The organism is uncultured Sphingomonas sp. (assembly GCF_964021865.1).
Lineage (GTDB): Bacteria > Pseudomonadota > Alphaproteobacteria > Sphingomonadales > Sphingomonadaceae > Sphingomonas.
The window spans coordinates 1-91,541 of record NZ_CAXIAM010000005.1 but is presented as its reverse complement, the minus strand read 5'-3'; the positions used below and the strand labels follow the sequence as shown (position 1 = coordinate 91,541).

At 67.9% G+C, this 91,541-nt stretch carries 94 protein-coding genes and 1 tRNA gene; 41 read left to right on the top strand and 54 right to left on the bottom strand.

The features are described 5' to 3' along the window. Nucleotides 1-270: 270 nt before the first annotated feature. Both AADI75_RS02725 and AADI75_RS02720 read right to left on the bottom strand, forming a co-directional pair. Complete coding sequence (locus tag AADI75_RS02725; protein ID WP_341207514.1) at nt 271-1,266, bottom strand: Gfo/Idh/MocA family oxidoreductase; 996 nt, start codon at nt 1,264-1,266, stop codon at nt 271-273. A gap of 80 nt (nt 1,267-1,346) precedes the next feature. Continuing rightward, the gene (locus AADI75_RS02720) at nt 1,347-2,300 is read right to left on the bottom strand and encodes a zinc-binding dehydrogenase (protein WP_341207513.1); all 954 of its coding nucleotides are present in this window, start codon (nt 2,298-2,300) and stop codon (nt 1,347-1,349) included. 38 nt (nt 2,301-2,338) lie between these two features. Here AADI75_RS02720 and AADI75_RS02715 point away from each other — a divergent pair, with 38 nt between their 5' ends. Next, nucleotides 2,339-2,848: a DUF1003 domain-containing protein gene (locus AADI75_RS02715; protein WP_341207512.1), complete on the top strand. Its 510-nt coding sequence runs from the start codon at nt 2,339-2,341 to the stop codon at nt 2,846-2,848. Here the strand turns inward: AADI75_RS02715 and AADI75_RS02710 are convergent. Then, complete coding sequence (locus AADI75_RS02710; protein WP_341207511.1) at nt 2,823-3,740, bottom strand: glycosyl hydrolase; 918 nt, start codon at nt 3,738-3,740, stop codon at nt 2,823-2,825. The genes AADI75_RS02715 and AADI75_RS02710 overlap by 26 nt on opposite strands. Further along, entirely contained in the window at nt 3,737-4,525 is a 789-nt protein-coding gene (locus AADI75_RS02705) for a TIGR04290 family methyltransferase (protein ID WP_341207510.1), read from the bottom strand. Before AADI75_RS02705 ends, AADI75_RS02710 begins: the two co-directional genes overlap by 4 nt. 119 nt (nt 4,526-4,644) lie before the next feature. Here AADI75_RS02705 and AADI75_RS02700 point away from each other — a divergent pair, with 119 nt between their 5' ends. Together AADI75_RS02700 and AADI75_RS02695 are read left to right on the top strand one after the other, a co-directional pair. Beyond that, a complete protein-coding gene (locus AADI75_RS02700; protein WP_341207509.1) occupies nt 4,645-5,556 on the top strand; it encodes a glycosyltransferase family 9 protein in 912 nt (303 codons plus the stop codon). Beyond that, nucleotides 5,513-5,911, top strand: coding sequence for a DUF6165 family protein (locus AADI75_RS02695; RefSeq protein ID WP_341207508.1), 399 nt, complete (start codon nt 5,513-5,515; stop codon nt 5,909-5,911). Before AADI75_RS02700 ends, AADI75_RS02695 begins: the two co-directional genes overlap by 44 nt. Before the next feature lie 133 nt (nt 5,912-6,044). Here AADI75_RS02695 and AADI75_RS02690 read toward each other — a convergent pair whose 3' ends face one another. After that, nucleotides 6,045-6,626, bottom strand: a complete 582-nt coding sequence (locus tag AADI75_RS02690) for a histidine phosphatase family protein (RefSeq protein ID WP_341207507.1) — start codon at nt 6,624-6,626, stop codon at nt 6,045-6,047. A gap of 164 nt (nt 6,627-6,790) precedes the next feature. On the opposite strand from AADI75_RS02690, the gene AADI75_RS02685 reads away from it, so the two are divergent. The 7 genes from AADI75_RS02685 to AADI75_RS02655 all read left to right on the top strand — a co-directional run bounded on the left by AADI75_RS02685 (nt 6,791) and on the right by AADI75_RS02655 (nt 13,699). Further along, a complete protein-coding gene (locus AADI75_RS02685) occupies nt 6,791-7,903 on the top strand; it encodes an NAD-dependent epimerase/dehydratase family protein (RefSeq protein ID WP_341207506.1) in 1,113 nt (370 codons plus the stop codon). Beyond that, a complete protein-coding gene (locus tag AADI75_RS02680) occupies nt 7,900-8,967 on the top strand; it encodes an SDR family NAD(P)-dependent oxidoreductase (RefSeq protein WP_341207505.1) in 1,068 nt (355 codons plus the stop codon). Before AADI75_RS02685 ends, AADI75_RS02680 begins: the two co-directional genes overlap by 4 nt. A gap of 14 nt (nt 8,968-8,981) precedes the next feature. Next, nucleotides 8,982-10,049, top strand: coding sequence for a glycosyltransferase family 4 protein (locus AADI75_RS02675; protein WP_341207504.1), 1,068 nt, complete (start codon nt 8,982-8,984; stop codon nt 10,047-10,049). Next, nucleotides 10,046-11,155: a glycosyltransferase gene (locus tag AADI75_RS02670; protein WP_341207503.1), complete on the top strand. Its 1,110-nt coding sequence runs from the start codon at nt 10,046-10,048 to the stop codon at nt 11,153-11,155. Before AADI75_RS02675 ends, AADI75_RS02670 begins: the two co-directional genes overlap by 4 nt. Then, on the top strand, nt 11,152-12,240 hold the full coding sequence (locus tag AADI75_RS02665) for a glycosyltransferase (protein WP_341207502.1): 1,089 nt from the start codon (nt 11,152-11,154) through the stop codon (nt 12,238-12,240). Before AADI75_RS02670 ends, AADI75_RS02665 begins: the two co-directional genes overlap by 4 nt. Continuing rightward, nucleotides 12,240-13,307, top strand: coding sequence for a glycosyltransferase (locus tag AADI75_RS02660; protein WP_341207501.1), 1,068 nt, complete (start codon nt 12,240-12,242; stop codon nt 13,305-13,307). The genes AADI75_RS02665 and AADI75_RS02660 overlap by 1 nt, the downstream gene beginning before the upstream one ends. A 119-nt stretch (nt 13,308-13,426) precedes the next feature. Then, nucleotides 13,427-13,699 (top strand): CsbD family protein, encoded by a 273-nt coding sequence (locus AADI75_RS02655; protein ID WP_341207500.1) that lies wholly within the window; start codon nt 13,427-13,429, stop codon nt 13,697-13,699. A 126-nt stretch (nt 13,700-13,825) separates the two neighbouring features. Here the strand turns inward: AADI75_RS02655 and AADI75_RS02650 are convergent, their stop codons facing one another. From AADI75_RS02650 to AADI75_RS02635, 4 genes are all read right to left on the bottom strand, one after another. Next, nucleotides 13,826-14,179 carry a response regulator gene (locus tag AADI75_RS02650; RefSeq protein ID WP_341207499.1) on the bottom strand — a complete coding sequence of 118 codons (354 nt, stop codon included), beginning with the start codon at nt 14,177-14,179 and terminating at the stop codon, nt 13,826-13,828. 22 nt (nt 14,180-14,201) lie between these two features. Further along, complete coding sequence (locus tag AADI75_RS02645; protein ID WP_341207498.1) at nt 14,202-17,675, bottom strand: CheR family methyltransferase; 3,474 nt, start codon at nt 17,673-17,675, stop codon at nt 14,202-14,204. After that, nucleotides 17,659-18,216, bottom strand: a complete 558-nt coding sequence (locus AADI75_RS02640; RefSeq protein WP_341207497.1) for a PAS domain-containing protein — start codon at nt 18,214-18,216, stop codon at nt 17,659-17,661. Before AADI75_RS02640 ends, AADI75_RS02645 begins: the two co-directional genes overlap by 17 nt. Nucleotides 18,217-18,327: 111 nt before the next feature. Continuing rightward, nucleotides 18,328-19,740, bottom strand: a complete 1,413-nt coding sequence (locus tag AADI75_RS02635) for an L-serine ammonia-lyase (protein ID WP_341207496.1) — start codon at nt 19,738-19,740, stop codon at nt 18,328-18,330. Between the two features lie 165 nt (nt 19,741-19,905). Between AADI75_RS02635 and AADI75_RS02630 the strand changes: the two genes are divergently transcribed. From AADI75_RS02630 to AADI75_RS02615, 4 genes are all read left to right on the top strand, one after another. Next, entirely contained in the window at nt 19,906-21,285 is a 1,380-nt protein-coding gene (locus AADI75_RS02630) for a hypothetical protein (RefSeq protein ID WP_341207495.1), read from the top strand. A gap of 39 nt (nt 21,286-21,324) precedes the next feature. Then, nucleotides 21,325-22,065, top strand: a complete 741-nt coding sequence (locus AADI75_RS02625; RefSeq protein WP_341207494.1) for a hypothetical protein — start codon at nt 21,325-21,327, stop codon at nt 22,063-22,065. 51 nt (nt 22,066-22,116) lie between these two features. Next, nucleotides 22,117-22,740, top strand: a complete 624-nt coding sequence (locus tag AADI75_RS02620) for a TetR/AcrR family transcriptional regulator (protein WP_341207493.1) — start codon at nt 22,117-22,119, stop codon at nt 22,738-22,740. 264 nt (nt 22,741-23,004) lie between these two features. Further along, nucleotides 23,005-23,412 carry a hypothetical protein gene (locus AADI75_RS02615; protein WP_341207492.1) on the top strand — a complete coding sequence of 136 codons (408 nt, stop codon included), beginning with the start codon at nt 23,005-23,007 and terminating at the stop codon, nt 23,410-23,412. A gap of 120 nt (nt 23,413-23,532) precedes the next feature. On the opposite strand, the gene AADI75_RS02610 is transcribed toward AADI75_RS02615, so the two are convergent. The 7 genes from AADI75_RS02610 to AADI75_RS02580 form a co-directional block, all read right to left on the bottom strand. Continuing rightward, on the bottom strand, nt 23,533-24,783 hold the full coding sequence (locus AADI75_RS02610) for an arsenic transporter (protein WP_341207491.1): 1,251 nt from the start codon (nt 24,781-24,783) through the stop codon (nt 23,533-23,535). Between the two features lie 70 nt (nt 24,784-24,853). Beyond that, nucleotides 24,854-26,116, bottom strand: a complete 1,263-nt coding sequence (locus tag AADI75_RS02605; RefSeq protein ID WP_341207490.1) for an MFS transporter — start codon at nt 26,114-26,116, stop codon at nt 24,854-24,856. 230 nt (nt 26,117-26,346) lie between these two features. Continuing rightward, nucleotides 26,347-26,838, bottom strand: a complete 492-nt coding sequence (locus AADI75_RS02600; protein ID WP_341207489.1) for a nucleoside deaminase — start codon at nt 26,836-26,838, stop codon at nt 26,347-26,349. A 90-nt stretch (nt 26,839-26,928) separates the two neighbouring features. Beyond that, entirely contained in the window at nt 26,929-29,271 is a 2,343-nt protein-coding gene (locus AADI75_RS02595; RefSeq protein WP_341207488.1) for a xanthine dehydrogenase family protein molybdopterin-binding subunit, read from the bottom strand. After that, complete coding sequence (locus AADI75_RS02590) at nt 29,268-30,257, bottom strand: xanthine dehydrogenase family protein subunit M (protein WP_341207487.1); 990 nt, start codon at nt 30,255-30,257, stop codon at nt 29,268-29,270. The genes AADI75_RS02595 and AADI75_RS02590 overlap by 4 nt, the downstream gene beginning before the upstream one ends. Continuing rightward, a complete protein-coding gene (locus tag AADI75_RS02585) occupies nt 30,254-30,745 on the bottom strand; it encodes a 2Fe-2S iron-sulfur cluster-binding protein (RefSeq protein ID WP_341207486.1) in 492 nt (163 codons plus the stop codon). The genes AADI75_RS02590 and AADI75_RS02585 overlap by 4 nt, the downstream gene beginning before the upstream one ends. A 101-nt stretch (nt 30,746-30,846) precedes the next feature. Next, nucleotides 30,847-31,458: an NAD(P)-dependent oxidoreductase gene (locus AADI75_RS02580; RefSeq protein ID WP_341207485.1), complete on the bottom strand. Its 612-nt coding sequence runs from the start codon at nt 31,456-31,458 to the stop codon at nt 30,847-30,849. Between the two features lie 54 nt (nt 31,459-31,512). Here AADI75_RS02580 and AADI75_RS02575 point away from each other — a divergent pair, with 54 nt between their 5' ends. Then, entirely contained in the window at nt 31,513-31,923 is a 411-nt protein-coding gene (locus AADI75_RS02575) for a helix-turn-helix domain-containing protein (protein WP_341207484.1), read from the top strand. A 9-nt stretch (nt 31,924-31,932) separates the two neighbouring features. Here AADI75_RS02575 and AADI75_RS02570 read toward each other — a convergent pair whose 3' ends face one another. The 5 genes from AADI75_RS02570 to AADI75_RS02550 all read right to left on the bottom strand — a co-directional run bounded on the left by AADI75_RS02570 (nt 31,933) and on the right by AADI75_RS02550 (nt 42,408). Beyond that, the gene (locus AADI75_RS02570; protein WP_341207483.1) at nt 31,933-33,042 is read right to left on the bottom strand and encodes a lactonase family protein; all 1,110 of its coding nucleotides are present in this window, start codon (nt 33,040-33,042) and stop codon (nt 31,933-31,935) included. 35 nt (nt 33,043-33,077) lie between these two features. After that, complete coding sequence (locus AADI75_RS02565) at nt 33,078-36,473, bottom strand: LamG-like jellyroll fold domain-containing protein (protein ID WP_341207482.1); 3,396 nt, start codon at nt 36,471-36,473, stop codon at nt 33,078-33,080. Nucleotide 36,474: 1 nt separating this feature from the next. After that, entirely contained in the window at nt 36,475-37,689 is a 1,215-nt protein-coding gene (locus AADI75_RS02560) for an ROK family transcriptional regulator (protein WP_341207481.1), read from the bottom strand. Continuing rightward, a complete protein-coding gene (locus AADI75_RS02555) occupies nt 37,686-39,191 on the bottom strand; it encodes a tryptophan halogenase family protein (RefSeq protein ID WP_341207480.1) in 1,506 nt (501 codons plus the stop codon). Before AADI75_RS02555 ends, AADI75_RS02560 begins: the two co-directional genes overlap by 4 nt. 151 nt (nt 39,192-39,342) lie before the next feature. Next, the gene (locus tag AADI75_RS02550) at nt 39,343-42,408 is read right to left on the bottom strand and encodes a TonB-dependent receptor (protein ID WP_341207479.1); all 3,066 of its coding nucleotides are present in this window, start codon (nt 42,406-42,408) and stop codon (nt 39,343-39,345) included. Here AADI75_RS02550 and AADI75_RS02545 point away from each other — a divergent pair. Beyond that, complete coding sequence (locus AADI75_RS02545; RefSeq protein WP_341207478.1) at nt 42,408-42,788, top strand: hypothetical protein; 381 nt, start codon at nt 42,408-42,410, stop codon at nt 42,786-42,788. The two genes, AADI75_RS02550 and AADI75_RS02545, sit on opposite strands and share 1 nt — an antisense overlap. Before the next feature lies 1 nt (nt 42,789). Here the strand turns inward: AADI75_RS02545 and AADI75_RS02540 are convergent. Further along, nucleotides 42,790-42,879, bottom strand: a tRNA-Ser gene (locus AADI75_RS02540). Nucleotides 42,880-43,022: 143 nt separating this feature from the next. Between AADI75_RS02540 and hspQ the strand changes: the two genes are divergently transcribed. The 4 genes from hspQ (at nt 43,023) to AADI75_RS02520 (ending at nt 44,855) form a co-directional block, all read left to right on the top strand. Further along, on the top strand, nt 43,023-43,388 hold the full coding sequence (gene hspQ, locus AADI75_RS02535) for a heat shock protein HspQ (RefSeq protein WP_037568948.1): 366 nt from the start codon (nt 43,023-43,025) through the stop codon (nt 43,386-43,388). Between the two features lie 136 nt (nt 43,389-43,524). Continuing rightward, complete coding sequence (rplU, locus tag AADI75_RS02530) at nt 43,525-43,821, top strand: 50S ribosomal protein L21 (protein ID WP_341207477.1); 297 nt, start codon at nt 43,525-43,527, stop codon at nt 43,819-43,821. A gap of 28 nt (nt 43,822-43,849) precedes the next feature. After that, nucleotides 43,850-44,119 carry a 50S ribosomal protein L27 gene (gene rpmA, locus AADI75_RS02525; protein WP_022687450.1) on the top strand — a complete coding sequence of 90 codons (270 nt, stop codon included), beginning with the start codon at nt 43,850-43,852 and terminating at the stop codon, nt 44,117-44,119. Nucleotides 44,120-44,303: 184 nt separating this feature from the next. Next, nucleotides 44,304-44,855 carry a GNAT family N-acetyltransferase gene (locus AADI75_RS02520; protein WP_341207476.1) on the top strand — a complete coding sequence of 184 codons (552 nt, stop codon included), beginning with the start codon at nt 44,304-44,306 and terminating at the stop codon, nt 44,853-44,855. Between the two features lie 644 nt (nt 44,856-45,499). Here AADI75_RS02520 and AADI75_RS02515 read toward each other — a convergent pair. After that, on the bottom strand, nt 45,500-46,354 hold the full coding sequence (locus AADI75_RS02515) for a metal-dependent hydrolase (protein WP_341207475.1): 855 nt from the start codon (nt 46,352-46,354) through the stop codon (nt 45,500-45,502). A 55-nt stretch (nt 46,355-46,409) separates the two neighbouring features. Here AADI75_RS02515 and AADI75_RS02510 point away from each other — a divergent pair, with 55 nt between their 5' ends. From AADI75_RS02510 to lptG, 10 genes are all read left to right on the top strand, one after another. Then, nucleotides 46,410-47,009, top strand: coding sequence for a helix-turn-helix domain-containing protein (locus AADI75_RS02510; protein WP_341207474.1), 600 nt, complete (start codon nt 46,410-46,412; stop codon nt 47,007-47,009). A 213-nt stretch (nt 47,010-47,222) separates the two neighbouring features. Continuing rightward, nucleotides 47,223-48,269, top strand: coding sequence for a GTPase ObgE (gene obgE, locus AADI75_RS02505; protein ID WP_341207473.1), 1,047 nt, complete (start codon nt 47,223-47,225; stop codon nt 48,267-48,269). 40 nt (nt 48,270-48,309) lie between these two features. Then, a complete protein-coding gene (locus AADI75_RS02500; RefSeq protein ID WP_341207472.1) occupies nt 48,310-48,873 on the top strand; it encodes a Uma2 family endonuclease in 564 nt (187 codons plus the stop codon). A gap of 32 nt (nt 48,874-48,905) precedes the next feature. Beyond that, complete coding sequence (gene proB, locus AADI75_RS02495; RefSeq protein WP_341207471.1) at nt 48,906-50,009, top strand: glutamate 5-kinase; 1,104 nt, start codon at nt 48,906-48,908, stop codon at nt 50,007-50,009. Beyond that, the gene (locus AADI75_RS02490) at nt 50,006-50,905 is read left to right on the top strand and encodes an NAD(P)-dependent oxidoreductase (protein WP_341207470.1); all 900 of its coding nucleotides are present in this window, start codon (nt 50,006-50,008) and stop codon (nt 50,903-50,905) included. Before proB ends, AADI75_RS02490 begins: the two co-directional genes overlap by 4 nt. Before the next feature lie 42 nt (nt 50,906-50,947). Then, a complete protein-coding gene (locus AADI75_RS02485) occupies nt 50,948-51,190 on the top strand; it encodes an acyl carrier protein (protein ID WP_341207469.1) in 243 nt (80 codons plus the stop codon). A gap of 5 nt (nt 51,191-51,195) precedes the next feature. After that, a complete protein-coding gene (locus AADI75_RS02480; protein ID WP_341207468.1) occupies nt 51,196-52,464 on the top strand; it encodes an aminotransferase class I/II-fold pyridoxal phosphate-dependent enzyme in 1,269 nt (422 codons plus the stop codon). 47 nt (nt 52,465-52,511) lie between these two features. After that, nucleotides 52,512-54,455 carry an ATP-binding protein gene (locus AADI75_RS02475; protein ID WP_341207467.1) on the top strand — a complete coding sequence of 648 codons (1,944 nt, stop codon included), beginning with the start codon at nt 52,512-52,514 and terminating at the stop codon, nt 54,453-54,455. Between the two features lie 84 nt (nt 54,456-54,539). After that, nucleotides 54,540-55,739: an LPS export ABC transporter permease LptF gene (gene lptF, locus AADI75_RS02470; RefSeq protein ID WP_341207466.1), complete on the top strand. Its 1,200-nt coding sequence runs from the start codon at nt 54,540-54,542 to the stop codon at nt 55,737-55,739. Then, nucleotides 55,736-56,830 carry an LPS export ABC transporter permease LptG gene (lptG, locus tag AADI75_RS02465; RefSeq protein ID WP_341207465.1) on the top strand — a complete coding sequence of 365 codons (1,095 nt, stop codon included), beginning with the start codon at nt 55,736-55,738 and terminating at the stop codon, nt 56,828-56,830. The genes lptF and lptG overlap by 4 nt, the downstream gene beginning before the upstream one ends. Nucleotides 56,831-56,946: 116 nt before the next feature. Here the strand turns inward: lptG and AADI75_RS02460 are convergent, their stop codons facing one another. Continuing rightward, nucleotides 56,947-58,026, bottom strand: coding sequence for a fatty acid desaturase (locus AADI75_RS02460; protein ID WP_341207464.1), 1,080 nt, complete (start codon nt 58,024-58,026; stop codon nt 56,947-56,949). Nucleotides 58,027-58,146: 120 nt separating this feature from the next. Between AADI75_RS02460 and AADI75_RS02455 the strand changes: the two genes are divergently transcribed. After that, complete coding sequence (locus tag AADI75_RS02455; RefSeq protein WP_341207463.1) at nt 58,147-59,298, top strand: N-acetyltransferase; 1,152 nt, start codon at nt 58,147-58,149, stop codon at nt 59,296-59,298. Between the two features lie 51 nt (nt 59,299-59,349). On the opposite strand, the gene AADI75_RS02450 is transcribed toward AADI75_RS02455, so the two are convergent. The 7 genes from AADI75_RS02450 to AADI75_RS02420 all read right to left on the bottom strand — a co-directional run bounded on the left by AADI75_RS02450 (nt 59,350) and on the right by AADI75_RS02420 (nt 66,255). Further along, on the bottom strand, nt 59,350-59,601 hold the full coding sequence (locus AADI75_RS02450) for a hypothetical protein (RefSeq protein WP_341207462.1): 252 nt from the start codon (nt 59,599-59,601) through the stop codon (nt 59,350-59,352). Nucleotides 59,602-59,757: 156 nt separating this feature from the next. Next, complete coding sequence (locus AADI75_RS02445) at nt 59,758-60,561, bottom strand: transporter (RefSeq protein WP_341207461.1); 804 nt, start codon at nt 60,559-60,561, stop codon at nt 59,758-59,760. After that, nucleotides 60,558-61,328 (bottom strand): exodeoxyribonuclease III, encoded by a 771-nt coding sequence (gene xth, locus AADI75_RS02440; RefSeq protein ID WP_341207460.1) that lies wholly within the window; start codon nt 61,326-61,328, stop codon nt 60,558-60,560. The genes AADI75_RS02445 and xth overlap by 4 nt, the downstream gene beginning before the upstream one ends. 37 nt (nt 61,329-61,365) lie before the next feature. Beyond that, complete coding sequence (gene erpA / locus AADI75_RS02435; protein WP_341207459.1) at nt 61,366-61,704, bottom strand: iron-sulfur cluster insertion protein ErpA; 339 nt, start codon at nt 61,702-61,704, stop codon at nt 61,366-61,368. Between the two features lie 140 nt (nt 61,705-61,844). Next, on the bottom strand, nt 61,845-62,981 hold the full coding sequence (locus AADI75_RS02430; protein ID WP_341207458.1) for a M23 family metallopeptidase: 1,137 nt from the start codon (nt 62,979-62,981) through the stop codon (nt 61,845-61,847). A gap of 203 nt (nt 62,982-63,184) precedes the next feature. Continuing rightward, complete coding sequence (locus AADI75_RS02425) at nt 63,185-63,631, bottom strand: peroxiredoxin (protein WP_341207457.1); 447 nt, start codon at nt 63,629-63,631, stop codon at nt 63,185-63,187. Continuing rightward, nucleotides 63,610-66,255, bottom strand: a complete 2,646-nt coding sequence (locus AADI75_RS02420) for a bifunctional [glutamine synthetase] adenylyltransferase/[glutamine synthetase]-adenylyl-L-tyrosine phosphorylase (protein ID WP_341207456.1) — start codon at nt 66,253-66,255, stop codon at nt 63,610-63,612. The genes AADI75_RS02425 and AADI75_RS02420 overlap by 22 nt, the downstream gene beginning before the upstream one ends. 90 nt (nt 66,256-66,345) lie before the next feature. Between AADI75_RS02420 and AADI75_RS02415 the strand changes: the two genes are divergently transcribed. Continuing rightward, nucleotides 66,346-66,474: a hypothetical protein gene (locus tag AADI75_RS02415; protein ID WP_341207455.1), complete on the top strand. Its 129-nt coding sequence runs from the start codon at nt 66,346-66,348 to the stop codon at nt 66,472-66,474. 89 nt (nt 66,475-66,563) lie between these two features. Here the strand turns inward: AADI75_RS02415 and AADI75_RS02410 are convergent, their stop codons facing one another. The 3 genes from AADI75_RS02410 to AADI75_RS02400 all read right to left on the bottom strand — a co-directional run bounded on the left by AADI75_RS02410 (nt 66,564) and on the right by AADI75_RS02400 (nt 68,335). Next, nucleotides 66,564-67,211, bottom strand: coding sequence for a sigma-70 family RNA polymerase sigma factor (locus AADI75_RS02410; protein WP_341207454.1), 648 nt, complete (start codon nt 67,209-67,211; stop codon nt 66,564-66,566). A 103-nt stretch (nt 67,212-67,314) separates the two neighbouring features. After that, the gene (locus tag AADI75_RS02405; RefSeq protein WP_028965107.1) at nt 67,315-67,452 is read right to left on the bottom strand and encodes a hypothetical protein; all 138 of its coding nucleotides are present in this window, start codon (nt 67,450-67,452) and stop codon (nt 67,315-67,317) included. A gap of 88 nt (nt 67,453-67,540) precedes the next feature. Beyond that, entirely contained in the window at nt 67,541-68,335 is a 795-nt protein-coding gene (locus AADI75_RS02400; RefSeq protein ID WP_341207453.1) for a response regulator, read from the bottom strand. Nucleotides 68,336-68,600: 265 nt separating this feature from the next. Between AADI75_RS02400 and AADI75_RS02395 the strand changes: the two genes are divergently transcribed. The 3 genes from AADI75_RS02395 (at nt 68,601) to AADI75_RS02385 (ending at nt 70,742) form a co-directional block, all read left to right on the top strand. After that, nucleotides 68,601-68,759: a NepR family anti-sigma factor gene (locus AADI75_RS02395; protein WP_162143908.1), complete on the top strand. Its 159-nt coding sequence runs from the start codon at nt 68,601-68,603 to the stop codon at nt 68,757-68,759. Nucleotides 68,760-68,819: 60 nt separating this feature from the next. Next, nucleotides 68,820-70,367 carry a sensor histidine kinase gene (locus tag AADI75_RS02390; protein ID WP_341207452.1) on the top strand — a complete coding sequence of 516 codons (1,548 nt, stop codon included), beginning with the start codon at nt 68,820-68,822 and terminating at the stop codon, nt 70,365-70,367. A 240-nt stretch (nt 70,368-70,607) separates the two neighbouring features. Next, nucleotides 70,608-70,742 (top strand): entericidin A/B family lipoprotein, encoded by a 135-nt coding sequence (locus AADI75_RS02385; RefSeq protein ID WP_159754804.1) that lies wholly within the window; start codon nt 70,608-70,610, stop codon nt 70,740-70,742. A gap of 631 nt (nt 70,743-71,373) precedes the next feature. Here the strand turns inward: AADI75_RS02385 and tatC are convergent. The 10 genes from tatC to petA form a co-directional block, all read right to left on the bottom strand. Continuing rightward, entirely contained in the window at nt 71,374-72,153 is a 780-nt protein-coding gene (gene tatC, locus AADI75_RS02380; protein WP_341207451.1) for a twin-arginine translocase subunit TatC, read from the bottom strand. Then, entirely contained in the window at nt 72,150-72,620 is a 471-nt protein-coding gene (gene tatB, locus AADI75_RS02375; protein WP_341207450.1) for a Sec-independent protein translocase protein TatB, read from the bottom strand. The genes tatC and tatB overlap by 4 nt, the downstream gene beginning before the upstream one ends. A 29-nt stretch (nt 72,621-72,649) precedes the next feature. Next, nucleotides 72,650-72,889 carry a twin-arginine translocase TatA/TatE family subunit gene (locus tag AADI75_RS02370; RefSeq protein WP_333914455.1) on the bottom strand — a complete coding sequence of 80 codons (240 nt, stop codon included), beginning with the start codon at nt 72,887-72,889 and terminating at the stop codon, nt 72,650-72,652. 28 nt (nt 72,890-72,917) lie between these two features. Then, on the bottom strand, nt 72,918-73,487 hold the full coding sequence (gene scpB / locus AADI75_RS02365) for an SMC-Scp complex subunit ScpB (protein ID WP_341207449.1): 570 nt from the start codon (nt 73,485-73,487) through the stop codon (nt 72,918-72,920). Further along, a complete protein-coding gene (locus AADI75_RS02360) occupies nt 73,484-74,221 on the bottom strand; it encodes a ScpA family protein (protein WP_341207448.1) in 738 nt (245 codons plus the stop codon). The genes scpB and AADI75_RS02360 overlap by 4 nt, the downstream gene beginning before the upstream one ends. A 72-nt stretch (nt 74,222-74,293) precedes the next feature. Continuing rightward, nucleotides 74,294-74,800: a hypothetical protein gene (locus AADI75_RS02355; protein ID WP_341207447.1), complete on the bottom strand. Its 507-nt coding sequence runs from the start codon at nt 74,798-74,800 to the stop codon at nt 74,294-74,296. 89 nt (nt 74,801-74,889) lie between these two features. Further along, nucleotides 74,890-75,420 carry an adenine phosphoribosyltransferase gene (locus AADI75_RS02350; protein ID WP_341207446.1) on the bottom strand — a complete coding sequence of 177 codons (531 nt, stop codon included), beginning with the start codon at nt 75,418-75,420 and terminating at the stop codon, nt 74,890-74,892. 115 nt (nt 75,421-75,535) lie between these two features. Continuing rightward, entirely contained in the window at nt 75,536-76,378 is an 843-nt protein-coding gene (locus tag AADI75_RS02345) for a cytochrome c1 (RefSeq protein ID WP_341207445.1), read from the bottom strand. A gap of 30 nt (nt 76,379-76,408) precedes the next feature. Continuing rightward, nucleotides 76,409-77,695, bottom strand: a complete 1,287-nt coding sequence (locus tag AADI75_RS02340) for a cytochrome b N-terminal domain-containing protein (protein WP_341207444.1) — start codon at nt 77,693-77,695, stop codon at nt 76,409-76,411. 14 nt (nt 77,696-77,709) lie between these two features. Then, nucleotides 77,710-78,294, bottom strand: a complete 585-nt coding sequence (gene petA / locus AADI75_RS02335) for a ubiquinol-cytochrome c reductase iron-sulfur subunit (protein ID WP_028965096.1) — start codon at nt 78,292-78,294, stop codon at nt 77,710-77,712. A 169-nt stretch (nt 78,295-78,463) separates the two neighbouring features. On the opposite strand from petA, the gene AADI75_RS02330 reads away from it, so the two are divergent. Then, on the top strand, nt 78,464-78,916 hold the full coding sequence (locus AADI75_RS02330; RefSeq protein WP_341207443.1) for a tRNA (cytidine(34)-2'-O)-methyltransferase: 453 nt from the start codon (nt 78,464-78,466) through the stop codon (nt 78,914-78,916). On the opposite strand, the gene AADI75_RS02325 is transcribed toward AADI75_RS02330, so the two are convergent. Next, nucleotides 78,843-79,586: an AcvB/VirJ family lysyl-phosphatidylglycerol hydrolase gene (locus AADI75_RS02325; protein ID WP_341207442.1), complete on the bottom strand. Its 744-nt coding sequence runs from the start codon at nt 79,584-79,586 to the stop codon at nt 78,843-78,845. The two genes, AADI75_RS02330 and AADI75_RS02325, sit on opposite strands and share 74 nt — an antisense overlap. A gap of 97 nt (nt 79,587-79,683) precedes the next feature. On the opposite strand from AADI75_RS02325, the gene hemF reads away from it, so the two are divergent. Together hemF and AADI75_RS02315 are read left to right on the top strand one after the other, a co-directional pair. Continuing rightward, nucleotides 79,684-80,526, top strand: a complete 843-nt coding sequence (hemF, locus tag AADI75_RS02320; protein WP_341207517.1) for an oxygen-dependent coproporphyrinogen oxidase — start codon at nt 79,684-79,686, stop codon at nt 80,524-80,526. A gap of 62 nt (nt 80,527-80,588) precedes the next feature. After that, entirely contained in the window at nt 80,589-81,125 is a 537-nt protein-coding gene (locus tag AADI75_RS02315) for a GNAT family N-acetyltransferase (protein ID WP_341207516.1), read from the top strand. Here AADI75_RS02315 and AADI75_RS02310 read toward each other — a convergent pair. Then, complete coding sequence (locus AADI75_RS02310) at nt 81,095-81,838, bottom strand: hypothetical protein (RefSeq protein ID WP_341207441.1); 744 nt, start codon at nt 81,836-81,838, stop codon at nt 81,095-81,097. The two genes, AADI75_RS02315 and AADI75_RS02310, sit on opposite strands and share 31 nt — an antisense overlap. Further along, nucleotides 81,835-82,656 (bottom strand): hypothetical protein, encoded by an 822-nt coding sequence (locus tag AADI75_RS02305; protein WP_341207440.1) that lies wholly within the window; start codon nt 82,654-82,656, stop codon nt 81,835-81,837. The genes AADI75_RS02310 and AADI75_RS02305 overlap by 4 nt, the downstream gene beginning before the upstream one ends. A 125-nt stretch (nt 82,657-82,781) precedes the next feature. On the opposite strand from AADI75_RS02305, the gene lipB reads away from it, so the two are divergent. From lipB to AADI75_RS02290, 3 genes are all read left to right on the top strand, one after another. Beyond that, nucleotides 82,782-83,483 (top strand): lipoyl(octanoyl) transferase LipB, encoded by a 702-nt coding sequence (lipB, locus tag AADI75_RS02300; RefSeq protein WP_341207439.1) that lies wholly within the window; start codon nt 82,782-82,784, stop codon nt 83,481-83,483. Between the two features lie 92 nt (nt 83,484-83,575). After that, nucleotides 83,576-83,836: a hypothetical protein gene (locus AADI75_RS02295; RefSeq protein WP_028965089.1), complete on the top strand. Its 261-nt coding sequence runs from the start codon at nt 83,576-83,578 to the stop codon at nt 83,834-83,836. A gap of 218 nt (nt 83,837-84,054) precedes the next feature. Then, nucleotides 84,055-84,744 (top strand): hypothetical protein, encoded by a 690-nt coding sequence (locus AADI75_RS02290; protein WP_341207438.1) that lies wholly within the window; start codon nt 84,055-84,057, stop codon nt 84,742-84,744. A gap of 39 nt (nt 84,745-84,783) precedes the next feature. On the opposite strand, the gene queE is transcribed toward AADI75_RS02290, so the two are convergent. The 7 genes from queE to AADI75_RS02255 form a co-directional block, all read right to left on the bottom strand. Continuing rightward, nucleotides 84,784-85,416, bottom strand: coding sequence for a 7-carboxy-7-deazaguanine synthase (gene queE / locus AADI75_RS02285; RefSeq protein ID WP_341207437.1), 633 nt, complete (start codon nt 85,414-85,416; stop codon nt 84,784-84,786). Next, a complete protein-coding gene (queC, locus tag AADI75_RS02280; RefSeq protein WP_341207436.1) occupies nt 85,413-86,111 on the bottom strand; it encodes a 7-cyano-7-deazaguanine synthase QueC in 699 nt (232 codons plus the stop codon). The genes queE and queC overlap by 4 nt, the downstream gene beginning before the upstream one ends. Before the next feature lie 303 nt (nt 86,112-86,414). Continuing rightward, nucleotides 86,415-87,320: an Hsp33 family molecular chaperone HslO gene (locus tag AADI75_RS02275; RefSeq protein ID WP_341207435.1), complete on the bottom strand. Its 906-nt coding sequence runs from the start codon at nt 87,318-87,320 to the stop codon at nt 86,415-86,417. 193 nt (nt 87,321-87,513) lie between these two features. Beyond that, the gene (gene argF, locus AADI75_RS02270) at nt 87,514-88,431 is read right to left on the bottom strand and encodes an ornithine carbamoyltransferase (RefSeq protein ID WP_341207434.1); all 918 of its coding nucleotides are present in this window, start codon (nt 88,429-88,431) and stop codon (nt 87,514-87,516) included. A 48-nt stretch (nt 88,432-88,479) separates the two neighbouring features. Next, the gene (locus AADI75_RS02265; RefSeq protein ID WP_341207515.1) at nt 88,480-89,664 is read right to left on the bottom strand and encodes an aspartate aminotransferase family protein; all 1,185 of its coding nucleotides are present in this window, start codon (nt 89,662-89,664) and stop codon (nt 88,480-88,482) included. A 109-nt stretch (nt 89,665-89,773) separates the two neighbouring features. Continuing rightward, a complete protein-coding gene (locus tag AADI75_RS02260; RefSeq protein WP_341207433.1) occupies nt 89,774-90,415 on the bottom strand; it encodes a DUF1275 family protein in 642 nt (213 codons plus the stop codon). Between the two features lie 176 nt (nt 90,416-90,591). After that, on the bottom strand, nt 90,592-91,541 hold a 950-nt coding region (locus tag AADI75_RS02255), incomplete at its 5' end, for a toprim domain-containing protein (RefSeq protein WP_341207432.1).

Below are 91,541 nucleotides of genomic sequence, written 5' to 3'. Positions count from 1 at the left end.
CGGCCGCCTCGCCGGTCCACGACCTCCAGGCACGCGCCGCGCAGGCCGGCCGCGATCTCGCCCGCACGTCCCGCCGCCCGGTCACCGGCACGCGCGGCACCGCACTGGCGGTGGCGGACGAGGAATGGTCGGAGTTCTAGTCGCTGGGCGGCCCGTCGCCTCCTGCAACGGGCCTCGTCCCAGACCGGCCGGCGAGGCGCCGCCCCGACCGACGACGCGGCGGAACCCGACCCGTCATCCCCGCGCAGGCGGGAATGACGGAGTTGTTCTCTACCCCCGCCCCGCCGCATAGATCGCGTCGAGCAACCGCGCGGTGGCGACATAATCCTCCGCCGCCGGATCGAACCGCGCGCCCGCCGCAAGCCGCTCTGCCCAGTCGACCGCCGCGCGTCCGCCCCAATCGTCGGGCGGCACCGCCAACGTCTCGCGCGCGGTGCCGCGGAAATGTTCCGCAGTGAAATCGTAGAACGAGCCGCCGACGTTGCGCAGCGCCGCGCCGCCCTCGGTGCCGTAGAAGGCGGCCTCGATCACGGCGTCCTGTCCGGCGTGCAGCCGCCACGAACACGCCAGCCGCACGACGACGCCGTTATCAAGCTGCACCGTCGCCGCGGCATAATCCTCGACCGCGTCCGCCGCGGTTCGCGCCCCGCCGGCATAGAGCGCGGCATCGACCCGCTCGGCGACCGCGCCGGGATTGAGCCACAGGGCGAGGTCGGCGAGGTGGATGCCCAGATCCATCACGCACCCGCCGCCGGATTGTGCGCGATCGTAGAACCACGGCTTGTCGGGGCCATAGGCATTGTGGAACGTCAGATCGATCGCGAAGACGCGCCCCAGCGCACCGCTGCGCACCAGCGGCGCGATCGCGCGCATCCCGGCGGTGTGGCGATAGGACAGGTCGACTCCGAGCAACCGGTCGGCGCGCCGCGCCGCCGCGACCACCGCCGCATTCTCGGCGGCATCGCGGCCGAGCGGCTTCTGGCAGAACACCGCCACCCCCGCCTCCAGCGCCGCGATCGACTGCGCGGCGTGGAGCGCGCTGGGGCTGGCGATCACCACCCCGTCGAGCCCGAGCGCCAGCATCTCGTCGAGCGACGCGCAGACCTGCGCCCCCGGCGCGTCCTGCACCGCCGCGGCGACCATTTCCGGCGACGGATCGCTGATCGCAACCGCCTCGATCGCCCCGCTGGCGACCATTGCCGCCATTCGGTGCCGCCCGATCCAGCCGGTGCCGAGGAAGCCGATGCGGGGTCTGGTGTGAGTCATTCGTCGCTTGTCCTTGATCCCCTTCGTCATCCCTGCCTTTGCGAGAATGACGGTGTATGCGCGGCCGAGGGGCCCCCGCCTCAGTAGGTCACCACCGCCTTCACGAACCCGGCCGGCTTGTCGCGCGTCGCGGCGACCGCCTCGTTCAGCTCCGTCAGCGTGAAGCGATGCGTCAGCAGCGCCGCCAGATCGACGCGTCCGCCGGCCACCGCCGCCACCGCCTCGTTAAGCCCGCGCAGGTTCACCCGCGGGTCGCGTTCGTGTGCGTTGATCACGTCGATGCCCTTCCAGTTCCAATCCTGCATGTTCACCTGCCGCGGCCCGTCCTGATGATAGCCCGCCACCACCAGCCGCCCGCCGAACCCGACGATCGCCGAGGCGAGGTCGAGCGGCCATTGCTTGCCGACCGCCTCGATCACCCGTTCGCACAGCGCCTCGCCGGTCAGTTGTTTGACGCGCCCGATGATCGCCCAGTGATCGTCCATCGCGATCGTCTCGGCCGCGCCGTTCGCGCGCGCCAGCGCCAGCGACTCCTCGCGCCGCGAGATCGCGATTACCCGCGCCCCGGCATCGCTGGCCAGCTTCGTCAGCACCGCACCGAGAAAGCCGATCCCGACGATCGCCATCGTCTGCCCGGGCAGCACGTCGGCGCGGCGGAAGATGTTCATCGCGCACGCCAGCGGCTCGCCCGGAAACGCCTGCCCATCGAGCGCGGCCGGCAACCGCACCAGCTGGTCGACCGCCGCCACGTCATAGGGCGCGAAGCTGTGCCCCGACAGCATCGTGGCGCGCTCGCCCAGCGCGAAGTCGGTCACGCCCTCGCCTAATGCGTCGACCACGCCCCAGCCTTCATGCCCCATCCCGCCGGCCGCGCTGGGATAGGTCGACCACGGCTGCCCCTCCCACGGCTCGACGTTCGACGCGCAGACGCCGCAACCCTCCAGCCGCACGCGCACCTCGCCCGCGCCCGGCTGCGGCACCGGTGCCTCGCGCACCTCGAACCGTCCCGGCGCGACCAGCACCGCGGCGGGCATCATGCTTCCATTACCCTGCGACAATCGTTTGGCTTCCCATGAATGAACCGAGTGATCTGAACGGCGCGCTCGCCGACAACATCCACCGCCTTGCCGAGCGACAGCGCCGCGTCGAGGCCGACGCCCCCTGGTCCGACCGGCTGGCAGCCCGGATCACCGGCTTCACCGGATCGATGACCTTCGTCGCGTTGCACCTGACCGTCTTCGGCGGCTGGATCGCGTGGAACCTGTGGCTGTTCCCCAAATTCGATCCGACCTTCGTCGTGCTGGCGATGATCGCGTCGGTGGAGGCGATCTTCCTGTCCACCTTCGTCCTCATCAGCCAGAACCGCATGGCCGCGCAGGCGCAGACGCGCGCCGACCTCGATCTCCACATCAACCTGCTCGCCGAGCACGAACTGTCGCGGCTCACCGCGCTCGTCCGGCAGATCGCCGAGCGGGTCGGCATCGAGCCACCCGCCGACACTGCCGAGATCGAGCGCGACGTGCGCGCCGAGGATGTGCTCGACACGCTCGACCGGATTACGCCACCGCCGTCCGGTGCGTAGCCGCGGCGGGCGCATAGCGGTCGATCATCCACGCGCAGAAATCCGCGAACGCCTGCGGATCGCGCGCCGCGCTGGTGTGATGCGGCTGGATGCCGAGATGCTCAGGCGTGAAGCAGAAGGTGACGGTCGTGTCGAACTCGGCGAGCGCCTCCATCTGACGGTCGAACCAGTCGGTCGCGTTGGGGCGAAAACTGTCCGCCCAGCTCAGCCCGGTGCGCAGCTTCTTCGTGCCCAGCCGCTTCATCCACATGACCGCATCGTCGAGCCGCGGGTCCTCGAAATGGAACCACTGCATCAGCCCCATCTCGGACGCGACCTTGGCATAGCTGTCGAGCGACGGCTTGGGCGTGCCGTCCTCACGGATCAGCCCCATGTAGAAATGCCGGTAATAGCTCGATCCTTCCGCCTCGCGGTGGCGGGTGGTCGCGCCCCATTCCTGCGGCAGGTCGAACAGCGAATACCAATAGATGCGCGGCACGCGCCCGATCAGCAGCTCGGCGGTCTTCTCGACCCCGAATACCTGCACTTCTTCAGCGCCGAACGAGCCGACCCCGACCTCGGTCACCCACACCGGCTTGTCAGTCACCGCCTCGATCTCGGCGATCTTGGCGGGCCAGTCGTGAATCGACCACAGGTTCCAGTCGAGCGGAAAGCCGTGCACCGCGATCACGTCGACCGCGTCGAGGCAGCCATGCCCCTCCAGCCGCTTGACCCACAGCGGATCGATCGGCGACATGCCGCCCAGCACCCGCGTCACCGCCGGATTGACCGCCGCGATCGACGCCCCCGCGCGCTTGACGGTGTCGGCGAACAGCGACCAGTCGGGGTCGACCTCCGGGTCCCAATGCGATTTGTTGTTCGGCTCGTTCCAGATCATCGCGGCTTCGATCACGCGCGCACTCCCCCCGTGGATGGATAGACCGCCGCCGCGCCGTGCTCCGCAAAGGGCACGTCGCTGACGCGGCAGAGATAGACGTCGTCCTGCGGATGCGCGGTCACCGTGAAGCCGGCGGCGCGCAGCATCGCCTCCGAACAGGCACGGTTCGGCGCCCACCAATTGGTCCAGTCGCCCGCGAACTTGCGCTCAATGAAATGCAGCTTGGGATAATCGCGATCGTCGAAATAGTCGGGCGGCGTCCAGGTCCCGGGCACATAGAAGGGATGATCCTCCGGCACGACCGCCTCGTCCTTGGACCCCTGCTGCATCGTCTGGAACAGCATCAGGTCGCCCGCGACATGCTCGCGAATCAGGTCGAGCGCGAGCAACGGATGCCGCAAATGGTACAGCACGCCCATGAAGATCACGAGGTCGAAGCGCTCGCCGAGCTGCGCGACGTCATAGACGGACAGGTTGCGAAACTCGACGCTGTCAGCAAACCCCAGCGCCGCGCTCGCCAGCCGCGCCTGCGCCAGATAGCGGTCGTCGGAATCAATCCCCACCACCCGCGCTGCGCCGCGCCGCTTCATCTCGACCGAATAGAAGCCTGCGTTGCAGCCGATATCCAGCACGGTCCTGCCGGTCAGATCATCGGGCAGGCAGACGCCGAACTCGGCGAATTTGTTGCCGGGATAGTCGAGCAGAAAATGATCGGGCGCGGTCTGGACGCCGCCGGGCAGATGGATGTTATGAAACCAGGGAGCGAGTTCGGCGACCCGCGCGCGCAATTCTTCGGTCATCAATCCCCCGTCACCCTTCGCCAGCATCAACTATCCTCGCCGAATCGCGTTCCGCCGACTGATCTCGCTCAATATTTTAATCCGGAACCGCCGCCGGGGTACGCCGCGTTTGCGGCGGCATGAGCGATCACGGCTGGACCCGGGCGATGCGCGAGGAGCGCTACGACGATGCCTGGGCGATCGAGCGTGCCGTGCTCGCGGCGCGAGATCCCGCCGCCCGCGACGATCCGACGCTCCCGTATCACCAGCGCTGGGTATGGGACGGCCGCGGGGTGGACGGCCGAGACGTGTTGGTGCGCTGCTATCACGGTCTCGGCGACACGTTGCAATTCGCGCGCTTCCTCCCGTTACTGGTGCAACGCGCGCGCTCGGTGACGGTCGAGGCACCCGCGCGGCTCCACGCGCTGCTGCGGTTTTCCGACGTCATGCTTGCGGCGTTCGACGAAGCGCACCCGCTGCCGCCCTCCGAATGCGATGTCGAGATTACCGAGCTGGCGTTCGCGCTGCGCTGTGCCCCATGCGACGTGCCGGTCCCCTATCTTCGTGCTGCCCCCGCCCTGCTGCCCGCTGACACGATCGGGCTCTGCTGGCAGGCCGGCGACTGGGACACCGATCGCTGGGTGCCGCCCGCTTTGCTCGAACCGATCGCCTCGCGGCATCGCTGCGTCTCGCTGGTCAGCGCGTCGACCACCCTGCCCGTCATCAATCCCGAAGGCTGCCCGTTCGACCTGGCTGCGACCGCCGCGCTGGTCGCGGGCTGCTCGCTGGTCATCACCGTCGACACGATGATCGCGCATCTCGCCGGGGCGCTCGGGCGACCGACGTGGCTGCTGCTCAAGGCCGCCCCCGACTGGCGCTGGGACCCCGCCCGCCGCGACAGCGCCTGGTATCCGCACACCCGCCTCTATGCGCAGCCGACCGCGGATGACTGGCACACGCCCGTCGCCACGATCGCGCGTGATCTCGACATGTTTCAAGGAGAAGACCATGGCCAGCCTCCCCAGCCCGTCGGTGCCCGTGTCCTGGGGTGAGCTGCTGGACAAGATCACGATCCTCGAGATCAAGCAGCATCGGATCGACCGCGCCGACGCCCGCGCGAATGTCGCGCGCGAACATTCGCTGTTGTCGCGGATCGGCGCAGGCGTGCTCGGGCAGGATGCGGTCGCACCGCTTTATGCGCGGCTGAAGTCGGTCAACGAGGACCTGTGGGAGATCGAGGATGCGATCCGCCGCGAGGAAGCCGCGCGCAGCTTCGGCGGCGAGTTCATCCGGCTGGCGCGCGCGGTCTACGTCAAGAACGACGAACGCGCGGCACTGAAACGCGCGATCAACGTCGCGCTGGAATCCGACTTGATCGAAGAGAAGAGCTATGCGGCGGTGAATTGACTTTTTGACACAGAAACGTCGTTCCTTGAGGCAACGACACCTCTGAATTGCACAGACATGGGGCCCTGCCTCCGCAGGGGCCCATGCCTGCCAAGTTCATCCCCTTCGCTGCCTCGACACCAACGCGAATGTGTCAGACCAGCCGCTCGTTCAACGCCACTACCATCGCCCCCTCGCCCTCCAGCGCCAGCGTCGTCACCGACCCCGGATCGCACCCCAACGAGAAGATCCGCGCCAGCGGCAGCCCGAGATAATGCGCCACCACCCCGCGGATCACGTCGCAGTGCGACACGCATAACGTCACGCCCTCCCCGCACCCGGCCACGAACGCGACCGCACGCGCGACCGCTTCGCCCATCGTCTCGCCACCGGGACAGCGCGCCGTGCCGCGCTCGGCATTCCACCGCTCCCAATCGGGATCGCCGTCTAGCGCCGCGAACGATCGTCCGGTGAAGTCACCGAAGTCGACCTCGTCCAGTGCGGCCTCGACCACCACCGGACGGTGCGACGCCGCCGCGACGACCGCCGCGGTCTCGCGGGTCCGCGCACGCGGACTGGTGACGATCCGCGTCACGCCGCGCGACCCGACCAGTCGCGCCAGCGCCGCCGCCTCCGCGTGCCCCTGCTCATCGAGCGAAATGTCGGAACGACCGCTCAGGATACGGCCGACTTCTTGATGATGCCCATGCCGGGCGAGCAGAATACTTCTGGCCATTTCGGATTAATCTGCGTCAACTCAGCAAGGAAGTCTACGAAAATTACGGCATCGCAATAATTTATGGAACCAAGCTAAGTAGAAGATGTTCTTCCTCCGCAATCAACCAGCAATGCACGCGCGTGTCATTGATCGAAATCAATTGCGGGGCGGGAGGAATATTCGTGGAAACCATTCTCATCACCGGCGGGGCCGGCTTCATCGGGCGTTTCGTTGCCGATGAATTGCTCGCCCGCGGCCATGAGGTACGGGTTCTCGACAGCCTGATCGAACAGGTTCACGGCGATTGTGAGCGCCCACCGCTCCTCAACGACGCGGTCGAGTTGATCCGCGGCGATGTGCGCAACGGCGACGTCGTCAGCAAGGCGCTCGACGGCGTCGACAGCGTGATCCACCTCGCCGCCGAGGTCGGGGTCGGCCAGTCGATGTACGAGGTCGAGCGTTACACCTCGACCAACGACGTCGGCACCGCGGTGCTATTCGAGAAACTGATCGACAAGCCGGTGCGCCGCGTCGTCACCGCCTCGTCAATGTCGATCTACGGCGAGGGCCTGTATCGCGACGCCGACGGCAATCTGGTGCAGGACGCCGAGCGCAAGGGACTGCGCGATGGGCTGACCAATTGGGAGCCGGTCGACGCACAGGGTCGTCCGCTCACCCCGGTCGCTACGCCCGAGTGGAAGCAGCCGAACCTCGCCTCGATCTACGCGCTCAACAAATATGTGCAGGAGCGCACCACGCACATCATGGCCGCGCCCTACGGGATCGAGGGCGTGTGCCTGCGGCTGTTCAACGTCTACGGCCCCGGTCAGGCGCTCTCCAACCCGTATACCGGCGTGCTCGCGATCTTTGCATCGCGGTTGCTGAATGGGCAGAAGCCGATGATCTTCGAGGATGGCGAGCAGCGCCGCGACTTCGTCCATGTCACCGACGTGGCGCGCGGCTTTGCCGATGCGCTGTTCCTCCCGCAGGCGGTCGGCGGCACGTTCAACATCGGCTCGGGGCATGACCGCTCGGTCACCGAAGTCGCCACCGAACTCGCCAAGGCGATGGGCAAGAACGACCTAACCCCGGAGATCGTCGGCAAGGCGCGGATCGGCGACATCCGCCATTGCTTCTGCGACACCACGCTGGCGCAGGAACGGCTCGATTTCCGCGCGACGCAGGACTTCACCGCCGGGCTCGCCGAACTCGCCGAGTGGGTCGCCGAACAGACCGCCGAGGACAAGGTCGCGACGATGCGCGCCGAACTCGAGCGCCGCGGGCTGGTCGCATGACGGCACCGGTGCTGGTTACCGGCGGCGCCGGCTTCATCGGGTCGAACCTCGCCGACCGGCTCGCGGGCGAAGGGCACGACGTGGTGATCTACGACGCGCTTGCGCGCCGCGGCGTCGAGCGCAACCTCGCATGGCTGCGTGCCCGGCACGGCGAACGCATTCGTTTCGTCCACGCCGATGTGCGCGACGCTGCGCGGCTCGCCGACGAGGTCGCGAAGGCGACGGCGGTGTTCCACTTCGCGGCGCAGGTGGCGGTGACCACCAGCCTCGACGATCCCGCCGACGATTTCACCACCAACATCACCGCCACCTTCCAGTTACTCGAGGCGATCCGCACCCGCGCGCCGCACGTGCCGCTGATCTTCGCTTCCACGAACAAGGTGTACGGCGATCTCGCTGACCTCGACTTCGCGCTGGAGGACGAGGCGTACCGCCCGACCGACCCGCACGTCCGCGCGCACGGCATCGGCGAGGCGCGCCCACTCGACTTCCACACGCCGTACGGCGTGTCGAAGGGCGCGGCCGACCAATATGTCCTCGATTACGCGCGCAGCTTCGGGCTGAAGACCTGCGTGTTCCGGATGAGCTGCATCTACGGTCAGCGCCAGATGGGCACCGAGGATCAGGGCTGGGTCGCGCATTTCCTGATCCGGGCGCTGAACGGCGCGCCGATCACTTTGTACGGCGACGGGCATCAGGTCCGCGACGTGCTCGACGTCCGCGATGCGGTGAACGCCTATGTGGCGGCGTGGCAGCGGATCGACGATGTCGCCGGCCGCGCCTTCAATCTCGGCGGCGGGCCCGACAATGCGGTCAGCCTGCGCCAGCTGCTCGCCCATATCGCGACGCTCACCGGCCGCCCGGTCGACGTGCGTTACGCGGGCTGGCGGGCAGGCGATCAGCGCTATTTCGTCGCCGACGCGCGCGCCGCGCAGCACGCGCTGGCGCTGCCGCCGCGCCGCGACTGGCGCGAGGGCGTCGGCGCGCTCGCCGACTGGTTGCAGCGCGAACATGCCGCCGCCGCTACCACGGCCGAGCCCCCCGCGATCGAGGTCGCTGCGTGACAGGACGGCTGTTGATGACCGCCGACGCGGTCGGCGGCGTCTGGCAATATGCGATCCAGCTCGCCGGCGATCTGGTCCGCACCGGCTGGTCGGTCGACGTCGCCACACTGGGCCCCGCCCCCTCGCCCGCGCATCACGCGCAGGCCAAGGCGGCGGGCGTCACGCTGCTCGACACGCGCCTCCCGCTCGACTGGCTCGCCGCCGACGCGCAGGCGGTCACGATCGCCGCCGATGCAATCGCCGCGCTCGCTGCGGCGCGCGCGGTCGATGTCGTCCAGCTCAACCAGCCCGCATTGGCGATCGCCGATTACGCGATGCCGGTCGTTGCTGTGGTCCACAGTTGCGTCGCGAGCTGGTGGGAGGCGGTCGAGCACGGCCCGCTCCCCGCCGATCTCGCGTGGCAGACCGAGCTGGTCGCGCGCGGCCTCGCGCACGCCGATGCGATCGTATGCCCGACCCGCGCGTTCGCCGCAACGATCCAGCGGCTCTACGCGCTGCCGGTCGCTCCGCTGGCGATCCACAACGGCCGCACGCTTCCGGCCGCGACCGGCGCGCTCGACGCGCGCGCCTTCACCGCTGGGCGGCTGTGGGATCGCGGCAAGAATATCGCGACGCTCGACCGCGCCGCCGCCCTGCTGCCGCTGCCGTTCCGCGCCGCCGGTCCGGCGCGTGGTCCGCATGGCGAGCACCACCAGTTCCACCATCTCGAACCGCTCGGCCGGATCAGCGACGCCGCGATCGCCGCCGCACTGTCGACGCGCCCGATCTTCGCCTCCGCAGCCTTGTACGAGCCGTTCGGGCTCGCGGTACTGGAGGCGGCGCTGGCCGGCTGCGCGCTGGTCCTGTCCGACATACCGACGTTCCGCGAATTGTGGGACGGCGTCGCCACCTTCGTCGCCGCCGACGATGCCGAGGCGTTCGCGCGCGCGATCGCTGACCTCGCCGCCGACACCGACCTGCGCGTGGCGCGCGGCGCGCTCGCCCGCGCCCGCGCGCTCGACTACGCGCCCGAGCAGACCGCGCACGCGATGGCCGCGCTGCTCGACCGCGTCACCGCCGCCGGCGAACGGGCCGCGGCATGAAGCTGGTCTATTTCACCCACAGCCTCGCCTCGTGCTGGAACCACGGCAACGCGCACTTCCTCCGCGGCGTGCTCTCCGAGCTGATCGCGCGCGGCCATGACGTGCGCGTCTACGAACCGGCCGGCGCGTGGAGCCTTGAGAACCTGCTCGCCGACAATGGCGACGCAGGGCTCGACGCCTACCGGCGCGCCTATCCTGAACTGTCGTCGCAGACCTTTCCCCCCGACGCCGACGTCGCCGAACTCGTCGACGACGCCGATGTGGTGATCGTCCACGAGTGGAACGCGCACGATCTCGTCGCCGCGCTCGGCGCGCTCCGCCGCGGCGGCGCGCAGTTCACTCTGCTGTTCCACGATACGCATCACCGCGCGGTCAGCGCGCCCGAGGAGATGCGCGCCTACGACCTCGACGGATACGACGGCGTACTCGCGTTCGGCGAGGCGCTGTCGCGGGTCTACCGCGACTGGGGCTGGAGCGACCGCGTGTGGACTTGGCACGAAGCCGCCGACACGCGTCGCTTCTTCCCCGTTGAAGGCGAGGACCGTGACGGGCTCGTCTGGATCGGCAACTGGGGCGACGGCGAACGCACCGCTGAAATCGAGAATTACCTGCTCGCCCCCGCGCGCGACGCCGGGCTGCCGCTCGACATCTACGGCGTCCGCTATCCCGACGATGGCAAGGCGATGCTCGCCGCCTATGGCGCGCGCTACCACGGCTGGGCGCCCAACGCCGCCGCCCCCGCGATCTTCGCGCGCGCGCTGGCGACGGTCCATGTGCCCCGCCGTTACTATACGACGATCCTGCCGGGCATCCCGACGATCCGCGTCTTCGAGGCGCTAGCGTGCGGCCTGCCGCTCGCCAGCGCGCCGTGGGACGATGCCGAGCATCTCTTCCGCCCCGGCACCGACTTCCTCTTCGCGCAAACGCCCAACGAGATGACGCGCATCCTCCGCGACCTCCGCCACGACGCCGGACTGCGCGCCTCACTCGCCGCCGCCGGGCTCGAAACCATTCGCGCGCGTCACACCTGCGCGCACCGCGTCGACGAACTGCTGGCGATCCTCGCCGCCCTTTCTCCTTCCAGCGCACGGAGCACCGCCGCGTGAAGATCGCTTTCTACGGATCCAGCCTGTTGTCCTCTTACTGGAACGGTGCGGCGACCTATTACCGCGGCATCCTGCGCGCACTCGGCGAACGCGGCTACGACATCACCTTCTACGAACCCGACGCGTTCGAGCGGCAACAGCATCGCGACATCGATCCGCCCGCCTATGCGAAGGTCGTTGTCTATCCCGCGACCCACGACGCGCTCCGCGCGGTGCTGGCCGAGGCCGCCAACGCCGATATCGTCGTCAAGGCCAATGGCGTCGGCGTCTTCGACCGCGAACTGCTCGAAGGCATCATCGCACACGCCCGCCCCGACGCGCTTAAGATCTTCTGGGACGTCGACGCCGCCGCGACGCTCGATGAGATGCGCGCCGACCCCGATCATCCGGTCACCGCAGCGCTGCCGCACCTCGACATGGTGCTCACCTATGGCGGCGGCGACCCGGTGGTGAACGCCTATCGCGGGTTCGGCGCAGTCGAGTGCATCCCCGTCTACAACGCGCTCGATCCGCAGACCCACCACCCGGTCCCCGCCGACGCGCGCTTCGCGTGCGACCTCGCCTTCCTCGGCAACCGCCTCCCGGACCGCGAGGCGCGCGTGGAAGAGTTCTTCCTCCGCCCTGCCGCGCTTCTCCCGCAACAGAGCTTCCTGATCGGGGGCAACGGCTGGGACACCAAGGCGATGCCGGGCAACGTCCGCCACCGCGGCCATGTCTTCACCGCCGAGCACAATGCCTTCAACTGCACGCCGCGCGCGGTCCTCAACGTCGCGCGCGACTCGATGGCGCACATCGGCTTTTCCCCCGCGACGCGCGTCTTCGAGGCCGCCGGTGCCGCCGCCTGCCTCATCACCGACGCATGGGAGGGGATCGAGCTGTTCCTCACCCCCGACCGCGAAGTGCTGGTCGCGCGCGACGGACAGGACGTCGCCGATCATCTCGCCGCGCTGACCACCGAGCGCGCGCAGGCGATCGGCCAGGCCGCGCTCAAGCGCGTGCTCGCCGAACATACCTATGATCTGCGCGGCGCGCAGGTCGACACGCTCTTCAAGGCACACGCCGCCCGCCAGCGCGAGGCCGCGTGATGAAGCTCGTCGTCCTGGGCCTCTCGCTCAGCTCCAGCTGGGGCAACGGCCACGCCACCACCTTCCGCGCCCTGCTCCGCGCCTTTGCCGCGCGCGGGCATGAGGTGCTGTTCCTCGAACGCGACATGCCGTGGTACGCCGCGCACCGCGACGAACCCGCTCCCGATTATTGCCGGCTGGAACTGTACGACAGCCTCGCCGCACTGGCGGACTGGCGCACCGCGATCGAGCAGGCCGATGCGGTGATGGTCGGCTCCTACGTCCCCGAGGGCATTGAGGTCGGCAAGCTGGTTCAGCAATGGGCGCGCGGCGTCACGACCTTCTACGACATCGACACGCCGGTCACCCTCGCAAAGCTGGCGCGCGGCGCGTGCGACTATGTCTCGCCCGAGGTCATCCCCGGCTATGACATCTATTGCTCGTTCACCGGCGGCCCGACGCTGCGGCTGATCGAGGAGCGCTACGGGAGCCCTGCCGCCCGCGCGCTCTATTGCTCGGTCGACGCCGACCGTTACCACCCGACCGGCGCCGCCAAGCGCTGGGATCTCTCCTATCTCGGCACCTACAGCGACGATCGCCAGCCGACGCTTGAGCGGCTGCTGATCGAACCCGCGCGCCGGCACCCGGAAAAGCGCTTCGTCGTCGCCGGTCCGCAATATCCCGACACGATCGACTGGCCCGCCAACGTCGAGCGGATCGAGCATCTCGCCCCGGCCGACCACGCCGATTTCTATTCGGCGAGCCGCGCGACGCTCAACGTCACCCGCGCCGACATGATCGCTGCCGGCTGGTCGCCGTCGGTACGGCTGTTCGAGGCGACCGCCTGCGGCACGCCGATCGTCTCGGATCGCTGGCCGGGGATCGACGAGTTGTTGACGCCCGATGCCGAGATCCTGCTCGCCGACACCAGTGACGATGTCGAAGCGGCGCTCGGCCGCCCCGATCTCGATGCGATCGGCGTGGCGGGCCGCGCGCGCGTTCTCGCCGAGCACACCGCGCACCACCGTGCCGCCGAACTGGAAGCGTATCTCCACGAGGCGGCGGAGGCGAAGCTGGCAACCGCATAATACGTCCTTGCAAGCGCAATGACGACCATGCGGAACGAACCCGCCTTGATCTCGGTTATGCCGGCGAAACCGCGTCGGTAACGCCCGACGCGGCGGTATTCCAACCAAGGAGACGTTCGATGAACAGCGACACGCTGACGGGCACCACCACTGATCTGGGCGGCAAGTTGAAGGAAGGCCTGGGCAAGGCGTTCGGCGACAATCAGCTTCAGGCTGAGGGCAAGGCCGATCGCGCCGAGGGTACGGTCCAGAAGACGTACGGCGAAGCCAAGGACAGTGTCGCTCCGTTCCTCGACCAGGCCCGTCGCTTCGTAAACGAGCGTCCGTTCGCCGCCGCCGCCGTCGGTGGCGTGATCGGCCTCGCGCTGCTCAACACGCTGCGCGGCAAGTAACGTCATGGGTGAGAGGGGAGGAAACTCCCCTCCTTCCTTTTCCCGTCATTGCGAGCGTAGCGAAGCAATCCACAGCGTCATGCGCGCAGCTCGGCGTTGCTTCCCCGTGCGCGCAACGACAGGAACTTAAGCCGCCTTCTGCCGCTCCGCACACCGTCGCAGCGCATTCGCCAGCGTATCGGGCGCACTCGGCTTCGGACACACCGTGGCGCTGGGATAACGCTGCCGCAACGCCGCATCGTCGGCATGGCCCGAGTGGAACAGCAACGGCACCCCCGCCGCGTGCAGTCGATCGGCCGCGGGAAACACCGTTCCGTCCGCCAGCCGCACGTCCAGCACCGCCGCCGCGAAGCGCCCCGTATGGCGCTCGATCGCTGCTTCCGCTTCGACGAGGGTCGCGCATGGCCCAACCACGCGAAAGCCCGCATCCTCGATCGTTTCCTGAAGATCAAGCGCGATGAAAAGCTCGTCCTCAACCAACAGGACGTCGACGGAATTAGAGTCAGTCACGGGCAAGAACACTCGCGGGCAGTTTCATTCGCATCCGAAACGATCGTCCCGCCGCCTCGCTCCGTACCTCGCCAAGTAATTGTCGGACACTCGTGTCGACCAGCAGCGATCCGAACCCGCGCGGGGTCGCCTCCACCTCCTGATCGCCGCGGCCGATCTCATCCCAGTCCAGTTCCAGCCCGTTGCCGCTCACGCGCCAGCGCACCGTCAACCCGGTGTCGTGGTCCGGCTCGCCGCTCGGTTTCTCCCCGCACAACGCACCGTATTTCACCGAATTGGTCGCCCATTCGTGCAGGATCAGCGCCAGCGACGACAGGCACTGCCGGTTGAGCGCCACGGTCGGCCCCTCGACCGTGATGTGCGAATGATCGCGATACGGGGCGAGCGTCGCGGCGACCAGCTCGTCCAGCCCGATCGCCTGCGGCTGCCCGGCCGGCGACGCCAGCGAGTGCGCGCTGCCCAGCGCGGCGATTCGGTGGCGCAGGTCGGTCGCGAACGGACGCACTTCGTTGTGGTTGCGCGACGCGACGGTGATCATCCCCGCGATCACCGCGAACAGGTTCTTCACGCGGTGGTTCATCTCGCGCAGCATCAGCTCGCGCGTCTCTGCCAGCGTATATTCGGGCGTGACGTCGATCGACACGCCGATCAACCGCGGCGGATGGCTCCCCGCGATCACCCGGCCGAACCCCTTCACCCAGCGCGCCTTGCCGTTGGTCGGGCGCAGCCGGAATGTCGCCTCGTAATCGCCGTTGCGCTCGACCGCGCGGCGCAGCGCGGTTTCCACCGAGCCGCGATCCTCGGCCTCGATCCGGTCGAGCAGCGGATCGATGCGCGTCGCTTCCTCGCCGTCGACGTCGAACAGCCGCTGCTCGACGCCGTCGAGCATCGTCTCGCCGGTTTCGGGGCAATATTCCCATACCCCGATCCCGGCCGCCTTGATCGCCAGGTCGAGCCGCTCGCGTTCGGCGGCGAGCTGCCGCTCCAGCGACAGCGCCTCGGTGATGTCGGTCAGCACCAGCGTCGTGCCGTCGACCGTTCCGAATTGTGTACGATATGGCAACACGCGCAGCGACAGCACGCGGTCGCCGTCGCGGGTGGTCACGCGCCGCTGCGTCGCCGGCGCCCCCGCCGCCACCGCGCGCGCATCCTCCAGATACTCGCTGCCACGCAGCCGGCTGGCGACATCGCTCAGCGGCCGTCCACGGTCGGCGGGCTGCAACGGGAAGATCGAGACCGCCGCATCGGTGTAGCTGCGCACCTTCAGCTCGGCATCGAGCACCACCACCGCCAGTTCGGTCGATTGGTGGAAGTTGCGCAGGTCGGAGATCGCGACCGTCAGTTGCTCGACCTTGCTCTTCAGCTCGTCGTTGACGGTCGACAATTCCTCGTTCGTCGATTGAAGCTCCTCGTTCATCGACATCATTTCTTCGTTGGAGCTTTTCAGCTCCTCGTTCGCGGTCTCCAGTTCCTCGATCGCGGTGCGCAGCCGGTGGCGCGTCAGCCGCAATTCGTCCTCGATCGCCTCCAGATGATCGTCGGTGGCGGCCAGATCCTCCAGCTCGCCCTGGTCCGACGGCCGGAACGCGCCGCTGTCGCGGAACACGAACAGCAACGTGCCGTCGCCCAGCGGATCGCAGATCACCTCGACCGGCTGGACGCCGTAGTCTGTTTCGACCTCGACATCGCGCGCCACCACGCGCCGCCGCTCATCGCGCGCCTGGCGCAGCAGCGGGCCGATCACGGTGCGCAGCCCGGGCCGCGCGAGATTGACCGCGCTGCTCCCGCCGGTGCGCGTCACCGGGAATTCGAAATAGCGGCCCAGCTTTCCGTAAGCGGCGGCGATCCCGCCGTCCTGATCGACGATCAGGCTGGCGGGCGCGTAGCGGTCGACGATCCGCCGGATCGCGACGCTCTCATTGGTCAGCGCGGGGCTGTCGCCACGCCCGTCGCGCTCGCGCCGCGCGCCCGTGGGCCGCGAATTGCCGGGAAGATCGATCGGATAGTTCGGCGCCCCCGGGGCGCGTTCGTAAAGGCGCGCATGCTGGTCGACGACCGTGAACAGATGCTCGAACCGCCCCACGCTCTCGGACGGCCCCAGGAACAGGAAACCACCGGGGCGCAGCGCATAGTGGAACAGCGGCAGCACCGCCTGCTGCAAGCGATCGTCAAAGTAGATCAGTAGGTTGCGGCACGACACCAGGTCGATCCGCGAGAAGGGCGGATCCTTGACCAGACTGTGGCTGGAAAACCGGATCATGTCGCGGATCTGGCCCGCGATCGTGAACCGTTCGGCGTGCGGCACGGTATAACGCTCGCGCAGCCCGGACGGCAGGTCGCCCAGCGCCGCGGCCGGATAGCTGCCCTCGCGCGCGATCGACAGCATCTGCTCGTCGATGTCGGTGGCGAAAATCTGCACCGCCAGCGGCTGCCCGGAGGTGCGCGCCGCCTCCGCGAACAGCATCGCGATCGTATAGGCTTCCTCGCCGCTCGAGCAGCCCGGCACCCACACGCGCAGGTCCTCGTCGGTCGCGCCGTCGCGCAGCAACGGCTCGATCACCTGCTTGCGCAGCGTCTCGAACGCCTCGGCATCGCGGAAGAAGCGCGTGACGTTGATGAGCAGATCGCGGAACAGCGCCTCGCACTCGTCGGCGTCGCTGCGCACCCGCGCCAGATAGGCACGCCCGGTATCGATCCCCAGCACGTGCATCCGCCGCTCGACCCGGCGGATCAGCGTCGAGCGCTTGTAGCCCGAGAAGTCGTGCCCGATCGCGTTGCGCAACACGCGGCACAGTTCGTCGACATGATCCGCGACCACCCCGGCCTGCGCCTCGCCCGCGTCGGTGTGGCGCCGCTCGAAGAAGCCGCGCAGGCAGTCGAGGATCTCGCCCGGCGGCTTGACGAAATCGATCAGCCCGGTGCCGACCGCCGACAGCGGCATCCCGTCGTAGCGCGCGCTTTCCGGCTGCTGGACGACCGCGACGCCGCCATTCTCCTTGATCGCGCGCAACCCGGTCGTCCCGTCCGCGCCGGTGCCCGACAGGATCACGCAGGCGGCGTTCGACTGCTGGTCGCCGGCCAGCGACTGGAAGAAGTCGTCGATCGGCCGCCGCAGCCCGCGCGGCTGCGCGAAATCGGTTAGTTCCAGCACGCCGTCGCGGATCGCCAGCCCGCGCCCCGGCGGGATGATATAGACCTTGTCGGCCACGATCCGCTCGCCGCCCGCGCTTTGCAGCACCTCCCGCGCCGTGGCGCGGTCGAGCAGTTCGGCCAACATGCTCTCGTGATTGGGGTCGAGATGCTGGACGACCACGAACGCCAGCCCGGTCGGGCGCTGCGCCGGCGCCAGCATCTCGCGCAGCGCTTCGAGGCCGCCAGCCGACGCGCCAATGCCGACCACCGGAACGGTCTGTCCGATCGCGGCGGACGGACGGCAGGCACCCTCGGCATCATGCACGATAATCATGCTCCAGCCCGGCCAGCATCATCTTGGCCTGCGCGACGGTGGCAGCGCTGTTGGCGATCGTCAGCAACGTCCCCTCGACGACGATCCCGGCATCGCCCGCGATCGGCGCCAGCCGCCCCAGCGTGCGGCCAAGCTCGTCGTCATACGCGCTCAGCAACTCGGGCTGCGACCGGCTGACGTCGAATTGCGAGGCGAAGATGTAGCTGGCGGAGCCGTCGATCGCGCGCAGCCGCGACATATACAGCAGGTTGACGAATGGCGTCCCGTCCTTGCGGAAGTTGACGATCGGCGTGCGGACATTCTCCTGCCGCGGGTTGGTGAGGAATTCGCGCAGCCGCTCGCGCGGTTCGGTATTGGGGGCCGATCGCTGCAACATCCGGCAGTTGCGGCCGAGCACGTCCTCCGGCCGATAGCCGGTCAGCGTGCAGAACCGCTCGCTGACGGCGAGCAGATGATTGTCGTCGTCGGCGGTCGCAATCGCCAGCGCGACACGCGACTGACGCAGATAATCGAGCAGCGCAGAAGGTAGTTCGGGGGTCACGCATACTCCGATCCGACACGATCCAAATCTGGATTACGCTCGAAAGCATCCGGACTACAACCGTCTTCGCTCGCGTGATTGCCCCGTTGTCGGTCGATGCCCGTCGCAGCATCAACACTCGACGACGTTCACCGCCAGCCCGCCGAGGCTCGTCTCCTTATACTGCGTCCGCATGTCCTCGCCGGTCTGGCGCATCGTCTCGATCACCGCGTCGAGGCTGACGACGTGGCTGCCGTCGCCGCGCAGCGCCAGATAGGCGGCGTTGATCGCCTTGACCGCGCCCATCGTGTTCCGCTCGATGCACGGGATCTGCACCAGCCCGCCGATCGGATCGCAGGTGAGGCCCAGGTTGTGCTCCATCCCGATCTCGGCGGCATTCTCGATCTGCCGATTGCTGCCCCCCAGCACCGCTGCCAGCGCGCCCGCCGCCATCGAGCACGCGACGCCGACCTCGCCCTGACATCCCATCTCGGCGGCGGAAATGGACGCACGCTTCTTGTAGAGCATCCCGATCGCCGCCGCGGTGTACAGGAAGCAACGCACGCCCTGCTGCCGCACCGGCGCGGGCTTGGTCTGCGCGACCAACGTCTCGTAAAAGCGCAGCACCGCGGGCAGCACCCCGGCCGCGCCGTTGGTCGGCGCGGTGACGACGCGCCCGCCCGCGGCATTCTCCTCGTTCACCGCCAGCGCCCACAGGCTGACCCATTCGAACACCTCCGCCGGATTGCGGCCGGGGGTGTTGCCGGTCAGCGCCTGCTCCAGCGCGCGGGCGCGCCGCCGCACCTTCAGCCCGCCGGGCAACAGCCCGTCCTGCGCGATGCCGCGGTCGATGCACGCCTCCATCGCCGCGTGCACCGCGTCGAGGAACGCATCCGCCTCCGCGCCGCTGCGCCATGCCTCTTCGTTGGTGCGCACGATCTCGGCGATCGACAGGCCGGTCGCATCGCCCAACGCCAGCAATTCCGCACTCGACGAAAACGGATAGCGTACCGCGACATTCTCAGTCGCCACCGGCGCGCCCTTGCGCAGGATCGCGCCGCCGCCGATCGAGAAATAGGTCTCGGCATGGCCGGTCCCGTCCGCCAGCCGCGCGGTGAAGCTGATGCCGTTGGGATGTTCGGGCAGGAAGTCGCGCGGGTGGAAGACGATGTCCGCCGCCTCGGCGAACGGGATCGGGCGCGTACCCGCAAGCCGCAGCCGCGAGCTTTCGCGGATCGTCTCCAGCAACGCCGGCGCGGCATCCGGGTCGACGCGCTCCGGCTCCCACCCCGCCAGCCCCAGGATCGCGGCGGTGTCGGTCGCATGCCCACGCCCGGTCAGCGCCAGCGAGCCGTACAGGTCGCAGCGCACGCTCACCACGTCCTGCGCCAGCCCGACCGCGCGCTGCGCGAAATCGAACGCGGCGCGCATCGGGCCGACGGTGTGCGAGCTGGACGGGCCGATGCCGATCGTGAACAGCTCGGCGACGCTGATCGGCCGCAAGGCCGAACGGTCGAGCGGAACGGGGGGTAGCGCGGCGTACATCAGATTCTCGGCCTCTTGTTCGACCGCCCTTGTGTCCCCTGCAACGCCGCTTGGCCACCCGGCACGATCATCGAAGCGACCCGCCGCGGCGGCGCGCGCTTAGTCGAATCGATTATGGTGCGCGCGGTGGTCGCCATGTCAGGAGGGACGCGGAAGGACATCGCCATGCTCGACGCCGCCAGTTCGACCAACCGGTCCCCCGCCCCGTCCACACCGCCGCCGCCACCCCCCGGCGCGACGCCGCAGGGTGTCGTCACCGCCCGCGCGACGCAGCTCGCCCCCGCGAACCCGGCGCAGGTCGCGACGACGATGGTGCGCGCCGCCACCGATCCCGCCACCGGCCGAATCGATACGCGCACGCTCGCCGAGCAGGTGGTGACCGCCGCGCGCACCGATCCGGCCGCGGCCAGCGCCGCTTATGCCGCGATCGAGGCCGAGGTCGCGCAGCGCGGGGGCATCGGCGATGTCGGCCGCCTGTCGGCCGACGTCCAGGCCGCCGCCCGCGCGTCGCAGCCAGCGAACAACAACGACACGCCGCTCGGCACCACCGTCAGCGGTGCGACAGTCCCGGCCGCCAATCGCGTGATCGCGGCCGGCGCGGACCAGGTCGCGCGCGGGCAGGCGCTCGGCGCGCAGGGCACCGCGCTCCTCGATCGCGGCACCACGGTGGCCGCGCGCGGCACGCAATTGCTCACCGACAATCCGATCCTGTCGGTGCGGTGGGAGGGCACGACCAGCGCCTGGACGCAGGATGGCGGGCTGAGCGGTCCGCTCGCCGACCGGTTGCGCGCCGGTGGGATCGAGGTCGCGACCTGGACCAACCCGGCTCCTGTCGGCAGCGTCAGCCCGGGCCAGGGCTTCAGCCAGGGTCAGGCCAACAACGTGAACGGCTCGGTCGCGGAACAGGCGATCGGCGACCGCTACCGCGCCGCCGGCTTCAACGTCACCACCGCGCCCGGCGCCGCCAATCAGGTGCAGGGCGGCGCGCGCGTCGTCGACGTCATCGCCGAGCGTCCCAACGCCGATCCGCGCCTGAACGTCCGGATCGAGACCGAATCGAAGGTTGGTTATACCGCGAACACCGGGCGCGCCGCGCGCGAGGCGACGATGGACATCAACCGTCTCGCCGCCAATCAGACCGCGCGCACCACCGGCACCGCGCTCGAAGCGGAAGGCGCCACCCTCGCGCGCAGCGGCGAGGCCGCGATGCGGGAGGGCGCCGGTGCCGTGCGCGCCGGGCAGGTACTGGGCACGGTCGGCAAGGTTGCGCGCCCGGTCGCGATCGCGATGGACGTGGTCGAGGTCGGCTCCGCCTTCCACGCCGATGGCGACCGGATCGGCGAGAACACCGGACGCAGCCTGTCGGGGCTCGCGGGCGGCGCGGCCGGCGGCTGGGGCGGCGCGGCGGTGGGGGCGGCGATCGGCACCGCGGTCTTCCCGGGCGTCGGTACGGTCGTGGGCGGGATCATCGGCGGGGTGGCCGGCGGACTTGCGGGCGACTCGGCCGGGCGCAGCGTCTTCGATACCGTGCGTAGCTGGTTCTGATCGCTGGCAGCGTCAGGCGACCGCTGGTAGATCACGGCGATGTCGAGGATTTCCGATTGGCTCACCGGCCGCAAGACGCCGGAATCGCGCGAGGCTGCGCCGGCGGAGGGCGGCGATCCCTATACGATCCTTTCCGCGCGGCTCGGCGACTATCCGCCCGACCCGCCACGCCACCGCGGCGATCCCCGCGCGCTCAGCGCGGCCCAGCGCGCCGAGAACCTTGCCGACTTCCTCGCCCGCGATGCCGAACGGATCGCGATCCTCGCCACATGGCTCGCGCGCGAGGGGTTGGATGCGACTGCGCTGTTCGGCGGCGGCGACGCGGCGCGTGCGGAGGGCGAGCGGATCGACGACTGGCTGGCGCGCTGGGTGCCGCAACGTCCGCTCGATCCGGTGCGCGGCGATGCCGCGGTCAATCCGCCGCTCGCGCGCTGGTTCGCCAGCGACCGCGCCGGTGCGGACCTCGTCTTCAGCTTCGTGTCCGATCTGGCCCGGCTCAACGCCGCGGCGATCGTCGCGGCCGATCCGCTGTTCCGCTGGACGATCGTCGAGGACGACCTCGATGCGGCGATCACCCGCGACCCCGCGGCCGAGCCCAGCGACCGGCGCTATCATCTCTGCCTGGTGAGGGACGCTTTCGACGGTTCGGTGCCGGTCGTCCTCGATCTGCCGGTCGCGTTGCTCGGGCTGGTGCATGGCCGGATGTCGCCGCTCGGCGTGCCGGTGGTCGCACGCTTCCCGCTCTGGCTGTCCTCGACCGGGACCGGCACCGCCGCCTGAAACGGCCGCCCCCTCGACGGATGGGCCCGCCGTCATTATATACCGGTCGTTATGGAATCGATCACCACTGCCGACGCCCCTGCTCCCACCCGTGGGCGTCCGCGCGAATTCTGCCCCGACGCGGCGCTGTCCGCGGCGTTGGGGGTGTTCTGGGCCAAGGGCTATGACGGCGCGTCGATGGCGGATCTGACCGCCGCGATGGGCATCACCAAGCCCAGCCTCTACGCCGCGTTCGGCAACAAGGAACAGCTCTTCCACCAGGCGCTCGACCGCTACGAGGCGGAGAAGCTGGCCTACACCCGCGAGGCGCTGAAACAGCCGACCGCGCGCGCGGTGGCGGAGCATTTCATGCGCGGCGCGGTCGCGGCGCAGACCAGCACCTGCGATCCCAAGGGCTGCATGGGCGTGGTCAGCGCATCGGCCTGCGGCGCGGAGGGCGATTCGATCAAGGCGCACATCATGCAGCGCCGCCAGTCGTCGAACGCCGCGCTCGTCGCGCGCTTCGAACAGGCGCGGCAGGACGGCGATCTTCCCCGGCACCTCGATCCGCAGGCGCTCGCTTTCTACCTTTATGCGATTCTACAGGGGATGGCGGTGCTCGCCACCTCCGGCGCGACGCGCGACGACCTCGACGGCGTGGTGACAATTGCGCTGTCGATGTGGCCGACCGCCTGAGCGAAAAATAAATTACCGATCGGTACACAAAGCCGTTGACGGGCGTTCGGACGGTTTATATACCACGCGGTATGGAATGAGGAGCCAGCACGGTTCCTCCTCATCGCAGGAGCCGCTCATGGATCCTCGTCGCTTCGTTCGTACCGGCGCGTCTTGAGAGGGGCGCGCTCCGCCCGCTTTTTGCCTTTCACCTGCCAGCGCTTCCACCCGTCGTCCGCGACGCCGGGAACGGCTGCGCCCGCCCGTTTCCAAGGGAGTTCGCCCATGGCCTATCTGATGCTCGACGACGATCGTTCGGTCGTCACCACCGCTCCGTTGCCCGCCGCCATCACGCCCTCCGCCGATCCGCTGCCGACCGACACGCCGGCGCGGCTCAGCGCGCTCGAATGGTCGGTGGTTGCGCTGGCGCGCAAGGACCGGCTGTGGTCGCTCGACAAGCCCGGCCGGATCGCCAAGGCGATGGCGGTGCTCTTCAAGCCGCCGCACAACCACATGCTCGCCGACGAGCGGCTGGAGGCGCTGCGCCGCATCGCCGTGCTCGGCTGGCATTATGGCTATACGATCCCGACCGAGGAGCTGAAGCGCTTCCTCCGCGCCGGCTTCTCGCCCGCACAATACGAACTGATGATGGACAGCATCGGCGTTGCCAGAATGCGTAGCGCACAGCGGTGATCCTCTAAAGCCCCTCCCCCTCGGGGGAGGGGTTTGGGGCGGGGGTGTCACAAGCGCCGCACTCGCGGAACTGCCCCACCCCCGGCCCCTCCCCCGAGGGGGAGGGGTGAGCAAAACGCATCACCCGATCAGCAACCGCACTCCCAGCGCTGCGACCAGCGCCGGAATCATCGTCGCCGCCCCTACCTTCAAAAACCGCCAGAACCCGACATCCTCGCCCTCGCGCCGGATCGCCTGCAACCACAGGATCGTCGCGAGGCTGCCGGTGATCGACAGGTTCGGCCCCAGGTCGACGCCGATCAGCAGCGCATCGACGATCACCCGCGGCGGCTGCGCCTGCGCCACCGCGGTGCTCGCGATCAACCCGGCGGGCAGATTGTTCATCAGGTTCGACCCGAACGCGAGGATCGTCCCGCTCCACGCCGCGCCACGCACCGGGTCCGCCGCCAGCCCGCGCAGTCCGCTCGCCACCCAGGCGATCACCCCGGTACGGTCCAACGCCTCGACCAGCACGAACAGCCCCGCGACCAGCGGCAGCACGCTCCACGACACCGATCGCATCGTCGCGACCGGCGAGCGCCGCACCAGCGCCGCCACCCCCAGCATCGTCGCCACGCCCGCGACGCAGGTCGGCAACCCCAATGGCCGGTCGAGTGCCGAGACGATCAGCAGCAGCAAGGCCGTCGCCGCGATCCCCGCCAGCGCCGCCTTGCCCGCCGCGCTCAGCGGCGCGCGCGTCACCGCCGCCTCGCACGTGCCCGTCAGCCGCGCGCGCTCGACATGGCGCAAGGCGAAGAATGTCACCACGATCGCCGCCACCGATGGCAGCGCGAACGACGCGAACCACGCCCCCAGCGGCGGCATCCGCCCCCCGTACAGCACCAGATTGGCCGGGTTCGAGATCGGCAGCACGAAGCTCGCCGCATTCGCGATCAACGCGCAGGCGAACAGCAACGGCAACGGCTCGGCCTTCGCCTTGCGCGCCGCGGCATAGACCGCCGGGGTCAGCACCACCGCGGTCGCGTCGTTCGACAGGAAGGTCGTCGTCACCACGCCGGTCGCATAGACCAGCAGGAACAGCCGCGTCGGCGAGCCCTTCGCATGGCCGACCGCGGTCGCCGCGACCCAGTCGAACAGCCCCTGCTCGCGCGCGGTTTCGCTGAGCAGCATCATGCCGATCAGGAACAGGTAGACGTCGCCGCCCTTCGCGACCGCCGCCAGCGCGTCGCCCGGCGTCACCAGCCCGAACAGCAGCAGCGCCAAGGCCCCCGCCACCGCCCAGATCGCCTCCGGCCAGCGGAACGGCCGCGCGATCACCCCCGCGGTCGCGGCGGCGCAAATCCCCCAGGTCGCCCCCGTGGCAAGGATCATCGCGGACGATCGGACGGTATGAACATGCCGCCCTCCTGCCCCAACGCCTCCCGCTCCACCAGCGTGCGCGTCACGCCTGCGCCTTCGCGCACGCCTCGCGCACCACGCCCGCGAACACGATCCACAATGCGACGCTCACCAGCGCGAAGCTGCCCAGCACATAGAAAGCGATGTGATAGCCGAGTTCCTGTGCCAGCCATCCGCCGATCGCCGGGCTCAGCGACGCACCGACCCCCTGCACCGTCATCACCGCGCCCTGCCCGACGTTGACGCGGCCCGTGCCGTTCAACAGGCACGCGACGAGGCCGGGCACCGCGACGCTCTGCAACCCCGCGCCGATACCGTCGAGCGCCTGCACCGGCCACACGCCCCAATGCTCGATGAACGTCCCCGCCAGCGCGCCGCGCAGCGGCAGCGCGGCGAACGAGATCAGCAGCACCAGCCAGTAACCGCGCCCCGCCGACATCCGGGTCGCCACCAGCGCGGCGACGATCATCACCGCCTGCGCCACCACCACCGTCTCGGCGGTGAAGATCGCCGCATTGCCCTTCCCCGCACCGACCACCGCCAACCCGTACAGCGGCAGCATTGCGCCGTTGCCGAGGTGAAAGCACGCCAGCGCCGCGGCAAGCACCAGCATCGGCCTGTTGCGGATCAGCGCGCGAAACCCTTCCGCCTGTCCGCCCTCCGCGTCATCGTCACCCTTCTCCAGCCCGCGCGCCGCGCGGTGGTCGATCGCTTTCTCGGGGATCATCAGCACGCTGGTGATCGCCAGCACCCCGAAGACGGCGGCAAGATAAAAGATCGCCGGCATCCCGAACCGCCAGCCGAGATAGCCCGACAGCCCCGCGCCGACCATGTTGCCGGCATGGTTCCACGCCTGATTGCGCCCGTTCTGCGCGTTAAAGCCTTTCTGGCGGACGATCCCCAGCGTCATGCCGGTCACGGCGGGGCCGATCGCCGCGCCGGCGATCGCGGTCGCGACCTGGCTGACCGTCACCACCCACCCGGCCTGCGAGAACAGGATCAGGAACGACGCCAGCACCGTGCAGATGCCGGTGACGATCACCACCAGCCGCTTCTTCTCGGTATGGTCGATGAACGCGCCTGCGGGCACGGTCATCAGCATGCCCGCCACCCCGCCGGCGGTCATCACGGTGCCGATCGGCCCGGCGGTCCAGCCGCGCTGCTGGAGGAACACGCCCAGAAACGGGCCGATGCCCGCCTGCATATCCGCCATGAAGAAGTTGAGCGCCTCCAGCGGCCGCGTCGCGCGGCGCCGTTCATCGGACCCTCGCGCGGTTCCCCCGCGCGAGTCCTTCACCGTTGCCATGTCCGCGCTCCTTGCCCGTTCGCGCGCCCAACCCGGCAACAATCGGAAATATCCCGTTCAACCCTGATTTATATTGCTGACCGGCGTTTGGTAGAGAAGACGATCAAGCCCCTCCCCTTCAGGGGAGGGGTTGGGGTGGGGCCTGTCCTTGGGCGTAGCCGCGAGCTCGTCCCCCACCCCCGGCCCCTCCCCTAAAGGGGAGGGGTGAAACCGCCCAACGTCATCCCCTCCTACAAATTCGCCTGCTCCTCCTCCGGCAACTCGGCGTCGGGCGGATAATAAAGCGTCGCGCATTCCTCGCGCAGGCACCCGCCCTCGATCACGATATCGTCGCGATAGGCGTCGGCGATGAACGACAGCGTGTCGACGTGCCGCGCCTCGAGATACATTTCGTGCACGTCGTCGCGCCCCGCGCCGTAGACGACCCGCCCGACCTTCGACCAGATCGACGCCATCGTGCACATCCCGCACGGCTGCAGCGTCGAATAGAGCGTCGCATCGCGCAGTTCCAGTTCACCTTCCGACTCGCACCCGCGGCGGATCGCCATCATCTCGGCATGTGCGGTGGCGTCGGGCAGTTCGTGGGTCTGGTTGCGCTCGGCGGCGATCACCCGCCCGCCGCGCACGATCACGCAGCCCAGCGGCGAGGTGGAGGGATCGCTGCCCTTGGACCGCGCGACCTTGATCGCCTCGCGCATCCAGCGTTCGTCATCCTGTGTCATCGCCGCTCAACGCGGGAATGCGCAAACGGGTGCCGCCCTCCGGTCCGTCATTGCCAGCGTAGCGAAGCCATGACGAAGCGGCGGGTCACCTCACAACAACTTGTCCAGCGTGATCGGCAAGTCCCGCACTCGCTTGCCCGTTGCATGCCACACCGCATTGGCGACCGCCGCCGCGACGCCGGTGATCCCGATCTCCCCGATGCCATGCGCCCCCATCGGCGTGTGCGGATCGGGGATGTCGGTCCAGATCACGTCGATCTCGGGCACGTCCATGTGTACGGGCAGATGATATTCGGCCAGACTCGGGTTCATGATCCGCCCGTTGCGCTCGTCGAACTGCGTCTCTTCCATAAGGGCCATCCCCAGCCCCATGATCATCCCGCCGCGGAACTGGCTGGCGGCGGTGCGCGGGTTGAGGATGCGCCCGCAATCGAACGACCCCAGCAAGCGGCTGACGCGCAGCTCGCCCGTCACCGCATTGACCCGCACCTCGCAGAACAAGGCGCTGTGCGAGTGCATCGACCAGTGCATCAGCTCCAACGGCATCGACCCCGCCTTGGTCACCGACACCGCGTCGCGCTGCGCCCGCGACAGGATCGACGCATAGCTCTCGCGCCGCACCGGATCGGCCCGGCTCGCCAGCCCGCCGTCGACGCTGCCGACCTCGTCCGCCGACAGGCCAGCGAGCGGCGAATCGTTGCCCGCCAGCTTCAGCAGGTCGGCGACCAGCGCATTATGCGCCGCGATCACCGCCGCGCCGATCGCCGCGGTCTGTTGCGATCCGCCCGCCATGATCGCGCCCGGGATCGCCGAGTCGCCATAGCCGACCGCGACCTGCTCGATCGGCAGCCCCAGCCGCTCCGCCGCGACGATCGCAGTGGTGGTGGACGTACCCATCCCCATCTCTGCCGCCGCGACATCGACCTGCGCCCGCACTGCATCGCCGTCGCGCGTCAGCGTGATCCGCGCCTCCGCGCCCGGCATCCGGTAATAGGGATAGGTACCGGTCGCGCAGCCGCTGCCGACCAGCCACTCGCCCTCGCGCCGCACGCCGGCGCGCGGATCGCGCCCCGCCCAGCCGAACCGCTCCGCGCCCTGTCGCCACGCGGTGACGATGTGCCGCGACGAAAACGGCACGCCGCTCAGCGGGTCCTTGTCGGGCTCGTTGATGATCCGCAGCTCGATCGGATCGATGCCCAGCTCGACCGCCAGTTCGTCGACCGCCACCTCCAGCGCGAAGGTGCCGACCGCCTCGCCCGGCGCGCGCATGAAGGTGTTGGCCAGCATGTTCATCCGCGCCACCTCGACCTTCAGCGCGAAGCTGCGCGCGGCATAGGTGCAGCGCGTGCCGAGGATGAACGGCTCGGGCATGATGTTGTGCGGGGTCATCACCGACATACCGGTGTGGACGATCGCGTCGAACGTGCCGTCGGTCTGCGCGCCGATCGCCACGCGCTGCTCGGTCAGCGAACGTCCGCCGACCGTGCGGTACACGCCCTCGCGCGACAGCGTGATCCGCACCGGCCGTCCGGCCAGCTTCGCGGCGGCCGCGCCGATCACCTGATGGTCCCACAACCCCTTGCTGCCGAACCCGCCGCCGACATAGGGCGAGGTCAGCCGCACCTTGTCCGCCGCCAGCCCGAACACCGCGCCGATCGACTCGGCCTGTTGCGACACCATCTGGCTGGCGTCGTGGATCACCAGCCCGCCGTCGACCCACGCGATCGTCGCGGCGTGCGGCTCGATCGGATTGTGGTTGTGGCGCGGCGTGCGATAGGTCTGGTCGACCTTCACCGGCGCCTTCGCCAGCAGCGCCTCGGCATCGCCGACGTCGTTGCGCAGCGGCTGGCCGAAGAACATCGCCTGCTCGGTCCCGTTCGCCACCGCGCCCGCCATCGTCGTGGTCGACGGTTCGGCGTCATAGCGCACGTTCAGCAGCGATGCGGCATGATCGGCCTGCTCCTGCGTCGCGGCGAGCACGCACGCCACCGGCTGCCCGTTCCAGTGAACGCGATCGTCCTGCAGCACCGGCAGATTGTGCGGCCCCACCGCATTCGGCGACGAGCCGAACACCGGCATGTCCTTCATCCGCGGCGCGTTCAGGTGCGTCATCACCAGCACCACGCCCGGCGCGCGCTCCGCCGCCGCGCCGTCGATCGCCGCGACGCGCCCGCGCGCGATCGGCGCATAGACCAACGCGGCATAGGTCATGTTCTCGAAACGATATTCGGCCGCGAACGCCGCCGCGCCCTTCACCTTCAGCGCGCCGTCCAGCCGCGACACCGGCGTGCCGATCAGCCCGTGCTTGCGCGCGATCAGCGGGTCGGGCACCCCGCCCGGAATCCAGCTGTCGGGTGCGAGCGGCACCAGCTTCTGCATCGCGCCCATCATCAGCCCCTGGGCGGCCTGCTTGGCGTCGTCGACGATGCTCATGCCGTCTCTCCCTCGCGCAGCGCGTTCAGCACCGCGACCAATGTCCGCGTCGCCAGCGCCGGCTTGAACGCATTGTCGCGCAACAGCTGCGCATCCGCGAACTCGCGCGCCGCCGCCGCATTAATCGCCTCGTCGGTCAACACCGTACCCCGCAGCGCTGCCTCGATCTGGGTCGCGCGCCACGGCTTGTGCGCCACCCCGCCGAACGCGACGCGGATATCGCCGACTCGCTCGCCGTCCATCTCCAGCGCCGCCGCGACCGAGATCAGCGCGAACGCATAGCTCGCGCGATCCCGCACCTTGCGATACGTCGACCGCGCCGCCAGCGACAGCGCCGGCAGCTCGACCGCGGTGATCAGCTCGCCCGGCTCCAGCACCGTATCCAGATCGGGCCGCTCGCCCGGCAAGCGGTGGAAGTCGCCGAACCCCACCGTCCGCTTGGTCCCCTCGCGCTCGACATGCACCACCGCCTCCAGCGCGGCGAGCGCCACGCACATATCCGACGGATGCGTCGCGACACACGCCTCGCTCGCGCCCAGCACCGCATGGATGCGCGTGAACCCGTCGCGCGCATCACACCCGCTGCCCGGCGCACGCTTGTTGCAGCGCGATCCGTCGGTGTCGTAGAAATAGGTGCACCGCGTCCGCTGCATCAGATTGCCGCCGACCGTCGCCATGTTCCTGATCTGCGCCGACGCCCCCGCGAGGATCGCGCGCGACAACACCGGATAGCGGTCGCGCACCAGCGGATGCGCCGCCAGCGCGGTGTTCCTCACCCCCGCCCCGATCAGCAGCCCGCCGCTTTCGGTTTCGGTGATCGCATCCGACAGCGCCGAGACGTCGACCAGCCGCTCGGGCCGCGCCACCGTCTCGCGCAGCAGGTCGACCAGATTGGTCCCGCCGCCCAGATACGCCGCCCCCGGCGCGTTCCCCATCCTTACCGCCTCGGCAACGTCGCCGGCGCGCGCATAGCTGAACGGCGTCATGCGACCGTCTCCAGGATTGCGTCGATGATCCCGTTGTGCGCGCCGCAGCGGCACAGGTTGCCGCTCATCCGTTCCTGCACTTCCTCGCGCGTCAGCGTCACCGCGCCGCCGAGGTCGGCGGTAACGTGGCTCGGCACCCCGCGCTTCGCCTCCGCGGCCATCCCGATCGCCGAGCAGATCTGCCCCGGCGTGCAATAGCCGCACTGGAACCCGTCATGTTCGATGAACGCGGTCTGCAACGGATGCAGCGCATCACCGTCCGCCAGCCCCTCGATCGTCGTGATCGCACGGCCGTCATATTGCACCGCCAGCGCAAGGCACGACAGGATGCGCTCGCCATCCACCAGCACCGTGCACGCCCCGCACGCGCCCTGGTTGCAGCCCTTCTTGGTGCCGGTCAGGTGCAAGGTCTCGCGAAGATGATCCAGCAGCGAGACGCGCGGATCGCCGGGCGGGTCCACCGCCAAGCCATTGACGACGATCGGCATCCCACTCTCCATCTCGAGACAGAAACACAGGATAACAATCATTTCGCACGACGGAAGCCCCGCCGGCGAAGATTGTGGATGCCGCTCGTCGCGCCGGTGGCTCAATAGGCCGCGGTAAAGCGCGCCCGGCTGTGCGCGTGCTGCTCCAGTTCGTCGACCATCGCGATCGCAAAGTCGGCGAAGCTGATCCGGCTCTCGCCATTCGCGTCGACGATCAACCGGTCGCCGCCGGTGCGGAACGTGCCGGTGCGCGGCCCCTCGAAGATGAACGCGGCCGGCGAGAAGAACGTCCAGTCGATCGTGTGCTCATCGCGCAGCGCGTCGAGAAAGGCGATTCCGCCCGCCGCCATCGGCTTCCATTCGGCTGGGAAGGCCGGCGTGTCGAACAGCCGCTCGCCCGATTCGACCGTCAGGCTCGCCGCGCCGCCCGTCACCAGCAACCGCCCGACGCCCGCCGCCTTCAGCGCCGCCAGCATCGCCTCCGCCGACAGCACGTCGAAATGCAGCGCGCTGATGACCGCGTCGCTGCCCCGCACCAGCTCGGGCAGCGCCGCCGTGTCGCTGGCATCGCCCGCCACCGCCTCGACGCCCGCCGTCGCCGGGATCGCGTCCGCATGGCGCGCGATCGCCCGCACCTGATGCCCGCGCGCCGCCAGCTCCTTGGTGATTTCCGAACCCGCGCGCCCGCTCGCCCCCAGAACCGCTACCCGCATCTCGACACTCCTATTGGTTTCCAATGGTGACCAGATGCGATACAGGAACCAGCCATGCAAGACGGCACCTTCACCTCCGCTGGTCACCTCCACGAAACCTGCCGCGGCGACGCCTATGCGCGCGACTGCCCGACGCGGCAGCTGCTCGACCGCATCGGCGACAAATGGAGCGTGCTCATCCTGTTGTTGCTCGGCGAGGAGGAGATGCGCTTCAGCCGCTTGAAGCAGCGGATCGACGGCATCTCGCAGAAGATGCTCAGCCACACGCTGCGCTCGCTCGAACGCGACGGATTGCTGACGCGGCACCCGGTCGCCACGGTGCCGGTGACGGTCAGCTACCGCATCACCCCGCTCGGTCGCGACCTGCTCGGCGCGCTCAGGATGATGATCGACTGGGCCGAAACACGCATGTCGGAGGTCGCCGCCGCGCAGGCGCGCTTCGACCGGGAGCGCGTGCCCGCCTGACCGCCGTCGTCAGACGCCGATGAACACCGCCGACGGGATCCGCACGACCTGCGTCGGGCGCAGCGGCACGCCGTCGCGCCCGACCGGCAGGCGCGCCACGTCGCCCGAGCGCTGGTTCGCGACCAGCAGCTCGCCCGACGCCTCCAGCAACCGGAAATAGCGCGGCCAATGCCCGCCGCACGCGACATGCCCGATCAGCCGCACGTCGCCCCGGCCGTCGATCGCGAAGGTCGCGATACTGTCGTGCCCACGGTTAGAGACATACAGGCGCGTGCCCGCCGCATTCATCGCGATATGCCCGGCATATGTCTCGCCACGGTAGCCGGCCGGCACCGTCGGAACCACCTTGCGCGCCACGAACCGCCCGTCCGGCAACGCGCGCAGCACCGTCACACTATTCGCCAGTTCGGCGACCAGATAGGCGACCGGCAACCGCGGATGCCGCGCCAGGTGCCGCGGCCCCGACCCCGGCACCGCGCGATAGGCGATGTCGGTACCCGTAACGCCCTGCGGCCCGATCCGGTGCGCGAAGATCGCGTCCGCCCCCAGATCGACCGAATGCAGCGTCCGTCCGTCGCGCGTGAAGCCGACCCAATGCGCGTGCGGCCCGGCCTGCCGCTCCTTGTTCGGGCCGCTGCCCTTGTGCTGGAGCGCGAGCACCGGCCCCTTCGGCAGCCCGGTCGCGCGATCGAGCGTCCACAAGGCGACGCTCCCGCTCGAATAATTGGCCGCCGCCAGCATCCCGCCATCCGGCGACAGCGCGGCATGGCACGGGTCCGCACCCAGCGTCGAAGACACGGCAACCCGGCGGAAGCCGCGATCGTAGACGCCCAGCCCGCCCTTCTGCTGCTCGTCGAGCACGTAGCGCAGCCCGCGCGCGCCGCCGACCGCGAACGAGGCATTGCGGATGGCCGCCACCGCCGCTCCGCTGCCCCAGGCGTCGCCGACCTTGCGCAGCGGCACCACGCCCGCCCCGCCCTCGGCGACATAGGTGCCGACCCACAGGGCAGGAGCGGGGGCGGGCGCGGCGACCGCCGCCCGCACCGGCAGCGCGCCCAGCGCCAGCAGCCCGCCGACGCAGCCGCGCCGCGTCATCGTCGCAATACGATCATCGCTCATCGCGCCAGCCAACGCCTTTTATCCGGCGCCGTCAATCACCCGGCCGGCACCGTCGCGGCGGGCACGTTCCACCCGCCCAGCGTCACGCGCGGCGCAGCCTCGACCGTCGCCGGATAACGGATGGCGATCACGCGCCGCTCGCCGGGTAGCAGCGAGACGTAATTGTCGTCGTAGAAGGCCGGCAGGATGCGCTTGCCCTGCGCGTCAACCAGCGTCAGCTTGGCGTTGAGCGCGGGCGTCGCGGTGTCGTTCGCCAGCGTCACCCGCACGACGCGATCCGCGCCCTCGACCACCGCCGCCGCCGCACGCGCCGTCAGCGCCGCCGGTGCCAGCGCGGTGAGCGCGCGATACGCGCGCTCGTCGCGCCCGCGCCAATAGAAGTTCTCCGATACCGCCGCCCCGTCCGCACCGATCAGCGACAGCTTGACCAGCACCATCGGGTTCGCCGCGAACAGCGCGTCCAGCGGCACCGCCGCCAGCGCGGTCGCGCGATTGGCGAGCGCGTCCAGCTTCGTGTCGCGCGCGAACAGCTCGCGATTGTCGAGCCCGACCACCTTCACCCGCGCGGTCAGCCCCTTGGCATCGGCCTGCGTGGTGTTGAGCACAACCAGTTCGTTGTCCGGCAGGTTGAGCTGGACGTGCAGCGGCTCGACCGCCTTCTTCGCCCCGTAATAGGACGCCTGCGTGTCGTAATCCCACGAATAGATCTGCCACGCGTTCGACGGCCACGCCGGGTGCGTCATCCACAGCAAGCGCCCGGAATTCTTGGTCCACAGATGCCCCAGGAACCCCTCGTACATCGCCTTGTGCGTCTCGAGGTTCATCATCTGCGCCTTGCGCTCGAAATCGGCGAAGCTGGTCCCCGCGCCATACATGCGGTCGAGCGCGGCCATGAACGTCCTGGTGTCGCCGTTCCCGCCGAAATGCCAGTCGTGATAGGCGAGCACGTCGCCGAGCGGCCAGCGGTCGCCCGCCGGCACATAGCTGGCGATCGACTCCGCGGTCGAGAAGGACGGCGTGCCCGTCTCGACCGAGAAGCCGGTCGCGAGATCGGTGAAATAGCCGACCGGCGCGCGGTAATTGTACGGCCCCGACCCTTGCAGGTTCACGACGTTCGAACTGCCCGTGAACCAGCGCGTTCCGTCCAGCTCGAACACCGCCTTGGCCAACCCTTCGTTGAGCACCGGGTACGGCACGCCCTCGTTGCGCCCGAACCACAGGATGATCGACGGATGGTTGCGATAGCGCGCGATCGTGTCGCGCGCATTGTCGAGGAATAGTGACGCGTCTTCGGGCTCGATCTGGAAATTCTGCGTCGACTGCCAGAAGTCGTTGAGGACCATCATGCCGTTCTCGTCGGCGAGGTCGAAGAATTCCTCTTCGTTGTTGTTGCCCATCCAGTTGCGGATGATGTTCATATGCGCCTCGCGCTGGAGGCGGAAATAGGGCGCGAGCCGGTCGTAGCTGACGCGCTTCATCGCATCGTCCATGCCCCAATTGCCGCCACGCGCCGCGATCCGCACGCCGTTAACGCGGATCGTCAGATGCGGCTCGGGCAAGGTCTCGGTGATCGGCGTCACCGCGCGCGAACGCTCGCCCGCCGCAGTCAGCGACTCCGCCCAGCCGGTCGGCGATTGCTTGATCGCGGCGTGGCGGATGTCGATCAGCGGGGTGCCCGCCAGCCCGCCGTCGGTGGTCTGGACGTTGACGCGCCGCAGCGCGCCCGCGGCATCGAACAGCGACAGGTCGTAGCTGACCTCGCGAATCCCGAATCGCGCCTTTCGGCTGTCGGACACGCCCCGCGCGTCCGCGACCTGATAGGTCACGTCGTACAGATGCGGCGCGCCATAGCCGTTCGGCCACCAGAGCTTCGGATCGGCGACGCTCAGCTGGCGGAACTCGGCGGGCGTGAACTTCACCTCGCTCTTGCCCGTCGGCGCATTCACCTGCTTCTCGACCGTCACGCCCTCGAACGCCACGCGCACCGTCACCGGCGTTGCAGGACCGCCATTGTCGAGCGGCACCGTGACATAGACGTCCGCGCGGTCGGTGCGCGGCAGCGGCAGGTCGGTCACGACATGCGGATCGCCGATCCGCACCGCGCCGGTCGCGACCAGCTCCACCGGCCGCCACAGCCCGGTGTTGCGGTCGCGGATACCCGGAATCCAGTCCCAGCCCTCGGTCGCGACGAAGGTCGGCCCGTCGATCGCGAGCTGCCCGCCATTCTCGCCGACCCCCGCGCGCACCGACTGCTCGTGCGGAATGCCCGGATGCGGCGGCGGCGAGACCCGCACCGCGATGACATTCTCGCCCGCGACCGGCACGTAATCGAACTGCCCGCGCACGAACGCGCCATGCGTCTCGCCGATGCGCTGCCCGTTCGCCCAGATCTCCGACGCATAATTGATCCCGCCGAACACCAACGTCAGCCGCTTGCCGGCCGCCGCGGCCGGGACGGTGAAGCGCGTCCGATACCAATAATCCTGCCGTGCGAGGCTTTCGGGGATCTTGAGGTTGTTCAGCCCGTAATAGGGATCGGGATAGACGCCGCGATCGACCAGCGTCTGCAGCACCGTCCCCGGCACCGTCGCCGCGCGCCACGTCCCCGAAGGCGCGCCGGGCCGCGACAGCATCGCGCCGTCCCCCTTCACCTCGGGCGCGGCGGCGAGCGTCCAGCCATTCACCTGCCAGCGATTGTCGGCGACCGGCTGCATCGCCGCGACATTCGCCAGCGGCTTCGCGACGGGCGCAGTATAGGCACCATCGCGCGACTGCGGCAGCGTCCACGCATCCTGCTGCGTCGTCAGCCCGATATTGGCCTGCTTCTGAAACGGCCAGCCGACCCCAACCTCGGTCATCTGCACCAGCGCCGCATCGGGCTTGGCGCGTGCGATCGCCGCGACCTGCCGTGCGTCGAGCGCCACGCCCGACACGCGCGCGTCGATCAATTGCCCGCCGAAATGCGGCTGGCCCGCCTCCGTCGGCGCGATCGCGATCTGTGGCGCCACCGCGCTGGATCGCGCCGCGCCACCACCGACGCGGCGGCCGTCGAGATACAAGGTCACCCGCGCGCCGTCCGACACCGCGGCGAGATGATGCCAGCCCTTCGGCACCATGCCACCACGCAGCACCGTCGTGCCATCGCGCAGCACCATCCGCCCCATTTCGAGCGACAAGGCGCGCGCGGAGCCTGGTATTCCAAGGCGGATCAGCGTCCCCGACGCGTCATTTGCCGCACCCGCGTCGACCCATGTCGCGATCGTGTAGGGAGCGCCTGCGGCGACCAGCGCCTCCGCATGCTCCAACGGCCGCTCGATCCCGACACCGCCCTGTAAAAAGCGCGCATTATACGGCCCGGCATTGCCGATTTCCTGCGCCTGCGCGCTCCCGGCCAGCAACATTCCGGCGATCACCGTCGTCCCGCGCATCATCTTATCGCCCTTTGTCTCGTGAAATCATCGCGTTGGGCTGCCGCCCCGGCGTATCGGCCGGCAGCATCAGATGCCCGAACGCCAGCAACGCCGCCCCGATCGCCGGCGAATCCTCGGCCAGCGCGGCGGTACGAATCGGTGCCAGAACAGGCGCATAGCCGCCGTCACGCTGCATCAGCGCGCTGGTCGCCTGCCCCAGCCGCTCGACCAGCGCGACCGGCAACCGCCCGCCGACCAGCACCGCGCCGGGGTTGAGCAGGCAACTGACCGCCACCAACGGCTGCACCAGCGCCGCCGCAGCACGCGCCACCCATTCGTCGGTCACCGCCGCCACCGCCGGATCGTCCAGGTCCAGCGCGTGAATTGCCTTCCCGCCCAATCCCTTGGCCTCCAGCGCGCGCGCCAGCCCGGCGATCGACAGCACCTCCTGCAACGGCACGCGCCGCCCGTCGTCACCCTCGACCATCAGGAAGCCGACTTCGCCGCTCCGCCCGTTCGCGCCGCGATCGTAGAGCGAGTTGACGACCACCCCGCCGCCCAGCCCGACGGTGATCAACAGATAGAAAAAGCTCGCATATTGCTGGCCGAGCCCGAACTGCATCTCGCCGATCGCCGCCGCCGCGGCGTCGTTCTCCACCGTCACCGGCAGGTCGAGCGGCCCGGCAAACAGCGACGCCACGTCATGCTTCGACCAGCGATCATGGTCGCGCGGCCGTCCGGGCAGGTCGATCGCGCCGAGATCGTCCGGACGCGCCACCCCGATGCCGCTCAACGCCTCGGGCGCAATCCCGCCTTGTTCCAGCAGCTTGTTGACGTGCTCGCGATAGAAACTCTGGACGTCCTCGGGGCTCGAATAGGCGACCTCGCGACTGATCCGCGCGCGCGACCGTCCCTCGAAATCCACCACCACCATCGTCAGGTGATCGCGGTCGATGTTCACCCCGATCGCGAACGCGCCGTCCGGATTGACGCACAGCCGCGTCGCCGGCTGCCCGCGCCCGCCACGCCGCTGACCGGCGCGGCCGAGCAAGCCTTCTTCGAGCAAGCGATTGGTTATATTGGTGACGGTCGCGGTGGTCAGCCCCGTCACCGCCGCGACCTCCGCCCGCGTCACCGATCCCGCGACGCGGATCGCGTGCAGCACGACGCGCTGGTTGTGGAGCCCGGCATGTTCGATGTTCGCGCCCGTCAGGCGCAACAGTCCGGCGACGTTCATGCCCGGCCTGCGTGGACGCGGGTCAGGAAATCGGCGTGCGGCTCGGCATGGCGCAGCGTCCCCTCGATCGCCGCGCGCATCCTCGTCAGGCTATCGTGCAGATCCGCCTCGGAAATCTGATCCGCTACCGGCGCATACCGTGCGGGCAGGTCGTCGAAGCCCGCATACATGCTCAGCCAGCTCGCATCCTGAAACGTGTCCCACTCGCGCCGCACGAACTCGCCCGCCGCCCGCCACGCGTCGAGCTTTCCCTGCAAGCCCTCGGTGGGTGGGATCGCGCGGACATGATCCCAGAAGGGTTCGCCGACCCGGCGGTTGCCGCTGTAATGCAGCATCAGGAAGTCGCGGATGCGCTCGAACTCCAGCACCGACTGTCGGTTGTAGGTCGCGGCCAGCCGCGGATCGACATCGCGCGTCGGGAACAGCGGGATCAATCGCTCCAGCCCCGACTGGATCAGCGTGATACTCGTCGATTCAAGCGGTTCGAGGAACCCCGACGCCAACCCCAGCCCGACGACGTTCTTCTCCCAGAAGCGCGCGCGATGCCCGGCGGTAAAGCGGATCCGGTTCGGCGCCGCGATCGGTTCGCCTTCCAGCGCGCCGAGCAGATCGTCCTCCGCCGCCGCATCGTCGATGAAATCCGAGCAATAGACATGGCCGTTGCCGACGCGGTGGCGCAGCGGAATGTGCCAACGCCATCCCGCCCCGGTGGCGGTGGCGGTGGTGAACGGCCGGTGCACCCCCGCCGCCTTGCACGGGATCGCCACCGCACGGTCGCACGGCAGCCAGCGCCGCCAGTCGACGAACGGCACGTCCAGCGCCTCGCCGAGCAACAGGCTGCGGAACCCCGAACAATCGATCCACAGATCGCCCGCGATGTCCTGCCCGTTGTCGAGCGTCACCGTGGTGACGCGTCCGTCCTCGCCGTCACGCACGACATCGGTGATCCGCGCATCGACATGCTGGACGCCGTTGGCGAGCGCGAGCCGCCGCAGCAGCGCCGCGAACTTCGACGCATCGAAATGGACCGCGAAATTGAACACGCCCAGATCGTTGGCGGGCCGGTCGACCGGCGGAAGGAACAGGCCGCGCTCCGCCAGTTGCGTCGCCAGGCAATAGGCGCCGAGCGGCGTCGCATCGCCGCCTGCGCGCAGCTTCAGCCAATAATGGTGGAACGCCACGCCATGCGCTCCGACCCCGTACAGGCCGAATGGGTGGAAGAAGTCGTGACCCGGCTCCTTCCATCCGGCGAAGCGGATGCCGTATTTGATCGTCGCCTCGGTTTCGCGCAGCACGTCCGCCTCGCCGAGTTCGATCGCGGCGAAGAAGTCGCGGATCGCGGGCACCGTCGCCTCGCCGACCCCGATCGTTCCGATCGCCGAGCTTTCGACGACGGTGATCGACAGCCGCAGATGCGCCAGCCGCCGCGCGAGGAACGTCGCGGCCATCCAGCCCGCCGTCCCCCCGCCGACGATCACGATTGATCGGATCGGATCACGCATGTCGCTTATCGCCCCACCCTTGCCCGTCATCGCGAGCGGAGCGACGCAATCCAGAGCGTCACACGCCGGGCCCTGGATTGCGTCGCTCCGCTCGCAATGACGCAGCAAACGGGCGGGTCGTCAATCTGTGACGACCCGCCCATCGACCCGATCAGAAGCGCACGCGCGCGCCGGCGATGAAGCGCCGCTCGTAGATGTTCTCGTTGAACACCTGATCGGTCCACGTCAGGTAGTAACGTTCGGTTTCGGCGGTCAGGTTCGAGGCCTGGCCGTACAACGTAATGAACGGCGTCACGTCATAGGAGATCGAGGCGTCGAGATAGTTGGTCGGCGCCTGATATTGCGCCAGCCCGACGATCCCGCCGTAATTCGACGACACCAGCCGCTTGGAGCGATAGTTGTAGGCGACACGCGCCTGCAACCCGTACTTCTCGAACCACAGCGCCGCATTGACCTGATGCTTCGAATTGTCCTGGAACGGCTGGTTGTTGCCCGCCAGATCGACCAGCCCGGCATCGCCCAGCGACAGCGTATAGTTCGCATCGACACCGAACCCGCCGAAGAAGCCGTTGACCCCGTAATCGGCCAACGACTGCCGAGCGGATGCTTCGATCCCCTTCAGCACGCCGCCTTCACCCTGCGCCAGCGTGTTGGTGACGACCGGACGACGGATCACGCCGTCATTGTCCGGGATGTCGTTGCGGATCTCGGTCGTGTTCGAGATGAAGCTGTCGACCGCGATGTAGAACGCACCGACCGCGAGCAGGCTGGAGCGGCCTGTATAATATTCGAAGCTCGCCTCGACGTTCGTCGCGCGCCACGGATTGAGGTTCGGATTGCCGACCGAGGTGGCGGTCTGCGCCTCGAACCGCGCCGGATTGATCGTGGTGTTGATCGCATAGCCGACGTTCAGGCCACCGCCCCATTGCTGGAAGTCGAGCAGCGTCATCGTCTTCGAGAAGGCGGCACGCGCGCGCAGCTTGCTGGTCACGTCGAAGGCGATGTTGATCGACGGCAGGAAGTCGGTGAACTCGCGCTTGGTCACCAGGTCACCCGCGTCGACGCCCGACACGCCGTACGGCTGCGGGTTGCCGACGATGTTCTGGCGCACGTTGAGCTTCGTGTTGACGACCTGCAGGCCGCCGTTGGCGCGGAACGGCATCCCCAGCAGCTCGCCCTCGCCCGAAACCTGCGCATAACCCGAGATCTGGCGCGTGTGGACGTCGAACGACAGCGCCGGGTTCACGAGGTTCTGGCTGCCCGGATAGAATTTGTTCTGCCACGCCTCGCTGTCGTCCATCGCCTTGGGATCGAGGACATAGAGGTTTGGCGCGCCGTTGGCGGGCAGCGCATATTGCTTGATCAGCCCCGCGAAGATCGGGTCGGTCGCCTGCCGCGTCAGACCGGCGGTATAGGCGTTGCCCTGCGCATCGAGCACCGGGCACGACTTGTCGTTCAGGTTGACGTCGAACGCCTTCCATTTGACGAGGCAGCCCGCCGCCGGGTTGGCCGCATTGTCGCGGTTACCGGCATAGAAAGGCGAGACGCGATCGAAGGTGAACTGGTTGACGCTCCGCTCGCCGTAACGGCCGCCGAACGCCACCTTCAGCTGGTCGTTGGCCTGCCATTCGGCATCGCCACGCAGCGCCCAGATATCGCCATTCTGATAGACGTTGCCCTCCGAAGAGATCGTCTTCAGCCCGTAGCGCGACGGATCGGACGCCTGCGCGAGGAAGCCCGGCGAGAAGCCGAACGCCGGCGCGCCGCTCGAATAGTCGACGGTCGCGGTGTCGCTGTAGATCGAATAGCCGGTCGGGTTGAAGGTGACGTCGCCGCCCGGGTAATTGCCGACGCCGTTATACGCCCACTGCTTGCCGTTGGTCAGGCTGAACTGCGTGTAGGACTGGTCGCGGTTGCGATAAGCCTTGCCATAGATGCCGCGCACCGTCGCCTTGAAGGTCTCGGACGGCTTCCAGTCGAGCTGCAGGTTGTAATTCTGCGACTCGCTCTTGGTGCGGAAGGTCTCCGAATAGCTGTCGAAGTTCGGCAGGCTGTACGTATATTGCTGGACGGTGTTGACGTTATAGCCGCCCGACGTCGCACCGGTATCGCGCGACTTGGTGGGCAGGAACGGCGACGACAGCCAGTCGACGTTCTGGAACTGGAAGCCGGCGGTGCGGTCATATTGCGTCTGGCGCGTGTAGAACGCGTCGGCGGTCAGTTGCAGCGCGTCGTTGATCTCGAACTGCAACGAGGCGTTCGCGCCGAAGCGCTGGCGGTCGGTGATGCGGTTCCAGGCGGTGTGCGACTGCGGGGTGATGAACGCATCGTTGGCGTCGCCATCACCGTTCACGTCATAACCGACGATTGCGCCGCTGCCGTTGCGCACCGGCGTGCCGCGGCTGACGCCGTTGTTACCGGTTGCGAAGTCGCCGGCGTTGGTCGCGCTGCCGCTCTCGTTCTTCAGCGCGACGCCGTAATCCTGGATCCCGCGGAAGCTGTTGGCGAGCGTCAGGTCGCTGTACGCCGCCGACACCAGCAGGCCGATGCGCTCGCCATGATAGGCGATCAGGCCGTTGGCGGACGGATTCCACTTCTTGGTCTTGTCGCCATATTGCCCTTCGCCGGCGGCGGAGAAGGTGAAGCCGCGCTTCAGGTCGAACGGACGACGCGTCAGCAGGTCGACGGTGCCCGACAGGCCCGCCTGCTGGAGCGAGGCGGTCGGCGACTTGAACACGGTCGCGCCCGAGAAGAGCTGCGACGGAATGTCGGTGAAGTTCGGCTGGACGGTCGTCACCGAATTGGCGCCGAGGAACTGCTCGCCGTTGAGCAGCGTCGTCACCTGCGGCAGCCCGCGGATGTTGATCGCCGCGCCCTCGCCCGCGTCGCGGCGGATCTGGACGCCCGCGATGCGCTGGAGCGAATCGGAGATGGTGACGTCGGGCAGCTTGCCGATGTCCTGCGCGCTGATCGCTTCGACGACGCTGTCGGCGTTGCGCTTCACCTCGATCGCGCGCGCCTGCGACGCGCGGATGCCGGTGACGACGATGTCGCCGGCGGCATCGTCGGTCTGCGTCGGGGCGGCGACCTGATCGGCCGAGGTCGCGACGGCGTCCGGTGTGGTGGTCTGGGCCGTGGCATCCACGACCATCGCCATGCTGAGCACGACGGGCGACACGGCGGTCAGCATCGCGCCGCGTACAGTGATCCTACGCATTGATCCTCCCCTTCATCCCTGAAAACGTGTTTTATTTAATAAGGCTTTTTTATTTAATGATCGCCGGCGCAAGTTTGTCAAGCGTATCCAGCGCCGAAGGCATTGATCTGCACCAACTTTCCACGCGCGAAGCGCGCGCCATGCATCAAATCGCCTGCGCAGCATTTCATGCGATTTCGCTCTCTACTGTGTGCGGCGACCGACAGTATTCAAAACCAAAAGCGAACCAATTTCAAGCCTCTTCGCAAATTGGCGTGGTCGTACAACCGCGCGCCTGGCGCATCCGCGCCAAAGATACGCTGCAGGTCGCCCGACGCGCCAACCCGCTCATCCCCGTCCGCGATCAACACGGTCGTTTGATTGTCACGACAAAACGGTAAGTGGCGGAGAGGGTGGGATTCGAACCCACGGTACCCGTGAGGGCACGCCGCATTTCGAGTGCGGTGCATTCGACCACTCTGCCACCTCTCCGCGAGGACGATCCGAAAGGGCCTGGACCCTCGGGGCTGATCGATTGGAGGCGCGCTCCTAGATCAGCTTTTTGGGCAATGCAAGCGCCTAAACTTGTGCGGCGCGACAAACGCATTAAATCATGATCCATGGACCTGATCGACATGCCGCCCCTCACCTCGCGCTTCGACGTGGAAGCGCCCATCGTCGCGAGCGCGCGGTTCGCGATCGGCGATGTCGTGCGGCATCGCATGTTCGATATTCGCGGCGTGATCTTCGACGTCGACCCCGTCTTCGCCAATAGCGACGAATGGTATGACGCGATTCCCGAACAGATTCGCCCCGCCAAGGATCAGCCCTTCTACCATCTGCTCGCCGAAAACGCCGAATCGAGCTATGTCGCCTATGTCAGCCAGCAAAATCTGCTGCCCGACGACAGCGACGAGCCGGTCGACCATCCTGCGCTGGCCGGGCTCTTTACGGGCTATGAGGACGGTCGTTACCTGTTGCGGCGCGAACATCGGCATTGATGGTTCGACAGGGCCGCATTTCCGGTCCCGCCATGCAATCCTTGGTTGACAATCCACCGACCTTTGCCTAGCTGACCTTTCTTTCCCGACGGGTCTTCCCGAGCGGGAGCCATGCATTTGGGAAGTGATAACAGCCATGTTCGCAGTCGTGCGCACGGGCGGCAAGCAGTATCGCGTCGCCGCCGGAGATAAGATCGTCGTCGAGAAGATCGAGGGCGAGGCCGGCGCGTCGGTGACGCTGGGTGACGTGCTGCTCGCTGGCGAGGGCGCGGAGCTGAAGGACGTCGCGGGCCTGACGGTCGCCGCCAAAATCATCGCCCAGGCGAAGGGTGAGAAGGTGATCGTTTTCAAGAAGCGTCGCCGTCACAACTATCGTCGCCGCAATGGCCATCGCCAGAACCATACGATCCTGAAGATCGTCTCGGTCGGCTGAGCCCCAAAGCGCGAAAGGAACAGACACAATGGCACATAAGAAAGCAGGCGGTTCGTCGCGTAACGGTCGTGATTCGGCCGGCCGTCGTCTCGGCGTGAAGAAGTTCGGCGGTCAGGAAGCGATCGCGGGCAACATCCTCGTGCGTCAGCGCGGGACCAAGTTCTACCCGGGCCGTAACGTCGGCATCGGCAAGGATCATACCCTATTTGCGCTCGTCGACGGTCGCGTGGTGTTCCACGACGGCAAGCTCGGCCGCAAATTCTGTTCGGTCGACATGATTGCGGCCGCGGCCGAATAACATCGGGTGACCACACGGGTTGCCCACCAGGGCGACCCGGGGTTCCGCGCAGGAACCCAGCCAGACAAGGGAGACGGGTCCGCCCCGGCTCCCTTTTTTCTTGTTGCTCCCTCCCCTTACCGTCCCCGTGTCGCGCGCGCGTCATCGTCGCGTGCCACGGGGCCTGTCGCAGGAGATGGAGCACATGTTCGCGTTGACGCCCCGCTTGACGTTACGGCCCGGCTGGTTCGAGGACGCGCCCGCGCTGGCGCGGGCGATCGGCCATGAAGCCGTCGTGAACCGTCTCGCCCGCGTTCCCTGGCCCTACACGCCGGAGGATGCCGAGACGTTCCTGTCGCTGCCGCGCGGCGCGACCGAGCCACGCTCCGTCATCGTCGAGCGTCGCGGCGATCATCGGCTGATCGGCGGGATCGGGCTGCACCGCGCTGACAATGGCGATCACGAACTCGGCTATTGGCTGACCCCCGACGCGTGGGGCCGCGGCTATGCGACCGAGGCCGGGCGCGCAGTGATCGAGATGGCCCGCCACGCACTCCCGCTCACGCGCCTCACCGCCTATCACCACGCCGACAACCCGACGTCGGGAACGGTCCTGCGCAAGCTCGGCTTCGTCGAAACCGGCCGGTCGCAGCGCTGGTCGCTCGCGCGCGGCGGGACGGTCGCCTCAGTCGACTTCGCGCTCGATCTCGACGCGGAGGCTGCGCGCACCGACGCCGCGATGCCGATCGCGGCGTAACGGCGGACGAGGACGCTGATCCGTCGCCTACCAGTCGGTACGGGAGGAGATGAGGACCGATGGGCGATATGATCGTCGCCCATGAAGCACCGCTCCGTTTTCGCGCGAAACATGCCGGGTCCGGCGCGGTGCTGGTCATGCACGGTCCTCATGATGAGGTGAGGTCGAATGAACCGGTCGTCATTGCGAGCGTAGCGAAGCAATCCAGCACGTCCTGATCCGGCTCTGGATTGCTTCACTGCGCTCGCAATGACGAACAGGTTGACGTCATCACGCTCCGGGCGCGTCGCCGGCAACATACGAGCGGCGTCGGCGGTGCTTCAAACAGTGCGGCAAGCATCCTTACGCAAACATCGGCAGGGCTTAGCGGCGCATCATCGACGCCCTCGCTGCCCCTGCTCCACCTTTGCTGATGGCGCGCATCGGCAACAGCCCTAGCGTCGCCTGACGCGTGTCGCCGCTTTGCACGAAAGCAACAGCCGCTGATGCAGGCACTTGCAAGGCGCCGCTGTCCTACAGCACCGCCGCACCCTTATACGGTCACCATGGCCTCGCCTGCACCCGTCGCGTCCCCACCGTCGCCGTCGCCGATGCGTTATCGGGCGATCAGCGCAAACATCGCCAACTTCCACGCGATCGCGCGCTCACGCTGCCGCCCGCGGCAGCACCGCCGCCTCGTAGTCGCTCTCCGCCAGCCCGATCAGCGCGCGGTCGTCGTGCTTCCACGGGTGGAAGCCGGGCAGGAAATACGCCAGCCACACCCCCGCCACCTTCCGCGCCATTCCGGGATAGCCGAACGCATACCACGCCATCCGCGCCCACACCTTCGGCCCGGTCAGCCCGTCCTGCCGCAGCAGTTCGGCCATCCCCCGCGCGCGCCCGTGCACGAACCGCCACGTCGTGATCAGCATCACCAGCGCCTTGACCCGCCAGCGCGTCAGGCGCGGCCAGTCGCGCGTTGCGTGCAGCCAGGTGTCATAGGCAACGCCCTTGTGCTCGATCTCCTCGGCGGCGTGCCACAGCCACAAACCGCGCGCCTGGTCGTCGCCGCCGGCCAGATGCCGCGGGTTGGCGATCAATTCGTGCGCCAGCATCGCGGTGAAATGCTCCAGCGCGGTCGTCGCGGCGAGGCTCCCGATCGGCGGCCGCCCCTTCGTCAGCGCCAGCGCGGCGTCGACATCGCGGTCGAGCAAGGTCGTGTCATACCCCTGATCGGCGACGTGGCGATTAAACGCGACATGCTCGCGGGTATGCAGCACTTCCTGTTTGATGAAGGCGTTGATCTCGCGCTCTAGCCGCGGCGGCGTGCCGTCGCGGAACCGCCGCACGCTGTCGACGAAGAACCCCTCACCCTTCGGAAACGTCACCGACAGCGCGTTGTAGAAGGCGGTGGCATAAGGATCGTCGTTCAGCCACCAGCGCCGAATCGCCGCGCCGCGCCCGAACCGCCGATCGCGCGGGGTGATGGTCAGGTCGGCGGGAGTGGTTGCTTTCGCCACGGAAACCTCCAGTAATAACGGGCGCTATCGCTTTACTTACAATGGTGTCAGTTAATTGCCCTCCGCTCCGATTGCAACCCCGCGCCGGCGGCTGAGCCCTGAGGCGTCGCGCGACGCGGCACTGGAGGCGGCGCGCATATTGCTCGTCGAACAGGGGCCGCAGGCGGTGACGCTGAAGGCGGTGGCGGGGCGTGTCGGGCGAACGCACGCCAATCTGCTCCACCATTTCGGCTCGGCGGACGAGCTGCAATCGGCGCTGATCCGGCGGATGACCGCCTTGGTCGTCGCCCCGATCCGCGACGCCGCGCGCCGCTCGCGCGAACGCAAGGACCCGGCCGAGCTGGTCGACGTCGTCTTCGACGCGTTCGGCGCCAATGGCGCGGGGGCGCTGGCAACGTGGATGATCCTCAACGGCAATCAGGACGCGCTCGACCCGATCCTGACCGCGGTCCACGATCTGGTCGAGGAACTGTCCCGCGAGGAACAGCGCCCCGACGCCCCGATCAAGGACGAGACGTTGCAACTGGTACTCGCGGCGTTGGGCGACGCGCTGCTGGGTGCCCCGATGGCGCGCGCGCTGGGGCTGCCCCGCGACCGCGCACGGGCGATCGCGCGGACGATGTTGTTGCGCGATCGGGGGGTGGTAGAGGCGTAGCTTCGTCATCACCGCGAAGGCGGGGATCCAGACGCGCAGCTTCCAGAAGGGGCCGCAACGCCGGAGGCTTTGCACCTCCGCCTGCGCGGAAATGACGGTAATTCGACGATAATCCGCCGCGGCCGAGCCGCGTCGTCGGTCGCGGGCCTTGCCCGCGCCGGCCGGGCGCGCGGCATAGTGCTTTAGCGCCGCTAAAGCGCTAAGCCGCACGCCATGCACTTTCTCGATCAAGCGAAAATCTTCGTCCGCTCCGGTGCGGGCGGTCCCGGCGCCGTCAGCTTTCGGCGTGAAAAATACATCGAATATGGCGGCCCGGACGGCGGCAACGGGGGCAAGGGCGGCGATATCGTCTTCGAGGCGGTCGCCGGGCTGAACACGCTCATCGACTTTCGCTACACTCAGCATTTCCGCGCCCCGCGCGGCATGGGCGGCTCGGGCAGCAACCGCACCGGCGCGGGCGGCGACGATCTGGTCGTCAAGGTGCCCGTGGGCACGCAGATCCTCGCCGACGACGAGGAACGCACCCTGCTCGCCGACATGACGCGCGTCGGCGAGCGGATCACCTTCCTGCGCGGCGGCGACGGTGGACGCGGCAACGCCAGCTACAAGACCTCGACCAACCGCGCGCCACGCCAGCACGGCACCGGCTGGCCGTATGAGGAGGCGTGGGTGTGGCTGCGTCTCAAGCTGCTCGCCGACGCCGGGCTCGTCGGCCTCCCCAATGCCGGCAAGTCGACCTTCATCAACCAAGTGACGAACGCGCAGGCCAAGGTCGGCGCCTATGCCTTCACCACGACGCGCCCGCAGCTCGGCGTCGTGCGCCACAAGCAGCGCGAGTTCGTCGTCGCGGATATCCCCGGCCTGATCGAGGGCGCGGCGGACGGCGCGGGGATCGGCGACCGCTTCCTCGGCCATATCGAGCGCTGCCGCGTATTGCTCCACCTGATCGACGCCAACGACAAGGACGTCGCTGAAAGCTATCGCATCGTCCGCGACGAGCTGACCGCTTATGGTGGCGGGCTCGACGAGAAGCCGGTGGTGGTCGCGCTCAACAAGATCGACACGCTCGACGACGAACTGATCGCCGCTCTGTCGGCCGAGCTGGAGGAAGCCAGCGGCGCGGAGGTCATCCCGATATCCGGCGCGAGCGGCGTCGGCGTCGACTGGGCGCTCGACCGGTTGCTCGAGGCGATCCCGACCCCCGACCGTCCCGTCGACGACGACGGCGAGGAACAGGAAGTCGAATGGTCGCCGGTGTGAGACCGTAGCCAGCATCGTCGCGAACGACTATGTTGGCATCATGGCTAGGCAGATCGCCCCGGACTATCCGACGCTGACCGCCGCAGAGTTCCTCGAGCTCGATTTCGGCGACCTGAAGGCGGAGCTGGACAACGGGATCATCCGCATGATGGCGGGTGGCTCGGCGCGGCACGCCGAGGTGGCCGGTAACATCCAGGCGTTCCTGCGAGCGGCGCTGCGGGGAAGCGGATGCAAGCCCTACACGTCGGACATGGCGACCCGCACCCACGACCTGTCGGTGCGCTACCCCGATGTGTCGGTGTTCTGCGGCAAGAACGATCCCGCGCACGACACCGCCAAGTCGTTCGACGATCCGCGCGTGCTGTTCGAGGTGCTGTCCGCCACCACGGCGCGCACCGACCTGCGGACGAAGCTCGACGAATATAAGGCGCTCGACAGCGTCGACACGATCGTCTTCGTCGATATCGCCAGCGAGCGGCTGCGGGTGATCCAGCGCACCGGCCCGCACGGCTGGAGCGACGTCGGGCACGACGAGCCGTTCGACGTGCCGCTTCCCGCGCTGTCGCTCACCCTGCCCCACGCCGAGATGTTCGCGCGCGATTGAGCGCCGCGGCGCACCGCGCTAACGCCGCGGGCATGTCGCTTTTCCCCCCCGCTGCCTGCCCGCGATTGATCGTCAAGATCGGCTCGGCCTTGCTCGTCGACCCCGACGGCGGGGTCCGGCGCGCCTGGCTAGAGGGGATCGCGCGCGACATCGCCGAACGCGCCGCCGCCGGTCAGCAGGTCGCGGTCGTTTCCTCGGGCGCGATCGCGCTGGGTGCACGGCGGCTCGGGCTCGCCAAGGGCGGACGCGCCAGCCTTGAGGATGCCCAGGCTGCCGCCGCCACCGGGCAGATCGCGCTCGCCGGCGTCTGGGCCGACGTGCTCGCCGCACAGGGGCTCACCGCCGCGCAGATGCTCGTCACGCTCGGCGATCTCGAAGATCGCCGGCGCTACCTCAACGCCGCCGCGACGCTCGGCCGCTTGCTCCAACTCGGCACCGTGCCCGTCATCAACGAGAACGACTCGGTCGCCACCGAGGAAATCCGCTTCGGCGACAACGACCGGCTCGCGGCGCGGATCGCGCAGGCGGCGGGCGCGCAGGGCGTGGTGCTGCTCTCCGACATCGACGGCCTCTACGATCGCAATCCCTCCCTGTCCGGCGCGCAGCACATCGCACGCGTCGAGCGGATCGATGCGCAGATCGAGGCGATGGCCGATCGCGGCTCCGCCTCCGGCATGGGCTCGGGCGGGATGGTCTCGAAGATCGCCGCCGCGCGCATCGCCAATGCCGCCGGCGCCGGGCTCGCGATCGCCTCGGGCCGCGACCAGCACCCGCTCTCCGCCGACGCGCGCCATACGCTCTTCGTCGCCGAGCGCACCGCCCCCGCGCGCAAGGCGTGGCTTGCGGGCGGGCTGACCGCGGCGGGGACGATCCATGTCGATACCGGCGCGGCCCACGCGCTCACCGAGGGTCGCAGCCTGCTCGCCGCCGGCGCGACACGCGTCGACGGAGCGTTCGCGCGGGGCGACCTGGTGACGATCGCCGGCCCCACCGGCCCGATTGCGCGCGGCCTGTCCGAATATGACGCCGCCGACGCCGCACGTCTGCTCGGCCGGCGCAGCGACGAACATGCCGCGCTGCTCGGCTATGCCCCGCGCGCCGCGCTCGTCCACCGCAACCATATGGCGTTGCTGTGATCCTCGCGCTCACCGGCGGCACCGGCTTCGTCGGCGGCGCGCTGATCGAACAGGCGCTCGCCGCCGGGCACCCCGTCCGCGCGCTCGCCCGCCGCCCGCAGCCGCCGCGCGACGGCGTGACGTGGATCGCCGGGGCGCTCGACGATGCGGCGGCGATCTCCGCACTCGTCTCGACCGCCGACGCCGTCGTCCACGTCGCCGGTGCGGTCAACGCTCCCGATCGCGCCGCCTTCGCCGCTGCCAATATTCACGGCACGCGCAATGTCGTGGACGCTGCGCGGACGTGGGACGTGCGCCGCTTCGTCCACGTCTCCTCGCTGGCGGCGCGCGAGCCGGCGCTCTCGAACTACGGCTGGTCGAAGCACGAAGCCGAAGCGGTTGTCCGCGACAGCGCGCTCGACTGGACGATCATCCGGCCGCCCGGCGTCTACGGCCCCGGCGACATGGAACAACGCGACCTGTTCCGCGCCGCCCGCCGCACCGGCGTCGTCCCAACCCCACCGCGCGGGCGGCTTTCGATCATCCACGTCGCCGACCTCGCCCGGCTGCTGCTCGCGCTCGCCGACGCGCCCGGCGACCAGGCCATCTACGAGCCGAGCGACGGCAGCACGCTCAGCTATGCCGACTTCGCGCGCGCGATCGGCACGGCGGTCGGGCGGCGCATCGCTCCGCTGCCCCTACCCGCCGCGCTGCTCCGCACTGCCGCGCGCACCGACCGGCTGCTGCGCGGAGCGAAGGCGAAGCTGACCGCCGATCGGGTCGCCTATATGGTCCATCCCGACTGGACCGCCGACCCGGCGAAGGCCCCGCCCGCGACGCTATGGCACCCGCAAATCGTGGCCGCCGACGGGCTATGCGACACGGCACGATGGTATCGCGCCCACGGCTTGCTATAGCGCGGCCAGACAACCGCCGCATTTCAGGGCCACAGCACGCGCATGACCGACCGTACCACCATTCTCGACACGCTGCGCACGCAGATTGAACCCTTCAACAAGAAGGGCGTCGCGATCACCGAAGCGACCAGCTTCCAGGGCGACCTGGAATGGGATTCGCTGACCGTGATGGACTTCGTCGCCGCTATCGAGGACGAATTCGACATCATCATCACGATGAACATGCAGGCCGAAATCGAGAATGTCGGCCAGCTCGCCGACGCGGTCGAGAAGCTGAAGGGCTGAACCGCATGACCGAGACTGGCCTCCAGAGCGAGAAGCTGCCCGCCGAACCCATCGCCGCGCCGCCCGCGCGCGACCTGTTCGCGAAGTTCGATCCGCTGCTCGCCGAGCGTGAGGCGCTGATGGGTTCCGGCGTGCGCGATCCGTTCGGGATCGTCATGGAGCAGGTCACCTCGCCGACTACCGCGGTGATCCGCGGCAAGGAGACGATCCTCCTCGGCACCTACAATTACATGGGCATGACGTTCGACCCGGACGTGATCGCCGCCGGCACTCGTGCGCTCGAACAGTTCGGCAGCGGCACCAACGGCAGCCGGATGCTCAACGGCACCTTCCGCGATCACGTCGAGGCGGAGGACGCGCTCAAGGAATTTTACGGCGCGAGCGGCGCGATCGTCTTCTCCACCGGCTATCAGGCCAATCTCGGCACGATCTCGACGATGGCGGGTCGCGGCGAGTACGTCATTCTCGACGCCGACAGCCACGCCTCGATCTACGACGGCTGCAAGATGGGCGATGCGGAGATCGTCCGCTTCCGACACAATTCGGTCGAGGATCTCGACAAGCGTCTCGGCCGCCTGCCGCCAGAGCCGGGCAAGCTGGTGGTGCTGGAGGGCGTCTATTCGATGCTCGGCGACATCGCCCCGCTGCGCGAGATGGTGCAGGTCGCCAAGAAGCACGGCTGCATGGTGCTGGTCGACGAGGCGCATTCGATGGGCTTCTTCGGCGAGCATGGCCGCGGCGTCTACGAGGCGCAGGGGCTGGTGCTCGGCGAGGATGTCGATCTGGTGATCGGCACCTTCTCGAAATCGGTCGGCACGGTCGGCGGCTTCTGCATCTCGAACCATCCGAAGTTCGAGGGGCTGCGCTTCTCGTGCCGCCCGTACATCTTCACCGCCTCGCTCCCGCCGTCGGTGGTCGCGACCGCCGCCACCTCGGTGCGCAAGCTGATGACCGCGCACGACAAGCGCGCGCGGCTGTGGGACAATGCCCGCCGGCTCCACGCCGGGCTGAAGGGGCTGGGGTTCGCGCTCGGCACCGAAACGTGCGATTCGGCGATCGTCGCGGTGATCCTGCAGGATCAGGCACAGGCGGTGGTGATGTGGCAGGCGTTGCTGGAGGCAGGGCTCTACGTCAACGTCGCGCGTCCGCCGGCTACGCCGTCGGGCACGTTCCTGTTGCGCTGCTCGATTTGCGCCGAACATACGTCGGAACAGATCGACCGCATCGTCACCTTGTTCGCGTCGGCGGGACGCCTTGCGGGTGCGACCAAGTGAGACTCCGTTCGCCTTCTCTTAACACTTATTAACCTAACGTCGCGGCCGTGACCGATCGCGACGACATCACCGGACGACTGACCGGCGCGTGGCGCACCATTACGCTCAGCGTGATGGCGCTTGCCGGCGCGATCGTGCTTGCGCTGCTGGTCGTCACGCTGGTCGAGGTCAACGACAAGCGCGATCGCGCGCTCGCGTCGCAGCGGCACAGCTACGACGTCATGATCCTGGCGCGCACCGTGCAGGGCACGGTCGCGCATGCCGAGGCGTCGCTCGGCCGTTACGTGATCTCGGGCGACCAGCAGCTTGGACAGGTCTATTACGACGACTGGCGGCGCGCGAAGCAGGCGATCGGCCGGTTGGCCAAGCTTGTCCGCGACAATGACGTCCAGCTCACGCATGTTGCGACCTTGCAGGAGGCGTTCCGCACCCGCGGCGACGAACTGGCGCTAACCGCGCTCAGCACCAATTACGGCAAGAACAGCCAGGCATTGTCGCGCTTCTATCAGGCGCGACAGAGCGATGCGCTCACCCGCATCAACGATTCGCTCGACGGGATCATCACCGACGAACGACTGCTGCTGGAGATGCGCACCGCCCAGGCGCGCGCCTCGGTTCGGCGATCGACGACCATCGCGAAGGTGCTGGCGGTGTTCGGCGTGCTGCTGGTCGGCGGCGGGATCACGATGGGCTGGATCATGGTCGAGGCGCTCGCCGACCGCGCGATCGCGCGCGCCGAGGCGGAGAGCGAGCGGCTGCGCGCCGACGAACTGGCCGAGGCGGTGGCGCGCGCCACCGAGGAATTGCGCGCGCAGGAGGCGCGACTGCGTCAGGTGCAGAAAATGGAGGCGGTCGGGCAATTGACCGGCGGCATCGCGCATGACTTCAACAACATGCTCGCGGTGGTGCTGAACGGGGTCGAGCTTGCCGCGCGCCATCTGCCGCCCGGCGCCGGTGAGGCCGCGCGCCATCTGGAGGGCGCGCGCGACGGTGCGGAGCGGGCCGCGGCGCTGACCGCCCGCCTGCTCGCCTTCGCGCGCGAAACCGCGATCAATCCGGAGCCGATCGCGGCCGCTGGCCTGTTCGATGGTCTCAGCGACCTGCTCACCCGCGCGCTGGGCGACGGGATGACGCTGGTGCTGGAGGATGACAGCGCCGGCTGGTGCGCGCGCGTCGATCGCGTGCAGCTCGAGAACACGTTGGTCAATCTCGCGGTCAATGCGCGCGACGCGATGGACGGCCGCGGCACGCTGACGATCCGCGCGGGGCATACCATCGTGTCGGGCGGTGGCGACCCGGGCCGGCCGAGCGGCGAGTTCGTGACGCTGTCGGTCGCCGACACCGGCTGCGGCATCGCGCCCGACGTGCTCGACCGCGTCTTCGAACCGTTTTTCACCACCAAGCCGCTCGGCAAGGGCACCGGGCTCGGGCTCAGCCAGACCTTCGCCTTCGCGCGCCAGATCGGCGGCGAAGTGACGATCGCCTCGCGCGTCGGCGAGGGGACCGTCGTCACGCTGCTGCTGCCGCGCGATCGGCGTGGCGAGGCGGCCGTACGTCCCCCCGCCCCGCCCGCGCTGCTCGCGCCGACGATCCCCGCCACCGCCGCCCGCGCGATTCTGGTCGTCGAGGACGATGCGCGCGTCCTGTCGTCGACGATGGAGGCGCTCGCCGACCTCGGCCACCACCCGGTCGCCTGCGAGGATGCGACCCAGGTCGGCGCGGTGCTGGCGACGATGGAGCGTGTCGACCTGATCCTGTCCGACGTCCTCATGCCATTGCTGACCGGGCCGGAGATGATCGCCAATCTCCCGCTCGCGTTCGCGCATGTGCCGGTGCTGTTCGTCACCGGCTTCGCGGGCGAGGCCAATGGCGGCATCGCGCTCGGCGACCATCCGGTGCTCCGCAAGCCGTTCACGCTCGCCGCGCTCGACCGTGCGGTGGCCGCGGCCGCCGCGCGCGGCGACGATCCGGCACCGCTTGCCGCCGAATGACCCAAATCGGCTGCTGACGCGCCCGCCGACGCATCCTATAGGCGATCGTTCCGTCGTCCACGCAAAGGCAGCGCCGCCCCGCCCATGACCTCGATCGACCGCTACATGGCCCGGCTGATCGCGCTGCCGCTGTTCTCGACGTTGCTGATCTCGGCGATGCTGCTGATCCTCGACCGGATTCGCCGCCTTTTCGATTTCGTCGCGACGCAAGGGGGCCCGGTCAGCGTCGTCTGGAAGATGCTGGCCAACCTGCTCCCCGAGTATCTCGGCCTCGGCATTCCGATCGGGCTGATGCTGGGCGTGCTGCTCGCCTTCCGCCGCATCGCGACGTCGAGCGAGCTGGACGTGATGCGCGCGGTCGGCATGAGCTACGGCCGGCTGCTGCGCGTCCCGTATTATTACGCGATCCTGCTGGCGGCGCTCAACATCTTCATCGTCGGCTATGTCCAGCCGCAGGCGCGCTACGCCTATGAGCAGCTCCGCTTCGAGCTGCGCACCGGCGCGCTCGGCGCGTCGATCAAGGTCGGCGAGTTCACGCACCTGGGCGACCGTATGACGTTGCGCATCGAACGCAGCCAGGATCGTGGTCGCCAGCTGTCGGGCATCTTTGTCCACGCCCGCTCGCCGAAGGGCGACTGGGTCGGCGTCACCGCCGCCACCGGCCAGTTCCTTGCCACCGACGATCCCAACGTCATCATCTTCCGGCTGACCAACGGCACGATGATCCACAATCGCCCGGATTTCACCACGCCGCGCACGCTGACCTTCACGTCGCATGATCTGCCGATCAACCTGCCCCGCTTCGAGAGCTTCCGCACCCGCGGCGGCAAGAACCTCGAATATACGCTGCCCGAACTCGCGAAACTGGGCCACGCGCCGACCCGGAGCGTGGAGCAACGCGACGGCAGCCGTGCCGAATTCCACTTCCGGCTGGTCGAGGTCGCGTCAATGTTCCTGTTGCCGCTGCTCGCGGTCGCGCTCGGCGTGCCCCCGAAGCGCTCCACCTCGGCGCTGGGCGTGTTCCTGTCGATCGTGATGGTTGTCACCTATCACAAGATCAACCAATATGCCGCGTCGCTGGGCGAGCGCGGCGCGGTCGACCCGGCGATCGCGCTATGGGTGCCGTTCGTGATCTTCGCCGCGCTGATTTTGTGGATGTACCACACGATCGCCAACGTCCCCGGCGGGCAGCCGATCGGCGCGCTGGAGCGCTTCTTCGGCAAGGCGTGGGCGATGATCGCGCGGTACCTGCCCGGCCGCCGCCGCAAGGAGGCTCGCGCATGACCGCGCTGTTCCCCTCGCGCACCGTCGCGATCTACATGGCGCGGCTATTCCTGACGCGCACCTTCGGCATCCTGTTCGGGCTGGTGCTGGTGCTCCAGACGCTCGACCTGCTCAGCGAGAGCGGGCGCATCCTCGCCACCGCCGGCAACGGCGATGCGGAGGTGTGGCGCTACGTCTCGTTGCGCGCGCCGCAGCTGATCTCCACCTTCCTGCCCTTCTCGGTGCTGCTCGGCACGATCCTGACGCTCATCACCATGAACGCCAACAGCGAGATCGTCGCGCTCAAGGCATCGGGGCTCTCGGCGCATCAGGTGCTCGCGCCGCTGGTGATCGCCAGCGTCGGCATCGCGCTCGTCACCTTCGCGTTCAACGACCGGATCGTCAGCCGCGCCACCGCCGAGCTGAGCGCATGGCAGAAGGTCAATTACGGCACCATGCCGATCGATCGCGGCAATCGCAGCAACGTGTGGGTCCGCGCCGGCGACGATCTGATCCAGGCCGATGCGATCGGCGGGCGTGGTGCGGGCGCGCAACTGGGCGGCGTGACGGTCTATGAACGCAATCCCGACGGCGGCCTGCGCGGGCTCATCAACGCTCCGCGCGGCGTGCGCGACGGCGACGGCTGGCGCATTTGGCCGGCGCGTCGCTTCGACGTTGCCTCGGGCAAGGTGACGCGGCTCGGCGCGACGGTCGTCGGACGCGGCGTCACCCCGGATCAGTTCACGCTGGCCAATGTCGACGGCGACGCCTTGTCGTTCGCGGGCTTGCGCGAGGCGATCGGCGATCTGGAGGAGGCTGGCCGCCCGACCAAGGCGCTGGAGGGCGTGCTGTGGCACAAATTGTCCGGCCCGCTCTCGTCGGTGCTGATGCCGCTGCTCGGCGCGGTCGCGGCATTTGGGATCGCGCGCTCCGGCGCGCTGTTCGTCCGCGCGGTGATCGGAATGGCGCTCGGCTTCGCCTATTTCGTTGCCGACAGCTTTGCGCTCGCGATGGGCAATCTCGGCGCCTACCCGCCATTCCTCGCCGCTTGGGCGCCGTTCCTGCTGTTCCTGCTGATCGGCGAGGCGGTGCTGCTCAGGACCGAGGAATAGCGATCACCCCGTCTTCTTCGCGCCCGTGGGGTGAGGGACAAGGCTCTAATGTGGGCTCGCCCCGGCTCTCGCTTCTTCCGGGCGGAAGTGACCGGCTCGAGCCTGCGACAGACCCCTCACCGCCCCCGTAGCGTCGCCATCGTCAGCTTGCCAACCAGCCCCGGCAGCCCACGATAGTTCGCCTTGTAATATGGCGATTCCGGCTCCAGCACGCCGATCAGCCGCTTATGCGCCTCGCCCAGCGCATGATACGGCACGCCCGGCAGCAGGTGGTGCAGCGCATGATACCGCAGCCCGACCGGCGCCCACAGCACCGGCAGCAGCGCCGGCGGCGGCACGTTGACCGAGTCGAGATATTGCGCGGTGACGGTCATCACCTCGCCCTCATTCTCCCACAGATGCGCGACCAGCGTCCGCACCTGGTTGATGAGCGCCACGCCCGACCCGACCGCGAGGAAGATCAGGAACGCCTTGAGCGGCAACACGCCGGTGGCGGTCAGCACGATCAGCGCGAGCGCCCACACCGCCGTCGCTGTCTCCACACGGTCCCAGCGCGCCTTCTCCTCGCCCTGCGGCATCCGGCGGCGGAACTGCGGGTTGATCGACAGTGCCGAATACCGCGACACCACCGCCGTCCGGAGCTTGGGCGACAGCATCGACAATGGGGCCAGCACGCCGAAGCGGATCAGCAACCCGATCGGCGCCAACGCCGAAACGAGGATGAACACCGGCAAGGTCCACGGCTTCATCAGCGCCAGCGGCAGATACTCCGGATCTTCCGACGTGCCGTAGCGCGTCTTGGCGTGGTGCAGATTGTGCACGCCTTCGTACATGAACGACGGGATCATCATCGGCACGCCGATCAGCGCGTTCCAGCCGGTGCGAAAGCCCGGCAGCGCCGCATGCTTCACGTGCGTCAGCTCGTGGATCATGCTCATCCCGCGATACAATGCGAGCACCGCCACCACGCCCGCGACGATCGCCAGCGCGGTCGACGTGGTGACGATCGCTGCCACCAACGCACTATAGCCGACCACCGACGAGGCGATCAGATCGGCCCAGTAGATGCCGGGGCGCGGCTTCAGCAGATCGCGGGTCAGCTCGGCCGCGGCTTTCAGCATTGCCTTGTCATCGGCGATCGTCGGGCGCGGCGCGCGCACGGCGGCTGCCGCACGATCGAGAGTCATGGTGTTCATGGGCATATCCATTGATCGAACATAGTGGCGACACGGTGACCGGAACAGGACCGGCGCGCTCGCCATTCTGGATAATTGTTCACTCGCTATGATCGAGTGACCCGTTTACACGCCAGCAACATGGCTGAGCTTTCGATCACTCCCGTCCTGTCCAAGAGCGACCGCAAGGCGTTCGTCGATCTGCCATTTCGTCTTTACAAGGACGATCCTTACTGGGTTCCGCCGCTGAAAAGCGAGGCATTGGGGCTCATCACGCCGGAGAAGAACGGCTGGTTCAGCCATGCCACGGCGCAATTGTTCCTCGCCCATCGCGGCGGTCGCGTCGTCGGTCGCATTTCCGCGCACATCGACACGCTGGGCCTCGAAATGCCGGCCGAACGCGGCTTTGGTCCGGGCTGCGGCCAATGGGGGCTGATGGATGCCGAGGACGAGGGCATCTTCACGGCATTGCTGACGACGGCCGAGGGCTGGCTGCGCGAACAGGGCATGACCCGCGCGCTCGGGCCGATCAGCATGTCGATCTGGGAAGAGCCGGGCCTGCTCGTCCAGGGTTACCAGCAGTCGCCAACCGTCATGATGGGGCATCACAAGCCCGAATATCGCGCGTGGATCGAACGCGCCGGCTATCGGCCGGTCAAGCAGCTCGTCACCTACGAGCTGGACATCACGCAGGAATTTCCGCCGCTGGTTAAGCGGATCATCCGCTCGGGCGACGCGAACAAGAGCATCGTCGTGCGCGAGGTCGACAAGCGCAAGTTCGAGGAAGAGGCTGCGATCATCCTCGACATCCTCAACGACGCATGGTCCGACAATTGGGGGTTCATCCCCCTCACCCCGCCCGAGATCAAGGACGTCGGGGTCAAGCTGAAGCCGATCGTCTTCAACGACCTGATCCGCATCGCGGAACTGGACGGAAAGCCGGTCGCGTTCATGATCACGCTCCCCGACCTCAACGAAGCGATCAAGCCGCTGAACGGCAATTTGCTCCCGTTCGGCTGGGCGAAGCTGCTGTGGTGGCTGCGCAAGCCGCGTGTGCAGACGATGCGTGTGCCGCTGATGGGGGTGCGCAAGGAACTGCAAAGCTCGCGGCTCGCCGGGCAGTTGGCGTTCATGATGATCGAGGCGATCCGGCAGGCGTCGGTTGCGAATTACGGCGCGACGCGCGGCGAGATCGGCTGGGTGCTCGACGACAATCAGGGCATGAACTCGATCGCGACCGCGATCGATAGCCGCGTCAACAAGATCTATCAGGTCTACGAACGCACGTTCTGACCCGTGGCGGCGGGTTCCGGCCGGCGCCGGAGACCCGCCGGGTGCCGGCGATCACAGGTTCTGCGGGACGATGACGCCCATGTGCTTCCAGGCATCGCGGGTCTTGCACACGCGCGTCAGCAGGCGCGAGCCGGTGATCTCGGTGTCGTAGCAATAGCGGGTGTTGGCGGTGCGGGCCGGCGCGGGCATGTTGGTCGAGACAGGGGTAGGCGATGGTTCGGCGTTCGGGGCGGTCTTCGGCGCGGCATGGGCGGGGGCGATCGCGAACAGGCTGGCGATGACGGCGGTGGCGATGGTCTTCATGGCGGGTCTCCCTGCCCCGTTGATCGGGGACGCAGGACATATTGCAGCCATCGTGCCAATTCGCATTTTCCGCAGAAATCCGCGGTTTTTCACGAGTGACAGGTGTGTTACACAGGCAGAACACGCCAATGATCGGCGCAATACGCCGATTGCCGGTCAGAATAGCAAGGCACCGCCGAATGCGACGCGCGCGTCTGGCGCATCATGGTTCAGCCCGGCCACCGCCAGCACGTCCAACTGGGTACGTTTGGTCGGTTTCCACGCCACCGACGCCGCCGCCAGCGTCCGCGCGACATGCCCCGCAGGATCCTGATCGCGCTCCACTGACAGCTCGGCATTGGCGGTGACGCCGTCGGTCAGCGCGTACCCGATCCCGAATACGCCCGTCGCATCGAAATGCCGGCCATGCCTGTCCTCGTCGACCGCCGCGGCCAGCTGCCCGGTAAAGTCGACGCTCCATTTCTTGTTGATGCGCCAGAACACCGGCAGCACCGTCCCCGCCGACCAGTCGCCATCGCCGATCCCACTATGCCCGACCGGCAGCGTGACATACGGCTGCACCGCCGCCGACAGCTTCTTGCCGTCGGGATGGCTCAACGCCCGACGCCACCCCAGCGTCACGTCGCCCACGCCGGTCTGCCGCATCACCTCGCCGCTGGCCTTGTCGCGCGAACGCAGCGTGCCGAGCGGCGTCCACCCGATCTGCGCCTCGCTGTTGCGCGTCAGCCCGATGCGCGCGGTCACTTCGCTGCGGATCAGGTCCTCGCGCGTCTCACCGTCGTCGTTGCGTTCCCAATCGATCCCGGACAGCTCGACTTGCACCTGTCCGGGCACGGTCGTGCACCCGCTCGCCCCCAGCGATGGTCTATTCGGGCAGAAACGCACCCCCGGCGCATCCTGCGCCGCCGCAGGCGTCCCGATCGCGATCGAAAGCGCCACCGCACCCCATTTCGGCGTCACCGCAACCGCACCCAGGTCGGCGCATGGTCGCTGGCCTTCTCGCGCCCACGATACGCCTTGTCGACGCCCGCCTCTGCCAAGCGGTCGGCGACCGCCGGGCTCAGCAGCAGATGGTCGATCCGGAATCCCGCATCGCGCTGCCACGCACCCGCCTGATAATCCCAGAAAGTCCAGATGCCACCCTTCGGATGGCGGGTTCGCAACGCGTCGGTCCAGCCCTGCGCCAGCAGCGCCCGGTACCCGTGGCGGCTCTCGGGCTGCATCAGGGCGTCCGATGCCATCGCCTTGACCGAAAACGTATCGTCGTCATTGGGAATGACGTTGTAATCGCCCGCCAAAATGACCGGCAGCTCCTCGGCGAGCAGTGCGCGCGCGCGCTCCTGCAACCGCCCGATCCACCGCAATTTGTAGTCGAACTTCGGCCCCGGCACCGGATTGCCGTTGGGCAGATAGATCGACGCGACCACCAACCCGAACACCGAACATTCCAGATAGCGGCTATGCTCGTCCTCGGGCTCACCCGTCAGCCCACGCTGCCGCTCGACCGGATCGACCCCGCGCGCGAGCACAGCGACGCCGTTGAAGCCCTTCTGCCCATGCCATACCGCGCCATAGCCGGCCGCGCGGATATCGGCCTCGGGGAAGGTATCGTCGCTCGATTTCAGCTCCTGGAGGCAGACCACATCGGGTTGCTCCTCGGCAAGATATTCGAGCAGGCGCGGGAGCCGCGCCTTGATGCCGTTGACGTTGTAGGTGACGATCTTCACGCGCGCCGGTCTAAACGCGGACCGTGCGCTTGTCTAACTACACGGAAAAACTTGTCCCGCACCCGCAGCCGCTCGCGGCATTGGGGTTCTCGACCTTGAACGACGCGCCGCCCAGCGACTCGACGTAATCGACGCTGGCGCCGCGAACGAGATCGAGGCTGATGTCGTCGACCACCAGCCGCACGCCATCGGTCTCGGCGATCAGATCGGCGGGCTCCGGCGCGTCGGCGAAGCCGAAGCGATACTGGAACCCCGAGCAGCCACCGCCCTCGACCGAGAGCCGCAGGATTGCGGGCTTGTTCTGCCGCGCAGCAATCGCCGCAACGCGCGCCGCAGCGGCGGGGGTCAGAACGATATCGGGTGCGAGCGTGGCCATGACGGACAAGATAGGCGTAGTGGCCGCAAACGGAAAGGGCATCCCCTTCTTCGTCATCCCTGACTTGATCCGGCCCCCGCTTTGCTCCCGGGCCCCGGATCAAGTCCGGACGACGGAAGCAGAGCGTTAGCCGCCCCGCCTCAGTCCTGCGGCGCCGGCCCGCTGGTCGACACCGGGATCTGCCCGACCGCGCGATCCTGCGCCGCCATCAGATAATCGGCGGTGGTCAGGAACGGCACCGGATTTACCGCATGGCCATCGATCCGCACCTCGTAATGGAGGTGCGGGCCGGTCGAGCGCCCGGTCGAGCCCATCAACGCGATCAGCTGCCCGCGCTTCACGCGGGTGTTGTCGGCGACGATGATCTTGGAAAGGTGGCCGTAGCGGGTGGCGATACCCTTGCCGTGGTTGATCTCGACCATGTTGCCGTACCCGCCCTGCCGGCCGGCGTGGCTGACGACGCCATCGGCGGTGGCATAGATCGGCGTGCCCGACGGGCCGGGAATGTCGACGCCCGCGTGCATCGCGGCCGTGCCACGGAACGGGTCCGAACGGATCCCGAAATTGCTGGTGAACTGCAGCTTCTGCACCGGCTGCACCGACGGGATCGCGATCACGCCCTGTTCCAGCCGATCGAGCTTCTTCCAGGTCATGAACAGCGAGCGGAACTGCTGGTCGGCGGCGAGATCGGCGCGCGCCTCGGCGCTGGTCGCCTCGACCAGCGGACCGCCCATCGCCGCGCCTGCCTTGACGACGCGGCTCGGTGCGATGCCGCGCTGGCGAAGCTGCTGCGCGGTTGCGGCATAGCGATCGAGCAACTGCTGCTCGGCGACCTGCGCCAGCGCCACCTGCCGGCGCTCCACCTTCAGGAACGGGCGGATCGTGTCCGCGGCGACGCGCGTCGCCTGCGGATCGACCGCGAGCGTCGCCAGCGCCAGCCGGCGCGCATCGCCCTGCCCGGTCAGCGCCGCGGTCAGCAGCGCCTGTCGCTGCTCGATGCGCGTGGCATGTTGCTGCGCGGCGCTGCGGATCGTGGCGACGCGCGCCTGCATCCGTTCGACCTTATGCTCCATCGCCTGCATCCGCTGCGCCTGCGCTGCCGCGGCGGGCGTCAGCCCGGCGGCCTGCGCGACCTGCGTCGAAGCTTGCAACGCGCCATAGCCGGCGAACCCGAGGAGAAGTGCGGCGCCCCCGCGCAGCAGCGCCGGTCGTCCGGCGATCACGGCGTTCAGGCGAACAAGCGGCCGCCCGGCCGGCAAAGAAGCGGTGTCGGTCATCGAACCCCAGATCAAGACTGCGACCAGTGCGACACGCGCCGGTCTTCCCCTTTTTCCGTGCCCGCCCGCGATAGAACCGCCGCAGCGAACGCAAAGGTTTGTGCGCGGCAGAAGGTTAATCACGCAATAGCGTCTGCCGCCGGGCGCGTCCAAGCGCCGGAGTCTTGCGCCGAGTCGTTGTAAGAAGCGGTCGTTTGCCTGACTTAGAGAGTCTTCGCGGCGGCCAGCACCGCCGCGGCGTGGCCCGGCACCTTCACCTTACGCCACACCTGCGCCAGTGTCGCATCGCGGTCGAACAGGAACGTCGCGCGCTCGATTCCCATATAGGTCTTGCCGTAAAGTTGCTTTTCACCCCACACGCCGAACGCCTCGGTAACGCTCCCGTCCAGGTCGCTGGCAAGCGTCACAGCCAGCGCATGTTTGTCGCGGAACTTCACGTGCTTCGTCACGGTATCGCGCGACACGCCGATCACCGTCACGCCCGCCGCTGCGAAGTCTTCGGTCAGCGACGAAAAATCCTGCGCCTCGCGCGTGCAGCCCGGCGTATCGTCCTTGGGGTAGAAATAGACGACCAGCGGCCGCGGCAGATCGCGCAGTCGCAGCGGCGCGCCATCGGCGCCGGTAGCGGTCACGTCCGGGAGGGTGTCCATGTGATGCTCTCCTGCCAGCTTTCCGCAACGCTCTCGCGTACCGTCGCCAACGTGGCAAGCACCGCCTCCCAATCGGGCAGCATCACCGCGCGAGCGATCAGCGCCCGCGTCACTGCCGCGGCGGGTTCCTGCGCATCGGGGGCGATCAGTCGGACCGTGACGAGCAATCGACCGAGCATGTCATAGGCCGCGCGCAATGCAGGCGCGAATACCCCGGCGGCGATCAACGCGTCGATGGCCGCGCCGAGTTCGGGCGTGAAGGCGGTGCGGCGCGTCAGCTGCGCGACATGCACCGCAAATTCCAGATCGACGAGCCCGCCGGGCAACAGCTTGGCATCGAGCGGCCCCTGCGGCGGCTTGTGCTGCGCCATCTCGGCGCGCATCGTCGCGGCATCGGCGGCGATGTCGTGTTCCGCGCGCTCGCCGCCCAGCACGCGCGCGACGATCGCCTCCACCGCGTCCCGCGCCGCCGGGCTGCCGTAGATGGCGCGCGCGCGGGTCAGCGCCATATGCTCCCACGTCCACGCCTCCTCGCGCTGGTAGCGCGCGAAGGAGTCGACGCTGACCACCAGCGGCCCCTGCGCGCCCGATGGCCGCAGCCGCGTGTCGACCTGATACAACGGGCCCGCCGCGGTCGGTACCGACAGCGCCGCCGTCACGCGTTGCGCCAGGCGGGTGAAATAGAGCGTCGCGCCGAGCGGCTTCGCCCCGTCGGAATCGGCGGTAAAGTCACCGGTGAACAGGTAGATCAGGTCGAGATCAGAGGCATGGGTCAGCGCCGCGCCTCCCAGCCGCCCGAGCGCGAGGATCACCAGCTCGCCGCCGGGCACGCGCCCGTGTACCTCCTCGAACAGGGTAACGGTGGCCGCGGTCAACACCGCGACCGCCGCCTCCGCGACCCGCGCATAGCCTGCCGCGAGGTCCAGCGGGTCAGCACGCCCGGCGACGATCTGCGTGCCCAGCGCGAATTGCCGGTCGCCGACGACCCGGCGCACATGATCGAGGATCGCCTGATAGTCGGCGCCCCGCTCGGTCGCGCGCATCTGCGCCATCAGCGCGGGCACGTCGCCGACCGGATCGAACGCGCTCGCATCGATCAGCCCATCGAGCAGATCGGGCCGCCGTGCCAGCGCCTCGGCCAAGGTCGGCGCGTGGCTGAGGATCTCCGCGAGCAACGTCGCCAGTGCCGGGCGCGCCTCCAGCAAGCGGAAGATATTGATCGCGCTCGGCAATCGCTCCAGCAGGCGGTCAAGCCGGTTGAGCGCCATCAACGGCACCGGCGCCTGCGCCAGCGCCTCGACCAGTCCGGGCAGCACCGCCTCCAGCGCGCTTTGCGCCGCGCCGCTGCGCAGCGCCGGGTAGCGCGCCTCGCGCCACGCGACGATCCGGCGCGCGGCATCGTCGGTCTCGGCAAAGCCCGCCGCGGCGAGGTAGTCGGTCAGCCGCCCCGCCTCGTGCGGCACCGCCGCGGTCGGTGCGGGCGCGAGCCGGTCGAACGTCGCCGCCACCCGCTCGACATGCGGGCGGAGCAGGTCGAGCAACGCCGCGCCGTCCGCCAGTCCGTGCAACCGCGCGACCCGGTCGAGGCCGTCGCCGGTCGGCAGCGCATGGGTCTGCCGATCGTCGATCATCTGGATGCGATGCTCGATCGTCCGCAGCAGCGTATAGGCCGCTGCCAGCGCACGCGCGTCCTCGGGGTCGATCCGCCCCGCCGTGGCCAGCGCCGCCAGCGCGTCGCGCGTCGCCGGTGCGCGTAGTGTCGCGTCGCGCCCGCCGTGAATCAATTGATGGATCTGCGCGAAGAACTCGATCTCGCGGATGCCACCGCGTCCACGCTTCAGATCGTATCCTGGACCGAACGCCTGTCCCTGCGCATGATGGACGCGGATACGCCGGGTGATATCGAGGATCTCGCCGACCGCACCGAAATCGAGGCTTCGCCGCCAGATGAACGGGCGGATCGTGTCGAGGAACCGCTGCCCGAGGTCGCGGTCGCCCGCCGCCGCCCGCGCGCGGATAAAGGCGGCGCGCTCCCACGGCAGCGCCTGCGATTCATAATAAGCGATCGCCGCATCGATCGGGATCACGATCGGCGTCGCTTCCGGCGAGGGCCGCAACCGCAGGTCGACGCGCAGGACATAGCCGTCCGCATCGCGCGTCTGGAGAAGCTCGAGCACGCGCCGCCCGATCCGCACCGCCGCATCCGCCACATCCTCGCGCGCGCGGTGCGGCAGCGTACGCGGATCGTAGATCAGGATCGGGTCGATGTCGGACGAATAGTTGAGTTCGCGGCTGCCTTGCTTGCCCAGCGCGATCGCCGCAAAGCCCTGCACCGCGGCATCAGGTGTCCGCTCGCCGATCGCCGCCGTGATCGCACGATCGAGCGCCGAATCCGCGAAGTCGGTCAGCGCCGCCGTCACACCGGTCAGGTCGAGCGCGCCCGCCAGATCGCCCTCGGCGACCCGCAGCGCCACCTGGCGCCGCTCCAGTCGCAGCTGCTTGCCGATCGGCAGAGCGTCCGCGGAGAGGGCGGCGGCGGTCACCGCCTCCCGCGCGATCAGCCCGTCCAGAAATGGCGCAAAGCAGGCGGCGCGCGCGCGCGCGTCGGCGACGGCATCTGTCATACGAGCGCAACCTTAGCGAAAAGTCCGCGTTGCAACATCATGGTTCAACACGCGACCTCCGACGGCATTCCTCCGCAAGGCGCCTATGCCGTGCGCGATCCGCACGCCGCGGACGCAATGGCGATGCCGTTGCGCGCGGCGTTCCGCAAGGAAACGAAGATGCCGTGCGAGATCGAGGCCTGTCTCGATCAACTGCGGGGAGTGCGTTTCCGAACCTGATTCACCTCGCTGTCTTTGCAAGCGTAGCGACGCAATTCGGCACACCCGATTTAACCTCACGATCGTTCACCACGCTCGAAAGACGACGATCAGGCGTCGCGATCGCGACTGAGTTCGTCGACTTCATTCATGATCGAATCCAGCGTGGACCGTTCGGAATCGACCTCATGATCGCGCCGCGACGACAGCGCGCTGCCAGCCATCAGTGCCTCGAGCGCGACGCGGCCACGCGCCACCCGGCTCTTGATCGTGCCAACGGCTACGCCACAGATCTCCGCCGCCTCTTCATAGGCGAAACCGCCGGCACCAACGAGAATCAGCGCCTCACGCTGCGGCTGCGGCAGGTGCATCAGCGCGCGCTGCATGTCCGCCAGTTCGACATGCTTGTCCTGACTTGCCGGCGCGGCGAGCACGCGATCGGCGACCAAATCGTCCCACTCGCCCTTGAAGCGCGCGCGGCGCATCTGGCTCAGGAACAGATTGCGCAGGATGATAAAGGTCCAGGCGCGCATGTTGGTGCCGGCCTGGAAGCGCTTGCGCGCCGCCCATGCCTTCAGCAGCGTCTCCTGCACCAGATCGTCCGCGAGATCGCGGTTACCCGACAGCGAACGCCCGAAGGCGCGCAGATGCGGGATCACCAGCGCCAGCTGCTTCTTGAACTCCGGGTCGGAGAGCGCGACGTGCTCGATCGGCGCCGTCTCCGGCGCGTCGTCTGCGAGCGTATTGGATTGGGTCATGCCGCTCCGTTGTGCTGGATCGGCGCCCGTCTGGCGCCCGTCCGAGCCGTGAAGATAGGTATCGTCCGGCCGCTTGGCCAGTCCGTGCGTCAACATCGACGCGTCAGGAAAGGAGGATGGCGGCGAAGATCGCGATCACCAGCAGCAGCGACGCCACCAGAATGTACCGCGTCATCCCGGGCGTGCTGCCCGCCCGCGCCTCGTCGGTTTCGAGGTGAATGCGCTCGTTTTCGTCTGCCATAAGCGATGTAACCCCTTAGAACCGTTTTGGGTCCGTATCGAAGACGGACCCGCAACAGGATATCGGATCGTATGGCAGCGCGCCGCGATCAGGCCGGAACCGTGCTCTCGTCGAAGAACAGCGCCTGGCTGATCGCCGCCTTCACCGTCGACCGCTGGAACGGCTTGGTGATGAGGAAGGTCGGCTCCGGTCGCTCGCCGGTCAGCAACCGCTCCGGGAAAGCGGTGATGAAGATCACCGGCACGTTGAACTCGGCAAGGATGTCCTTCACCGCGTCGATGCCCGAGCTGTCGTCGGCAAGCTGGATATCGGCAAGCACCAGCCCAGGGCGATCTTCCATCGCCAGCGCCACCGCCTCGTCGCGAGTGACCGCCACGCCGGTCACTTCATGGCCCAGGTCGCGGACGATCGATTCGATGTCCATCGCGATGATCGGCTCGTCCTCGATAATCAGCACGCGCGCGCGCGTCTGCTTCTCGATCTCGGCGAGCGCCTCGGCGACCAGCGCGTCGACCTCGGCAGCATCGACCTCGATCAGATACGCCGCATCCTCGGGCGTGAAGCCCTCCATCGCGGTCAGTAGCAGCGCCTGCCGCGACAGCGGTGTCATCCGCGACAGTCGCGCACGCGCCACCGCCTCCTGATCCTCGGCCGGCGACTCGTCCGCGGTTTCGTCGAAATTGGCGGAATTCCAGATTGCCTGGAACGTCCGGTACAGCCCCAGCCGCGGATCGACGTCCCGTGGGAATTCCTCCGGCGCGGCCACGATCGCTTCCAGCGTGGCGCGCACATACCGGTCGCCCTGCGCCTGGCTGCCCGTCAGCGCGCGACCATAGCGGCGCAGGAACGGAAGGTGCGGCGCGAGTTGTTGTCCGAGCGACATGTGTAGAAAACCCTCCCTGCGGCGCGGCTCCGGCCGGCGCCGCCGATACCATATGTGCGTGGACGTCATGACAGGTCGCAGATGATACCCCCCGACCGGCGATTTTCGTCGCACCCGCATGGAACCAACGATCCCGGATTTGGTTTCATCGGACATACGTGCATTACGCGCTTGTCCGGGTGGGGCGTTCGTCGAGCGAACGTCCTGCGATGCTGTGTCGGTCCGTCAACGGTGCCGACGATCGGGCTGTCTTAGGGGGTTTACGTTGACGTCGGATAAGGAAGCGCCTGAAAAGCCGAAAAAAGGCACCGCGGCACAATCGAAGAACCGCGATATGGGATCGGCGCTGCGCTCCGTCTATCAGAAAACCGTGGAGGAAGCGGTGCCCGACGACCTGCTCTCACTGCTCGGCAAGCTAGACTAACGCGACGTGGCCATCCCTACCGCGGCTGACGCCCCCCGGCCCGTCGCGGGGCGTATTGATATGGTATCGCGCTGGCCGACCGGGGCCAAGCTGTTCCTGATCCTCAGCGTTGCGCTGCTGCCGCTCGCGCTTATCGCGATCTTTGCCACGCTGCGCGTCACCCAGATTGCTGATACCGAACTGCGCTCGCACCTGCGCGTTGCCGCGTCCGAATCCAGCCGCGCGATCGCCATCGAACTGGTCGGTGACATGACCGCGCTGCGCGTGGCCGTCGACGCGCTGACCGCCGACCGCGGCGACGCGCCCAGCTGCGCGCGCGCGCAGGGTGTCTTCGCCCAGCAATCCGCCGCCGGTACCAGTTTCGTCATTCTCGACCGTCGCGGCCGCGCGATCTGCGGCGAGCCATTCCCCGGCGCCGCATCCTTCGCACGCCAGTCGGCGACCGATGCGGTCAGCGCGCGGATCGTCGAGAAGCGCGGCGTGATGCTCCGCTTCGCCGGACGCAATGACGGGCTGACCGCCGCCGCCTACTTCCCCGCGCCGTTCCTCGCGCAGATCAGCCAGCCCAGCGGCTTCGCGCCCGATTACGGGCTGTCGCTGGCGCTCGGCGACGAGCGGCTCGAACTGGACCCGCTGGTGCGCGAGAGCGCGCTCGAGCGTCGCGAGACGATCCGCAGCGATCTCGGCATCGCCGGCCTCGCGCTCGAAATGCAGGTGCGCAGCGCACCGATCGGCTCGCCGCTATTGATCGCGCTGACCTTCCCGCTGCTGATGTGGGCAGCGGCGGCGGCGATCAGTTGGTTCGTTGTCGACCGGCTGCTGATCGCCCCGTTGCGCGCGTTGCGCGGCAGCATCGCAGCCTATGCGCCGGGCGATCAACCCGATCCGGCGATGCTGCGCGCGCTGCCCGCCCAGGAGATCCGCGACTTGGGCGACACGTTCCGTGCGCTCAGCAGAACGGTCGCGATCCACGAAGCCGGATTGGCCGAGGGGCTGATGCGCCAGACCAAATTGACGCGCGAGGTGCATCACCGCGTCAAGAACAACCTTCAGGTCATCTCCAGCCTCATCAACTTCCACGCCCGCGGCGCACGCAGCATCGAGGCGACCCAAGCCTATGCATCGATCCAGCGACGCGTCGACGCGCTCGCGGTCGTTCATCGCTATCACTATGCCGAGATGGAAGAGAACCGCGGCGTCGGGCTGCGTGCGGTGCTGGGCGAACTGGCGTCGAGCATTCGCGCCACCGCCCCAGAAGGCACGCGCGTCGGCATCGTGCTCGACATCGACCCCTATTACGTCACGCAGGACGTAGCAGTCGCGGTCGCCTTTCTCGTCACCGAACTGGTCGAACTGGCCATGACCTGCGTCAGCGAGACGCAGGTGCGGATCACGCTCAAGCCGCTCGACGATCCGCAGCGTGCCTTGTTGCGCCTCTCGTCCCGCGCGCTGGTCGATTCCGACGATCTGCGTGAAGGGCTGAAGCATCGCTACGGCCGGGTGATCGAGGGTCTGACCCGCCAGTTGCGCTCGACCCTGCAGCATGATCCGCTCACCGGCGCCTACGAGATCGCGATCGCCGTCACAGGTCGCGAAGAAACTCTGTAATTTTTTCCATTTCCGGGATTTTGCGCGGAACCGGGCCTGCCGACCGTCGTTCTCCATTCCGGATAGCGACTATACGCCCCCCCGCTTTCGCTATCCAAGACATAGGCCCGGAAGCATCCACCCTCCCCCCCCCGGTGATGCTTTCGGGCCTTATTCGTTCCCACCCACCAGCTTTGTCACCGACGCGGAACGATCCGCGCGGGCCGGCATTGTGCGTTGTGTGTTTTGGGAGACCATTCAATGCGTAAGGTTCTGACTGCCGCAGTATTGGCCGGAGCGGTGCTCGTCTCGGCATGCAACACCGTCAGCGGCGTGGGCAAGGACGTGTCGTCCGCTGGCGACGCCGTCGCGGGTGCGGCCGACAAGAACAAATAACCTTCGCTCCGTCGAAGGGAAACGGGCGGTTCGTCGGCGACGAGCCGCCCTTTTTCGTATGGACGGCGCACCGTCGTGGCCATCCGTCGCGCCGGACTTGATCCGGCGCCCCGCTCCTTCCTCGCACTCGAGGTAAAAGCGTCTTCTCGGATTGGCCCGGGATAACGAGTGCCGCCGGGTCCTTCGATGGACGGTCACGCTCCTGAAAAGGGCTAAAGAGAGGGGTTCTCATGCAGAGGCGCGGAGGCGCAGAGACGTCGTGCCGCCGCATCGGACGCTCACCCTCCCGCGACCAGGAATGACAGGATTTCACCCGCCCACGCGGCACCCCGCCGCGCCCTCCGCGCCTCCGCGTGATCCAAATCTTCTTCGAACGCCGAACGTGAGAAACTCGAATGCCGAGCCGCCTTGGAGCGAGGCGACCCGGGTTAAAGTCCGCCATCCGTCATTGCGAGCGTAGCGAAGCAATCCAGAGCCGGATCAGGACACCCTGGATTGCTTCGCTCCGCTCGCAATGACGAACTGAATTGATGCAATCCCGCTCTAATCGCACCCTGACGATCGATGCACGACGACGGTCAGCCTCGCGTCCTCACCGCTAAAGGCAGGCTCCCTTACAGAACACCGCCTATTATTCCGCGCTTGCGGCCGCCACCTCTTCCCGCGCACGCTTGCGCTCGGTGAACCAGATGCCGATGATCGCCGCTTCGTAAAGGATCACCAGCGGGATCGCGAGCAAGAGCTGCGATCCGACGTCCGGCGGCGTCAGCACTGCCGCGATCGCGAACGCACCGACGATGGCGTAGCGCCGTGCGCCGATCAACTGCTTGCGCGTCACGATGCCGGCCCGCTCCAGCAGCATCAGCAACACCGGCAGCAGGAACGCCGCACCGAAGCCGAACAGGAACTGCATGATGAAGCTGAGGTAATAGCCCATCGCCGGCAGCGCCTGCTGATGCACGCCACCGACCGTTCCGGAGAAGCCGAGCAGGAAGTGCAGCGCCATCGGGATCGCGATATAATAGGCCATCGACGCGCCCAGCAGGAACAGCAGCGGCGTGGCGAGCAGGAACGGGAGCAGCGCGCGCCGCTCCTTCCGGTACAGGCCGGGTGCGACGAACTGCCAGAGCTGCATGGCGATGATGGGGAAGGAGATCATCATCGCCGCGAAGAAGGCGACCTTCACCTGCACGAAAAATGCTTCGAAAAGCTGCGTGTAGATGAGCGTTTTCTGCCCGGCGCTGAGCAGCGGCTGTACCAGGAACCCGAAGATGTTCTCGGCGAAATACCAGCAAACGAAGAACGCCAGCAGCACCGCCGCGATGCAATACAGCAGTCGCCGCCGGAGTTCGAGCAGATGGTCGAGCAACGGCGCGCGCGAATCTTCCAGTTCGTCGACGATCTCGCTCACGATGCAGCCTTGTCCTTAACCACCGGCTCACCGGATGTATGATGATCGCCGGTACGCGGGTCGGCCCCGTCCGCATCGCCCTCCTGCGGCGCGGCCGCCGGCGGCGCGTCGGGCACGACATGCGGCTTTTCGACCATCACCGCCGTCTGCACGTCGTCGTGCGGCGGGGTGGCGTCGATCGCCGAGGCATGATCGGGCAGGGCCGGCGAAGCAGCAGGTGGCGTGGGGACGAACGGATGCTCACGCATGATCCGCTCGTTCTCCGCCTTCCACTTCTTCTCCATCTCCTCCAGCTCGGCCTCCCGCACCATCTCGTCGAAGCCGTTGCGGAACTGGCGACCGACCGCGCGCGCGCGGCCGACCCAGTAGCCGAGGACGCGCATCGCCTTCGGCAGGTCCTTGGGGCCGATCACCACCAGCGCCACGAACGCGACTAGCAGGAATTCGGAGGGAGCGATGTCGAACATTCAGCGCGCGCCGGATCGAATGCAGGGGCTCAGCGGCGTTCCTCGCGCACCGGCTCGGCATCGCGATCGAACGCCGGCTCGGCGTGGCTCTTGGCCTCGATCCGCGGCTTGGGACGCGTATCGTCCTCGTCCTCTTCGGCCATGCCCTTCTTGAAGTTCTTCACACCCTTGGCGACGTCGCCCATCAGGTTCGAGAAACGACCGCCGCCCAGCAGCAGGATCGCTACCACCGCGAGGATGAGGATATGCGGAAGGCTGAAACTGCCCATGACGAAATCTCCTAAGGTAGAACGGTATCTAGTCTTCCTCGACGGCGTTTTCCACCGCGAGTTGATCGAAGGCCAGATCGACCGGGTCGAGCAGTCCGGCGGCACGCAGATCGTCGACGCCGGGAAGGTCACGGCGGCTCTTGAGCCCGAAATGTGACAGAAATTCGGGGGTCGTCGCAAACATCAGCGGCCGTCCCGGCACCTCGCGTCGCCCGGCGGGCCGGATCCACCCCGCCTCCATCAGCACGTCAAGTGTGCCGCGCGCCGTCTGCACGCCGCGGATCGCTTCGATCTCGGCGCGCGTGACGGGCTCGTGATAGGCGATGATCGTCAGCGTCTCGATGCCCGCGCGGCTGAGTCGCCGGACCTCGTCGCGCCCCCGGCGCAGCAGATGCGCCAGGTCGGCGGCAGTCTGGAAATGCCAGCGGCCGCCGCGCTCGACCAGTTCGAACCCGCGTGCACGATAATGCGCGGTCAGCCGATCGAGCGCGCCCGCGACATCCCCGTCGCCGGCATGCGCCCGGATCGCGTCGCGGGTCAGCGGCTCGGTGGCGGCGAACAGCACGGCCTCGACCGCTCGGTCGAAATCGTTGCTCACGATGCCACCCGACGGAGATAAAGCGGGGCGAATGGCGCTTCCTGATGCAACTCGGCGCGTCCTTGCCGTGCTAATTCGAGCGCCGCGAGGAAACTGGACGCCAAACTGGAGCGCCGCAGCCGCGGATTCGGTGTCTCCGGAAGGAATTGTTCGATCTCGCGCCACTCGATTGCGGCCCCCAGCAGCGCCGCGATGCGTGCCAATGCCGCCTCCAGCGTCACCACTTCACGATCCCGCACCACATGCAGCGCCGGCCGGGTCCGGGCCTTCACCTGCCCGTAAGCCGCGAGCATGTCGTAATATTCTACCTCCCAGAAGGACTTGCGCACGACATGCAGGCCCTCCGGCGCGCCTCGCCGAAACACATCGCGCCCCAGCCGATTGCGCGCCATCAACCGCGCCCCCGCCTCCCGCATCGCATCGAGCCGTTCCAGCCGCAATTGCAATCGGATAGCCAGTTCCTCGACGTCCGGCTCCACCTCGGGATCGCGCGGCAGCAGCAGCGCCGATTTCAGGTACGCAAGCCACGCCGCCATCACGAGGTAATCGGCGGCGAGTTCGAGCTGGAGCACCCGCGCCCGCTCGACATAGCTCAGATATTGCTCGACCAATTGCAGAATCGAAATGTCCCGCAGATCAACCTTTTGCGCGCGGGCCAGCGACAGGAGGAGATCCAGCGGCCCTTCGAACCCGTCCAGATCGAGGGTCAGTTGCTCAGGGGACGCGTCGGTCATGCCGCCAGAGGATCAATGACATACGCCATATGGCTGAGACTGGCACAACCTGACCCGTGCTACCAGAGCGGTTCAGCGACGCTGTCGTGGACGAAATGCGCCGTCCGGGCGCGGGGTACGAACGCCTTCGGCGCGATTCTGGCGACGCAAGTCACGATAATCGCGACGAACATCGTTGCGATATTCCTGGCGGGCGTCGCGGCGCTGTTGGCGGAACTGGTCACGGGTGATTTGCCCGTTCCTGAACGCCTGACGGTCCGCGCGGACGTCACCGCGATAGTCGCGACGTTCGCGGCGCACATCCCGGCCGAAATCGCGCCAATTCGACCGCACGTCACGGTCGCCATAAACGGCGCGGCGTTGCGCCCAATAGCGTTGCTGACGCTCGTTCCACGGGTAAGCGCGCCGGTAACGGTCGTAAACATACGCGCCGGTGCCGTAACCGCCGGCATAATAAGCGTCATCGTAATAGCCGGAGCCAAATCCGACCCCCGAATAACCGTATCCGTCGGTACAGGCGGCGGTCGCCAGCGACAGCCCACCCAATAGCCCGATCAGCAGCACCCGTGGCGCAAACATCGTGGCATCTCCTCACATGGAGCAAGGCGGCAAAACGCGCCGCCAATCGACACCAACGGGGGCCGACCGGCGCGGTTCCGGTGACGGGGTCAGTGGCCGGGAAAGGCGACGAGCGACGTCACCGAGATGTCCACGGCGCGCAGCAGATCGGCGCCGCCGAGATCGGGCAGGTCGACAACGAACTGCGCCTGTTCGACCACCGCGCCGGCCTTCCGCAACAGCCGCACCGCGGCCCGCGCGGTGCCACCGGTGGCGATCAGGTCATCGACAAGCAGCACGCGCGCGCCCGGCGCGCAGGCATCGGCGTGGATCGCGATCCGGTCGGTGCCATATTCCAGCGCATAATCCTCGGCGATCGTCGCGCCCGGCAATTTGCCGTCCTTGCGGATCAGCAACACGCCCGCTTGCAACGGAATCGCCAGCGCCGCCGCGAATAGGAAGCCGCGCGCCTCGACCCCGGCGACGAGATCGACCGGACCCTCGACCGCCGCCACCATCCGCTCGACGCAGGTCGCGAGTCCCTGCGAGGAGAGCAGCAACGTCGTGATGTCGCGGAACTGGATGCCCGGCTTGGGGAAATCGGGGATGGTGCGGATCAGCGCCTTGAGGTCGTCGTTCATCCGCCCCGCCTACACGAAAACGGCGACCGGGGGAGTGCCCGGTCGCCGCTTCCATCTGTTCGCCTTCACGTCGCTGCGTGTCCCGACCCTGCTGGCGCAGAGCCAAGTCGGTCGCTCAGTGCTTCACGTCGCGCCACACGTTCTGGTACGCGCCCCACGTCAGATAAACGAAGATCAGCAGAAAGATCACCACCGCGACACCCGCCGCATGGCGCGCCTCGAGGTTGGGCTCGGCGGTCCAGGTGAGGAAAGCCGCAACGTCGCGTGCCATCTGGTCCTTGGTCGCCCTGGTCCCGTCCGAATAGGTCACCTGCCCGTCCGACGTCAGCGGCGGCGGCATCGCGATGTTGAGGTTCGCGAAATACGGATTGTAGTGCAGTCCTTCCGGCGTCTTGGCGTCGGGGAACTCGCGCAGCAGCTCGGCCGGCTGATCGCGATAACCGGTGATCAGCGCGTGGACGTAGTTGGAACCGTCCTCGCGCGCCTTGGTCATCAGGGACAAATCGGGCGGCAGCGCATTGTTGTTCGCCGCACGCGCCGCGACCTCGTTGGCGAACGGCAACGGGAAGTGATCGGACGGCAGGTTCTTGCGCGTCGCCGCCTCACCCGTTTCCGGGTTTACGCTCGGCTGCTCGATCACCCACTGGTTGGCGATCGCCTTCACCTCGGCCTCGTTATAGCCGATCTTCTGCAGGTCGCGGAACGAGACATACTTCAGCGAGTGGCAGGCCGCGCAAACTTCCTTGTAAACTTGGAAGCCGCGCTGCAACTGCGCACGGTCGAACTTTCCGAACAGCCCTGCCGAGGACAGGTGAATGTCCTCGGGATGCTCGTGGAACGCATGTTCGGCGGTGTGCGGTGCCGGGTTTTGGATCGCGTCCTTCGCGGTGAAGAAGAGCGCCAGCGCCAGCACGAAGACGAACCCCGCACCGACCAGCAGTGAAATGAGACGAACCATATTCTGTCGAATCCCCTCTTCGTCTCTGTCTCAGCTCGCCATCGCGGTCTGCGCGGGGCTGGTGCCGCCGTGCTTCGCCAGAACTGCCTCGGTGATTGAATTCGGCAGCGGGCGCGGACGCTCGGCCGCCGACACCAACGGCAGGATGATGAGGAAGTGCGCGAAATAATAACCCGCCGCGATCTGTCCCATCATCACGTTGCGCGCGCTCGCCTCGGCCCCGCCGACATAGCCGAGCACCAGCACGTCGAGCAGCAGCACCAGCAGGAACCAGCGGTAGGTCGGACGATAATTGGCCGAACGCACCGGCGAGGCATCCAGCCACGGCAGAAAGAACAGCAGCAGGATCGAGCCGAACATCGCCAGCACGCCCCACAGCTTCGCCGGCAGGATGAAGTCCGCGGTGAAGCTCTTCAGGATCGCGTAGAACGGGAGGAAGTACCATTCGGGAACGATGTGCGCCGGGGTCGAGAGCGGGTTCGCCTCGATGTAATTGTCCGGGTGACCCAGCAGGTTGGGCGAGAAGAACACGAACAGCGCGAAGATCAGGAAGAACACGCCGACGCCGACGCCGTCCTTCGCAGTGTAATACGGGTGGAACGGCACCGTGTCCTGCTCGCCCTTCACGTCCACGCCGGTCGGGTTGTTCGAGCCCGGGATGTGCAGCGCCCAGATGTGGAGGATGATGACCCCCGCGATCACGAACGGCAGCAGATAGTGGAGCGAGAAGAAGCGGTTGAGCGCGGCATTGTCCGGCGCGAACCCGCCGAGCAACCACACGCGGATCGTCTCGCCGACCAGCGGAATGGCCGAGAAGAAGCCGGTGATGACCTGCGCGCCCCAGAAGCTCATCTGCCCCCAGGGGAGCACATAGCCCATAAACGCGGTCGCCATCATCAACAAGAAGATCACGACGCCGAGCAGCCACACCATCTCGCGCGGTGCCTTGTACGAACCGTAATACAGCCCGCGACCGATGTGGATGTAGACGACCGCGAGGAACATCGACGCGCCGTTGGCGTGCGCATAGCGTAGGAACCAGCCGGCGTTGACGTCACGCATGATGCTTTCGACCGAGCCGAACGCAACCCCGGCATTGGCGGCATAATGCATCGCCAGCACGACGCCGGTGACGATCTGCAGCACCAGCGCCGCGCCCGCGAGCACGCCGAAGTTCCAGAAATAGTTGAGGTTGCGCGGCACCGGATAGCCCGCGCCGATCGCGTTGTAGACGAGGCGCGGCAGCGGCAGCTTCTCGTCCATCCAGCGCATCAGCGGCGCCTTCGGCTCGTAATGCTTGGCCCAGGGAAAGCTCATTTCTCTATCTCCCCTCAGCCGACCGTAACGACGGTGTCGGAATTGAACGTGTAGTCGGGCACATGCAGGTTCTGCGGTGCCGGCCCCTGCCGGATGCGCCCGGCGGTGTCATAGGCCGAACCGTGACACGGGCAGAAATAGCCGCCGAACGGCCCCTTGTTCTCGCCCTCGCCCGCGCCCAGCGGCACGCAGCCGAGGTGCGTGCAGACGCCGAGCGTGATGAGCCAGTTCTTCTTGCCCGCCTTGGTCCGCTCTTCCAGCGTCTGCGGATCGCGCAGCGAGGCGACGTCGACCGCATCGGCCTCGCCGATCTCCTTCGGCGTCAGGTTGCGGACGAACAATGGCTGCTTGCGGAAGCTGGCCTTGATCGCCTGCCCCGGCGCGATCTTGGAAATGTCGATCTCGGTGGTGGACTGCGCCAGCACGTCGGCCGACGGGTTCATCTGGTTGATGAGCGGCAGGACGATCGCAACCGCACCAACCCCGGCGAACGACACCGCGGCGATGTTGATGAAGTCGCGGCGGCGCGGATCGTGCGCTTCCTCATGATAAGGCGCGGGATCTTCGCCGAGGGGGATTTCCTGCTCTGCCATCGCCATTCGCGTCACACCTCTGCCCGTTCCTCTGTCCGGCGGGTGGCTGATGCCGCGTGCGACACTGTTGCTCCCCGCCTGTGGCCTGCCCGTCCCCACGGCGGCCCTTTCCGGCCTGATAGCCGTGCCCTCGCCGCTTTGCCAACAGCATTTTGCGTCGGTAAGGACGGCGGCGATGCGGATCGCGCTCTACCAACCGGACATTGCGGGCAACGTCGGCACGCTGCTGCGGCTCGGCGCGTGCCTGGACGTCGCGGTCGACTTGATCGAGCCGATGGGCTTTGCGTGGAGCGATCGCGCGCTGGCGCGCTCGGGGATGGACTATGCCGGCAAGGTTGAAGTCCGCCGCCACGCCGATTGGGAGGCGTTCCTCGCCGCCAGCACCGGCCGGATCGTACTGGCGACCACCACCGGTGCAGTGCCGCTGACCGCGGCACGGTTCGAAGCCGATGACATTTTGTTGCTGGGCAGCGAGGGGGCCGGCGTGCCCGCGCATGTCCACGACCGTGCCGACCTGCGCGTGCGCGTGCCGATGCGCGCCGGGCTACGCTCGCTCAACGTCGCGGTGGCGGGCGCGATGCTGCTGGGCGAGGCGCTGCGGCAGACGGACGGCTGGCCGGCGACGTAGCGCGCGCGACCGCGCCGAGGACGTGCGCGAGCAGGCCCTCGCCATCGTGGTGAAGATTGTGCCCGCCCGGCATCGCGATGATCGTCGCGCCGGGCACGCGCAGTTTTGGACACAGGCTGTCGTCCTCCTCGTCGCCGTAGATGCAGGTCAGCGGTGCCCAGGTCAGCGTGTTGCCCGTCTCTGTCCCGATGCTGTCGGGCGTGCCGCGATAGACCCAGCCGGTCGGATCGGCGCGGTAGAACACCGTCTCCCCCGGCAGGATCAGGACGATCCCGGCGACGTGCGCGCGCAGGTCGGCGGGCAGATGCGCCAGTCCGGTCTGGACGATGTCCGCGCCATAGGATTGCCCCATCACCACCACACGCTGCTGCCCGGTGCGCTTGAGCGCGGTGCGCACCGCATCGGCGACGAACGCGTCCACTTCCGCTCGGGTGCGGCGGAAACGGAAGAACACCGGCGAGGACACGCCCAGCACGGTGAAGTGATGCTCGGTCAACCCGCGCGAGGTCGAGGCGCCGAGCAGGAAGCGCAGCCCCATGTCGCCCGAGATGTTGACGACCGCGATCGGGCGCGCCGGCGGTTGCGCGGGGTAGAGATGATAAGGATTGCGATCGAAATAGCCGCCTGCCGCCACCAGGGCGCAGACGAAGGCGGAGCTGACCGCTGCCACGCGTACTCCGCGCCAGAAGGATTTGGCGTTCATGAGTCGGGCTGTGCCACCGCCGCTGCGCCTTGGCCAGCGCGCACCGACGCGCTACGGCACGGCCATGATGACGCTGGATGACGAACAGGCGGCGGCGCGCGCCTGGTTCGAGGGGTTGCGCGACCGGATCTGCGCGGAGTTCGAGGCGATCGAGCGCGAGGTCGGGTCGGATGCCGCGTTCGCCTATACGCCCTGGGACCGCCACGATCCCGGCGGCCTGCCCGGCGGCGGCGGGGTGCGCGGGGTGATGAAGGGCCGTGTGTTCGAGAAGGTGGGCGTCAACGTCTCGACCGTCGGCGGCACGTTCGAGGGCGAGTTCGGCAAGACGATCCACGGCGCGGGCGACGATCCGCGCTTCTTCGCGACCGGGATCAGCCTCGTCGCGCATATGGCCAATCCGCACGTCCCGGCGGTGCACATGAACACGCGCTTCCTGGTGACGACGAAGCGCTGGTTCGGCGGCGGCGCGGACCTTAACCCGCCGCTGCCGATCGCCGAGGATACCGAGGATTTCCACGCGACGCTGGCGCACGCCTGCGACGCCCACGATCCCGAACATTATCCGCGCTTCAAAAAATGGGCGGACGATTATTTCTACATCCCGCACCGGCAGGTGCATCGCGGCGTCGGCGGAATCTTCTACGACCATCTGGAAGGCGATTTCGCGCGCAATTTCGCGTTCACGCAGGATGTCGGACGCGCGTTCCTCGACGCCTATCCCCGGATTGTGCGGCGGCGGATGGACATGCCGTTCAGCGAGGCCGACCTCGCCGAACAGCGCGCGTGGCGCGGGCGCTATGCCGAGTTCAATCTGGTTTACGACCGCGGCACGCTGTTCGGGCTGAAGACCGGCGGCAATATCGACGCGATCCTGATGAGCCTGCCCCCCGTCGCGACCTGGGCGTAACCGTGTCGGGGCTCACCACGCTCAGCGACGATCAGGTCGCCGCGATCGTCACGACGCTGGTGATGACCGAACGGCCGCGCCCGCGCGCGCTGCCCGACGCCACGTTGCGGCTGGTGCGCTGGGAGCGGCCCGCGCCTGACAAGTACCGCGCGCTGTTCCGCCGGCTCGGCGCACGCTGGCTGTGGTTCTCGCGGTTGCTTATGGACGATGCCGCGCTCACCGCGATCGTCCACGATCCGGCGGTAGAGGTCTATGCCGCGGTCGATCGCGCCGGGATCGAGGTCGGGATGCTCGAGCTGGACTTCCGCCACGATGCGGCGTGCGAGATCGGCTATTTCGCGCTGATCCCGGAGCTGGCGGGGCGCGGACTCGGGCGGTGGCTGATGGCGCGGGCGCTGGGGCTGGCGTGGCGCGGCGGCATCGAGCGGGTGTGGCTGCACACCTGCACGCTCGACCATCCGCACGCGCTTGGCTTCTACCGGGCGCAGGGCTTCGTCGCGACCAAGCGGACGGTGGAGACCTTCACCGATCCGCGCGTGCTCGGCGTGCTCCCGGCCGATGCCGCGCCTCAGGTACCCTTGCTGGCGCGGATCCTATAGGCGACGACGCCCAGCAGCAGCAGCGCGACCGCGTAGCTCGCGCCGACCGCGGCGATCAGCGCATCGACCAGCGCGAGCGCCAGCGGGTTGCCCGCGCCGCTGCGCAGCGACTCATCGGCGAGCAGCAACGGCGACACCGCCAGCCACTGCACGAGGAACAACGTGACCAGCGCACCGGTCAGCGCGCGGTCCATGCCCTTGGTCATTTTCCAGCTGAGCCGCAGCGACGCCAACGGCTTCAACGCCGGATGCCGCGCCATCGCGGGGACCGCGACGATCAGCCGGGCCTGCACGTACAGGCCCGGCAACACCAGCAGCCACAATCCCAGCGCGATCGGCACGGCCATCGCCGCGGTGGCGATCGTGAACGCCACCAGCCGCACGATCGCCTGCCCCAGTGCCTGCCCGATCGTGAGCCGATCGGGCTCGAGCAGGAACAGCGCGATCGCCGCGATGCCATAGGTGCCGATCAATTCCGCCAGCAGGAACCAGAGGCCATTATCCTGGCTCCAGAGCGCGACGTTGCTGAGCCACGCCTGCATCGCCACCTCGCTGCGCGGTCCCGCCGGCAGCGACGGCAGCGGATCGCACAACAGCGCCGCCGCGAACGCGGGCAAGAAGACGAACGTGCCGGCGATCGGCAGCAGCAGCGTCGCGTCGCGCCGGAACAGCCGCCAGACGACCGACAGCAATCCTGCGAACCCGATCGTCATGCGAGCGGCGCCATCCGTTGCTCGCGCTCGACCGCGGCGACGTAGAAGCGCGCGTAGAACACGCTCTGCAGCACCGTCGCACCGGCGGAGATCAGCGTGCTGGCCAGCGACACCACGAATCGCACGCTGCCCGGCGCCTCCCCGCCCAGGATCAGCCGCGCGACCACGCCGACCACCGACGTGGCGGCCAGCATCGCGACGGTGGTGATGATGAAATAGAGGATCAGCACCCCGATCAGCTTCAGCGTCGCGCCCTTGGTCAACGTCAGGCTGCGGCGCAGCGCACCGATCCCGCGGCGTTCGTTGACGACGATCGCGAACAGCGGCACGATCCGCGCGCTGAGCCACAACCCCAGCAGCGCCGCCACCAGCACGTAGAGCCCGGCGCCCGCGGTATAGCCGGGCATGGCGCGCGTCATGTCGACGCTTCCGCCGGCCGTCATCGTCGCACCCGACAGCGCCAGCAACACGCCGGCCGGGATGAACAGCACCACTACCGCGATCATCAACGCCAGCAGCACGCCCAGCGCGGGCAGCAACCGCTGTCCGCCGATCCGCAGCGCCTGCGCACGATCGACCGCCGGGTCGCTGGCCACCGCCGTGATCGCCAGCACGCCGAGGACGAGCAGCACCAGCACGCCCAGCCGGATCAGCGGCACCGCCAGCGACGCCGGCACGGGCAACGGCACGACCGTGCCCAGCGCGCCGGCCACGACACCCGGCAGCACCAGCGTCATCAGGGCAATGCTCGCCAGGATACCCGCCCGGCCGCGCAGGACGTCCACCGTCCGATCCCACACGTCGCCGATCCTGATCATCGCCACCTCATGCCGTCTGCGATTGCATCTTCATCGCGGGCGTAGGGGCAGTTCCGTCGCTCGGCAATGGGCGTCGTCGGGCGCGCACGCTTGCCAAGCCGCGGGCGGAACCGCATCTGTGGCGCGTGCAGACGAACTTCACGACAGGCATCGCGGCGAGCCCCAGCACCCCCGCGGACATCGAATGGCGGGTGACGCCGGGGCTGACCGATTACGCAAGCGCGCTGGCCGACATGGAGGCGCGCGCCGCTGCGGTGGCGGCAGGCAACGCACGCGAGCTGGTGTGGCTGCTCGAACATCCGCCCGTCTATACCGCCGGCACCAGCGCCGATCCGGCCGAACTGGTCGATGCGCGCTTTCCGGTCGTCCCTGCCGGTCGCGGCGGTCGCTACACCTATCACGGTCCCGGCCAACGGGTCGGCTATCTGGTGCTCGATCTCAACAAGCGCGGGCGCGACGTGCGCTGCTTCGTGCATGCAGTGGAAGGCTGGGTGATCGCGGCGCTGGCGCGGATCGGGATCGCGGCGTTCCGCGCACCCGGCCGGATCGGCATTTGGACCATCGACGCCAACGGACAGGAAGCGAAGATCGGCGCGATCGGCATCCGCGTTCGTCGCTGGGTGACGCTGCACGGCTTCTCGGTCAATCTTTCACCGGACCTGCAACACTTTACCGGGATCGTGCCGTGCGGACTGGCCGAATATCCCGTGACCAGCGCGGCCGCGTTGGGGATCTCGCCGGACACTGCAACCTTCGACGCGGCTCTGGCGTTCACCGCCGAGGCCTTTCTCAATAGCCTGGTTTGTGCGGGTGAAAACGAGACTTGAGGGGCCGGTCATCTGTGATTAATGTCCAAGTCGATTTGGGAACAAAACAACGGCCGCCAGGTCGCCAAATCCACAGTCTAGGGAGCAATTACATGCGTGCAGTCATCACCAAGTTCGTGGCCGGCTCGGCACTCGCGGCGGCCGCTCTCGCGGTCTCGGCGTGCGGCTCGAAGACCGAAGGCACTGAGAACACCATGGTCACCGACATGAACGCCACCGAGGGCATGGACACCATGACCGACAACATGACCGCCGTCGACGGCGCCATGAACGGCGGGATGATGGCCAACGACACCTCCATGAGCAACGACATGATGATGTCGAACATGGGCGGCATGTCGAACGCGATGTAATCTGCCGCAACGGCGATTGTATCCGAAAGGCCGTCCGGGCAACCGGGCGGCCTTTCTCTTGCGGCAACGAACCGTTACGCGCCGTCAACAAGATCCTGTCTCGCAAGCTATTTGCGGTGAATCGAATCCGGCGCGCGATGGTTTGCGCTGGGTCACCACCCAAAAACATCGTAAAAGGTCGGCAACGGCGTGGCCGTGTGCGATGGAGTGTTGGGGAAATGCAAAAGGTGGGGATCGCCGGCGCGATCGCGACGCTGGCGGCCGGCTTGCTGGTCACGACGCCGGCGACGGCGCAATTTTATATGAAGAGCAAGGATCTGCGCGGCGAGCGTGTGCGCGGCGACGAACCGGGCATCGGGCAGATGATGCCGGGTGCAACCAATGACGAACTGCGCGCTGCGGTGGTGTGGAACATGCGTGCGGCGCTCAACGTCGCGGCACTGCAATGTCAGTTCGAACCATCGCTGCTGACCGTTCAGAACTACAATGCCATTCTTGCCGATCACAAGCAGGAGCTGGCACAATCCTATACCATGCTCGGCAAATATTTCGAGCGTGTCGCCAAGTCGAAGAAGGAAGGGCAGAACGCGCTCGACCAGTTCGGCACCCGCACCTATTCGGGCTTCGCCACCGTCGCTGCGCAATATGGCTTCTGCACGACGGCCTCAAGCATCGGACGCGAGGCGCTGTACGCCCCGCGCGGCACCTTCGGCGAGATCGCGCTGGGCCGTATGCGTGAGGTGCGCAACAGCCTGACGCCGTGGGGCGAGCAGCAATTCCCGCAGATGCTGGTGTCGCTGAGCCCCGCCACGCTGCCGCGTTTCGACAAGGCATGCTGGAAGAAGGACGAGTTCGTAGTCAAGAAGTGCGGCCAGCCGTTCGGCGCCGTCACCTACGCCGCGCGATGATCCCGCGGCCGGTGCGGGATGGCCGCACCGGCGGAAGCGTCAGCGCAGGCCCAGCAGCTTGTGCGTCTGGAGCGACAGCCGCCAGCGCGGTCGCTCCATGACGACCGCCATCGCCGCCGCGACATTCGCGTCGCCGGCGGCATCATCCAGCGGCTGCAACAGGAAGTGCTTGAAGTCCCAGCCTTCGATCGTCTCGATCGCGGTGCCCGGTTGCGGCCAGACCAGCTTTAGTTCGTCGCCGTGCCGTTGAACGGTTTCGCTGCCCGCTTTGGGGCTTATGCACACCCAATCGATGCCGGGATGAACCGCCAGCGTCCCGTTGCTCTCGATCGCTATCTCGAACCCGGCGGCGTGCAGCGCCTCGACCAGCGCATCGTCGACCTGTAGCATCGGCTCGCCGCCGGTCAGCACGACGAAGCGCCGCGCGCTCCCCTCGCCCCAGAACCCCTGGACTGCCGCGACCAGCGCCGCCGCGTCTGCAAACTTGCCGCCGCCCAGTCCATCGGTGCCGACGAAATCGGTGTCGCAGAAGCGGCACACCGCAGTCGCACGGTCCTGCTCGCGCCCGCTCCACAGATTGCACCCCGCGAAGCGCACGAACACCGCGCGCCGCCCCGCCTGCACGCCCTCGCCCTGGAGCGTCAGGAACATCTCCTTGACGGCGTAGCTCATGGCGCGGGCGGGGTGACCGCATAATCGGTGGGATCGGCGACGCCCGCTTCCTCGAAACCCTTGTGGCGCAAGCGGCAACTGTCGCACATCCCGCAGTGCCGCGCGCCCGGCGCAGGATCGTAGCACGACCAGCTCATCCCCATGTCGAGCCCGAGCCGCGCGCCCTCGCGAACGATATCGGCCTTGGTCATATGCTGAAGCGGCGCGCGAAAACGGAACGGAATGCCTTCGACCCCGGTCTTGGTCGCGAGTTCGGCCAGATGCTCGAACGCAGCGATGAATTCGGGACGGCAATCGGGGTAGCCCGAATAGTCGAGCGCATTGATGCCGAGATAGATGTCGCGCGCGCCCGCCGCCTCCGCCCAGCCGAGCGCAAGGCTGAGGAAGATCGTGTTGCGGGCCGGCACGTACGTGACGGGGATCGCCTCGCCGACGCCATCCTTGGGCACGTCGATCGCCGCGTCGGTAAGCGCCGAGCCACCGAATGCAGCCAGGTCGATCGGCAGCACGACGTGCCGCACCGCGCCCAGGGTACGCGCGATGCGCCGTGCGGCGGCAAGCTCGACCTGATGGCGCTGATTGTAATCGATCGACAGCGCGTAGAGCGGGTGCCCGGCCTCACGCGCGAGCGCCGCGGACACCAGGGAGTCGAGCCCACCCGAGATGAGCGCGACGGCAGGAGTGGATTGGGTCATGATCCGCGCGAGCTAGGCGCACTGCGGCTCCAGTGCAACCGCCGCCTGATCCGGCGGAAGCGCAAAAAGAGCGGGCCGCCTGTGCGGCGGCCCGAAGGGTGCCCGTTCGACCGGGCGGGGGAGAGAGCATGCCGCCGAAACAGCATGCGATCCTTATGACGCATAAAGGTTAATGAAGGGTTAGGGAGGATCGGGCCACCACCGTCATTCCCGCGCAGGCGGGAATCCGGACGCGCAGGTCTTCATAGGAGCCGGTACGTCGGAGGTTCTGGATCCCCGCCGGCTTGGGCATGACGAACGGAATCAGGCCGCCAAATCCTCCGCGCGCAGCGGAAAGACCGTCGAGCAGAAAGCGCAATCGACCGCGATCAACCCGCGCTCGTCCGCCATCTCCAGCCGTTGCTCGATCGGGAAGCGCTCCAGCACCGAACGGATATGCTCGATCGTGCAGCGGCAGCCGCGCACCACCGGCTGCCCGTCGAGAACCCGCACCTCGCTTTCCTCGTTGAACAGCCGCCACAGCAACGTCTCGAGCGGCAGCTGCGCATCGGCGAGTTCGTCGGCCGCGATCGTCCGCCCCAGCGCCTCGACATGCTCCCATTCGGGATGATCGAGCTTGGTATGCAGCCGCTCGCGCCCTTCCTCGCCTTCGGGGAGATGCTGGAGCAGCAATCCGCCCGCGATGCACTTGCCGTCCGCGCCCTTCTGCATCCCGACGCGCACCAGCGTCGGGATCTGCTCGGACTGGTAGAAATAGCTTTGCGCGGCCTCGGCCAGCGTGTCCCCGTCGAGCGGCACGATCCCCTGATAGCGCTCGCCGGTGCTCGCCAGATCGAACGTGATCGCCAGATAACCGGGGCCGAACAGCGCGAACAGCGTCGGGTCGGCGGGCGCGGCAGCGAGCTTTTCGGCGTCGTACTGGACATAGCCGCGCACCTCGCCGCCCCGCCAGTCGCAGACCAGCAGGGTAACGATCCCGTTCTCGGTCTGCGTCTGCATCGTCAGCTGACCCGCGGGGTCCTTGAGCGTCGCGCCGATCAGCGCGGTCAGCGTCAGCGCCTCGGCAAGCAGTTTCTCGATCGCGGGCGGATAGGCGTGCGCGGACAGGATCGCATCGAGCGTCGGCCCGAGCCGCACCGCCCGCCCACGCGCGTGACGGTCCGGGATGGTGAAGCCGAGCGCGCGGTCGAGATCGGGGGTATCGCTCATAAATCCTCGTGCAACCAACGCCCATCCACACCGTCATCCCGGCACAGGCCGGGATCCATGTCTCCGCAAGAGCGGAGCCGGCGGCGCTTGTGGCGCGCCGGATCCTGGCCTGCGCCGGGATGACGGAGGAAGGAAGGGCAGCCGCTCACCCGAGCGGCAACGACCGTTTAGATGGTAGCGCCCCCGGCCGCGATCAACCGATCTGCCCGAGGCACCAGCGCAGCACCGATTTCTGCGCATGGAGCCGGTTCTCGGCCTCCGCCCAGATCAGCGATTGCGGGCCGTCGATCACCTCCGGGGTGACTTCCTCGCCACGATGCGCGGGCAGGCAGTGGAGAAATTTCGCGTCCGGCTTCGCCGCCGCCATCAATGCCGCATCGACCTGATAGGGCATCATCGCCGCCAGCTTTGTCTCGGCATGCGCCTGACCCATCGAAATCCACGTATCGGTGACGACCACGTCGGCGCCCGCGACCGCTTCGCGCGGATCGGCGACGATGCGCGCACGACCACGGCCGCGCGCGACCGACGCCTCCTCCGGCTGGAACCCTTGCGGGCACGCCGCGACGACGTCGAAGTGCATCAGCCCCGCCGCCTCGACGATCGAGGCGAGCACGTTGTTGCCGTCGCCCAGCCACGCGACCTTCAGCCCGGGCAGCGACTTGCCGCTCTCGATGATCGTCAGCAGGTCGGCCATGATCTGGCACGGATGCGATTCATCGGTCAGCCCGTTGATGACGGGCACGGTGGCGTAATGCGCCATTTCCTCGATCTTGGCGTGATCGTCGGTGCGGATCATGATCGCGTCGACATAGTTCGACAGCACCCGCGCGGTATCGGCGACCGTCTCGCCGCGGCCGAGCTGCATCTGCCCGGCCTCCATGACGATCGACTGCCCGCCAAGCTGGCGCACCGCCATGTCGAACGACACGCGCGTGCGCGTCGAGTTCTTCTCGAAGATCATTGCCAGCACATGGCCGGCCAGCGGCGCGTCGGCATCGACGCGCCCCCTGGTCCAGCCGGCGCGCGCCTGCTTGCGCGTCAGGGCGTCGTCGAGCATCGCGGCGATCGCGTCCGGCCCGGCATCGGTCAGGTTCAGGAAATGGCGCATCGTCTCTCCCCCGCTCCGCCCCGGGTTAAGGGGGCGGAGATCAGGCCATCAATCGTCGGCGACCGGCACGTAGACGCGTGCGGCTTCACTCAGCTTCTCCACGCACTCGGCGATGTGACTTTCGTCGATCACCAGCGGCGGCAGGATCCGGACGACATTCTCGCCCGCCGCGACCAGCAACAGCCCGTGGTGATCGCGGCAATGCGCGACAAAGCGGCGGCTGTCGCTCTTCAGCTTCAGCCCCTGCATCAGCCCGTGCCCGCGCACCGAATCGAACAGCCCGTCGTGGTTGGGGATGAGCTGCTCCAGCGACGAGCGCAGCCGCTCGCCCATCTGCGCGACATGATCGAGGAAGCCGTCGGCGAGGATCACGTCGAGCACCGCCTCGCCCGCCGCCATCGCCAGCGGGTTGCCGCCATAGGTGGAGCCGTGCGTGCCGAACACCATCCCCTTCGCCGCCTCAGCGGTGGCGAGGCACGCGCCGAGCGGGAAGCCGCCGCCGATGCCCTTCGCCGCCGCCATGATATCGGGCGTGACGCCGTACAGCTCGTGCGCGAAGAACTTGCCGGTGCGGCCATAGCCCGCCTGCACCTCGTCGAGCACCAGCAGCAGACCATGCTCGTCGCACGCCTTGCGCAGACCCTGCAGGAATTCCTGCGTTGCGGGACGGATGCCGCCCTCGCCCTGGATTGGCTCGACCAGGAAGCCGGCGGTGTTGCCGTCGATCAGAGCGAGCGCGCCCTCTAGGTCGTTGAACTGCGCATATTTGAAGCCGGGCAGCAACGGCTCGAACCCGTCGCGCATCTTCGCCTGATTGGTGGCCGAGATCGTCCCCAGCGTCCGCCCGTGGAAGGCGGTGTCGAAGGTGATGAGATCGTGCCGCTCGGGATTGCCGTTGGCGTAATGGAAGCGGCGCGCGGTCTTGATCGCGCACTCGACCGCCTCGGCGCCTGAATTGGTGAAGAAGACGGTGTCGGCGAAGGTGTTGTCGACCAGCCGCTGCGCGAAATGCTCGCCCTGCGGGCTGCCGTACAGGTTGCTGACGTGCATCAACGTCGCGGCCTGTTCCGAAATCGCCTTGGTCAGTGCCGGATGGCCGTGGCCGAGCGCATTGACCGCGATCCCGCTCGCGAAGTCGAGATACCGGCTGCCGTCCTCGCCATAGAGGTACACGCCCTCACCGCGCACCGGTCGCACGCCGCACCGCGGGTAAACGGGCATCAACGGCGGGATGGATGCGTCAGGCGACACGGGGCCTTCTCCTCGAACGAAAGCGGGCGGCCCGACCTGGACCGCCCTCATGCGACCAATAGAAGCAAAAACCCGCGCAAACAACACCGCGTCAGCGTTGCGACAGCCCCCTGGCCGCCGCTGCGATCGCCAGCGCGAAGGCGAAGGATGCCGCGCCCCACAAGGCATCGGTGCCGAATGCATGATAGCTATACGTGCCGCCCAGCGCGCCGAGCACCAGCCCGCCCCACAGCAGCAGATACGGCACCCAGCCGGTGGCCGGCGCGGTGCCGAGCAGCGCCCCGGCCAGCGACTGGCCGAGCCGCACCAGCGTGCCCGTGACATAAGTGATCGGGATGCTCACCCCGCCGCCGCGCTGGAAGACGACGTTGAGCGCGCCCATCGCCGCCGCGAGCAGCACCGCGCCCGGCCCCTCAACCATCAGCAGCGCCGACCACGCGAGCAAGGCCGCGCTGAACAGGATCATCGCCATCGGCGACCAGCGCCCCAGCCGCTCGGCAAGGATCGACGCCGCCATCACGCCCGAGAGGAAGCCGAGGATCAACGCCACGACCGTGATCGTCGCCCCGTCGCGCTGGATCAGATCGATCCCGAGCAACGTCGAATTGCCGCTCATGAACGACACGAACAACCCGCCGATCCGCAGGAATCCCACTGCATCGACGAACCCCGCCAGCACCGCCAGCGTGATGGCGAGCGGCCAGTCGGCACGCGGTCGCTCCGTTATCGGCATGACGGATGATCCGTCGCACGATCGCCAGCCACGTTCGACACCTTAAACAAGCGACCCGTCATTGCGAGCGCAGCGAAGCAATGACGAAGGTGCTGACACCAAGATTCCTATAAACAACCATCGCACTCAGGCCCCTGAACTTTCGCGGTCCCTCTGGCATCATCCCGCCTGCCCCCTCACGCGTCGATCGCCTCCTCGTCGAGCCGCGCGGCATTTTCCTGGATGAACGCGAAGCGGTGCGCGGGATTGGTGCCCATCAGCCGGTCGACCAGATCCTTGACGCCCATCCGCTCCTCATATTCGCCCGGCAGCGTGATGCGGATCATGCTGCGCTTCGCCGGGTCCATCGTCGTCTCGCGAAGCTGCTGCGGGTTCATCTCGCCCAGCCCCTTGAAGCGCGCGACCTCGACCTTCTTGCCCTTGAAGGCGGTGCGCTCCAGCTCGGCGCGATGTGCGTCGTCGCGTGCATACAGGCTCTTGGTCCCGGCGGTCAGGCGATAGAGCGGCGGCTGGGCCAGATAGAGGTGCCCCCGCCGTACCAGATCGGGCATTTCCTGAAAGAAGAAGGTCATCAGCAGCGTCGCGATATGCGCGCCGTCGACGTCGGCGTCGGTCATGATGACGACGCGTTCGTAGCGGAGCTGCTCAGGCCGGCAGTCCTTGCGCGTGCCGCAACCCAGCGCCTGGATCAGATCGGCGATTTCCTGATTGGCGAGGATCTTGGCGCTGGTCGCCGAGGCGACATTGAGGATCTTGCCGCGGATCGGCAGGATCGCCTGCGTCTTGCGGTCGCGCGCCTGTTTCGCCGAGCCGCCCGCGGAATCGCCCTCGACGATGAAGATTTCGGTTCCGTCGGAATTGTCGGCGGCGCAGTCGGTCAGCTTGCCGGGCAGCCGCAGCTTGCGCGCCGAGGTCGCGGTCTTGCGCTTGACGTCGCGCTCGGCCTTGCGCCGCAACCGCTCGTCCATTCGCTCCAGCACATAGCCGAGCAGCGCCTTGCCGCGGTCCATATTGTGGCCGAGCCAATGGTCGAAATGGTCGCGCATCGCCTTCTCGACCAGACCCGCCGCCTCGGGCGAGGTCAGCCGGTCCTTGGTCTGCGACTGGAATTGCGGATCGCGGATGA

Coding starts and splice junctions, on each gene's coding strand:
- AADI75_RS02725 (WP_341207514.1), bottom strand. CDS start 1,266: ATGACTCACACCAGACCCCGCATCGGCTTCCTCGGCACCGGCTGGATC.
- AADI75_RS02720 (WP_341207513.1), bottom strand. CDS start 2,300: ATGCCCGCCGCGGTGCTGGTCGCGCCGGGACGGTTCGAGGTGCGCGAG.
- AADI75_RS02715 (WP_341207512.1), top strand. CDS start 2,339: ATGAATGAACCGAGTGATCTGAACGGCGCGCTCGCCGACAACATCCAC.
- AADI75_RS02705 (WP_341207510.1), bottom strand. CDS start 4,525: ATGACCGAAGAATTGCGCGCGCGGGTCGCCGAACTCGCTCCCTGGTTT.
- AADI75_RS02700 (WP_341207509.1), top strand. CDS start 4,645: ATGAGCGATCACGGCTGGACCCGGGCGATGCGCGAGGAGCGCTACGAC.
- AADI75_RS02695 (WP_341207508.1), top strand. CDS start 5,513: ATGGCCAGCCTCCCCAGCCCGTCGGTGCCCGTGTCCTGGGGTGAGCTG.
- AADI75_RS02690 (WP_341207507.1), bottom strand. CDS start 6,626: ATGGCCAGAAGTATTCTGCTCGCCCGGCATGGGCATCATCAAGAAGTC.
- AADI75_RS02680 (WP_341207505.1), top strand. CDS start 7,900: ATGACGGCACCGGTGCTGGTTACCGGCGGCGCCGGCTTCATCGGGTCG.
- AADI75_RS02675 (WP_341207504.1), top strand. CDS start 8,982: ATGACCGCCGACGCGGTCGGCGGCGTCTGGCAATATGCGATCCAGCTC.
- AADI75_RS02670 (WP_341207503.1), top strand. CDS start 10,046: ATGAAGCTGGTCTATTTCACCCACAGCCTCGCCTCGTGCTGGAACCAC.
- AADI75_RS02660 (WP_341207501.1), top strand. CDS start 12,240: ATGAAGCTCGTCGTCCTGGGCCTCTCGCTCAGCTCCAGCTGGGGCAAC.
- AADI75_RS02655 (WP_341207500.1), top strand. CDS start 13,427: ATGAACAGCGACACGCTGACGGGCACCACCACTGATCTGGGCGGCAAG.
- AADI75_RS02645 (WP_341207498.1), bottom strand. CDS start 17,675: ATGATTATCGTGCATGATGCCGAGGGTGCCTGCCGTCCGTCCGCCGCG.
- AADI75_RS02635 (WP_341207496.1), bottom strand. CDS start 19,740: ATGTACGCCGCGCTACCCCCCGTTCCGCTCGACCGTTCGGCCTTGCGG.
- AADI75_RS02630 (WP_341207495.1), top strand. CDS start 19,906: ATGCTCGACGCCGCCAGTTCGACCAACCGGTCCCCCGCCCCGTCCACA.
- AADI75_RS02625 (WP_341207494.1), top strand. CDS start 21,325: ATGTCGAGGATTTCCGATTGGCTCACCGGCCGCAAGACGCCGGAATCG.
- AADI75_RS02620 (WP_341207493.1), top strand. CDS start 22,117: ATGGAATCGATCACCACTGCCGACGCCCCTGCTCCCACCCGTGGGCGT.
- AADI75_RS02615 (WP_341207492.1), top strand. CDS start 23,005: ATGGCCTATCTGATGCTCGACGACGATCGTTCGGTCGTCACCACCGCT.
- AADI75_RS02610 (WP_341207491.1), bottom strand. CDS start 24,783: ATGATCCTTGCCACGGGGGCGACCTGGGGGATTTGCGCCGCCGCGACC.
- AADI75_RS02605 (WP_341207490.1), bottom strand. CDS start 26,116: ATGGCAACGGTGAAGGACTCGCGCGGGGGAACCGCGCGAGGGTCCGAT.
- AADI75_RS02600 (WP_341207489.1), bottom strand. CDS start 26,838: ATGACACAGGATGACGAACGCTGGATGCGCGAGGCGATCAAGGTCGCG.
- AADI75_RS02595 (WP_341207488.1), bottom strand. CDS start 29,271: ATGAGCATCGTCGACGACGCCAAGCAGGCCGCCCAGGGGCTGATGATG.
- AADI75_RS02590 (WP_341207487.1), bottom strand. CDS start 30,257: ATGACGCCGTTCAGCTATGCGCGCGCCGGCGACGTTGCCGAGGCGGTA.
- AADI75_RS02585 (WP_341207486.1), bottom strand. CDS start 30,745: ATGCCGATCGTCGTCAATGGCTTGGCGGTGGACCCGCCCGGCGATCCG.
- AADI75_RS02580 (WP_341207485.1), bottom strand. CDS start 31,458: ATGCGGGTAGCGGTTCTGGGGGCGAGCGGGCGCGCGGGTTCGGAAATC.
- AADI75_RS02575 (WP_341207484.1), top strand. CDS start 31,513: ATGCAAGACGGCACCTTCACCTCCGCTGGTCACCTCCACGAAACCTGC.
- AADI75_RS02570 (WP_341207483.1), bottom strand. CDS start 33,042: ATGAGCGATGATCGTATTGCGACGATGACGCGGCGCGGCTGCGTCGGC.
- AADI75_RS02565 (WP_341207482.1), bottom strand. CDS start 36,473: ATGATGCGCGGGACGACGGTGATCGCCGGAATGTTGCTGGCCGGGAGC.
- AADI75_RS02560 (WP_341207481.1), bottom strand. CDS start 37,689: ATGAACGTCGCCGGACTGTTGCGCCTGACGGGCGCGAACATCGAACAT.
- AADI75_RS02555 (WP_341207480.1), bottom strand. CDS start 39,191: ATGCGTGATCCGATCCGATCAATCGTGATCGTCGGCGGGGGGACGGCG.
- AADI75_RS02550 (WP_341207479.1), bottom strand. CDS start 42,408: ATGCGTAGGATCACTGTACGCGGCGCGATGCTGACCGCCGTGTCGCCC.
- hspQ (WP_037568948.1), top strand. CDS start 43,023: ATGCCGCCCCTCACCTCGCGCTTCGACGTGGAAGCGCCCATCGTCGCG.
- rplU (WP_341207477.1), top strand. CDS start 43,525: ATGTTCGCAGTCGTGCGCACGGGCGGCAAGCAGTATCGCGTCGCCGCC.
- rpmA (WP_022687450.1), top strand. CDS start 43,850: ATGGCACATAAGAAAGCAGGCGGTTCGTCGCGTAACGGTCGTGATTCG.
- AADI75_RS02520 (WP_341207476.1), top strand. CDS start 44,304: ATGTTCGCGTTGACGCCCCGCTTGACGTTACGGCCCGGCTGGTTCGAG.
- obgE (WP_341207473.1), top strand. CDS start 47,223: ATGCACTTTCTCGATCAAGCGAAAATCTTCGTCCGCTCCGGTGCGGGC.
- AADI75_RS02500 (WP_341207472.1), top strand. CDS start 48,310: ATGGCTAGGCAGATCGCCCCGGACTATCCGACGCTGACCGCCGCAGAG.
- proB (WP_341207471.1), top strand. CDS start 48,906: ATGTCGCTTTTCCCCCCCGCTGCCTGCCCGCGATTGATCGTCAAGATC.
- AADI75_RS02485 (WP_341207469.1), top strand. CDS start 50,948: ATGACCGACCGTACCACCATTCTCGACACGCTGCGCACGCAGATTGAA.
- AADI75_RS02480 (WP_341207468.1), top strand. CDS start 51,196: ATGACCGAGACTGGCCTCCAGAGCGAGAAGCTGCCCGCCGAACCCATC.
- lptF (WP_341207466.1), top strand. CDS start 54,540: ATGACCTCGATCGACCGCTACATGGCCCGGCTGATCGCGCTGCCGCTG.
- lptG (WP_341207465.1), top strand. CDS start 55,736: ATGACCGCGCTGTTCCCCTCGCGCACCGTCGCGATCTACATGGCGCGG.
- AADI75_RS02460 (WP_341207464.1), bottom strand. CDS start 58,026: ATGAACACCATGACTCTCGATCGTGCGGCAGCCGCCGTGCGCGCGCCG.
- AADI75_RS02455 (WP_341207463.1), top strand. CDS start 58,147: ATGGCTGAGCTTTCGATCACTCCCGTCCTGTCCAAGAGCGACCGCAAG.
- AADI75_RS02450 (WP_341207462.1), bottom strand. CDS start 59,601: ATGAAGACCATCGCCACCGCCGTCATCGCCAGCCTGTTCGCGATCGCC.
- erpA (WP_341207459.1), bottom strand. CDS start 61,704: ATGGCCACGCTCGCACCCGATATCGTTCTGACCCCCGCCGCTGCGGCG.
- AADI75_RS02430 (WP_341207458.1), bottom strand. CDS start 62,981: ATGACCGACACCGCTTCTTTGCCGGCCGGGCGGCCGCTTGTTCGCCTG.
- AADI75_RS02425 (WP_341207457.1), bottom strand. CDS start 63,631: ATGGACACCCTCCCGGACGTGACCGCTACCGGCGCCGATGGCGCGCCG.
- AADI75_RS02420 (WP_341207456.1), bottom strand. CDS start 66,255: ATGACAGATGCCGTCGCCGACGCGCGCGCGCGCGCCGCCTGCTTTGCG.
- AADI75_RS02410 (WP_341207454.1), bottom strand. CDS start 67,211: ATGACCCAATCCAATACGCTCGCAGACGACGCGCCGGAGACGGCGCCG.
- AADI75_RS02405 (WP_028965107.1), bottom strand. CDS start 67,452: ATGGCAGACGAAAACGAGCGCATTCACCTCGAAACCGACGAGGCGCGG.
- AADI75_RS02400 (WP_341207453.1), bottom strand. CDS start 68,335: ATGTCGCTCGGACAACAACTCGCGCCGCACCTTCCGTTCCTGCGCCGC.
- AADI75_RS02390 (WP_341207452.1), top strand. CDS start 68,820: ATGGTATCGCGCTGGCCGACCGGGGCCAAGCTGTTCCTGATCCTCAGC.
- AADI75_RS02385 (WP_159754804.1), top strand. CDS start 70,608: ATGCGTAAGGTTCTGACTGCCGCAGTATTGGCCGGAGCGGTGCTCGTC.
- tatB (WP_341207450.1), bottom strand. CDS start 72,620: ATGTTCGACATCGCTCCCTCCGAATTCCTGCTAGTCGCGTTCGTGGCG.
- AADI75_RS02370 (WP_333914455.1), bottom strand. CDS start 72,889: ATGGGCAGTTTCAGCCTTCCGCATATCCTCATCCTCGCGGTGGTAGCG.
- AADI75_RS02360 (WP_341207448.1), bottom strand. CDS start 74,221: ATGACCGACGCGTCCCCTGAGCAACTGACCCTCGATCTGGACGGGTTC.
- AADI75_RS02355 (WP_341207447.1), bottom strand. CDS start 74,800: ATGTTTGCGCCACGGGTGCTGCTGATCGGGCTATTGGGTGGGCTGTCG.
- AADI75_RS02350 (WP_341207446.1), bottom strand. CDS start 75,420: ATGAACGACGACCTCAAGGCGCTGATCCGCACCATCCCCGATTTCCCC.
- AADI75_RS02345 (WP_341207445.1), bottom strand. CDS start 76,378: ATGGTTCGTCTCATTTCACTGCTGGTCGGTGCGGGGTTCGTCTTCGTG.
- AADI75_RS02340 (WP_341207444.1), bottom strand. CDS start 77,695: ATGAGCTTTCCCTGGGCCAAGCATTACGAGCCGAAGGCGCCGCTGATG.
- petA (WP_028965096.1), bottom strand. CDS start 78,294: ATGGCGATGGCAGAGCAGGAAATCCCCCTCGGCGAAGATCCCGCGCCT.
- AADI75_RS02330 (WP_341207443.1), top strand. CDS start 78,464: ATGCGGATCGCGCTCTACCAACCGGACATTGCGGGCAACGTCGGCACG.
- hemF (WP_341207517.1), top strand. CDS start 79,684: ATGATGACGCTGGATGACGAACAGGCGGCGGCGCGCGCCTGGTTCGAG.
- AADI75_RS02315 (WP_341207516.1), top strand. CDS start 80,589: ATGACCGAACGGCCGCGCCCGCGCGCGCTGCCCGACGCCACGTTGCGG.
- AADI75_RS02310 (WP_341207441.1), bottom strand. CDS start 81,838: ATGACGATCGGGTTCGCAGGATTGCTGTCGGTCGTCTGGCGGCTGTTC.
- AADI75_RS02305 (WP_341207440.1), bottom strand. CDS start 82,656: ATGATCAGGATCGGCGACGTGTGGGATCGGACGGTGGACGTCCTGCGC.
- AADI75_RS02295 (WP_028965089.1), top strand. CDS start 83,576: ATGCGTGCAGTCATCACCAAGTTCGTGGCCGGCTCGGCACTCGCGGCG.
- AADI75_RS02290 (WP_341207438.1), top strand. CDS start 84,055: ATGCAAAAGGTGGGGATCGCCGGCGCGATCGCGACGCTGGCGGCCGGC.
- queE (WP_341207437.1), bottom strand. CDS start 85,416: ATGAGCTACGCCGTCAAGGAGATGTTCCTGACGCTCCAGGGCGAGGGC.
- queC (WP_341207436.1), bottom strand. CDS start 86,111: ATGACCCAATCCACTCCTGCCGTCGCGCTCATCTCGGGTGGGCTCGAC.
- AADI75_RS02275 (WP_341207435.1), bottom strand. CDS start 87,320: ATGAGCGATACCCCCGATCTCGACCGCGCGCTCGGCTTCACCATCCCG.
- argF (WP_341207434.1), bottom strand. CDS start 88,431: ATGCGCCATTTCCTGAACCTGACCGATGCCGGGCCGGACGCGATCGCC.
- AADI75_RS02260 (WP_341207433.1), bottom strand. CDS start 90,415: ATGCCGATAACGGAGCGACCGCGTGCCGACTGGCCGCTCGCCATCACG.